This window comes from Stenotrophomonas maltophilia group sp. P373, assembly GCF_053295075.1.
Genome location: NZ_CM129994.1, coordinates 3,652,922 through 3,766,999 on the forward strand (window position 1 = coordinate 3,652,922; position 114,078 = coordinate 3,766,999).

A 114,078-nucleotide genomic window follows, 5' to 3' on the forward strand; every position below is an offset into this window, starting at 1 on the left:
ACGCCGCAGCGCATGGCCTCCAGCGAGATCAGCTGGAACCGCGATGGCTTCTTCGCCAGCCTGCGTGCCAAGTACACCGGCAAGCGCTACTACACCTACACCAACGACCAGTCGGTGCCGGGCGTGACCACCTTCGACGCCGGTGCAGGCTACGACTTCGGCCCGGGCCTGGGCCTGCGCAACGTTCGGGTGTCGTTGAATGCGACCAACCTGACCAACAAGCGCTACGCCGGCCAGCTGAGCTCGTTCGCACCGACCGATCCGAAGGGCACGCGCTATGCGATCCATGCGAGCGCACCGCGGCAGCTGTTCATGACGGTGGCGGCGGAGTTCTAAATCGAAAGCGTTGCCCCGCGGCGTCTTGATTACCGCTGCGGGGCAGGGCCGGATGGGCCGGCGCAGGACACGCCGTAAACCCATCCATGGGGGCTCGATGGCGCCATCCATGGCGCCAACGGTCCTGCGCCGGCCCATCCGACCCTGCTCGACGGTTTCCCGCGCCACGGTGCGGAGGACAAAGAAGAGCAAGAGCAAAGAGCCGGGCATTGCCCGGCTCTTTGCTTTTCCAGATTTTCAAGCGCAATCCCTTCGGCGCGGTGATGTGCTGCCGCCCGCGCGGGAAACTGTCTGGCGGCGGTGGCGCACCCTGGCCAGGACCGTGAGGCGCATGGATGCGCCGATCGAGCCCCCATGGGTGAGGGCGCTTTGCTTGCGAAGCACTGCTTCGCAAGCGCCCGAACGCCCAGCCGCCAGCGGCTGGGCCGGACCGCGAAGCGGGGTTTACGGCGTGTCCTGGCCAGGGTGCGCCACCGCCGCCCAGCGATATCAATCGAGGCGCCAGCGCATCATCCCGCCAACGCATTTCATTCCGGCGCCAGCTGGTCCATCCGTATCCGGTTGGCAAACAGCGAAAACGCCAGCATGCCGGCCAGCCCATTCGCCCGGCTCACCCAATGCGGCAGCCAGCGCGGTGGCTTCAGCACCCCCGCCTCGAACAACGGTGCGAACGCGATCGCATCGGCCAGGCTCATCTTGCCGGCGAACAACCAGCGGCAGACCTGCAGGCGGTCCTCAGCCAGCATGTGGCGGAAGAAGGTATGCACCGACACCAGGCCGCGCAGGTACACCGTGTCCTTGGTGAAGGCCAGGCCGCCACTCGGCGGCACCCCACGGAACACGCGCTGTGCCGACGCAAAGCTCTCTTCGGCGTTCTGCCCGGCATCGCAGAAGTAGCGGAACACCTCGATGAAGTCGGCGCCTTCGCGGGCCATCGCAATCGCTTCAGTGCGCAGACTGATTCGCTTCAGGCGTTCGATGTCGATGCTGCCGGTGATCTGTTCGGCGAAGGTAGCCAGCCCTTCCTGGGTGGCCGTCACCCGCGGCGAGGACAACGCCAGGCTGGGCAGCACCGGTTGTTCGCGGCCATTCAAGGCGGTCAGCGAATGCACCAGCACTTCGTGGTGGAACAGCTGCGCGCGGTCGTAGGCACTGAAGCGCGCACTGGTGCGCAGGCGGATGCGGGTCGGTCCGGCAGCGGCCTTGGACACCAGCTCTGGATCGAGCTGCACCTGGATGATGCGCGATTCGAAGAACGCATCCAGGTCATTCTGCAGCTGCAGCTGCAGGGCAATGGCCGAGACCGGCACCTGCTCTTCCGGCGCCAGCAGTTCGTGATCGAGTTCGGCAGCAATCTGGATGAAGTGACGCGCCGCTTCGCGCGTGCTCGGGCCATTGCCTGGCAACGGCTGCTCGGGCGCGCCGAACAGCTGCACCGAACAGGTATCGACGGCGGCAGTGCCCAGCCCCTCAAGCAGCTGCGCGGCCAGGTCCCAGCTCTGTGCCGACTGCCGCACGTAGTGGCCCAGCGGATGGCTGTCATCGCAGTCAGCGGCGATCACAGCCAGCGCGCGACGTTCTTCGCTGAAGTCCAGCCGTGGGTAATCCACCTTCGGCAGCACCGGCTGGCCACGTGCCACGCTGTCCAGGAACGGTGCCTGCAGCGTGGCCGGCCAGCTGGTCAGCCCCAGCAGGCGGATGCCTCCCACGGCCTCGACCAGGCGCGCATCGAGCGCTGCATGGTGGGCCACCTCACGGTCCAGCGTCGCGGTCGGTTCCATGGTCGGACTATAGCGCCCTGCCCTTGCTTTGGTAGGTGCCAACCTTGGTTGGCATGCGCCGACGGCGGGCTGCGGACAGATTCGTGCCAACCAAGGTTGGCACCCACCCGAAGCAGGCAGACGCGGGTTCAATACAGGGGTCGGAGCCCATTGCGAGGCAATGGGATCCGACCCCAACACCCATCAGCGCCTACGCGGCTTTCCGGCCGGGCGGAACTGCTGGCCCTTGCCCTTCTTGCCGCCACGTTCCTGCGCGGTCTCGGCCTGGCGCACCGCCAGCTTGGCGGCAGCGGCGGCCACTTCTTCCTTCAGCTTGAAATAGTTCAGCAGCCGGCTCTCTTCGATCTCGCCAGCGTCGATCGCTGCGCGGACAGCACAGCCCGGTTCCTGCTGGTGCTTGCAGTCGTTGAAACGGCACTGCGTGGCCAGCGCTTCGATGTCGGCGAAGCCACCTTCGGACAGCGTTTCTTCGCCGGTCGGCTTCAACTCGCGCATGCCGGGGGTGTCGATCAGGCAGGCGCCGGTCGGAAGCGGCATCAACGCGCGATGGGTGGTGGTGTGGCGGCCGCGCGAATCGTTGGCACGCACCGCGTTGGTCTTCATCCGCTGCTCGCCGAGCAGGGTGTTGGTCAGCGTGGATTTGCCGGCACCGGAGGAGCCCACCAGCACCACCGTGCGGCCCGGGCCCAGCCACGGTTGCAGCACCGCCACACTGTCGGCATCCAGGCCGTTGATCGCATGCAACGCGATGCCCTGTATCTCCAGTTCTTCCAGCACCGCCAGCGCATCCTCGCTGTACTCGGTCTGGTCGGCCTTGGTCAGCACCACCACCGGTTCGGCGCCGCCACCGCCGACCAGCAGCAGGTAGCGCTCGATGCGGCGCGGATTGAAGTCGGCATCCAGGCCACAAACGATGAACACCGTATCGATGTTCGCTGCGATCACCTGCTGGTGGTAGTGCTCGCCCGCCGCGCCACGCTTGATCGCGGTGCGACGCGGCAGCAGCGCAACGATGCGGATGCCGTCCAGCAGCACCCAGTCGCCCACTGCAGGCCGCTCGTGGCTGGGGAAGCGCGGGCGCTGCCATTCCGGCAGTGACTCCGCTTTGATCGCCGCATCCGGGCCATCGGCCACCACGTAATGGGTCCGGTGCTGCTCGATCACCCGCGCCGGGCGGGCCTGCGGGTGCGCGGCCATCATGGCCTGCCAGTCGGCCTGCTGCGCCGGGCCCGGCCAGGGCCAGCCGATGGTCTGCAGGGCGATGAAATCGGGGGTCTGGGTCATCGCCGCCATTCTACCTGTGACGGCCCCCGGCCAGCCCAGCAATGGCAGGCGCGGAGCCGTTGCCATGCACTGCAGCAATTCCGGTAGGATGGAATCCCCATGCCTTTTGACGGCCCAGCCCCCATGTCCACCCTTTCGCCCAAGCCCCTGGCCATCCGCGAGCGCCTTTCCGAAGTGCGCTACGAGATCCGCGGAGAACTGGCCCGGCGAGCGCGGGAGCTGGAGGCGCAGGGCCGCAAGCTGATCAAGCTCAACATCGGCAACCCGGGCAACTTCGGTTTCCGCGCACCCGAGCACCTGCAGCGCGCGATCGCCGACGACATGGGCCGCACCGACCCGTACACCCACCAGCAGGGCCTGCCGGTGGCGCGTGAAGCCATCGCCGATTACTACGCCCGCCGCGGCGCACCGGATGCACACCCGGACCGCGTGTTCGTCGGCAACGGTGTCAGCGAGCTGATCGACCTGTCGCTGCGCGCACTGCTCAATCCGGGCGATGAGGTGCTGGTGCCGTCGCCGGACTACCCGCTGTGGTCGGCCTCCACCATCCTCAACGATGGCCGACCGGTGTACTACCGCTGCGCCGCCGAAAACGGCTTCCAGCCGGACCCGAGCGAGATCGAGACACTGGTGTCGTCACGCACCCGCGCCATCGTGCTGATCAACCCGAACAACCCCAGCGGCGCCAGCTACCCGCGTGAACTGCTGGAGCGCGTGGTCGAGATCGCACGACGCCACAACCTGCTGTTGCTGGTCGATGAGATCTACGACCAGATCCTGTACGACGATGCGGTGTTCCAGCCGGTCGCGCCGCTGGCCGGCGACCATCCGTGCCTGACCTTCAGCGGCCTGAGCAAGGTGCACCGTGCCTGCGGCTGGCGCGTGGGCTGGGCCCACCTCAGCGGCGATGACGCGCGCCTGGGCGACTTCCGCGCCGCGCTGGACCTGCTGGGCGCGCTGCGCCTGTGCGCCAATGTACCGGGCCAGTACGCCATCGAGGCCGCAGTGAACGGCCCGGACACCATCTCCGAACTGTGCACCCCGGGTGGCCGCCTGTATGAAACCCGCCGTGCGGTGATCGACGCCTGCGAAGCCAGCGAGCACCTGTCGCTGGTCGCGCCGGCCGGTGCGCTGTATGCGTTCCCGGCCGTGGTCGGTGCCGCTGCCAAGGGCTTTGACGACCACAACTTCGCGCTGGACCTGATGAACAACGAAGGCGTGCTGGTGGTACCGGGTTCCAGCTTCAACGTGCCCTACCGCCATCATTTCCGCGTGACCCTGTTGCCGGAAGCCTCGGTGATGCGCGATGTGTTCGCCCGCATCGACCGCGTGCTGGCCCGGCGTGCCGAGGACGCGACCAAGGTCGTGCCGCTGAAGCCGCGCCGTTCGGTGGCCTGAGCGGTGGCGCTGTCCTACCTGGCGCTGGGCGACTCGTACACCGTCGGAGAAGCCGTTGCCGTCGAAGGCCGCTGGCCGCACCAGCTGGCCGCCGCCCTGCGTGCGCAGGATGTGGCGCTGGCCGACCCTCAGACCATCGCCACCACCGGCTGGACCACCGACGAGCTGGACGCCGGCATCGATGCGGCCGCACCCCAGGGTCCGTTCGATTTCGTCAGCCTGCTGATCGGCGTCAACAACCAGTACCGCGGCCGTCCGCTGGACGAGTACCGCGTACAGTTCCAGGCCCTGCTGCAGCGGGCGATCGGCTTTGCCGGGGGCCGCCCCGGGCGTGTGCTGGTGCTGTCCTTCCCCGACTGGGGCGCGACGCCGTTCGGTGCCGGCAGCGGCCGCGACCTGGCCACCATCGAGATCGAGACCGACGAGTTCAACGCAGCGGCCGAGGTGATCAGCACCCAGCAGGACGTGGCCTTCGTCGACATCACCGACATCAGCCGTGAGCAGAGTGACAACCCGGCAATGATCGCCGAAGACGGCCTGCACCCGTCGGCGCGGATGTACGCACTGTGGAGCGCGCGCGCGCTGCCGGTCGCCGCACACCTGCTCGGTGGCACGGACTGACACGATGGATGGTACGCCACGGAACGGCCCGCCCCTGCCCTGCACACCGCTGACCGCCCCGCAGGCCCGCGCGATCGCCGAAGCGTTCCGCCCGGCACGGGCCTGGGGCAGCCGCCGCGACTACTACTACACCCGCGGCAAGCTCGGCAGCGACCCGCTGTATGACGGCGTGCTGCAGCATCTGCCCGACGACGGGCAACCCCTGCTGGACCTGGGGTGCGGGCTGGGCCTGTTCGCCCACGTGCTGCGCCAGCGCAGCGGCACCCACCCCTACCTCGGCGTGGACGTGGATGCCGGCAAGATCACCCGTGCCCAGCGTGCCGCCGCCGGCCTGCACGCTGTACGCTTCGACTGCCTGGACGTGCAGGCGCCACTGCCGGCGCAGCCTGGACACGTCCTGTTGCTGGATGTGCTGCAGTACCTGGACGCGGGCCCACAACTGGCATTGCTGCGTGCGGCCAGCGCGCGGGTGGCCGCCGGCGGCCGCCTGCTGCTGCGCACGCCGCTGGCCACCGGCGATGGTCGCGACCGCACCACGCGGGTGGCGGACCGGTTGGCCTGGCTGGTCGGCTGGATGGGCACGCGGCCGCGCCACTACCCCGACCCGCACGTGCTGCAAGCGACACTGGCCGAGGCCGGATTGCAGGTGACGGCGCCGCGTCCCCTGCATGGGCGCACGCCATTCAACAGCTGGTTGCTGGTGGCCGAACGCCCCGCGCTGTAGAGCCGCGCTGCGACGTTTTTCCGGTGCTTCACACCGCCGCCCGAGCATCGGCTCGGGCGCTACAGCAGCGCCCCCTTGTAGAGCCGAGCCCATGCCCGGCTGCTCTACATCACCAGGGCCGGCGTTACGGGGCCGGCAGCCGCGCTTTCAGCCCGCGCTCGTCCAGTGCCTGCAGCACGCCCTCGATGATCGCCAGGTTGTGGCCGTGGGCGGCCCCCTCATGCAGCAGCACGATGGCCCCCGGGCGCAGATCCGGCAGCAGGCGGTCGAGCACCCCCTGCGCCGTGCAACCGATGCCGTCGAAGCCGCGCGCGCTCCAGCCGACCCGGACCAGGCCCAGCCGCTGCAGTACCGGCGCCACGAACGGATTGGTCATGCCCACCACCGAGCGGTACCAGCGCACCGGGCGACCGCTTACCGCCTGCAGCGCGTGCTGGCAGCCCTCGATCTCGGCGCGCATCGCCGCCGGGCCCAGCCGCCAGAAGCGCGCCTGCGGGTGGCTGTGGCTGTGGTTGCCCAGGTCGTGGCCGCGGTGCAGGATCTCCTGCACCAGCTCCGGCTGCGCCAGCGCGCGCTCGCCCACCAGGAAAAAGGTGGCATGGGCCTGGTGGCGGTCCAGCAGGTCGAGCACGGCACGGGTTTCCGGGCCAGGACCGTCATCAATGGTCAACCAGACGCTGTTGCCGACATCCGGCAACCGGCTCAGCACCGGCGCATAGAAGCGACTGTTGGGCAGGAACACCGGCACCATGAACAGTGCGTGGCTGGCCACCATCAGCGGCAGCCCCCAGTGCCAGCCCGCCAGGGCCCAGACCAGGATCACCAGCAGCTGCGACGCCACCAGCCAGGGCAGCCAGCGCCAGGGCCGGGTCGGGATGCGATGCAATGTTCCTGCGTTGCTCATCCCCCATGATGCCATGAGGCGTAGAATTGATGGTTCGAATTCCCGGAACCCCGACGTCCATGTCCCTCGATCCTGCCCTGCGTTCGCGCATCGAATCCATCCTCAACGCCAACCGCGTCGTGCTGTTCATGAAGGGCCAGCCGTCGATGCCGCAGTGCGGTTTCTCGGCCAAGGCCGTGGGCGCCCTGCAGGACCTGGGCGTCGAGTTCGCCCACGTCAACGTGCTGGCCGACCAGGAAATCCGTGAAGGCATCAAGGCCTATGGCGACTGGCCGACCATCCCGCAGCTGTACATCGACGGCGAACTGGTCGGCGGCAGCGACATCGTGCTGCAGATGGCCGCCAGCGGCGAGCTGAGCAGCGTGCTGGGGCTGCCGGCACCGGACCGTACCCCGCCGAGCATCACCGTCACCCCGGCCGCCGTGGAAATGCTCAAGGGCGCGCTGGCCGATGCCCCGGGCGCGGCCCTGCAGCTGTCCATCGACGCCGGTTTCCAGCCGAACTTCCAGCTGGCCCCGCACGACGAAGGCGCCATCGCTGCCGAGTCCAATGGCCTGCGCGTGCAGTTCGACCTGGCCAGCGCCCGTCGCGCCAACGGCATCACCATCGACTGGGTGGACGACATCCGCGGCAAGGGCCTGGCCATCGACAATCCGAACGCGCCCAAGCCGGTGCAGGAAATCAGCGTGCGCGATGCCGACGACCTGGTGCGTGCCGGCAACATCACCCTGGTGGACGTGCGCCCGGCCGACGAACGTGAGATCGCCGCCGTGGGCGTGCCGTTCAAGACCTTCGACGGCAACGGCCGCGCCGCGCTGGAAGCCCTGCCGAAGGACACCGCACTGGCCTTCATGTGCCACCACGGTGGCCGCAGCGCGCAGGCCGCCGAGCAGTTCCGCGCCCTGGGCTTCACCAAGGTGTTCAACGTGACCGGCGGCATCAACGCCTGGTCGGAAGACGTCGACAACGGCGTGCCGAAATACTGATTGACGGCGCGGGGTCAGCGCCCTTTCCTGCGGGAAGCGGATCTGGCCCCCGAAAAAAAAGGGGACGGAGGGGATTAAGTCGTTTGTGGCATAAACGACTTAATCCCCTCCGTCCCCTTTTTTCAGCCGGCGAATCCGCCTTCGGCCAGGTAGTCCAGTTCCTCCGGCGAGGGAATGCGCCCCAGCACGGCGTTGCGGTGCGGGAAACGGCCGAAGCGGCGGATGATGTCGCGGTGCAGCTCGGCGTACTGCAGGTATTCCTTGTCGCCCAGCACATCGAACATCGCCACCGAACGGTCCTGGTCCAACGGGTCCTCGGAGTGCTCGAACGGCAGGTAGATGAAGGCGCGCAGCTTCGGCACCAGCTGCAGGTCCAGGCCTTCCTCGATGGCGCGCATGGCGTAGTGCCGGGCCAGGCCATCGGTAGCATAGGAATGGGCAGTACCGCGGAAGCAGTTGCGCGGGAACTGGTCCAGCAGCAGCATCAGCGCCAGTGCGCCCTCGGCACTGCCCAGCCAGTGTTCACGCCCACGCGAAGCGGCGGCGAAATGCTCATCCAGGAACAACTGGCGGAACTGCGCGTCGAACGCATCGTCGCGGGCGAACCACTTCGCAGGGCCCGCTTCTTTCCAGAAATCCACCACTTGCGCGGCAACGTCCATCACCTACTCCCCAGGGCCGGCGCGCCGCGCCAGGCCATCATCATCATTCGTCGAAGCGCAGGTGGCGGACCGACTTGCCGTTGCGCCGGATAAGCTTAAGCGCCTCGATACCGATCTGGATATGGTTTTCCACGAACTGGGAGCTGACCTTGGCATCGGAGGCCTCGGTCTTGACCCCGTCGGGGATCATCGGCTGGTCCGAGACCAGCAGCAGCGCGCCACTGGGAATGTGGTTGGCGAAACCGGCTGCGAACACGGTGGCGGTTTCCATGTCGATGGCCATGCAGCGCATCGCCCGCAGCCGCTCCTTGAAGGCCTCGTCGTGCTCCCAGACCCGGCGGTTGGTGGTGTAGACGGTGCCGGTCCAGTAGTCGTGGCCGAGGTCACGGATCATGGTCGAGACTGCACGCTGCAGCGCAAACGCCGGCAAGGCTGGCACTTCCGGCGGCAGGTAGTCGCCCGACGTACCCTCGCCGCGGATCGCCGCGATCGGCAGCACCAGGTCACCCAGCTGGTTCTTGCGCTTGAGGCCACCGCACTTGCCCAGGAACAGCACCGCCTTGGGCATCACCGCCGACAGCAGGTCCATGATGATCGCGGCATTGGGGCTGCCCATGCCGAAGTTGATCATGGTGATGCCATCGATGGTGGCGCTGGCCATCGGCCGGTCCAGGCCGATGATGGGCGCACCGGTCAGCTCGGAAAAGGTGTGCAGGTAGCCGCCGAAGTTGGTCAGCAGGATGTGCTGGCCGAACTGGTCCAGCGGCACGCCGGTGTAGCGCGGCAGCCAGTTGTCGACGATTTCCTGCTTGCTCTTCATGGGCGGTCCGGTACGGCGTGGGGGCCGCCATTGTAGGCGTGCACGGGCCAACCCACACCTGGGCCGGCAACGAAGAAGGGCGACCCTGCGGCCGCCCTCCTGGTTTCCCTGCGGTAACCGGCGGCTTAGAAGCGCACCGACCAGCGCAGGTTGGCACTGTGGTCACGGCTTTCGTCGCCATACTGGCCGCTATAGCCCAGCTCCAGCTGCTGGCGTGCGGTCAACCATGCCGACAGCCCCAGTTCGGCCACCACCGTCCTGTCAGCCATCGGGGCACCGCTGACCACGAAGCTGTCGCTGCCGGTGGCAAAGGCGAAGCGGGCCGCCGGGTCGCGATCCCCGCTGGCATGGCGGTACCCGACGCCACCGCGCAGGTGCAGCCAGCTGTCCTGCTGGAACGAAGCCTTCAGGCCCTTGTCAAGACGCAGGCCGGCCGTGGCCACGGTGATACGGAGATCGTCCACCTCACCCTGCAGTGCAGCCGCGCCGCCGCGTTCGTTGACGCGCTTCATGTCCACTTCCACACGTGCGAGCTGCAGGTAAGGTTCCAGCCCCGCCTCGGGGCCGCCGAAGCGATAGCTCGCCTCGACGAACGCCTGGCGGGTGCGGCCGTCATAGCGTGCCGCCAGCGTATCGCTGTAACCGGAGAAGGCCAGCTCGCGGGTGCTCTTCACCTCATGCTCGCTCCAGGCCAGGCCACCCCGCAGGCCGAAGGCGCCCCAGTCGTGACTGGCATAGGCCCCCAGGTGCGTATTGTCGACCTTGGCACGCGCACGGCGTCCTTCCTGCTGCTTGGCATCGGTACGGCCGGTACCGGCCAGCATGCCGACCTGCCAGCCGTTGATCTCGCGGTCCACGCCTACCAGCAGGCCGCTGCTGTTGGCTTCGGTGCGTGCGGTGTTGCCATTGCCGTCCAGCGTGGTGCTGCCACCGATGGCCTGTACCCAGACCCCCGTGGCGGCGTCGCCGTCTGCTCCCGGCGCGCGTGCACCGACGCGGCGCGACAGTGCGGCATCACGCACGTAGCGGCTGCCCTCGACCAGGGCCATCGCGGTGGCCGCATGCAGCTCGCCGCTGAGGCCGTCCAGTGCAGCGCCTACCTGTTGAGGGAACAGCAGGGTCAGTGGGCGCGGCAGGCCCTGGTTGACCGCCAGCCGGTCGGCCACAGTGGCCACCGCGCGCTGGTTGTCGGTACTGGCGGCACTGGCGAGCGGATTGCCACGGGTGACTTCAATGCGCGCGCCACCGGTGCCATAGGACAGCCCGAATTTCAGGAACGGCGAGAACGCACTGAAGTCGGTGGTGGCGAACTGGCCACGGATTCCGCCGTCGGCACGGATGAAGTTGAACTGCTCACCCAGGTAATAGGTGCCTGCTTCCGGCAGGGCGATCAGGGTGCCGCCCAGGGTGGCGGTACCGGTGACGCGCAACTGGTCACTGTGCCCGCCCGGGGCCAGCTCGGCCTGGTACACACCGGTGGCGGTCTGCACGTAGTCGCCGTTGATGGTCAGCGTGCCGATCGAGTTGCCCGGTGCAACGATACCGGCCACGGTGGTATCGCCCAGCTGGCCGATGCCCTTCAGCGTGCCGTTCGGGCCAACGAGGGTGTGACCACCGCTCTGCGTGCCGTTGAACGACAGCACGCCACCGTTGACGGTCAGATCGGAGCCTGCGAGTACCCCGCCTGCATTCACACGACTGTTGCCCAGGCTGGTCAACGCGCTGTTTTCCAGCCTTCCGTTCAATTCGAACGTCCCCTGCGCGGCCACCGAGGTGTGGGCGCCGCGCTGCACACCGTCGAAGATGACCACGCCACCGTTGACGTTCAGGTCGGAGCCATCCAGCACACCGCGTGCGTTGATATGGCTGGAGCCCCCCTGACTGTTCAGCGCAGTGTTCTTCAACCTGCCATTGAGCAGGAAGCTACCGCCGGCCACGTCCACCGCTCCGGTGAGCGTATTGACGCCATCCAGTTCCAGCACGCCCTCGCGCACCAGCGCACCGTTGAAGCTGTTGTCGCCGCTCAAGCGCAGCCAGCCGATGCCGCTCTTGGTCAGCTTGCCGGGGCCGCCGATGTCGTTGGTCCAGTTGTCCCAGGCATCGCCCTCCCACACTTTCAGGCCACCGGCACGCTGGTTCATCACCACGTTGGTGTCCACGCGCAGCGAACCGTAACCCTCGATGGCCTTGGCCAGGTTCAACAGGCCCCAACCGTAGATGTCGTCGATGCCGGGCGCGCCCAGATCGGTGGTCGTGGTCAGCAGCACATCGCGCACCTGCGCGCTGTCCAGATAGGGGAAGCGTTCAAACAGCAGGCCCAGCGCGCCGGTGACGTGGGGCGCGGCCATGGAGGTTCCACTCAGCAGCGCATAGCCATAGGTAGGCACGCGCTGCTGGATGTCCAGGCTGACATTGCCGTTGGCGTCGATGCCGACGCTGCCGGCCAGGCTGGAATCATCACCATAGGCGGTCGATACGATGTCCGAACCCGGTGCGGCAAGGCACCAGTTGGCACTCAGGCCGCACTTGTTGGAGCGATTGCTCAGGGTCAGGTTGGTACCGACGTTGACCACGCTCAACCAGTACGGCTCGATGTCGGCGAATGCGCGCGGCAGCGTGGCGTAGAGGCCGGCGATGGGGCTCTGCGCAGGCGTCGGAATGACCGAACTGGTATTGCCGGCCGCCCACACCTGGATCATCCCGCGCGCACGCGATCCGTCGGCAAAGGTGTTCAGGTACTGGCGGTCGTCCGGGTCGTTGTAGATCGCGTCCATGTCCGTCGCTGTCGTCGGTTCCGTGACCAGGCCCCAGCTATGGTTGATGGCACGCACGCCCTGCGCGTTCATCTGGGCATACAGGTCCTGGAAGGCGCTGACTTTCGGGCCGATCGCGCCCAGTGTCACGACCGAGTAGCCAGTCGCCGTGCGCTGCCACTCGCGGATGCTGTCGGAGAACAGCCGGCCAACGGTCAGGTCCGAACCGAAGGACACACCGTGCATGCCGCTTCCGTCCCGGTTCGCCGCGATGGTGCCAGCAACGTGCGTGCCATGGATCTCGAACTGCATCCCCGGCTGCACATAGGGGCCCGACTCGATGATCCTGCGGATGTTGTCGGGCACATTGGCGTTGTACCCGACATAGCTGATCTGGACGTCATCGCCATCACTGGCGAAGCAGGCCGCCGGCCCACGCACTGCGGTGGTGTTGGTGCAGCGCGTGCCGTCAGCCATCAGATCGGCGATGCGGATGCTGCGGTTGTCCTTGCCGGCGAATTCCGGATGGTCCAGACCCGTGCCACTGTCGAATACGCCCAGGCGGATGCCCGCACCGGTCAGCCCGCGCGCATAGGCCACGTCGGCATTGATCGCAGCCAGGCCCCAGTCGAGTTCGAATTCACTGGTACGCCAGCTCGCAGCGTCGCCGGGCCTGCCCATGACCGGCTCCGCGGAAGCACCGACGCTGGGAGCCAGCGCCGCCACCGGAATCGCTACCGAGGGAGCGATCATCGCGGGAGCGGAGGCGCTCACTCCGCCTTGCGCGGCGAACGCCGACTGCAGGCTGCGCTGCAGCTGGTAACGGGCCAGGGCGTCGTCATTGTCCTGGGCCAGGACCGGCAGTGCGGTGGCCACCAGCAAGGAACCGACAATGGCCGACGCCAGCGGCGAGGGCAGGAAGGAACGGCGCGAAACGGTCGAACGGCGGAGCTTTGCAGCAGTCATCGGTTGCGTCCTTGATTCCATGAGAGGTACGGGCCCGGCTCCGTCGTTGGAGCAGGTGCGTAAGCTGGTGATACGGGTCAGCGCAAGACGTAATCAGCCCATCGCTTCATCCAACGTTAATATTTCCTTCACAAATCCTCCATCAGAAAATTCCTACCCCCCCCCCCCCCCACGCCCCTGTCCAAGGTCACTTGGCAAGCCACATCGGCCCCGGCTAGCGTCCGTGGATTCATGTTTCTGGTGAGGGGAACTGCATGGCATCGACGTTGTTGCGCACCGGGGTGGCACTGGCGCTGCTTTCATTGAGCACGGCACCGGCGGTGGGCGCCTCGCGCTTCGTCGCCGATCCCTACCCCAGCACCTACCAGGCACACCCCGATGCACCGGTGCTGATCCAGAACGCGACCGTGCTGACCGGCACCGGCCAGCGCCTGGACAACGCCGACGTGCTGCTGCGCGAGGGCCGCATCGTTGCCGTCGGCCGCCAGTTGCAGGCCGATGCTGGTGTCACCCGCATCGATGCGCAGGGCAAGTGGGTCACACCGGGCCTGATCGACGTGCACTCGCACCTGGGCGTGTACCCCAGCCCGGGCGTCGGCGCGCACAGCGACGGCAACGAGATGACCGCGCCGGTCACCGCCAACGTCTGGGCCGAGCACTCGGTGTGGCCGCAGGACCCGGGTTTCGCCACCGCACTGGCCGGCGGCGTGACCAGCATGCAGGTGCTGCCGGGCTCGGCCAACCTGGTCGGTGGTCGTGGTGTGACCCTGAAGAACGTCCCCGCCATCACCTACCAGGCGATGAAGTTCCCCGGCGCGCCGTGGGGGCTGAAAATGGCCTGCGGCGAGAACCCGAAGCGGGTCTACGGCGGAGGCAAGGGCGTCGCTCCGGCCACGCGGATGGGCAACGTTGCCGGTTACCGCGCCGCCTTCATCGATGCCGCCGACTACATCGCCAAGAACAAACCGAAGCCGGCCAAGCGCAAGGGCTGGTTCGGCAGCGACAAGGGCGACAGCGCCGGTGATGCCGGCGGCAAGCGCGATCTCAAGCTGGAAACGCTGGCCGGTGCGATCGAGGGCGACATCCGCGTGCATATCCACTGCTACCGCGCCGACGAGATGGCCACCATGCTCGACCTGGCCAAGGAATTCGGCTTCAAGGTGGCCGCCTTCCACCACGGCGTGGAGGCCTACAAGCTGGCCGACCGGCTGGCCGCCGACGGCGTCTGCGGCGCGCTGTGGGCCGACTGGTGGGGCTTCAAGATGGAAGCCTTCGACGGCATTCCGGAGAACATCGCACTGGTCGATCGGCCGAAGAACAGCTGCGCCATCGTCCATTCCGACTCCCCCGAAGGCATCCAGCGCCTGAACCAGGAAGCGGCCAAGGTGATCGCCGCCGCGCGCCGCGCACGCATGCCGGAGATCCCCCCCGAACATGCCATCACCTGGATGACGGCCAATGCCGCCAGAGCGCTGGGCATTGAAGGCCAGACCGGCACCCTGGAGGCCGGCAAGATGGCCGACGTGGTGGTGTGGAACGGCAACCCCTTCAGCTCGTACGCGCTGGCCGAGCAGGTCTTCATCGACGGCCGCCGCCTGTACGACCGCAGCGCACCTGCGGCCACGCCACGTTCCGACTTCCAGCTTGGCCAGGAGGTGCACTGATGGGCGCGTTGAACAAGCGTCGCCGGGCATGGCTCGGCGCTACGGTCATGGTGCTGGCCTGCCTCTCCGCATCCGTGCAGGCGCAGGACCTGCTGGTGCGCAACGCGACCGTACACACGGCCAGCGCGCGCGGCAGCCTGCAGCACGCCGATGTGCTGGTGCAGGGCGGGATCATCCGCGCCGTCGGCAGCGGGCTGTCCGCCCCGGCCGGGGCCAGCGTGGTCGAGGCCGATGGCCGTCCGCTGACACCGGCGCTGTTCGGGGGCATCACCGAGATCGGCATCGAAGAGGTCTCCGGTGAAGCGAGCACGGTCGACAGCACGTTGAAGATCGGCGAACAACCGTTGCGCCCCGAGTTCGATGTCACCCTGGCGTACAACCCGGCCTCGGTGCTGATCCCGGTGGCGCGCCTGGACGGCATCGGCTTCACCGCCCTGGGGGCGGCCACCGGTGGCGGCTTCGTTGCAGGCCAGGGTGGCGTGATGCGGCTGGACGGCAGCGCCGATCCCCTCGGGCCGCGCGCGCTGTTCCTGCGCCTGGGATCGGCCGCAGTGGAGCTGACCGGGCATTCGCGTGCGGCGCAATGGATGCTGCTGCAGCAGATGGTGGACGAGGCACGCGGCCAGGTCGCCGCGGACTCGCCGCATGCGCTGCTGACCCCGGCCGGGCGCCGCACGCTGGGCCGCTACCTGGCCGGCCAGGGCCGCATTGTGGTGGAGGTGGACCGCGCGGCGGACATCCGCCAGCTGCTGCGCTGGGCCGCCCGCGAGAAAGTGAAGATCGCCATCGCCGGTGGCAGCGAAGCCTGGCAGCTGGCGCCGGAGCTGGCCGCCGCACAGGTACCGGTGTTCGTCGATGTGCTGTCCAACCTGCCGGCGAGCTTCGACCAGATCGGTGCAACCCTGGAAAATGCGGCACGCCTGCAGCGTTCCGGCGTGGCGGTCTCGTTCGTGCAGCGAGGCGACGCCTCGCACAACGCCCGCAAGATGCGCCAGCTGGCCGGCAATGCCGTGGCCAACGGTTTGCCCTGGGCCGACGGCCTGGCCGGCCTGACCCGGGTGCCGGCGCAGGCGTTCGGCGTGGCCGACCAGATCGGCAGCATCGAGCCGGGCAAGCGTGCCGACCTGGTGCTGTGGGAGGGCGACCCGCTGGACGTGGCGCACTATGCCGAACAGGTCTGGCTGGGCGGCCGGGCGATGCCGATGCGCTCGCGCCAGACCGAACTGCGCGACCGCTACCTGCAGCGCAACGCGCAGCCCTGACCTCCAGTTATCCAAGGAAACCCGCATGGCCACCCTGCGCTGGTACTTCGACTTCGTCTCGCCCTATTCCTACCTGCACTGGCAGAAGCTGAAGCAGCTGCCCCAGTTCGCACGGATCCAGACCGTGCCGATCGCCTTCGGTGCCGTGCTGCATCACCTGGGCAACCTCGGGCCGGCCGAGATTCCGGCCAAGCGCCGCTTCATGTACCGCCAGCTGCTGTGGACTGCGCAGGCCGAAGGAACACCGCTGCGGTTCCCGCCGGGCCACCCGTTCAACCCGTTGTCTGCCCTGCGGCTGTGCCTGGCCGCCGGTGGCAGCGTGCAGGCGGTAGACGTGCTGTTCGACTGGATCTGGCGCGACGGCAATGCCGCCGATAGCGCCGAGGCCCTGCGCGAACCGGCTGCGCGGCTGGGGATCGAGGATGTCGCCAGCGCCACCGCGGCCCCCGCGGTCAAGGAGCAGCTGCGGAGGAACACCGAGGCCGCCATTGCTGCCGGCGTGTTCGGCGTACCGACCCTGGCCATCGATGACGAACTGTTCTGGGGCAACGACGCCCATCCGTTGATGGCCGCCGTGCTGGCCGATCCCGCCCTGCTGCAGCAGCCCGAATGGCAGCGCCTGGCCGAACTTCCGGTGGCCGTGCAGCGCAGTCGCTGAACAGGGCCTGGCGCGCTTCCCTCGCGCGCCACGCCAGAATTTGAGATAGATTTCACGTTTCCGAACCTACAACCGCCCTGGAGGGGGAGCCGCGGATGCGCATCGGAATCGTCGTCGACTCGGCCTGCGACCTGCCGCAGGACTTCATTGCCGAGCACAACATCGTGCTGCTGCCGATCACCGTACGAATCGGTGAAGCGGTTCTGGCCGATCATCGCGATGAGCAGGCCACGCTGAGTTTCCTGCATGCACACGTGGCCGAGCACGGTGCCGAGGCGGAGACCATCCCCTTCAGTGTCAACCAGATCCGCGACCTGTTCCTGCAGCAGCTGGTGATCGATTACGACCACGTGTTCTGCATGACCATCACCAAGACCCGCAGCCCGATCCACGACAATGCGCTGCAGGCCAGCTTCGCCATCCTCAACGATTACAAGCCGGTGCGGCAGGCAGCGGGCTACAACTCGCCGTTCGCCCTGCGCGTGCTCGATACCCAGAACCTGTTCGCTGCGCAGGCCGTGACCGCAGTGGAGGCGGTTCGCCTGCGTGACAGTGGTGCCAGCGTGCAGCAGATCCGCGAACGGCTGGAAGAACTGGCCGGCAATGTGCACGGCTACATGATCACCCGCGACCTGTACTACATGCGCGCGCGTGCACGACACAAGGGTGACCGCAGCGTCGGCCTGCTCAGCGCCGCACTGGGCAGCGCGCTGGACATCAAGCCGGTGCTGCACGGCTACCGTGGCCAGACCGGGCCGGTGGCCAAGATCAAGGGCTTCGACAGTGCCGTGCAGAAGCTGTTCGCGGTGGTCAGCCAGCGCGTGCGTGCCGGGCTGATGACGCCGACGGTATGCGTCAGCTACGGCGGTGAGCTGGATGAGCTGCGCAGCCTGCCCGGCTACGCACAGATGAAGGAGGTCTGCGCCGGCCATGGCGTGACCGTGTACGAATCGGTGATGAGCCTGACCGGCATGGTCAATGTCGGCAAGGGCGCGGTCACGGTGGGTTTCGCCGATGGGCCACATCGGTTCGAGTGATGCCCCGACGCGGCGCGAATCTGCACACCGATTCCACCGTGGTTGTGCCAGCCTTGCCGCACTTCAAGGAGAACTTCATGCCTGCGCAGTACCACATCAGCCTGCCCGATCCGTCCAAGGCCCGCGGCAACGACCCTGACCTGTCCTTCCATTCGCAGGGCGCCGCCGGTTTCGCCGAAGAGCTGCAGGACGCCCTGCGCAGCGGCACGCTGTTCGAGCGCTGGAAAGCCAAGCAACCCGACCCGGATGCGGTGGAACCGCAGTGGGGCGTGACCGATCCGGACGCCACCGTGACCGGCGAGCAGAAGGACCTGCGCATCAACCTGGTCGCCACCACCCGTATCGACAGTGACGTGTTCAAGCAGCGCCTGCGCCTGCTGGCCGGCCACCACTGGGAACTGCGCGACGTGCGTTGAGGCCACGTCGTGGTAGTGCCGGCCGCTGGCCGGCAACCGAGGAGATGCCGGCCACCGGCCGGCACTACCCAGTGTGATGTCCCTGGACGGGCGGCACGCCATGGGCTGGTCCGCTCAACAGTCCATGGTGCCGTGCGCGTTGCCCTCGTCATCCAGCACGCGCGCATGCAGGACCACCCGGTTGCGGCCGGCACGCTTGGCGGCATACAGGCCGGCATCGGCGTCTGCCAGCAACTGATCGGCACTGGCCAGCGCCGGCGGATGCAGGTAACCCACGCCGACGCTGATGCTGACCGGGCCTTCCGGCAATGGCAGCGCTTCGACCGCTTCGCGCAGGCGCTCGGCCAGCGCCAGCACGCCCGACAGTGGGCTTCCAGGCACGATGACAGCGAATTCTTCACCGCCATAACGCGCAACGCTGTCACTGCCGCGACCTGCGACGCCCTTCAGCACCCCGGCCACCGCCTGCAGGCAACGATCACCGGCCGGATGGCCATGCCGGTCGTTGAAGGCCTTGAAGTGGTCGATATCCACCAGCAGCAGGCCCAGCTCGGTGCCGCTGCGCCGCGCGCGATTCCACTCGGAGGTCAGCCGCGCGTCGAACTCGCGGCGATTGGCCACGCCGGTGAGGCCATCCTGCCGCGCCAGTTGATCCAGCGCCGCCTGACGCTCCAGCAGATCGGTCTGCAGCAGGACGCTGCGCAGGCCGAAACCAAGGGTGGCTACGACGAAGCCCGCGACGGCCAACGGCCGCGCATGATCGACCACCAGCGTGCCGACCACCAGCAGCAGCAACGGCAGGATGATCGGACCGGCGGCCTGCACCGTCCTCGCCAGCCGCGGGTGTGCCGTGGTGCCTGTGTCCGGCGCCGTGTCCAGCGCCATGCAGGCGATCAGCAGAAAAGGTACGTCGATCAGCAGGTCGTTGAACGCACCGAATGCATCATCGGAGGTGTAGTGGTTGATGTAGTAGGCCACCAGCAGATAGGCCAGCGCGTACAACGCCAGTGCACGGAAGAACCTGCGCCGTTCGGGCACGTCGCCGGCCAGCCATCGCACCACGGCGAACGCGGCGATACACAGGTTCTGGATGTCGAACATGCGCTGCATGTTGGACATGGCATGGGCGTCGACCTCGACACGGGCGGCGAACGATGCGGTGTGCACGAAAAACAGCACACCCAGCAGCGCCGCCATCGCCGCATCGATCAGGCTGATGCTCGGGCGCTCGCGGCGTGCCCGGGCCAGGATGAACACCAGCGGCACGCCATACAGCACGTACAACAACAGGCTGACGCGTGGGGTGAAGTCAGCCCGGCCGGCGCCCAGCGCATCCACCATGTTGAACGTCATGCCACCGGCCCACAGCAGCAGTGCCATCGCGGTAGAACGCCAGCCCAGAGCGGCGCGGTCACGTTGCGCCCGCACCAGGCACGCGGCGGCGGCCAGCAGCGGTGCGCCGGTCAGGAACAGGAAAGAGCCCACGCCCGCCGGGCTCGGCCAGAACGCCACGGCCAGCCCATGGCAGAGCACGTACAGCAGCGCCAGCACTACCGGCATGCATCCCCCCGATCCGCAAGGCCGTCTGAGCGCACGATAGCGCGCCGGCACGCCACAGCGGCGTGATCCACTGCGGCAAAACGACACTCCGCGTGCATCACCATGGTAGTGCCGGCCGCTGGCCGGCAATCCGCAGCCCTGTGATCCCCTGGGATTGCCGGCCAGCGGCCGGCACTACCGGAAAGCCCTCAGGCGTGCAGGGCGCGAGCGTGGTGGGCGACGTGCTCGCCGATGAAGCTGGCGATGAAATAGTAGCTGTGGTCGTAGCCCGGCTGCAGGCGCAGGGTCAGCGGATGGCCGGCTGCGGCGCAGGCCTCCTGCAGGCGCTGCGGCTGCAGCTGGGTCTGCAGGAACTCGTCCGCCTCGCCCTGGTCGACCAGCAACGGCAGGCGCTCGCTGGCCGTCGCCAGCAACGCACACGCGTCCCACTGCGCCCAGTCGGCTGGGTTGTCGCCCAGATAAGCCGTGAACGCCTTCTGCCCCCACGGTACGTGGCTGGGCGCGACGATCGGCGAGAACGCCGACACACTGCGGTAGCGCCCCGGGTTGCGCAGCGCGATCACCAGCGCACCATGGCCACCCATCGAGTGGCCGCTGATGCCACGCGCCCCGGTGACCGGGAAGTTCGCCTCGATCAGCGCCGGCAGTTCCTGCGCCACATAGTCATGCATGCGGTAGTGCTTCGCCCACGGTGCACGGGTGGCGTTGAGGTAGAACCCCGCCCCCTTGCCCAGGTCATAGCCCTCGGCATCGGCCACGTCATCACCGCGCGGGCTGGTATCCGGCGCGACGATGATTACGCCGTGCTCGGCTGCATAGCGCTGCGCACCGGCCTTGGTGATGAAATTCTGCTCGGTGCAGGTCAGCCCGCTCAGCCAATACAGCACCGGCAGCTTCTGCGTTTCCGCCTGCGGCGGCAGGTACACGGCGAACTGCATGTCGCAGCCCAGCGTGGTCGAACGATGGCGGTAAACATCCTGCCAACCGCCGAAACAGGCGCGGTGTTCAATACGTTCCATGGAACTCTCCTGCGTGCCGGCGTCAGCCGTCACGTGTGTTGATCAACTCATCCAGCTGCGACAGCAGGCGCAGCAGCGGTTCGACACCAGGCTGGCCGTCCAGGTTGCGGTACGCTGCGACCGCCACGTCACTGCGCGGTGGCCATTGGCCATCGGCGCGGGCTTCGTGCAGGCGCGGCAGGAACACCTGCGCCAGCCAGTGCTCGAACGGCATTTCATCAATGCCGAAGGGTGAGTCCACTGCGCGCGGCGGACCCACGACGCCTTCGACCCAACCCAGCACGCGCAACGCCTGCTCGATCGGATCAACCAGGGCCGCGCGCGGATCTTCCGCACGCGGCCTGCGCAAGGCATCGAACCAGCCCACGCTGCGGCTCAGTAATGGACCACCGAACGGATCGACTTGCCTTCATGCATCAGGTCGAAGGCATCGTTGATCTTGTCCAGGCCCATGGTGTGGGTGACGAACGGGGCCAGTTCGATGTCGCCCTTCATCGCATCCTCGACCATGCCCGGCAGCTGGCTGCGGCCCTTCACGCCACCGAAGGCGGTGCCCATCCACTTGCGGCCGGTCACCAGCTGGAACGGACGGGTGGAGATCTCCTGGCCCGAACCGGCCACGCCGATCACCACGCTCTGGCCCCAGCCACGGTGCGCGCATTCCAGCGCCGCGCGCATCACGTTGACGTTGCCGATGCACTCGAAGCTGTGGTCCACGCCCCAGGTGGTCATTTCCACGATGACCTGCTGGATCGGCTTGTCGTAGTCCTTCGGGTTGATGCAGTCGGTGGCACCGAATTCGCGGGCCAGTTCGAACTTGGACGGGTTGGTGTCCACCGCGATGATGCGGCCGGCCTTGGCCTGGCGCGCGCCCTGGATTACGGCCAGGCCGATGCCACCGAGGCCGAACACCGCCACGCTGTCGCCTTCCTGCACCTTGGCGGTGTTGTGCACCGCGCCGATGCCGGTGGTGACACCGCAGCCAAGCAGGCAGACGTGTTCCGGGTTGGCGTCCGGGTTGATCTTGGCCAGCGAGACTTCAGCCACCACGGTGTACTCGCTGAAAGTCGAGCAGCCCATGTAGTGGTACAGCGGCTCGCCGTTGTAGCTGAAGCGGCTGGTGCCGTCGGGCATCACGCCCTTGCCCTGGGTCGCGCGCACGGCCACGCACAGGTTGGTCTTGCCGCTCTTGCAGAACAGGCACTCGCCGCACTCGGCGGTGTACAGCGGAATCACGTGGTCGCCGGGCTTGACGCTGGTCACGCCCTCGCCCACTTCCACCACGATGCCGGCGCCTTCATGGCCCAGCACCACCGGGAACAGGCCTTCCGGATCATCGCCGGACAGGGTGAACGCATCGGTGTGGCAGACACCGGTGTGGGTGATCCTGACCAGCACTTCGCCCTTCTTCGGCGGGGCGACATCGATCTCGACGATCTGCAGCGGCTGGCCGGGACCAAAGGCGACGGCGGCACGGGACTTCATGGTGGATTCTCCAGGAAAACAAGGGAAACAGGATGCGCGGCGCTACGTTGCGCCAACGTTTACTTCAGGTACGAGCGGATCAACGCGCTCATGTCGCGCACGCGCTCGGCGCGTTGTTCATCAGAGGCCGCGGGCTGGCCGAACTCCTCGCGCAGATGGGCCTCCATCACCTCGGACATCAGGCCGTTGACCGCGCCACGGATGGCCGCGATCTGCTGCAGCACCGGCCCACAGTCGGCACCGGCTTCCAGCGCGCGGTCCAGCGCATCGCACTGGCCGCGGATACGGCGCACGCGGGCCAGGACCTTCTTTTTCTCTTCGGGGGAGTGCGGCATGGCGGAGCCACCTCGGAACTATACTGGGGGATAGTATAAACAGAATCTTCAAAGTGACGGGAATGGCCCCTTTTGCTTCCGCAAGCGTTGCACTCAATCTATTGATATCAAACACTTACATTTCTTCAGTGTCAGCCACTGCCATCTCGGCCAAGCTCCAGGGTCGGCAGAATCAGGAACCAGGCAATGGGCATTGGCATCCAGCTCGGGCGCATCACCGATGAGATCGGTACCGGGGCATTTCTCTATGCCTTTTTCTCGACCATCGCCGGAAACCTGGAACCGGATGGCTGGGGAAGTCGCTTCCCAATCCTCATGAAGCAGCTATACGCCGGGGGCTTGCTGCAATCAGATGCTGCCGACGCGCTGGCCGAACTGCATATCGTCCGCCGCGAGCTGGCCGAGATTCCGCCGGCCCGTGTCATCTGGTCGTTCGAGGATCGAACCCAGCACCCACCTTGGGGAGACGATATCGCTCCCGATATCGACAGCCTGGCGACCTACTTCGTCACCGCACATGGGCGCGATCTGATCGTGCTTCTGGCTGAGGTGTTTGAAGCACTGCAGGAAGGCGAAGACACGTCCTTCCGGATCGTCAACTATTGATGCCTCGGCTCAATCAAACAGACCTTCTTCCGCCAACCGGGTCAACTCATCCACCACATAGCGCACCTTCGGCCGCAGGTGGCGGGTCGGTGGCCACAGCGCATGGATGTCGATATGCCGCTGCATGTCTGCGTCCAGCACCGAGTGCAGCGCGCCGGATTCCAGATGTCGGCGCACCAGTGAAATGGGCATCTGGCAGATACCCAGCCCGGCGATGGCCGCGTCGATCACCGCGTCACCGTCGTTGAGCTGGTAGGCCGCATTTGGAATGAAGGTTCCTTCCGCATCATCACTGCCGATCCGCCACGCCACCGGCTGGCCGTGGCGGAAGCCGACGATGCTGCGGTGCTGTGCCAGTTCCTCAACGGTGTGCGGGGTGCCATGTGCCTGCAGGTACGCTGGCGATGCACAGGTGACCAGCCGCTGGCGCCCCAGCCGGCGTGCCACCAGATGCTCGGCCTGGTGCAGCCCACCGAAGCGGATCAGCAGGTCGATGCCTTCCTCGACCGGATCGATGAAGTGATCGGTGAAGGTCATCGTCAACTGCAGGTCCGGGTACTCCCGGCACAGCCGCAGCAGCACCGGCAGCACCACCAGCCGCCCGAACGAGGACGGCATGTCGATGCGCAGCCGCCCGCTGGGCAGCCCGGCCGACCCCAGGCAGGCCTCGGCCGCGGAAATCTCTTCCAGAGCCGCCGCGCAGGAGGCGTAGTACGCCTCGCCATCGCTGGTCAGCGCAATGCGCCGCGTGGTGCGATGGAACAGGCGCACGCCCAGTCGCGCTTCGAGCCGCGCGATGGCCTTGCCCACCGCCGAGCGCGAAATGCCCAGCGCATCGGCGGCTTCGGTGAAGCTGCCCGAGCGTGCCGTGGTGACGAAGGTCACCAGGCCATTCAAGGATTCCAGTGGCAACATCTTTACACGCCCCATTGGGGACAAATAGTCCCGCTCAATGGGAAATCGAAGCGCTTTATGCACCCGCATGTCAACGCCATCCTGTGTCCATCGCGCCGCTGGCGCCTCCCCGCACCGAGATGACCGACATGACCGCCGCCCTCTTCCACCCCTTCGACCTGTCAGGCACCGCCCTGCGCAACCGCATCGCGATGGCCCCGATGACCCGTGCCCGCAACCCCGGTTCGGTCGCCAATGAGCTCACCGCGCAGTACTACCGGCAACGTGCCAGCGCCGGCCTGATCATCAGCGAAGGCACGCCGGTCTCGCCGCAGGGCCAGGGTTACATCGACGTGCCGGGTATCTGGTCGGCCGAACAGGTGGCCGGTTGGACGCTGGTCACCGAGGCGGTGCATGCCGCTCAGGGCACGATCTTTGCCCAGCTCTGGCACGTGGGCCGCATGTCGCATTCCTCGCTGCAGCCCGATGGTGGGCAACCGGTCAGCGCCGGCACGCGCCCGGTGGCCAGCGCACCGAAGAACACCTCGTTCGTCTATCTGGAAGACGGCAGCCGCGGCCACGCAGATCCCACCCCGGCACGTACGCTGGCCACCGACGAAATCCCCGGCATCATTGCTGACTTCGCACGGGGCGCCGACAACGCGATCGCCGCCGGCTTCGACGGCATCGAGCTGCATGCCGCCAATGGCTACCTGTTCGAACAGTTCCTCAACCCGCTCATCAACCAGCGCGACGACCGCTACGGCGGCTCACTGCCCAACCGTGCGCGGCTGATCCTGGAGACGGTCGATGCGATGGCCGAACGCATCGGTGCACACCGCATCGGCGTGCGCCTGGCGCCGAACAACCTCACCTTCGACATGCCGTTCTACCCCGACAACGAGGCCACCTATCTGTACCTGGCTGAAGAACTGGGCAAGCGCGGGCTGGCCTACCTGCACCTCAACGACAACCTGCAGCAGGGTGAATCGGTGCTGGGCAGCGCGTTCCTGAAGCAGTTCAAGCAGGCCTACGGTGGCACCGTGATCCTGGCCGGTGGCATGACCCGCGAACGCGCCCTTGAACTGGTCGAAGCGGGCACCATCGACCTGGCCGCGTTCGGCCAGCCCTTCATCGCCAACCCGGATCTGGTCGAACGCCTTCGGCACGACGTCGCGCTGGCCACGCCTGACCGCAGCACCTATTACGGTGGCGGTGAGGCGGGCTACCTCGATTACCCACGCGCACAGTAGATCCACGCCATGCGTGGATGGGGGCATACACTGCCCACCCGCATCCACCGGATCTGATCATGGACACGCCCACCGCAGCGTTCATCGTCAACCTCGACGTCCCCGACCTCGCCGCTGCCGAAGACTTCTACATGCGAGCCTTCGGCCTGCGCATCGGCCGCCGCCTCGGCCCGGACGCCGTGGAACTGCTCGGTGGACCCACGCCGCTGTATCTGCTGCAGAACGAGGCCGGCAGCGCCGCCACCGAGGACGGTGACGTGCGCGACTACGAGCGCCACTGGACGCCGCTGCACCTGGACTGGGTCGTGGATGACATCCAGGCCGCACTGGCCCGTGCGGTTGCGGCCGGGGCCACGCTCGAACAATCCGTGCGCGAACGTCGCTGGGGCAGCATTGCCGTGCTGGCCGATCCATTCGGCCACGGCTTCTGCCTGATCCAGTTCAGTGCTGAAGGCTACGACGCGCTGGTCGAATGACCGGCGCGTCGTTCACCATGGCAGTGGCACCGCCTCGCCATTGGCGCGTTCGCCGTAGTACAGCGATGGCAGCAGACGCGAAAGGAAGCTGAACTCCGTATAGCAGTGCTTGAGCAGGCCAAGGCCGACCTCATCGCTGGCATCGCGGTGCGGATCGGCGCTGTCCAGGCCGAGCACAAAGCGGCTGCGCAGCACGCAGCCAAACGGCGTATCGCGCGCCACGTGCAGCATCTGCCCATCGCAGGGATCACCGTTTGCATCCAGGCGCACGTGGTCACCGAAGCCGATGCGCGCGGCGATCACCGCCGACAGGTCACCTGCATCCTGCGCCGCCTGCAGGCGCTCGGGCACCAGCAACGTGCGCGGGTCATGGAACTTCAGGCGTGCCGCCACCGGCGGGATGTCAGCCAGCGATTCCACCGCATGGATGCTGGCGCCGTGGTAGCTGCGCCCTCGCTGCCAGGCCGCGTCCCAGCCGCGGTGCTCGACATGATCGACCGGATGCCACCAGCGGATGTGCTGGGTGGTTTCGAAGAAGGTGAACCACCAGTCCAGCATGCGGCCCTTGCAGCCGTGCAGGTCGGTGCGCACCGCCACCAGCAGGGTGCCGTCTTCGCGACGCTGGATACCCGTCTCCAAGTGCATCGGTGCCGGGTCCAGCAGATCGTGGTGGTCCAGCCAGGCACGGGCGTTCACAGCGGTATCCATGGGGGTCTCCTGCGGTTGGGAGACTCGATAATACGGAAACGCTAAACGTTTCGCAATTGATCGGGTGCGGTAAGATGGGTGCAATGAACAGCACCGCCCTGCCCGATCCAGTCGCCCCCGCCCGCCGCCGTGGACGTCCCGCGCGACCGGAAGCCGAAGTCCGCCACGCCGTGCTGCAGGCCACGCTGGAGCTGCTGCTGGCACAGGGTTACGAGGCCACCACCATCGAAGCGGTGGCGGCGCATGCCGGGGTGGCGAAGAAGACCGTGTACCGCCACGCCAGCAACCGCGAGGAACTGGTCGGGTTGGCGGTGCGCGAATGGACCGATGGCTTCGCGCCGCAGCTGCAGCGCGATGCGCACGACACCGACGAGGTGCTGCCGTTGCTGCAGGACATCCTGCAGGCGGTGTGTGCGCAGGCGCTGTCGGCGCAGGCGGTGCAGGTGTTCCGGCTGCTGGCCACGGACTTTCCCGGCAAGCAGGCGCTGCTGCAGGCCTACCTGGACAACGGCATCGAGCGCGGCCGTGCGCTGCTGGCCGACTGGCTGAAACGGCAGCAGCAGCGTGGGCTGCTGCGTGAGGGGGATTCCGCGCGCATGGCGCGACTGATCCTGGCAATGGCCGTGGCCGAACCGCTGCGCGAGCGCGTGATCGGGGTGGTGGCCGAGGATACGCCGGTGGATGTGCACCTGCGTGAGTGCCTGGCGTTGTTGGCGCGGGTATTGCAGGGGCCGTAGCAGAACCCATCCACGCATGCCTGACAGCGGCGCTGCATCATCTACTGCAACTCACTCCCGCAACATGTCCATGAACGCGCGCAGCGCGCCGGCTATCTGACGCTGCTTCGGAGAACGCGACGCGCCCCGCCTCGTCAATCGAAACTGATGTTGACGTCACCAAGATCTCCGCCTTCGGTTGACAACCCTACACTGACCGTCGTTGTAGTCGAATTGGACCTTCCACCTCCAATACATGAAAGCACATTCATATCAATCTCCACGGCCATCTCAAGGCCTAGGGGCTTCAACTTCCTATCTCCGCTAGACATCCTCGTTCTCCCTTCCGTTCTTCATCAATGGATACAGCAGTTACGGAGAGCACCGATGAGATTCAGCAAGCAGATTGATGGACCCGATCAGTCCAGTGCAAATATCGGCCAGTGCCAGCCGTCATCCTGCACCATCTGCGAACTGTTGAATTCCCTGCCTTCAACGGGCGCTTCTGTACAGCTGATCGCTGATACAGCGATAGTCCTCCAGGCTCATCAGACCAAGCGCAGTTCGCTCACGCTCGACCGATGCAGGACTATCCAACTTCAGTGGCTCGCCTGTTTCCAGAGACCGTAACTGGGTTCCGAAACGCTGGGGCTTACCGGAAGCGAGAAGCACTCTGTCTGAGAGGAGAGCAAACTTGCTCGCGTCCAGTTCACCTCGCTTCACCAAAGGCTCGAAATTCGCCAACGCTTTTGCTTGCAACGACGGATCATCATCTGCATGCTGAACAAGCAACCAGAGCGCAGCGAGGCCATCCCTCCCCACTTCCCCCACAGATGGGATTGCCACTGAATCACCAAGTTCCTGACGCAGATAGCTCAGGTGTCGCTCCTTCACCGGCATCAATGCAGTTACATCAATAGATCCGGACGCCAATCTCTCATAGAGTCTTTGGTCCTCATCCTGCAACGCCAGCAGCCGCTCCCGCCTAACGTTGTCCGACACTACAGAAGGCCCCACAGACAATGCGGCCCGCTGCTGAGCAACTTGAGCTTCAATGAAAGCCGCCGCCCCGGGGCACGCATGCATCGCCTGACTTAGGTCAACAGCCCAGACAGGGCTGCTGCTGAGCACAAGTACCCACCCCAACAGACCAAACCGCCTCATGCGGCCTCTGCTGCGCTCGTGTCCACACGAGTAATCATGCGGTCGCTTTGCCCGAAACGGCGCACCGCTGAACAAAGTTCAGCGCAACGATCACTGCTTTCGAAAGCAGCAAGATTCGCCACCGACGATGGTACAGCTTCGTACTCCATGGAACCGGCCAAGAGGAACCCCGCCATCTCTCCTAGTAGATTCATCTCGGGAATGTAGTCATCGATGAACAGGAACTGGCCACCAGTATTGATCTCGAAGAAGAACGTGTCCCCCCGGGAATCAACCGCCAAGTCCACACAACCATAGCGCAAATCCAATTTGTCCATCAGCAAACCGATCGCCGCCTGGGTCCGTTCATCCAGCTCATACCGATCCATGACCAACTCACCCGGCCTCACTGAACCCGGCCTCCAGTCAAGTGGCGAAACACCATCGTGGCGAACAATTCTCGCGGTGAACATGCGCCGTCCAATCACTGTAACCCGCAGATCGAACACTTTGTCGACCACTGCCTGGTAGATCGCCGGGCAGACTCGAACGCCAGCATCATCAAGCGATCGATCTCGAGGAATGATCACGGGTCCGCATTGCCAGCCTTTCCGCTCCCTATCACTGGACCAGAAGTGTGGGGTGAAGTGCTTCACCAGAACCGCAGGCTGCCTTGTACGAAAGTCTGCGACTTCTACCGGATCGTTCGTGATCAAGGTATCTGGAATGCGAAAGCCGCAAGATAAAGCAACTTCAAGCTGGAGCCCTTTGGTTGAGGCGTCGGTAGGATGCCAGTCACCTATCGTGAGCGAAGATCTCAAACGAAGCGCCGCTGCCAATGAGCCGTGTGCGCTTTTCAGTTCATTGTCCACGAATTTTACGGAAGCCGGATCGAGATCAGCCAAGGGCTGGTACGGTACGGGCCTCCTGAACCACAGCGACTTCACATCGCGAACGGTGTCCCCACCTATCCTTAGAATGGATCCTGAGTCGCCGATCGTATGGACCATGACAGCCTCATCATGCATGCCGATCCCATCCCACAACAGAACGCGCGCACCGGCGCGTTCAAGCGCCCATGCCACGGACACGGCATGGATGTCCTCCGAATTTCCAATGATGACGTGAACCGGTTCCATCATTACAGCTCCTCAGTGTCCCCGCCCCCCCCCCACCATCTGGCAGGGGGAGTGCTTTTACCAAGAACTCAGAAAGCGATTACCAGTCGATACCGACGTTGACTTCCCAGTCGCCGCCGCTGGTAACTTTGCCGCCAGCACTGCCAGTCGATGCCGGAGCAGCCTCCAAGGCACCACCGCCGACATTCATCAACTCTTCGGTGCTCAGTTCGCGTGCCATTTCCAGACCCAGCGGCTTAATCGAAACGTTCTTGTCAGACATGGTCAGTTCCTTTTCTGGTTGCGGTGGTATTGAAATCCCCCCATCCGCAAGGGGAGCACGTCTACACAGGCATCATGCCCGCGAAGATCGTCTTGGTCCGCAGCTAACTCCTGCGGGAAACTCAATTACGCGATCAGCACTCCGAATGGTCTCCGGACGATGCGCAACGATAATTCGAGTAATACGCAGACCAGCGATGGCGCGGTTGACCTCCGCCTCACGATCAACATCGAGGTGACTAGTCGCTTCATCCAGGATCAGCACCCTGGGACGTCGGTACAGCGCGCGCGCGAGCAGAATCCGTTGCTTCTGACCACCGGAAAGCGCCGATCCCATATCCCCTACCAGGCTGCCGTATCCCATCGGCATGCGCACTATGTCCTCGTGAACGGCAGCCAAGCGCGCGGCCTGCTCCACTCGCTCGGGATCTGCCGAATGACTGAAGAATCCGATGTTGTCGGCAATTGAGCCAGCAAACAGCTGATCGTCCTGCATGACCGCACCAACGAAGCTTCGATATTTCTGAAGGCCAATATGCCTGATATCGATCCCACCAAGCAGAACCTGACCATCTTCAGGCTGAATCAAACCAAGCATGATGCGCGCCAGCGTCGACTTGCCGCAACCGGAAGGACCCACCAACGCGACCGACTCCCCCTCCTCGACATAGAGATCAAGCCCGTCGAGAACACGTGGCTCAGCGGGCGCGTAACGGAAACCAACTGATCGCAGTTGTAGCGAAAAATCTGGAATGCTACCGGCGTGCTCAGTGACCAGATCTGCCTCAGGCTCAGAGAGCACTACGTCTGCGACCCGCTCTGCATGCAGACCGAGCATGCGCCATTCCATGATCCGATCAATCAGCTGCGACACGCGCGTCGCGAAGATGTCTGCGTAGGCGACAAACGCAACCAGCATGCCTGTACTGAAGCTGCCGTCCAGAACCTGCGTCGCAGCAATCCAGATGATAAAAATTCTTGACGCCATAATCAGCCATTGGCGTACGGAATTGTAGATCACCCCGATCTTCTGAACCTCGACATCACGATTCGTCGTCGCTACAAGAACATTGGCAAATCTGGAACGCCTTTCGGCGTAACTGCCATTCAACTTGATTGATTGAGCTCCACGCACGGCTTCCATCAGCTCGGACTGCAGTCTTGCGGCTTGAACGACCTGCTCCTCCGTCGCCCGCCTCATCCATCCGAAAATTCCATAGCGCAATAGCAAGTAGATCGCAAAGAAGCCCACAACAACGGCGGTCAACTTGATGCTGTACACCATCAGGATTGCCAGGATTGCGAGCGACATCACTCCATCCAGAATGCCCTCGACAAACTGAGTGGATATAGTCCGCTGAATCGACTGCATAGATGCAAATCTTGACATGACGTCACCGACATGGCGCCTGGAAAACCATGACAACGGCAACTCCAGAAGCTTCCCGAAAACGCGGCCACTCCATTGCAGATTCAAATTGGCGCCAAACCAGACTACCGCCCAGCTCCGCGCGGCAAAGAAGACCACCTGGAACAGCGAAAGCAATATGAATGAAACAAACAGGACCGTCAGCAAGTCCCTATCGGCACTCAGAAGCACCTGATCCACAACCCATTGCGCGTAGAATGGCGCCGCGATCACACAAACTTCAAGAACTAATGCAAGCAGCGCGATGAATCCCAGCGCACGCTTGATTCCCGCAACTCTTCCCACCAGAGCAGCGATGGAAATATGTACGCGATCACTGATCGCCTCGAATGACGTGGATGGCTGAACGTCCAGAGCAATCCCAGTAAAGGACCGCGACGCCTCATCCCATGTCAGTGAACGGACTCCGAAACCTGGATCATGGATGACAATCCCGGATCGTGTGGCCTGCTTGAGGACCACAAAATGGTCAAGATCCCAGTGCAGAATACAGGGCCCCTGCACCCGCTTCAGATCGTTGAGCTCGATGCGCAGTGCTCGGGCGGAAAGATCCAGCGCCGCAGCCATCTCCACAAGTCGGGCAAGATCAACCCCCTTGAGCGATCCAGGGAATTTTCGCCGAAGTGCGAGCATGTCAACGTCATGCCCGTGATAGCGCGCGATCATTGCGATGCATGCAAGACCACATTCGGCTAATTCTGATTGCATGATCTGCGGCAGAACACCTCGTGTTCGACTCAGTAGGCGCAGATCGATAGGCGGCATGACCGTCATCGCGCTTCGCTACCATTTGCCATGCGCTTCTGCATCCCTGCCAGGGGATCAAGCAGCCACGACACGATCTTCCGTCGTTCAATCAGCAGATCTGCTTCGACCTGCATACCAGAGCGCAAGGCGAGATGGCCTCCACCTGCTGCGATGCTCTGGTCATCAAGGGCAACAACCACTTGATAGAGCGGAGCCATCTTCTCACGCTGACCGGGATTGTCAGTGAACACTGCTGACTCGGCCGCACGCAACCCTTTGGTCGAGACTGATTTTATTGTCCCCCACTGCTGTCCGAACTTCTGATATGGGAATGCGGGATAGCGCATGACAACGCGCTGCCCTGCCTGCAGAAGACCTACTGCGCGACTTTCAACGAACAGCCGTGCCTCAAGCGGCGAGCCCGGACGCACAATCTGGAACAAAGGTTGCCCCGCAACAACCGATACGCCATCAGCAATCAACAAATTGACGACCATTCCATCCCGGGCAGCACGAATAACAACTTCGCGCTGCGCTTCGTTCTTGGCCAACTCCTGTTCGAGGCCAATCAATGTCCGCTCGACTTCACTACGATCATTACGACTCTGCTGTGGATACTGTCGAATCTGGCTGTTTACCGTGGCCAGATCCTGGCCAGACTGAAGGCGCTCACGCTGCAACGAGGACAAGCTTGTCTTGGCCTGGACGACAGCAGCTTCCTGCTGTTCCATCTGCATTCCGGATACATACCCTTCCTTCACCAACGGCTTGAACCGTTCTAACCGTGCGCTGGCACTGGCTATAAGGCTTTGCTGCAACTCAATTTCTCTGTCGAACGCAGCAATACGTGAAGAGATATTGCGAGCACGCTGCCGCAACGCTTCCTGCTCCCCTTTCTGAAGCTGGACCTTATCGTCGATTTCTGCCCTAAGGCGCTCATGCTGCTGTTGCAGCTTCCGCCGTACCTCAGCATAGGCGCCGATGCCTCCATCACCACCGACGTCTAATGAAATACGCGCTATTTCCTGCCCGCTTTTCACCGCCTGCCCTTCACGGGCAAGAACATGCGTCACAACGCCTGAAACGCGCGACAGCGCGTTCTGCCCTTCATCCGAGGATGCAAGCTCACCGCCAACCCTCTCACGCCTGGTGTAGTCCGCAAAAAAAAGGACGGCGACGATGGCGGCAAGAAAAACCACACCAGCAATGGCGATCCATCGAACTGAAGGTGGCGTCGCGACGAGCAGAGCACCTCTCTGCTGCATTCGCTTTGCTGCAATGACTTCGTCCCTGAAAAGCGCCATTCGTACAGTCCATGCCGAAGGTTCGTATGGAGTAGATCAAGACACTCATGGCAAGTCAATACATCTTTTGATATTTGAAAGTGAACAATTTCCAGCAGCGCCGCTTACACCACGCGAGCTATGACGCGCGATGACGTCCATACATCTTGCCTGCTTCGCCCCACTTTGATCGTATGTGGGCTACGTTGCGAGCGATTCCCAACTCCGACAACGAAGGACTTGTTAGCCACTCTGCTTCAGTTCAAGCGGATATTTTCGAGTGACCTTCCGAGTACACGTCCTGGCCAGTACTGGAACCTAACCCTAACCCTCACTCGCAAACACAAACGCGCAGACAGGTGACCCGACCGGAAACGCGCTCGATAGCCGAGAGCGTGCTTGTGAATGCCAAGGTGAATCTGTCTCGGGATTCGCACATTGCATCCCAGCAAGAATCTCCTCCACGCCTTTCACATCACTCCCGCAGCATATCCACGAACGCACGCAGCGCACCAGGCATCTGCCGCTGCTTCGGGTAATACAGCGCGAAGCCGGCGAACGGTTCGCTCCAGTCTTCCAGCACCGCCACCATCTGCCCCGATTCGATGTAGGGCCGTGCGGTGTCTTCCAGCACATAGGCCAGGCCGATGCCATCGAGCACTGCGCCGACCACGGTGCCCTGCTCGCCCAGTGTCAGCCGCCCCGGCACGTCGATTTCCAGCGCCTGCCCAGCACGCTCGAACTGCCACTTGTACAGATGCCCGCTGGCGAAGCGGAAGCGGATGCACTCGTGTGCCGCCAGATCACGCGGATGCTGCGGTGCCGGCCGGCGCCGCAGGTACTCGGGCGAACCGACGATCAAGCCGCGCAGCGGCGGCCCCATCGGCACCGCCACCATGTCCTCGGGCACGAACTCATGCAGGCGCACGCCGGCGTCGTAACCCTCGGCGACGATGTCGACCAGGCCATCGTTCTCGGTCAGCTCCACCCGCACGTCCGGATGGGCGTGCAGGAAGCGCGCCAGCCGCGGCCCCAGCTGGGTCGCCACCGCCGCCCGCGTCGCATTGATCCGCAGCAACCCCGCCGGCGCAGCGCGGAACTGGTTCATCTCTTCCAGCGCGTCATGCACCTGCCCCAGCGCCGGCTGCAGGCGTTCCAGCAGGCGCTGCCCTGCCTCGGTCAGGGCCACGCTGCGGGTGGTGCGATGGAACAGGCCGACCCCCAGCCGTTCCTCCAGTGCGCGGATCGCATAGCTCACCGCCGAGGTCGACAGGGCCAGCTCAGCACCGGCACGGCGGAAACTGCGATGACGGGCAACCGCGGCGAACGCGGCCAGGTGGGTCAGGTTGTCAGTGGCCATGATTGTGCAGTTCCACTTGATGAATCATGCCGATATCCGCGCTTCTTGCCGCTGGGAACGGGGCGTATTGTAAAACGCCTTTCGACAAACCCTGCCAAGGATTCCCCATGTCCCTCGCCCGTGGTTACGCCGCCCATTCACATACCGACCCGCTGATTCCGTACGAGTTCGAACGCCGCGCGGTCGGCCCTGACGATGTGCGCATCGAGATCCTCTACAGCGGCATCTGCCACTCCGACCTGCACCAGGCCCGCGACGACTGGGGTGGCTCGATCTATCCGATGGTGCCGGGCCACGAGATCATCGGCCGCGTCACCGAAGTCGGCAGCAACGTCACCCGCTTCAAGGTCGGCGACCACGCCGGCGTCGGCTGCATGGTCGATTCCTGCCGCCACTGTGATGCCTGCGAGCACGACCTGGAGCAGTACTGCGCCGAAGGCGCGACCTGGACCTACAACGGCCGTGAACGCGAAAGCGGTGCACCGACCTACGGCGGCTATTCCGACCACGTGGTGGTCGAGCAGCGCTTCGTGGTGAAGGTGTCCGACACCCTCGACCTGAAGGCCGCCGCGCCGCTGCTGTGCGCCGGCATCACCACCTGGTCGCCGCTGCGCCATTGGAAAGTCGGCCCGGGCCAGAAGGTCGGCGTGATCGGCCTGGGTGGCCTCGGCCACATGGGCGTGAAGTTCGCCAAGGCGCTCGGTGCGCACGTGGTGATGATCACCACCACGCCTGAAAAGGGTGCCGACGCCAAGCGCCTGGGCGCCGATGAAGTGCTGGTCTCGCGCGACGCCGCGCAGATGAAGGCGCACGCTGGCAGCTTCGACTTCCTGCTCAACACCATCCCGGTCGGCCATGACACCAACCCCTACATGGGCCTGCTCAAGCGCGAGGCCACCATGTGCCTGGTCGGCGTGCTGACCGAGCTGGACCCGCCGCTGACCGGTGGCAGCGTGATCTTCGGCCGCAAGCACCTGACCGGCTCGGCGATCGGCGGCATGGCCGAAACCCAGGAAATGATGGACTTCTGTGCCGAGCACGGCATCGTCAGCGATGTGGAGATGATCGACATCAAGAACGTCAACGAAGCCTGGGAACGCATGGCGAAGAACGATGTGCGCTACCGCTTCGTGATCGACATGGCGACGTTGAAGAACGCGGCCTGAACCAGGACGGATCTGGAAATGAAAAACCCCGGCAATGCCGGGGTTTTTCTTCTGGTAGTGCCGGCCGCTGGCCGGCGACCCTGCCAGGCTGCCGGCCAGCGGCCGGCACTACCGCAATCCACTCAGTACGCGAACTCGCGGAACACCGGATCGACATCGCCGTGCCAGCGGCCATGGAACAGCGCCAGCTTGCGCTCGGCCGGGGTCAGCCCGGATTCGACGATCTCCTGAAGCACGTCCAGGAACTTGCTCTCGTCCTGGCCATCGGCATTGCGCGCAGCACGGCGCTTGAGGCCTTCCACCGAAATATTCACCGCCTCGCGGGCCAGGTCGCGCACCGTGCCGTTGCGGAACGGCAGATTCATCGCATGCTTCGGTACACCATCGCGCAGCGCATGGCGCTCGGCCAGGGTGAAGTCGCGCACCAGGTCCCAGGCGGCATCCAGTGCGGTGTCGTCGTACAGCAGGCCCACCCAGAACGCCGGCAGCGCACACAGGCGGCTCCACGGGCCACCGTCGGCACCACGCATTTCCAGGTACTTCTTCAGGCGCACTTCCGGGAACGCAGTGGTCATGTGGTCCGACCAGTCGCGCAGCGTCGGCAGCGCGCCCGGCAGCACCGGCAGCCTGGCCTGCATGAAATCACGGAAGCTCTGCCCGCTGGCATCGTGGTAGATGCCATCGCGGTAGGAGAAATACATCGGCACGTCGAGCAGGTAATCGACATAGCGCTCGTAACCGAAGCCGTCCTCGAACACGAAGTCGAGCATGCCGGTGCGATCGACGTCGGTGTCGGTCCAGATGTGCGAGCGATAGCTCAGGTAGCCGTTCGGCTTGCCTTCGGTGAACGGCGAATCGGCAAACAGCGCAGTGGCAATCGGCTGCAGCGCCAGCGACACGCGGAACTTCTTCACCATGTCCGCCTCGGTCGCGTAGTCCAGGTTCACCTGCACCGTGCAGGTGCGGGTCATCATGTCCAGGCCCAGCGAACCGACCTTGGGCATGTACGAACGCATGATCTTGTAGCGGCCCTTGGGCATCCACGGCATCTCGTCGCGCTTCCACTTGGGCTGGAAGCCCATGCCGAGGAAGCCCAACTGCAGTTCGCCAGCCACCTGCGCCACTTCGTTGAGGTGGGTGCCGGTCTCCACGCAGGTCTGGTGGATGGTCTCCAGCGCCGCGCCGGACAGTTCCAGCTGACCGGCCGGCTCCAGCGTCACCGAGGCCCCATCGCGCAGCAGGGCGATGGTGTTGCCGTTCTCCTGCACCGGCTCCCAGCCGAAGCGGACCAGGCCGTTGAGCAGCGCTTCGATGCCACGCTCGCCCTCGAAGGTCGGCGGCCGCAGGTCATCCAGGCGGAATCCGAACTTCTCGTGCTCGGTACCAATGCGCCACTGCGCACGGGGTTTCTCGCCGGAGGCGATCACCTCCACCAGCTGCGAGCGGTCGGTAATGGGGGTATCGGCGACGTGGCTGGGGCTCGACAAGGGGGTGGCTCGCTGGACAGTGGCAGGGGATGTGGGGCCCGGGGCCTTCCATCGCAAGGGCGCACTATAGCGTGGCACCCCGTTGCGTCATGCGACGGTGACGGGTTTCAGCATCCTACCGACGCCCTCTTGACCCTCGTACACTCAACGACATGAGCCGCCATTCACGACATCCCGAACTGCACCGCTCCGAGCGCGTCGGCTGGCTGCGTGCCGCCGTGCTGGGCGCCAATGATGGCATCGTCTCGGTGGCCGGCCTGGTAGTCGGCGTGGCCGCCGGCGGCGCCTCCGCTACCACCATCCTCGCCACCGGCGTGGCCGGCACCGTGGCCGGCGCGATGTCGATGGCCGCCGGCGAGTACGTCTCGGTACAGACCCAGGCCGACACCGAGGACGCAGACCTGGCAATGGAAAAGCGCGAGCTGCGCGAAAATCCGCACAGCGAGCTGGAGGAGCTGGCCGCGATCTACCGCCACCGCGGCCTGGAGCCTGCGCTGGCACGGCAGGTGGCCGAACAGCTCACCGCCCATGATGCGCTGGGTGCCCACGCCCGCGACGAACTGGGCATCACCGATACCCTGCGCGCCCGCCCGCTGCAGGCAGCGCTGGCCTCGGCCGGTGCGTTCACCTGTGGCGCGGCGCTGCCGGTGCTGACCGCCCTGCTCGCGCCGGTCGACAGGGTCGCACTGATGACCACGGCCAGTACCCTGCTCGGCCTGTGCCTGACCGGCGCAGTGGCGGCCAGGGCCGGCGGCGCACCGCCGGTTCGCGGCGCGATCCGGGTGATGTTCTGGGGCGCATTGGCGATGGCCGCGGCGGCCGGCGTCGGTCGCCTGTTCGGTGCCCACGTGTCATGACCGCCATGCTGCCACCGGCCACCGCACTGCTGGCCGAGATGGCCAGCCTGGCCGGCTGCGCACGCGCCGAAGGTTATGCGTGCATCACCGCTCGGCGCGAACATGGCGCCAGCTCGGTGGAGATTCCACAACCACAGTTTGCGATCCTGCTGGAAGGACGCAAGCAGGTGCGTACCGCGCACCAGTCGCTGGAGTTCATGCCCGGCGACATCCTGCTGCTGACCCAGCGCTGCCGCATCGATGTGGTCAACACCCCCGACCCACGCAGTGGCCGCTACCTCAGCGCCATCGTGCCGCTGTGTGCCGAAGTGCTGGCGGCCGCACGCACGCTGTGGAGCGGGGAGCTTCCCGCCGCCGGTCATGCGATGGCGCGGCTGCCGTTGATCGATCATGGCGCGGTGCTGCGCCAGTGGCGGCAATCGCTGCAGGACGGCCGTTACAGCGAAGCGCGGCTGGCCCTGGCCTCGTTGGTACTGACCCTGTGCCGGCAGGGCCACGGCAACCTGCTGCTGCCGCAGGCGCCGAGCCTGGGCGAACAGATCCGCGACCGCATCGCCGCTGAACCCGCTCGCGACTGGCAATCGCGCGATGTGGAAGCGCTGTTCGCGCTGAGCGGCGCGACCTTGCGCCGTCGGCTCGCCGCCGAGGACACCAGCCTGCGCCAGCTGCTCACCGAGGCCCGGCTGGCGCATGGCATGCAGCTGCTCTACACCACCGACCTGCCGCTGAAGACCGTGGCCGCACGCGCGGGCTACCGCTCTGCGGCCAGTTTCAGCAAGCGCTTTGCCGAGCAGTACGGGCTGGCTCCCACAGACATTTGAGGGGGGTCGGCAGGGCTGCGCCCTGCACCCGCTACGAGCCAGAGCAACGGCCGAAGCAACAGCAACAGCGGCTATCCGTGGGACGGCGGAGCGGTGTGGGTGGGCAGGACACGCCGTAAACCCATCCATGGGGGCTCGATGGCGCCATCCATGGCGCCAACGGTCCTGCCCACCCACACCGCCCCACCTCTGACAGATTCCTGCTGCTGTTGGTAGGTGTCGACCTTGGTCGACACGATTTTTCTGTCAGATATCGAAATCGATCTGGGGTCAGATCCGTTTTCCTGCGGAAAACGGATCTGACCCCAAGAGCATCTCCAACAGTTCGCGGAAAACTGTCGAAGGCGGGGTGGGTCCGGTTGCGGGAGTGTCCGCGGCATGGATGCCGCGGCCAAGCCCCCATGGATGGGTTTACGGCGTCTCCCGCAACCGGACCCACCCCGCCATCCCACGGATAGATCGCTGTTGCTGTTGCTGTTGCCTCTGCGGGTGCAGGGCGCAGCCCTGCAGACAACACCCCCTTCCCTGAGCATTCCACGCAGTGGTTTGAGCGCCGTGCGCACGCCAGTCACGGCACGCTAGGCCAACGGAACCGCCCATCATCCACCGAGAACCCTCATGACCCTGCGCCAACTGCCCCTACGCACCGCCCTGCTGCTGGCCCTGTCCGCCCTGCCACTGGCGGCGCTGGCCGAAGCCACCTCGCCCGCGCCCACCCAGCAGGTGCCCGGCGTCTACCACCAGCGCGTCGGTGCGCTGCAGGTCACCGCCCTGTTCGACGGCGTGGTCGCGCTGGGCCGGCAGGAAGTGGTCGACGTGCCGCCGACACTGGTCAGCCGCCTGTTGGAAGGCCGCTACGTACCGGAAGACAAGAAGGGCCTGCAGACCGCAATCAACGCGTTCCTGGTGCGCCAGGGCAACCACCTGACCCTGGTCGATACCGGCACCGCACAGTGCTTCGGCCCCGGCCTGGGCCAGGTGCTGGGCAACCTGCGCGCCTCCGGCGTGGACCCGGCCGAGGTGGACGAGGTGCTGCTGACCCACGCCCATCCGGACCACCTGTGCGGGGTGCTCGATGCGCAGGGCAAGCCGGCCTACCCGAATGCCACGGTGTGGCTGTCCAGGGCCGATGCCGACTACTGGCTCAACCCGGCCAGCGAGGCTTCCGCGCCGAAGGGTGTGCGCTTCGCCTTCCCGCTGGCGCGCAACGCGGTGGCGCCGTACCAGGCCAGTGGCCACCTGCGCACGTTCAACCCCGGCGATGCCCTGCCCGGCGGCGCGGTGGCGATGGACACCCATGGCCATACCCCCGGCCACGTCTCCTACCGGTTCGACAGCCAAGGCCAGTCACTGCTGGTGTGGGGCGACGTGCTGCACTTCCATGCGGTGCAGTTCGCGCACCCGGAGGCCGCGTTCGAGGCCGATTCGGACCGCAAGGCGGCCATCGCCAGCCGTCGCGGGCTGCTGCAGCAGGCCACCGCCAACGGCTGGTGGGTGGCCGGTGCGCACCTGCCGTTCCCGGGCCTGGGCCATGTGCGCAGCGAGAGCCAGGCCTATGCGTGGGTGCCGGCGGAGTATTCGCCGTTGTGAGGGTGTGCCGACCAAGGTCGGCACCCACCCGATCGGGTAGCGCCCGGCTGCCAGCCGGGCGACCGGCAATACCTTATTCCAGCCCCAGCCAGCCGCCGATCACGCCGCGGGCTTCGTCCACGCCGGTGCGGTCCTCGCCGGAGAACACCTGCACGCTGACGCTGTCGCCGTAGGCCGAGTGCAGTTCCTTGCGCACCTTCTGCAGGGTCTGCATCTGCTGGCTGCGGCTGAGCTTGTCGGCCTTGGTCAGCAGGGCGTGCGCCGGCATGCCGCGCTGTACGGCATAGGACAGCATCTGCCGATCGTAGTCCTTCAGCGGGTGGCGGATGTCCATCACCACCACCAGCCCCTTCAGGGCCTCGCGGGTGCGGAAATACCGGTCGATGAAGGCCTGCCAGTGCGCCTGCAGGTCCAGCGGCACCTTGGCGTAGCCGTAACCGGGCAGGTCGACCAGATGGGCTTCCGGGGTGATCTGGAAGAACACCAGCTGCTGGGTACGGCCGGGCGTCTTGGAGACACGGGCCAGCGCGTTCTGGCGGGTCAGCGCGTTGAGCGCACTGGACTTGCCGGCGTTGGAGCGGCCGGCAAAGGCCACTTCGGCCCCTTCATCGGGCGGCAGCTGCCGCACGTTGTGGGCCGAAAGGTGGTAACGGGCGCGTTCGATGAGCAATGACATGTGCCTAGGATCGCATGTTGCGGCGCCGCGCGCCCGTGCCGGCGGCCGTGGCGGGCATTTTGCTGCACTGCTGCGTTGACCGTGCGCGGAAACGCCGTTGATAATCCGGGCGATGCCGGCGGCCACCGCCCGGCCCGGTCCATACGGAGCTTTAGCATGCGCCACGCTCGCGTTCTTGCCGTATCCGCCCTTGCCACTGCCGTAGTCGTTGCCGCTGCTGCGTTCGCGCAGACCACGTTGACCCCGCTGCCCGACAACGGGCCGATCAACACCGCCTCGCTGGAGGTGGACTTCAGCAAGACCCATTGGGGCGATGCCAAGGCTGGCCAGACCAAGGCTTCGGCCTGTGCGGCCTGCCATGGCGCCGACGGCAATTCCACGGTCGAGATGTATCCGTCCATCGCCGGCCAGAGCGAACGCTACGTGGCCCAGCAGATGGCCCTGATCGCCAACGGCCAGCGCAGTTCCGGCGCGGCGGTGGCGATGGTGCCGTTCGTGCAGAACCTCACCCCGCAGGACATGCGTGATATCGGCGCCTACTTCGCCACGCAGAAGGCCAACGCCGGCATCGCCGATGACACGGCGGTCGCCGACGGCCCCTACAAGGGCATGAAGTTCTACGAGATCGGCCAGCAGCTGTACCGCGGCGGCGATGCCAAGCGTGGCCTGCCGGCCTGCATGGCCTGCCATGGCCCCAGCGGTGCCGGCAATCCCGGCCCGGCCTATCCGCATCTCGGTGGCCAGCACGCCAGCTATGTCGCGCGCCGCCTGCAGGAGTACCAGGCCGGCCAGACCAACGAGACCGACAAGGCACACTTCCAGATCATGGCCACGGTCGCGCAGAAGCTCAGCGAGCAGGAGGTGCAGGCGCTGTCGAGCTACCTGCAGGGCCTGCACAACAAGGCCGACGATGTGGCCACCACGGCCACGCCAACACAACCGGCTGCCGCCCCCTGACCACCACTGGTCGGCCCGGGCCGCGACGCCGGCCCACGGCTGCGGTATGTTTCCTTCACGCCGGCGGCTGCGCCGGCGTTGCTTTTTTCAACGGAGATGCGTGTCGATGAGGTTGATTTCCCGCCTGCTGTTGTCCGTGCTGGTGCTGCTGCCGCTGGCAGCCTGCGCCGCCACCCCCGCCAATGCCCCGCTGGTCGAGGGCAAAGACTACGAGCGCATCGCCCAGCCGGGCCCGTTCCAGCCGCTGGCCGGCAAGATCGAGGTGGTCGAAGTCTTCGGCTACACCTGCCCGCACTGCGCCCATTTCGAACCGCAGCTGGAAGCCTGGGCGGCCAAGCTGCCGGCCGACGTGCGCTTCACCCCGGTCCCGGCGGCCTTCGGCGGTGCCTGGGATGCCTGGGCACTGGCCTACTACGCCGCCGACGAAGTCGGCGTGGCCAAGCGCAGCCATGCCGCCGTGTTCAAGGCCCTGCACGAGCAGGGTTCGCTGCCGATGCAGAACGTCTCCGCCGATGAGCTCGCCACCTTCTACAAGGCCTACGGCGTGACCCCGGACCGCTACATCCAGGCCCTGCGCGGCGATGCCGTGCAGAAGAAGGTCGAGGCCGCGCGCGCGTTCGCCCAGCGCACCAAGATTCCGGGCACCCCGGCCATCATCATCAATGGCCAGTACCTGGTGCGCGGCAACAGCTTCGACGACCAGCTGCGCATTGCCTCGGCGCTGATCGCGCAGGCGCGCGCCGCCCGCGGCCGCTGAACCAACACCCACCACCGACACGGCGTTGTCGCCGCCGCGTGTCATCATTTCCCCTTGGCCGGCGCCTGCCGCCGGCCCCACCTTTCCAGATGCTGGAGACGTTTCCATGAAGATCCGTTACGCCCTCGCCCTCGCAGCGCTGCTGCCGATCCTGGCCGCCTGCAAGGCCGACGACGGCAGCACCAACACCACCGCGGCCCCCGCCGAACCGGCAGCAACCCCGGCCACGACCACCGAACCGGCTACCGCACCGGCGGCGGGCAGCGAAGGCGCCGCGCCGGCTGCCGCTGAAGGCGAGAAGACTCCGGCCGAAGCAACTCCGGCCGCCGCGCCGGCCCCGACCACCGCCGCACTGACCGGCCCGGCTCCGGTGGAAGGTGCCGACTACCAGGTGATCCCGAACGGTCAGCCGTTCCAGCCGGCCGCCGGCAAGATCGAAGTGACCGAGATCTTCGGCTACGTCTGCCCGGCCTGCGCCGCGTTCCAGCCGCTGGTCGGCCCGTGGAAGGCCGGCCTGCCCAGCGACGTGAACTTCGTCTACGTGCCGGCCATGTTCGGCGGCACCTGGGATGACTACGCCCGTGCCTTCTACGCCGCGCAGACCCTGGGCGTGCAGGAGAAGACCCACGAAGCGCTGTACGCCGCAATCCACTCGCAGAAGACCCTGAAGGGCGAGCGCGGCCGTGACTCGGTGGAAGACATCGCCAAGTTCTACGCCGCCTACGGCGTCGATCCGAAGCAGTTCGCGGCCACCATGGGCAGCTTCGCGGTGAACGCCAAGACCAACTCGGCCAAGCAGTTCGCCCAGCGCAGCCAGATCAGCGGCACCCCGTCGATCATCGTCAACGGCAAGTACCTGGTTAAGGGCAAGAGCTTCCCGGACATGCTGCGCATCGCCGACCACCTGATCGCCCGCGAACGCGGCGCGGCCCAGGCTCACTGATCCAAGAGAAGCATTTCCCGGCCGTGAATTCCCCCCGTACACGGACCCTGCGCTTGCTGACGGCCAACATCCAGGCCGGCTCAAGTACCCGCCGTTACAGCGACTATGTGACCCGCAGCTGGTCACATGCGCTGCCGGCGGGTCGCAAGCGCAGCAGCCTGGACGCGATCGCCACCCTGGCGCGCGAACATGACATCGTCGGCCTGCAGGAGGCCGACCCGGGCAGCCTGCGCTCGGGCTTCACCAACCAGACCCATTACCTGGCCCAGCGCGCCGGCTTCAACTACTGGAGCCACCAGCCGAACCGGCGCATGGGCGGGGTCGCCTCCAGCGCCAATGGCCTGCTGAGCAAGCTGGAACCGGTGGAAGTGCAGGACCACGCCCTGCCCGGCCGCATCGGCGGGCGCGGCGTGCTGCTGGCCAAGTTCGGCGATGGTGCCGACGGCCTGGCGGTGGCGGTGGCCCATCTGTCATTGGGCGCGGGATCGCGGATGTCGCAGCTGGGCTTCATCGCCGAGCTGCTGTCCGACCACCCCAACGCGGTGCTGATGGGCGACTTCAACTGTCTGGCCGAACGCCCGGAAATGCAGGTGCTGTACCAGAAGACCCGACTGCAACCGCCCGGCTGCATCGTGCCGACCTTCCCCAGCTGGCGCCCCGACCGCGCCATCGACCACATCCTGGTCAGCAGTGGCCTGCAGACCCGCACCGTGGAAGCCGTGCCGGCCGCGTTCTCCGATCACCTCGCCCTGGCGATGCAGATCGACGTCCCGGCCGACGCCCTGCGCTGAACCGCCCCCCTGGTAGGTGCGGACCGCTGGTCCGCACGCCGCTCTGGTGGGTGCGGACCGTTGGTCCGCACGCTCTCTGCCGCTACCCGGCCTGGACCACCGGCACCTTCAATCGCCGCGCGGTCATCGTGCTGCCCACCGAAGCCAGCACCGTGCAGCCGATCGCCAGCCACTGCAGCCCGTGCAGGTGTTCGTGCAGCAGCAGCATCGCCCACAGCGCGGCCACCGCCGGCTCCATGCTGATCAGGATGCCGAAGGTCTCCTTTGGCAGGCGCTTGAGCGCCATCATCTCCAGCGACATCGGGATCGCGCTGGAGACCAGCGCCACCAGCAGGCCGGCGGCCAGGATCTCTGGATCGAGCAGCGCGGTGCCGGCATGCACCACGCCCACCGGCACCACCACCAGCGAAGCCGCCAGCAGCCCCAGCGACACCGAATGCCCGGCGTGCAGGTGTCCGGCACGCTTGCCGAACACGATGTAAAGCCCCCAACACGCCGCTGCGCCCATCGCATACAGCACGCCGGCCGGATCCAGCGCCGGGCCGCCGCCCAGCGGCAGCAGCAGCAACAACCCCACCACTGCGCAGCCCACCCAGACGAAGTCGATCGGTCGCCGTGATGACAGCATCGCCACCGTCAGCGGCCCGGTGAACTCGATGGCCACCGCGATGCCGAAGGGAATCGTGCGCAGGGCCATGTAGAACAGCAGGTTCATCAGGCCCAGGGTGAGCCCGTAGCGCAGGAGGGTGATCGCATCCGCGCGGCCGGTCTTCCAGCGCCACGGCCGCCAGAACAGCAGCAGCAACAGCGCCGAGAAGCCCACGCGCAGCGCGCTGGTGCCCTGGGCGCCGATCAGCGGGAACAGGTGTTTTGCGTAGGAGGTGCCGATGGCCAGCGAGGTGACCGAGCCAAGCACCGCCAGCGCCGGCAACATCGGCGCGAGTCGTGAGGTCTGCATGGGCAAAGTCTATTGCGCCCGCGCCGAGCACTTGGCTCAATTGACAGCCCGTTCGTGCAACTTCTGCTCACCATGGCTACCGCCCCCGTGCTCGACAGCTTCGACCGCGCCATCCTCGGCCTGCTGCAGCGGGACAACACCCTGCCGCAGCGCGAGATCGCCGAGGCCGTGCACCTGTCCACCCCAGCCGTGCAGCGCCGCATCAAACGCCTGCAGGACAGCGGTGTGATCGCGGCCAACGTGGCGGTAGTCGCCGCAGCCAAGGTCGGGCGACCGCTGACCATCATCGTCGAGGTGCGCGTGGTCAGCGAGCAGCGCGAACGCGTGGCGCCGTTCAAGCGCCGCGTGCAGGACGACCCGGCGGTGCAGCAGTGCTACTCGATCACCGGCGACGGCGATTTCCTGCTGCTGGTGTCGGCCGCGTCGATGGAAGAGTACGAGGCGATCACCGAGCGGCTGTTCGGTGGCGATGACAACATCGAGCGCTTCCGCACCTCGGTTGCACTGGGAACGTTGAAGCGCAGTTTCGAAGTGCCACTGGACCCGGTTCTGTAGCGCGGAGCCATGCTCGACTGCGCTTTGACCGCAAAGCAACAGCCGCCGAGCATGGCTCGGCGCTACAGTCGGAGACCATGAACACATCGCCCTCCCCCGCCCGTCGCCTGCGCCGCTGGCTGCTGCGCGGCCTGTGGCTGGTCATCGCGATCGTTGCCGCCATGGCACTGTGGAACAGCCCATGGGCCGCTGCGCCGAAACTGCTGTGGACACTCTCGCGGATGCCTCCGGCCACCGAGCTTCCGGTGCCGGTGGAAGGTGTGCGGCCCCGCCAGATCGCCGATACCTTCGGCGCCCCACGCGGCCGTGACCGCTCCCACGCCGGCATCGACATCTTCGCCAAGCGCGGTACCCCGGTGCGCAGTGCCACCGCCGGCGTCGTCGTGGATGTCAGCGACCGCGGCCTCGGTGGCCGCCAGGTGTGGGTGATCGGGCCCGGGCGCGAACGCTACTACTACGCGCATCTGGAGGGCTGGGCCGAGGGTCTGTCGCGCGGCCAGGTGGTCCAGGCCGGCGACCTGCTTGGCCACGTCGGCGACAGCGGCAACGCCAAGGGTACGCCGCCGCACCTGCACTGGGGCATCTACGGCGCCGACGGCGCCCGCGATCCACTGCCGCTGCTGCGCTGACCCAGCCCACACCCGGATCATCGGGTCGATTCGTTCAATATTTGTAAATAGGAATAGTTCGTATTACGATTTCTTTCGTTTCCGGTGGCGCCAGGACGGCCTGCCCGCCCTCCCCCTACCCGTAGCGCCTCGCCTTCTGGATGCCGGCCGAGCGCGCGTGCTCGTCCAGGACCCCCATGACCCGTTCCGCCTTCCGTACCCCGCAGCCGCAACGGCTGTCCGTTGCCGTGCTCGCCGTTCTCTGCGCCGTGGCCCCGGCCGCCTTCGCCGACACCGCCGCCGATCCGACCACCCTCGACAAGGTGGTGGTCAAGGGCGAACGCGCCGAAGGCTATTCGGTGCGCCGTACCTCGGCCGGCACCCGCTTCGACCTGGCACCGCGCGAGATCCCTCAGTCGATCAGCATCATCAGCCACCAGCGCATCGAAGATCAGAACCTGGACGACATCATCGACGTGCTGGCCAACACCACCGGCGTGACCAGCACCCAGTCCGACAGCGAGCGCACCGAGTTCTACGCGCGCGGGTTCTACATCGATGCCTACCAGTTCGACGGCCTGCCGACGCAGATGGTGCAGAACTGGAGCTACGGTGATTCCGGCCTGGATCTGGCGCTGTACGACCGCGTGGAAGTGGTGCGTGGTGCCACCGGCCTGCTCAGTGGTGCCGGCAATCCGTCCGCCTCGGTGAACCTGATCCGCAAGCACGCCGACAGCGCCGAACTGGCCGGCAGCGTGTCGGTGAACGTGGGCAGCTGGGGCCGCACCCGCACCACCGTGGATGTGGGCAGCGCGCTCAATGCCAGCGGCACCGTGCGCGGGCGCGTGATCGGCAGCTATCTGGATACCGATGGCCAGATGGACCGCTACAACCAGCGCAAGACGCTGGGCTACGCCGTCATCGATGCCGACCTGACCCCGGACACCCAGCTGAGCGTGGGCTACGACTACCAGCAGAAGCGCGCCAATGGTGCGACCTGGGGCGGCTTCCCGATGTGGTACGCCGATGGCAGCCCGACCAACTACCCGACCTCGTTCAATCCGTCGCCGGACTGGACCTACTGGGACACTACCAGCAAGCGTGCGTTCGCCACCCTGCAGCACGCCTTCAGCAACGGCTGGAAGTTCAGGATCGGCGCCACCCACGACCGCACCAACGCCGACGACAAGCTGTTCTATCCGTCCTACACCGCGTTCGACAAGGCCACCGGCACCGGCGTCACGCCGATGGCCGGCTTCTACAACACCGAGCGCAAGGTCGATGGCATCGATGGCTACATCGACGGCCCGTTCCAGCTGTTCGGCCGCGAGCACCAGTTCATGGCCGGCCTGAGCTACAACAAACGCGAATTCGCCAACTACGGTGACTTCCAGATGGGTGGCCCCGGCACCGGCTGGAATCCCTTCAGCTCCTATCTCGACTGGACCGGCAACATCGCCCAGCCGAACTGGAACCCGCTGGCGCTGGCCAGCCAGGGCACCATCACCCAGAAGGCCGGCTATGCCGCCACCCGTCTGTCGCTGGCTGATCCGCTGAAGCTGATCCTCGGTGCGCGCTACACCAACTGGAAGAGCGAAGGCGAGAACGACGACCGCGAACACAAGGTGACCACCCCGTACGCCGGCCTAGTGTATGACATCAACGATACCTACTCCGCGTACGCCAGCTACACCGAGATCTTCCAGCCGCAGACCGCCCGCGACCGCAACGACCGTTATCTCGACCCGGTCGACGGCAAGAGCTACGAGGTGGGCGTCAAGGGTGCCTGGTTCGACAACCGGCTGAACGCCTCGCTGGCGGTGTTCCGCATCGAGCAGGACAACGTCGCCCAGATCACCAGCGAGCCGATCATCGGCCGTCCGGGTGAGTTCGCCTCGATCGCCGCACGCGGCACCGTCAGCCGTGGCTTCGAATTCGAAGTGAACGGCGAACTGGCACCGGGCTGGAACGCGACCTTCGGCGCTTCGCGCTACGTGGCCAAGGACATCAACGGCGCCGACATCAACACCAACCTGCCGCAGACCGCACTGAAGCTGTTCACCAGCTACACCCCGCAGTCGCTGCAGGCGTTGACCGTCGGCGGCGGTGCCAACTGGCAGAACCGCATCTATTACGCCGCGCCGGTCGTCGGCCGCTTCGAGCAGGAAGGTTACGCACTGGTCAGTGCCTTCGTGCGCTACCGCATCTCGCCGGAGTTCAGCGTGCAGGCCAACCTCAACAACCTGCTGGACAAGAAGTACTACTCGCAGATCACCGGTTACGGTGCCTACGGCGATGGCCGCAATGGCTCGCTGACGTTCACCTGGGCATTCTGATCAGACGCGGGGTACGACCACCCCGCACCTGTAGCGCCGATCCCATGCCCGGCTCAGAGAATCAGCCGAGCGCGGGCTCGGCGCTACATCCGCAAGGCAGCGCCGGAACTGACCGGCGCTGCCCCCCTCACATCAGAACCGCAGGTCCGCGCGCAGGTACCAGTAACGGCCACGCGGGATGTCGTAGGTCGAGGCGTCATACCCGTTCAACGAGCACGACAGGCAGATCGGCGGATCCTTGTCGAACACATTGTTCAGGCCCGCGGTCAGCTGCAGCCCCTTCATCCAGTCGATCTTGTAGCCCACCTGCATGTCGTGGAAGGTGGTGGCCGAGAGCGTGTTGGTGCCGTCGGCCTGGTTGCTGCACACCGGGAATGCCACGGCATCGCCGCAGTTCTCGGTCAGCTCGGAGATGTGCCGCACCGTCCAGTTCGCACTCCAGCGGTCCATTGTCCAGGCGATGCTGGCGTTGCTGGTCCACTCCGGAATGGAGCTGTCGGCCACTTCCACGCCCGGCTTCTGCGGCTGCTTCTGCCCGGCCGCGCCGGTGGCTTCGTAACGACCGACGAACGTGTTCTTCCAGGCCAGCTTGAACTGGCCGAAGGAGGTCTGCGGCAACGTCCAGAACAGGTCCACGTCCCAGCCGTCGGTCTTGATCGAGCCCAGATTGGTCAGGCGGTTGTTGAAGCTGCTCACCGCACCCGTGCTGGCGCGGGTGATGCCATCGCAGTACACCGGGTCGAGCGTGTCCACGCACAGGTCCAGCTGGGTCTGCGCGTTGATGGCCTGGATCGCACCATCGATGGCGTGGCGGTAGAAGGTCACCTCCACATCGAAGCGCTCCGACCACGACGCGTTGTTGCCGAACCACGGGCTCCACACGAAGCCAGTGCTGAAGCTGCGCGAACGCTCCGGTTCCAGATCACGATTGCCGCCGGTGGTCACCGAGATCTGCGAGTTGGCCTGCTGGAAGCCGGCCGGCACGCCCAGCGCGGCACAATTGGCGGCACTGCCACGTGGTGGCGTACCGCCCAGGCCCACCGAGCATGGATCGAACAGCTGCAGGTCGGCACGTGCGGCCGAGCCGTACAGTTCGCCGATGGACGGTGCGCGGAAACCCTCGGCGTACGTGGTACGCAGCACGAAGTCATCGGTCACCTGCCAGCGCAGGCCGTACTTGGGCGTGAACTCGCCACCGAAGGTGGAGTAGTCCGAATAGCGGCCGGCCAGGCTCAGGTCCAGCTTCTTGCCCAGCGGCGAGTCGGCGAAGATCGGAACGCTCAGCTCCAGGTAGGCCTCGTTGACGTCGTAGGAACCGGAGGTCGGCTGCGACGGTACGCCGTTGTAGTGGCCGATCACGGTCAGCGGATCCGGCTGGTACCAGCCCTTGTACTTGCGGTACTCGTAACCGCTGGCGAACGATACCGGACCCGCCGGCAGGGTAAACAGGTCGCTGGACAGGTTGGCGGTGAACAGGCTCAGCTCGTTCTGGCTGCGGTCGCGCACCACCGGCTGGATCCACTTCAGCATGTCCGGGGTGATCGAACCGACGCCACCGAAGATGTTCAACGGCACGCAGCCCGGGGTTGCCGCGCACACCGCCGGGTCACCCAGGGCCATGTTGACGTTGTAGATGTTGTAGCTGCCGTAGTTGGTCTGTTCGGCCTTGTTCTTGCTGTACATGCCGTTGACGTCCCAGTACCAGCTGCGGTCGGCGGCCTGGAAGTTGCCGACCAGGCCGGTGGCCACGTAGGTGGTGTTGACCTCCTGCTTGAACACGCGCGCACCGCCTTCCACCGGGCGGCGGCCGATCAGGCTCATGTTGTCGCCGGAGACGAGATCGAAGCCGAACGGGTTGTACGGATTCAGGCGCGAGACCACGATGTTGTCGGCCAACGGATTGCCGGTGGCGCCATCGGGGCCGAAGAACAGCGGCTCGGGGCCGGCCTGGTTGGTCGACTCGCGGCGGTTGCCCAGTGCCTTGATGTACCACTGCACGTTGTCGGTAATGTCAAAGCGGAACTGGCCGAACAGGCCCTTGCGCTCGGACGGCGTGAGGACCATGTTGTACTCGGCGAAGTTGAAGCGGTCGGCGCTGGTGAAGCAGTGGTAGTCATCGCTGCGGTTGCAGCCGGCGCTGCCGTCATAGCGCGGGTTGGGCACGCCGCTGTTGGGCACGATGTCCTGCTCTGCACCGGTGTTGGGGTCGACGAAGGCGAAGCGGCCCTGTGGAATGCCGCCGCTGCCGAAGGCCAGGCCGGTGCCCGGAATCGGGAAGCGCGACTGCTCGCGATCCTTGGCGAATACCGGGTCCTGCTTGGTCCAGCTGGCGCCCAGGAACAGGCTGAAGCGATCACCGCTCTTGCCCCACGCCAGGTCCACGCCCTTCTGGGTGCCGTCGCCCTTGCTGTACTCACCATAGTTCAGGGTCACCTGCCCGCCATCGAAGTCGCGGCGGGTGATGATGTTGACCACGCCGGCGATGGCATCGGAGCCGTACAGCGACGACGCGCCGTCTTCCAGCACCTCGATGCGTTCGACGATGGCCAGCGGAATGGTGTTGAGGTCGGTGGCCGCACCGACGCCCGATGCGGACGACTCGTTGACCCAGCGGATGCCGTCAACCAGCACCAGCACGCGCTTGGCACCGAGGTGGCGCAGATCGACCTGCGCCGAGCCGGCACCCACGCCACTGCCATCGGGCGGGAAACCGAAGTTGCCGGACGAGTTGAACTTGGCGTTGAGCGCAGAGCCGGAACCGGTGAGCTGCTGCAGCACTTCGCCGATCGAGGTCAGGCCGGTGCGTTCGATGTCGCCACGGGTCAGGGTCTGGATCGGGACCTGGCCCTCGACTTCAGCGCGCTTGATGCGGGTACCGGTCACTTCCACCGCGTCCAGGTTGGTGGTGGATTGTGCAGCGGCACCCAACGGGGCCAGGGCCATCACGCACAGCGCGACGGCAACCGCCAACGGGCGGTGGTGCAGGTGATTCATTCGCTCTCTCTCCAAAGGAATGTCGGGACATGGACTGCCGCGCTCCCCCCTGCATGGCGGCAGCGTCTCCTTTGTAAACAAGCGGTAAAAATCACGGCGTGACGATCGACACCCTTTCACGCGGAATTGACGCAATTGACGGCCATTTGCGTCAAATGGGGGCCGTTTAGAACCGGACGGTACTGTTCAACGCCCTTCGCTATGGTGCCGGTGGCGACAGCGCGCGCCGAGATCCGCCACAGCTCATCAAGGGGCCTTGTCGATGCCGGCGCTAGTGACCGGGCGCGTCGACGCGCAGCCCATGCTGGCTGACAGCCAGCAGCACGCGCGCCATATCTTCATAGTCGGTGTCGTCGGCGGTCGCCAGATGCACCGGGGAGCGATGCTGCTGCGGCATCTGCTGCGCCTGCACCAGCGGTGCCAGATTGGGAGTGGCCATCAAGGAAGTGGCGCGCTGTGTCCCGTATCGCATGCCACGTTCCCCGGCAGGAAGCGCGGCCCGCCGATGGCAGACCGTCCGTTGCCGGACTCAACGCACGAAGGCGATGCGCTCCATGCCGGTGGCCTCGGCGGCGGCCAGGATCCGCGCCATGCCTTCGTACTCGGCCGACGGATCGGTGGCGATGCGCAGCTCCGGCAGGCTGCCAGCATGTTCACCGGCCTGTGCCTGCAGGCGCGCCTGCAGATCGTCGATGGCCATCGGCTGGCCATCCCAGCTCAGCTGGTTCGAGGCATCCAGGCGCAGCTCGATCGGCGGGGGCGGTTCGGGGCGATCGACCACGCGATCAGTGGCCTGTGGCAACTGAATGGCAATCGGCCGGGCCACGATCGGCGCGGTCACGATGAAGATGATCAAGAGCACCAGCATCACATCCACCAGTGGCGTGACGTTGATGTCCGCCAGCGGGCCGCTTCTTCCTGCGCTACTGAACGCCATGTGCCGCTCCCTGCAGCCGGGCCGTTCGCCCAAGGCCGACGTTACGACGCCTGCAACGCCGTGCGGCAGGGCCTGCGCGGATTCATTCAGCTGTCGTTGCCGACGCCGGGCGTGCACGCAATGCGAAACTGAATTCAGCCATTGCCCGCTATGCTGCCCGCTATGACCCGACGCACTTCGACCGCCCTGTCCCTGCTGCCCTTGGCCACCACGCTGCTGATCGGCTGCGCCAATGCCCAGTCCCTCGATGCCCAGAACGCGCAGCTGAAAGCCGCGATCGCAGCCGCCGAACGCGGCCAGTTCGATCCTGGCCAGGCCGCTGCGCTCAGCCGTCACCCGGCCTATGGCTGGCTGGAGTACGCCAACCTGCGCCGCAACATCGATACCGTCGATACCGCGCAGGCCCAGGCCTTCCTCAAGCGCTACGACGGCCAGGCCGTGGCCACCACCTTCCGCAGCGTGTGGCTGCCCTCGCTCGCACGCCGCCAGGACTGGCCGACCCTGCTGGCCAACTGGGCGCCCACCGAAAACACCGGCCTGCGCTGTGCGCAGCTGACCGCGCGCCAGGTGACGGGCAAGGTCGATCCGCAGTGGATCAGTGAAGCGCAGGATCTGTGGCGCAAGAACGGCAAGTCGCTGCCGGACGGCTGTGATGCCGTTTTTGCCGTGCTGCAGGCACAGAGTGGCCTGAGCGACGCCCTGCGCTGGGAACGCATCGATGCCGCCGCCGATGCCCAGCAACCGGCGGTGATGCGCAGCGCCGCACGCGGCCTGCCTGCCGCCGACCTGGCGCTGGCGAACAATTACGCCGCCTTTGTCGACAAGCCCAATGCCAGCGCCCTGAACTGGCCACGCAACGAGCGCAGCCGGCGCATCGCCACCGATGGCCTGGCCAAGCTGGCCAAGGCCGACCCCGGCGCCACCGAGCAGCAGCTGCCGCAGTACGCCCAGACGCTCGGCCTGAGTGCCGACCAGCAGGGCCAGGTGCTGTACCAGATCGCGCTGTGGACAGTGGCCTCCTATCTGCCCGATTCGGCACGCCGCCTCAACGCGGTGCCGGAGTCGGCCTATGACGAACGCCTGCACGAGTGGCGCGTGCGCGAAGCGATGTCGCGCGGCGACTGGCCGGCGGCGCTGACCGCCATTCGCAAGATGGGCAGCAAGCAGCGCAGCGACCCGCGCTGGCGCTACTTCGAAGGCCGCATGCTGGAGAAGACCGGCCAGGCCCAGCAGGCGCAGCCGCTGTTCCGCGAGGCCGCGCGCGCGCCGACCTTCCACGGCTTCCTCGCCGCCGACAAGCTGCAGCAGGGCTACACCCTGTGCCCGTGGAAGCCGAACGACAGCGCACAGGCACAGGCGGTGATCGCGCGCGACCCGGCCATCCAGCGCGCGATGGCGCTGCACCAGATCGACCGCGCCGGCTGGGCCGTGGCCGAATGGAACAGCGCGCTGTCGCGCTTCGATGACACCCAGCGCCGCCTCGCCGTGCGCGTGGCGCAGGACAATGGCTGGTTCGACCGCGCCGTGTTCGCGCTCGGCAAGCAGCCGCAGGAACAGCGCCTGTACGACCTGCGCTTCCCGCTGCATCACGACGCCACCATCCGCCGCGAATCGGCACGCAACGCGATCGACCCGGCCTGGGTGGCCGCGGAGATCCGCGCCGAGAGTACCTTCACTCCGCGTGCGCGCTCGCCTGCCAATGCCATGGGCCTGATGCAGGTGCTGCCGGCCACCGGTGCCAGCGTGGCCAAGTCGATCGGCCTGACCGGCTACGGCGGCGCCGACAGCCTGTACGACCCGGACACCAACATTGCCATCGGCACCGCCTACCTGCGCCAGCTGATGAACAAGTACGACGGTCTGCCGTACGTGACCATCGCCGCCTACAACGCCGGCCCGACCCCGACCGCACGCTGGCAGGGCCAGCGCCCGGGCTTCGATCCGGACCTGTGGATCGAGACCATCAGCTACAAGGAAACCCGCGAGTACGTTGCCCGCGTTCTGGCCTTCAGCGTGATCTACGACTGGCGCCTCAATGGTGATGCCCTGCCACTGAGCGACCGCCTGATGGGCCGCCTGGTGGACAAGCGCAAGAACTTCAGCTGCGCCGCCAACGCCGAGCAGGGCGGCGATTGATCGCACAGCGGTCGTGCCGGCGGCTGGCCTCGATCGGAATATGCACCGCCTGGGTGCTGCTTCGGGGTGGCGCGGCCTGCCGTGATGCCTCTGTATTGGTAGTGCCGGCCGCTGGCCGGCAACCGCAGCCATTCCGAAGCTGCCGGCCAGCGGCCGGCACTACCGGAACATCTGCGCCGGCCGTGCGATCATTCCCCCATGAAGATCTATCTTGTCGGCGGCGCCGTGCGCGACCGCCTGCTGCAGCGCCCTGCCGGCGACCATGACTGGGTGGTGGTTGGCGCCACGCCTGCGCAGATGGAAGCGCAGGGCTACACAGCGGTTGGCCGCGATTTCCCGGTGTTCCTGCACCCGAAGACCGGCGAGGAATACGCACTGGCGCGCACCGAGCGCAAATCCGGCCGCGGCTATCGCGGCTTCGTGGTCGATGCTGATCCGGCGGTGACGCTGGACGAAGACCTGCAGCGCCGCGACTTCACCATCAACGCGATTGCCTGTGACGAAGACACCGGCACGCTGGTGGATCCCTATGGCGGTGTGCGCGATATCGAGCAACGCGTGCTGCGCCACGTTGGCCCGGCCTTCGTTGAGGATCCGCTACGCGTGCTGCGCGCGGCCCGATTCATGGCGCGCTTTGCGCCGCTGGGCTTTACCGTCGCCGAAGAGACCATGGCGCTGATGCGCGAGGTCGCCGCCAGTGGCGAGCTGGACGCGCTGGTGCCCGAGCGCGTCTGGCAGGAACTGCGCAAGGCGCTGGTCAGTGAGCGGCCCTCCGCCTTCCTGCGCACACTGCACGATGCGCATGCCCTGGGCCCGATCCTGCCCGAACTGGAAGCGCTGTACGGCGTGCCGCAGCGTGCTGAATTCCACCCGGAAGTCGATACCGGCATCCACCAGGAAATGGTCAGCGACATGGCCGCGAAGCTGGCCCCCGGCGATGACCTGGTCGGCTTCGCCGCGCTCACCCACGATCTCGGCAAGGGCCTGACCCCGCCGGAGGAATGGCCGCGCCACATCATGCACGAGCAGCGCGGCATCAAGCCGCTGAAGGCACTGTGTGCGCGGTTGAAGATTCCCGCCGAGCACCAGCAGCTGGCCGAAGCGGTCTGCCGCGAGCACTTGAACGTGCACCGCATCGACGAACTACGCGATGCCACCGTGCTGGAACTGCTGGGCCGCTGTGATGCGCTGCGCCGGCCGGAACGCGTGGCCCGCATCGCGTTGTGCTGCGAGGCCGACAAGCGCGGCCGGCTCGGTTTCGAGGATGCCGACTACCCGCAGGGCGAAACGCTCAAGCGCCTGCACCGGGCAGCGCTGTCGGTGCAGGCCAGGGATCTGGATACCACCCATCTGAAGGGCCCGGCCATCGGCGAAGCGCTGGCCAAGGCGCGGGTGAAAGCCATCGCCGCCGCCCGCTGAAGCACCTGGTAGTGCCGGCCGCTCCGCTGGCCGGCACCCCTAAATCGCTGGCTTCAATGCGCCATGCCGCGGGTGATCGCCGCCGCCCGCTGCTTCAGCTGGGCCACGGCATCGGGAATCATCTCCATGCCCACGTCCAGGCCCGGGTTCAGGACCAGGCCGACGCCGTCGCCGATACCGGCCAGCAGCGCGTGCACCGCGATCGGCATGGCATGCGCGAACTGCGGCAGCTGCTCGTGCCACAGGCCGGCGCGCTCGGGGGCAGTGAACACCGCGAACATCGGCTCGTCGCTCTCGCTGGTCAGCACCAACGGCGAGATGCTCTCGTCCCAGGCGCCATCTTCGCCGATGGCCTTGTCCAGCAGCACGAACGCCGTCGAAGTCAGCAGGCCGTCGAGGAACTGCGCTGCGGTCAGCGTGCCGTCCTGGGCCTGCAGCAGGCGCACCTCGAGGTCGTTGAGGGGTTCGAACGGGGTGTCGTGGTCCATGGTCGGTTCCGGTACGTGGTTGCAGGGCAGACTTTAACAGGCCCGGTCCTCAACCGAGGAATCCATGCCGCCACAGCCAGCCCAGCGCGGCCAACCCGGCCACCCCCACCAGCATCAGCGGCAGGCCGAAGCGGTGCCACCACGGGATCGGTACCCCGCCCAGCTGCTGGTCCATGGTCTCGGTATCGAGCACCCAGCCGTGCTCGCACCGGGTGCAAGCCAGTTCGTAGCGGCGCTGGTAGGTGAACCCGAACAGCAGGTCGATGCGCGCCATCTTGTAGCGCAGTTGCGGAGCGAACTCGGTTTCCGTCTGGCAGCGCAGGCAGTGGTGCGCTTCGGTGGGGCCGACGATCAGCACCCGTTCCTGTTGGCCGATCAGGATCATGACCGGGTGCCCTGGCAGGCGGGCTGCGCCAGCAGCCAGGCCTGGGCGGCGGCGACGGTGGCCGCGTCACCCTCCACGCGCTGGTCGGGCTCGATCTTCAAGCCATCACCACGATCATTGCGGTCCCGCATCACGCTGGTGGTCAGCAGCAGGCGACTGCCATCGGCAAGCGTGTGCACGACATTGCCAGTGGAGACACCCGCAGTAGGCTGACCGAAACTCCGCGTCTGCAGACGACCACGCCACGCCAGCACCGAGGCCTCGCCCGAACTGCCGGTGCGCGGCCCGAACAGCACCGCCACCGGCGCGCCGGGCTGCCGCAGCACATAGCCGGACTGGCCGAAGTCCAGCACCGACTTGCCTGCACGCTGTACAGCGGTCGCGGTCAACGTCCAGCGCTCCGGCCCCTGTGCGGCTTCGAACGCTCCCACATCTTCGTTGTTCACCACCGAGGTGCGCAGCAACGGTGCCATGCCCAGCAGCATCGGCCACATGTTGCCACCGCTGTTGTCACGCAGGTCGACGATCCAGCCACAGCGCATGCCGTCGTCCTTGCTACGGATGACCTGCTGCCACCGCGCGGCACGCTGGATGTCCTGGCGGAATTTCTCCTGCGGCGTCGCGCCGGGCATAGGGGCATAGCCCTCGATGACCACCCAGCCGATGCGCGCATCCACCGCATCGACGGCCTTGGCCCGGTCCACGGCGGCGGCACCTGCCTGCTGCGCGCGCGCAAGGGATTCACGCTGGCGCTGGGTCGTGGTCCATGCACCATGGTGGCCGGTGCTGAGCGCAATGGCTTCGCGCAGAACGGCCAGCCGTTGCGCGGGGTCGCCCTGCGCCGATTGCAGACGGATGCGGATGGCGGGCCAGTCCACCCGATCGCGATACAGCGCCTGGCGTTCAAGCAGGCTGAGGATCTCGGCCAAGGCCTCCGGCGAGGGCACCTCGACCGTGCTTGGTGTATCGGCCATGGCGCCGGTCGCCAGCAACACGAACATCAGCGCGCCGATGCGACGCACTCCCTTGCGAACCTGCATGCGACGCTTCCTTGTCGTTGAGTCAGGACCGCAGCATAACCGGGGCATGATCGCTTGCGCCACGCGCGAACTGTCGTATCCGGCCCGGTCGCTGGTTGCAGCAAGGCGGCTTGCGTGCAGTCACCACATTGCAACTTTGCCCATGTCATCGCGGCGCACAACGCGCCAAGGTGGCCCGCGTCGGCGCTTCCTGCGCTGACCGGGATTGGCGTCCTGAATGAAGCTTTTCACGAGCGGGCTTGCAACGTCGTTGCCGGCCCGAACAATGCACCGTCCGTCGTTCTGCGGCGGGCGGTGCGTGGGGATCCCCGGATCCGCCGGCGTCATTCCTCGTGAAGAGCTTCACCGGCACGCCAACCCGCACCGCCCGCCACCTTGCATCCCGCAGGTGGCCTTGCCTTGTGAGGTTGCTGCCATGAACACGCCCTACCCCACCTATCCACGCCTGCAGGCACTGCTCGGTGCTGCATTGCCCGACCTGCAGCTGTCCACTACGGCAGCCGAAGCGTTGGAAGATGCACTCGCCGAAGCCAACGAACAGGCGCCGCCGTCGGCGTTCTTCGCCCGGTTGCGCGGCATCGCAAACAGCCACGGGGCCGACGGCCAGGCGTGGCGCGAGCGGCAACTCAGCGAGGCGCGCAGCCGGGACCTGGCCGAGGCAAGCGGCAACTCAGCGAGGCGCGCAGCCGGGACCTGGCCGAGGCAACGCGCTGCCTGGCGGCAGTGTCTGCGTGTGGGGGCGTGTTGCTGGCGGCGCAGTCGGCGCGCGAGATGGATGGTGCGCAGGCGCAGTGTCCACCGCAGGTGGAGGAAGGGCTGCTGCATGCGGTGGTGGTGCTGGCCGATCATGCCGGAGCGTTGGTGGAGCCGGATGCGTGCGCGCCGTTGTCGTAGAGCCGAGCCTACGCTCGGCTGCGCTGTGCTCATGGCGTCGGTGGGATTCGTGCCGACCAAGGTCGGCACCTACCAGAGCAGGTCATGGCGGCGGAAAGCACCGTGCCGACCAAGGTCGACACCCACCAGGGCGGGCCATGACATCTACACCGCGCGCTACCAGTCCGCACGCAGACCGATGTTGCCTTCGATCACGCGGCGCTTACCATTGTCGCTACCACCGATTTCGCGCGTGTAGTCGGCCACGGCATAGGCGCTGATCGTACGGTTGAAGCGGCCGGCGATGCCTACGCCAGCCTCCAACGCACGGTAGCGCTGCGAGTTCTCGATCACGTCGTTGCCAAAACGGATGCGGTCCTCGCCAGAACGGCCGTGCCAGTAGTTCAGCTTGAAGTACGGCTGCCAGCCGTTGTCGGCCAGCTGATAGTCTGCCGCCAGACGCAGTCCCACACGGCCGGTCCAGGCGTTGTCGTTGTCGAAGGACACCACAGATACCGCATCTCGCTGGTCATCCAGCGATGTACGTTGCCAGATCACTTGCACCTGCGGTTCCAGCCACCATGCGGACTGACCGAACTGGAGCAGCGGTTTGCCCGCCTCCAACGAGACACTGGTGCCACTGCCATCCAGCTCGATGCCCAGCCCTCGCATCGAGCGGGCGTGGCCGTCATAGTGGCTCTGCATCGCTACCACGTCCACGTACCCGCCGGCCGATCCTGTCAGGGTCCAGTACAGCCCCACATGCTTGTCATCCAGTCTGGTCTGGCCAACCTGCACATTGTCCCAGCCACCCGCCGTGCCGATCGCCTTGCCCTGTGCGCGTGTGCGCCCGACGAACACACCCACCTGGTTGCGATGGTCATCGCGGTTGCCTGCCCATAGATCGAGACCAGCCTGCAGGCCTTGTACGTCACCATCGAAGCCCGGGCGAGCATCACCCTTCCAGTGCAGCTCACTGCTCTGGCCAACCAGGCGGCCCCAGGCAGTGCGTGCGGGCCCTTGGTTGTACAGCAGCCGCTGTTCACCCTGGCGTTCGTGGAAGGTGCCCAGGCTGGCCAGCGATGTGTCACGCAGACTCGGCGGCAGCACGGCATACGTCGGCGTTTCCGGACGATACAGCGGTACCACGCCTTCATCATTCGGCTCGGCCGGGGTTGCACCCGGCGTGGGCGGTGACACGCCCTCCCCCGGCGGAACGATCGGCGGCGGCATCGGGATCGACCCGCCACCCTGGGGTGACGGGCCCGGGGCGGGAATCGGTTCCGGTTCAGGGCCAGGTGCCGGGTCCGGCAATGTCGACCGCAGATACCAGTTCTCGCGGGTACCTGCCGACTGCCCCCCTTTGTACAGGTAGTAGTCGTACGCCCCGGCAGAAACCGCCGAGAGCAGGGAGAAGGCATCGTTGCGGGTACTGCCGCCGTTCTGCGCCTGCACCACCAGGATGCCGTCAACCAGGGTTTCGGCACCCCCGCCCCCGACGTTGGTGATGCCCAGGCCAGTGCGGCCGCTGGCGACACCGCCCTCGATCACCAACCGGTCGCTGGCGGAGTTGTCGGCGCCGAGCACGGTCTTCAACAGCACGCTGCCACCCTCACCGCGATAGTTGCCAGCAACCGTAAAGGCATCGCCGGGGCTGCCGGCATTGGTCAGTTCGATACGGCCGGCGTTGATCACACTGGCCAATGTTCCCGCGTTGAATGCGTTCACTGCATGGCTGCCGCCGCCCGCAAGCACTGCGCTGCTGCCATCTATCGTGAACGTTCCCGTCGCCGTCGCGCTGTCACCCAGTACCAGGTCGCCATCAAAGGTGAGCTCGCTTCCATTCACGGCTGCCACGGTTTCCCAGTTCTGGAAGCGGGCAATGCCGGCCGTTTTCGTATTGTCGAACGTAAGGCTGTCGTTGCCGGTGCCGCCATTGAACAGTGGCACGGCCCCCATGTTGGCCACAGTGAGATTGGCCAGCACGGCGACATCGTCATCCGGACCCATGTCGATGGCCCCCTTGACCCCCCCCCCTCCGTTCCAGGTCAACGTGTCGTTGCCGGTGCTCAGCAGCAACTGCCCGGCCACGGTGCCACCCGTGATGGTTACATTGTCGCGGCCACCACTGACGCTCACGTTCCCACCGATGAAGGCCGTGCCGGAAATGATGATGGTGTCATCATCGAAGCCGGTGACCACATTGCCATCGACAACGCCGCCGGACTGGTCCCACAGGTTCTTTTCAAGCTTCATGTTGACGCGGCCAATGCGACCGTCGCTCATCCATGCACGGTCGCCATCCTCGAACGCGCCGATGATGCGGCCGCCGCTCATGCGGAAGGTATCGGTGCCATCGCCCTGGAACAGCGAATCGATCGTGCCGCCGGTCATCAAGAGGTCATCGCGGCCATTGCCCTGTTGGACTTGGCCGACGATGGTCCCGCCATTGACGGTCAGCTGGTCGTCACCGTCGCCCTGCGAAACGGAGCCAGTGACGCGGCCGTTGGCACCCACCACGATCTGCTGCGCACCTGAGTCGCCGGTAACGTTGGCCGCGCCCCCGCCCTGTGCTTGCACAGTGTTGTCCAGGCGCAGCACCGTATCGCCAACCATGTTGATGCCCGATGTTTCCAGCAGGCTGTTCACTTGCAGCGTGCCTTCGCGGAGCGTGGTGGCACCGGCCACGCTGGTGATGCCGGCGAGCGTCAGCATCCCCGCACCGGTCTTTTCAAGCGCGCCACTGCCAGTCACCGCGCCACCATAGGTGCCATCGTCGGTCTGTGCGAAGCGCACCAGGCCGTTGTTGGTCACCGTCGGCGGCAGGCTCTGCGCCCGCGCTTCCAGCGTGCCACCCGGATCCACGATCACCTGACCGGTGTACTGCGCGTTGTTGCCGGTCAAAGCCAGCACGCCCTGTTGTACCGTGGCCACGGTCACCCCAGTGATCGAACCGGACAGGGTCCAGCGGCCACTGTCGTTCTTGGTCAGCGACTCGAAGCCGACGAAATTGCCTGGCAGGGTGGAATCACCGGTGCCGCTGAGGAAAATCGCGTCATTTCCAGCACCACCGCTGAAGTTGCCGGTGATGGTCGAGCCGGTATAGATGCGCAGGATGTCGTTGCCACCGGCCAGATTGATGTTGCCGATCACCTGGCCGCGATTGGTGAAGTCAAGCGCACCATTTCCAGAGCCACCGATGACGGTGCCCGGTGCCTGGATGACGCCGGTTTCGGTATTGATGATGGTGTTCAGGCCCGAAGTATTCTGCGACCAGATTGCCACGGAGTTGGTTGCGCGGATGATGCCGCTGTTGGTGACGGTATTTCCCGCGCCCTGGAAGTTGATTGCTTCGGCACTGCCTTGCGTTCCCTGTGCAAGGATCTGGCCCCCTTGGGCTACGGTGATCTGGCCATTGGTGCGGGTTTCGACCGTATTGCCGCCGGTACCGAACAGGCCGCCGGTGCTGGTGGCGGTTGCGCTGACTGTACTGCCACTGCCAACGCTGATCACCGCATTGTCACGCAGGGAGATCGCATTGGCATTGCCGACCACGATACTGGCGCCGGCCTGTATGTCCACGCTGCGATTGTCTTCAGCGGCATTGTTGCCGGTGCCGACCGTGGATGCCCAGGGATCCGGCGCCGTTGGCGAGCAGACCGTTGATGACGCCGTGGTGACACAGTTTGCCAAAGCCACCGGCGTTTCAAGCACAAGCAGGGCAGGCAGGGTCAGTGCCTGAAGAATGGCCAAGGTCAGAGAGTGACGGCACAGCGAGTGTGAAACGCAACGGCTCATATAGCACTCCTTGGCGAATGGCTGGGACTGCAGACAAAGTCACTTCGTCGGAAGTCTGCCGCACCCTGAATTGTTCCGATAGGTGAACTTGCGTGGCGACAATCACATTTCAGGTGTGAAGTCCGGCCGTCGTCACACCACGGGGACGTGACTGAAACCGTTCATTCTTCCGGCGTTTGGGTCGGCCCCTTTTCCTGCGGAAAGGGGTCCGACCCCGGGGCTGCTCAGATCTTCAGGTAGATTTTCCGCCGGTCCAGCCACCATGCCACGCCCCACCAGAGTGCGACGAACGCCAGCGCCTGCAGCATCGATGCCAGCTCGAGCGCCTGCGGCATCGCGGTGGCCAGCTGCTGCCAGATCCAGCCCCAGGCGCCGGTCGCCATCAGCACCACCGACATCACCGATGCCCCCAGGTACGCAGTGATCGCGTTGACCCCGAAGCGCCGGCCCAGCGCCGGCCATCCCTTCAGGTCTATCAGCACGTGGCCCAGCCACAGCGCCAGCGCGGCCAGGCCACCGGTCCACAGCACGTAACTGGGCGTCCACAGCTGCTTGTTCAACGGCAGCACCCCGGCCAGCAACAGGCCCAGCACGGCGGTCGCCACGCCCAGCCCGGCCAGTGCCGTCGGACGCCCGCTGCGCAGCAGGCCACCGGCCAACAGGCCGAGCACGGTACTGCCCAGTGCACCCAGCGTGCTCAGCAATCCTTCCGGGTCATGGCCGAGGCGGGTATCGGCACGCCATTGATAGATCCACGGTGCGAACAGCGTGGTGTCCAGGCGGCTGGCCGGGTTGGTCCACGGCGCCAGGTCACCGACGCCCAGCAGCAGCACCGTGTACCCCACCAGCAGTCCAACAAGCATGCCGGCCTGCATGCGCGGCCGTGCATACACCGCCAGCACACCCACCAGCGCCGCGCACACGGCGATCCGTTGCAGCACCCCCCAGATGCGGAAGTGGTGTGTATCCAGCGCCCACCAGATCAGCAGATGCAGCAGCGCACCGGCCACCAGGATGCGCAGCGCGCGCTCCAGCACACCGCGCGCCAGTGCAGGACGCGCAGCGGCATCCAGCGCGCGCGGTGCCACGCTGAAGGCCATCGACACGCCCACCAGGAACAGGAAGAACGGGAACACCAGATCGGTAGGCGTGCAGCCATGCCATTCCGAATGGCGCAGCGGCGCGAACACTGCACTCCAGTCGCCTGGATTGTTGACCAGCAGCATCGCCGCCACGGTGATGCCGCGCAGGGCATCGATCGAGCCCAGACGGCGTGGCGGCGTACTGTTCATCAGGCGGCCTCGTACTGTCCGGCAATCCAGGTGCCACGTACCTGCAGGGCGTCATCCAGCAGCACCAGGTCGGCCTGGTAGCCCTCGGCGATGTGGCCCAGGCGGTCGTCGACATTGAGGAACTGCGCCGGGTAGGTCGAAGCCATGCGCGCGGCTTCGGCCAGCGGCTGGCCGAGCAGCTGCACGGTGTTGCGCACCGCCGTGGCCATGTCCAGCGCCGAGCCCGCCAGCGAACCGGCGGCATTGCGCACCACGCCGTCGATGGCGGTGATGGTTTCGCCGTACAGCACGTAGCTGGGATCATCCGCACCGACCGGCGGCATCGCATCGGTCACCAGCAGCAGGCGGCCGCGCGGCTTGGCCGCCAGCGCCACCCGCAGGCTGGCCGGATGCACGTGCACGCCATCGACGATGATGCCGATCCAGCTGTCGCGGTCTTCCAGCGCAGCGCCCACCGCGCCGGGCTCACGGCCCTGCAGCGGCGACATCGCGTTGTACAGATGGGTGAAGCCACGCACACCGGCATCCAGGCCGGCGCGGATCTCTTCGTAGGTGCCTGCGGTGTGGCCGGCGGCCACGATCACGCCACGTTCGACCAGCGCGCGGATGGTCTCCAGCGGCACGCGCTCCGGCGCCAGGGTCAGCAGGGTCACCCCGTTGTCCAGCGACGCGGCCAGCGCGATCTCTTCTTCGTCCGGCACGCGGAACTTGCTGGCATCGTGCGTGCCCTTGCGCGTCGGCGCGATGTAGGGCCCTTCGAGATGGATGCCGATCACGCCCGGCACGCCCTGCGCGATCGCCTCGCGCATCGCACCGATGGCTTCGCGCATCACCGCCACGTCATCGCTGATCAGCGTGGGCAGCATCGCGGTGGTACCGAAGCGGCGGTGAGCCTGCGCGATGGTACGCAGCGAGGCAACATCGGGCGTGTTGTTGAACAACGCGCCGCCACCGCCATTGACCTGCACGTCGATGAAGCCGGGCAGCAGCCAGCCGCCGCCCAGGTCCACCTGCTCGGCAGCATGGCCAAGCTGTGGTGCGGCGTCGGGCAACAGAGCGGTGATCTGCCCGTTTTCGATCACCACCGCCAGGTCATCGCGGAAATCATCGCCGGCGAGAATGCGGGCGTTGCGCAGCACCGTTGCCATCACACCGTCTCCGTAACCTTGTTCAGATGCGGCGGCAGATCCGGGTTGAAGCCACGACGCAGCGCCAGCGCATTGATCGCGCGATAGAAGCTCTGCACGGTCAGCAGCGGTGCGCACAGCGGGTGCGGTGCGGCCGCCACCGGCAGGTTGCCGCCGGCCCCGGCCAGCCACACCTGCGCGCCCCGTGCAGAAAATTCCTCGACCACCGCGCGGGTGCCGGCGCCGGTTTCGTCGGGCTGGGCGAAGGCCAGCACCGGGAAGCCGCGGTCGACCAGCGCCATCGGGCCATGCTTCACTTCGGCCGAGCTGTAGGCTTCGGCGTGCAGGCTGCAGGTTTCCTTGAACTTCAGCGCCGCTTCCTGCGCCGCGCCCAAGCCCAGGCCACGGCCGAGCACGAACAGGTTGGTGGCCTCGACCAGGCCTTCGGTCACCGCACTCCAGTCGCACTGCCAGGCTTCACGCATCGCGTCCGGCAGCAGGTCCAGCGCGTTGCGCAGGCTGCTGTCCTGCTTCCAGTAGGCGGCCAGCTGCAGCAGTGCAGCCAGCGAGGCCAGGTAGCTCTTGGTCGCCGCCACGCTCTTTTCGGCACCGGCATGCAGCGGAATGACCGTGTCGGCCAGCTGCGCCAGCGGCGAATCCTCGACGTTGACCAGCGCGATCACGCGTGCGCCAGCGGCCTTGGCCGCCTCGGCGTTGCGCAGCAGGTCCGGGCTCTTGCCCGACTGCGAAATGACGATGAACAGCGCACCGCGCAGCTGCAGCGGTGCGGCATAGACCGACCCCACCGACGGCGAGGCCGACGCAACCACCAGGCCCAGCTGGGTTTCCAGCAGGTACTTGCCGTAGGTGGCGGCATGGTCGGAGCTGCCGCGTGCACAGGTGACCACGAACGGCGGCGGCGCCGCGCGCAGGCTGGCGGCCAGGGTTTCCAGGGTGGCGTGGTTGCGCGAGAACTGGCGGGCAACCACGTCGGCCGCTTCGGCGGCCTCGGCGAACATCAGGGTGGACGTGGGGTCTGACAGCGACATGGCGGGCTCAGGCAGGATCGGAAGGAAGGGGGCGTGCGCCGGCCGGGCGCATCGGCGCGGTCGAGCCGCGCACCACCAGCTGCGGCACGAAGCCCTGGTTGTGCAGCGGTGCCGGCGCATCGTCGTAGGCGTCGCTGCGCAGTTGTGCGATCAGCAGGCGCGCGGCGTGGCGGGCGATGTCCTCGGTGGCCTGCTTGGCGGTGGTCAGCGGTGGCCACGACTGGCGCGAGAACGGGCTGTCCTCGAAACCGGCGATGGACAGGTCGTAGGGCACGTTCATGCCGGCCGACTTGGCGGCGGCCAGCACGCCGGCAGCGATTTCGTCGTTGGAACCGAAGATGGCGGTGGGCGGTTCGCGCAGCGCCAGCAGGCGGCGCGCCCCACGGAAACCATCGTCGAAGGTGTAATCGCCCTGCACCACCAGGTGCTTGTCCACGGTCATGCCGTAGTCCTTCAGCGCCGCTTCGTAGCCGGCATAGCGTTCGCCCGAGGAGCGGTGCGAGCTGCCGCCCCAGAGGAAACCGATGCGCTGGTGACCGAGCTGGATCAGGTGCTCGGTGATCTCGTAGGCCGCCTCGCGGTCGTCGACGAACACGCAGGCGCCGTCGGCCGGGTCTTCGGTGGCGGCGATGATGCGCACCAGCTTGATGCCACGCGCGGTCAGCGCCTGGATCAGGTCTCGGCGCTCGGACATCGGTGCGGTCAACACCAGCCCGGCCAGCCGCGAGCGCTGCACCCAGTCGGCCAGTTCATCGGCCAGCAACGGCGAGCTCGAATCACAGGGATGGATCTGCAGGCCGAAACCGGTCTCGCGGCACGCGGCCAGCACGCCGTTCTGCACGCCGATGATGTGGTACGGGTTCGGGTTGTCGTAGACCAGCCCGATCACGAAGGTAGTGCCGCTGCGCAGGTTGCGCGCGGACGGATCGGGCTCGTAGTCGAGCTCGGCGATGGCACGCAGCACCCGCGCACGGGTGGCCTGCATCACCGAGGGCTCATTGTTGATCACCCGCGAGACCGTCTTCAGCGAGACCTTGGCCTTCTCCGCAACGTCCTTGATGGTCGCTCTGCGCATGGGTTTTCCCTGGGGTTGGCTGCAGTCCATCATCGCCGATCAGGCCTTGTCCTGCGGCAGGCCGGCACGATGGCCGATCACCGAGTAGAACAGGATGTACAGGTAGCACGGCACCATCAGCAGCACGAACACCAGCTGGAAGTCGATGTGCTGCTTGAGCACGGCGAACAGCTGCGGAATGATCGCGCCGCCGGCGATGCCCATCACCAGCAGGGCCGAGCCGGTCTCGGTGAAGCGGCCCAGGCCGCGGATCGCCAGCGGGAAGATGGCCGGCCACATCATGGCGTTGGCGAAGCCCAGCAGGGCCACGAAGGCCACCGAGACGTAGCCGTGGGTGGCCCAGGCGCCCAGGCAGAACACCACGCCCATCACTGCCGAAATGGTCAGGTAGCGCGACTGCGAGACCAGGCCGGGGATCGCCAGCAGGCCGACCACGTAGCCGGCCAACATCGCACCCAGCGTCAGCGAGGTGAACATCTTGGTCTGGTCCAGCGGCAAGCCGAAACCGTGACCGTAGGTTCCGATCGCATCACCGGCCATGACTTCCACGCCTACGTACACGAACAGGCACAGCACGCCCAGCCACAGATGCGGGAACTGGAAGATGCTGCGGCGCTCGGCCGTTCCCGGTGCACCTGACGGCGTTGCATTGGCTTCGGAGGACTTGATCTCCGGCAGAGGCGAGAACAGCACGGCCACCGCCAGCACCACCAGCAGCGCGGCCATCGCCAGGTACGGCGCATGGATCTTGGCGGCGAATTCGTTGAGCAGCGCGACCTTGGTGACCGCGTCGGCGGCCTGCACCTGCTTGTCCAGATCGCCGATGCCGTGCAGCACCAGGGTGCCGATCAGCACCGGCGCCAGCATGCCGGCGATCTTGTTGCAGATGCCCATCAGCGCGATGCGGCGTGCCGCCGTTTCAATCGGGCCGAGGATCGAGATGTAGGGGTTGATCGCGGTCTGCAGCAGGGCGAGGCCGCTGCCGATCACGAACAGACCGCCGAGCGCGCCCGGGTACCAGCGCTGGGTGGCGAATTCACCGAACAGCGCGGCCCCCCCGGCCATCACCAGCAGGCTCAGGCTCAGGCCCTTCTTCATGCCGGTGCGGCGAAGGATCCAGGACGCCGGCAGGGCCAGGAAGAAATAGGACAGGTAGAACACCATCAGCACCAGGAAGGCACCGACCTCGCTGAGTTCGAAGGCCAACTTGACGAAGGTGATCAGCGGGCCGTTGAGCCAGGTGAAGAAGCCGATCAGGAAGAACAACACGCCAACGATGGCGATGGAGGTGGCCACGTTCGGGCGCGCGCTTGCAGCGGGGACGGCGGACATCAGGAGGGCTCCTGCGGCGACGGCCGCAGAACGCGGCGTCGGAGAGTGGCTGGGAACAACGTTGTCACATTCTTTCGATGGACAACGGCGGTTTGTCAACTTCCATGCACGCCTGGGTAAACCTCGTGCTGCACTGCGCAAGCCCACCGCGGTACGCCCCGCTGAATGCGCGGCAGGCCTAGAGCCCCGTGCAGCAATGGTTCCCACGTGAAACCCGTACTCACACCATGTAAACGTTTACTGCATACCGCATTCGTTGCGACGCAGCAACGAAAGTGTCACGAACTCGTTGACATCGTTGTCAGCGCGGTTACAGACTCCGCCCCAATGCCGCCCCCGATCCCCGGGCCGGCCCTACCTGCAGCAGGAGCCCGCGTGACCGCCAGCCACCCCGCCCCGTCGCATGTCCTGTCCCGCGTCGCGCCCTCGTTCCTGGCCGCCGACGTCGGTGGCACCCATGTGCGCGTGGCCCGGGTCCAGGCCAGCGGTGACGCCACCCATCCGGTGCAGGTGCTGGAGTACCGCAAGTACCGCAATGCCGACCATGCCGGCCTCAGCGCGATCCTGTCCGACTTCCTGGGCGAAGGCCCGCGGCCCACGCATTGCGTGGTCGCCAGCGCCGGCTATGCCCGCGAAGACGGCACGGTGATCACCGCCAACCTGCCGTGGCCGCTGTCGGCGCGCCAGGTGGAAGCCGAGGTCGGCCTGCAGCGGGTCTACATCGTCAACGATTTCGAAGCGGTGGCCTACGCCGCCGCGCAGGTGGACGCCAGTGGCGTGCTGCACCTGTGCGGGCCGGAGACCGCCGCGCGTGGCCCGACCCTGGTGGTCGGCCCCGGCACCGGCCTCGGTGCAGCGCTGTGGATCCCCACCGCGCACGGCCCGGTGGTCCTGCCCACCGAAGCCGGCCAGCCGACCCTGGCGGCCAGCACCGAACTGGAAATGGCCATCGTCCGCCACATGCAGCGCGACCGCGCGCACGTGTCGATCGAGCATGCGATCTCCGGCCCCGGCCTGATGAACCTGTACCGTGCGGTGTGCGTGCTGCAGGGGCAGGCGCCGACCCTGGCAAGCCCCGACGCAGTCACCGCTGCGGCCATGGCCGATACCGATGCGCATGCGCGCCAGGCGCTGGATGTGTTCTGTGGCCTGCTCGGCAGCACCATCGGCGACATGGCGCTGTTCTACGGCGCCCACGGTGGTGTCTACCTGGCCGGCGGCATCCTGCCGCAGATCCGCGAATACCTGCACGCCAGCACCTTCGTCGAACGCTACCTGCAGAAGGGGCCGATGGGCGAAGCGCTGGCACGCATCCCGGTAAAGGTCGTCGAGCACGGCCAGCTGGGCGTGGTTGGCGCTGCCAGCTGGTACCTGCAGCAGTCGGCCGCCTGACACCGCAACAGGCTTCAACGCAATCGCAGCACGCAGTACGTGGCACGCCAACGCACGGGACTTCGCCGCCGCCCCGCGCATGTCATCGCAACCGTAACCGAACACCGCCGCCGGCACCCAATCGAGTGATGAGGAGAGACATCATGAACACCCGCAAGACCCTGCTTTCGGCCGCCATCGTCAGCTGCATCGCCTTCAGTGCGCACGCGCAGCAGGCGGCCCCGACCGCCACCGATCTGGACACCGTGACCGTTACCGGCATCCGTGGCTCGATGGAGAAGTCGCTGGACACCAAGCGCGAAGCCAATGCGCGCGTGGAAGTGGTCACCGCCGAAGACGTGGGCAAGCTGCCCGCGCACAACGTTGCCGATACCCTGCAGCGCCTGCCCGGCGTGAACATCAGCTCGTCCAGCGCCGACGAAGGTGGCTTCGATGAAGCCGACCGTGTCAGCCTGCGCGGCACCAGCCCGAGCCTGACCCAGACCCTGATCAACGGCCACACCGTCGGCTCGGCCGACTGGTTCGTGCTCAGCCAGGGCAACAACGTCGGCCGCAGCGTCAGCTACTCGCTGCTGCCGTCGGAACTGGTCAGCTCGGTGGAAGTGAACAAGTCCTCGCAGGCCAAGCTGCAGGACGGCGGTACCACCGGTACCGTCAACATCATCACCCGCAAGCCGCTGGAGTTCTCCAAGCCGTTCACCGCGGAAGGCTCGATCGGCATGGTGCGCTCGGACCAGGCCAAGTCGAACGACCCGCAGTACTCGGCACTGTTCAACTACAAGAACGAGGAAGGCACCTTCGGCGTGATGGTGCAGGGCTTCAGCCAGAAGCGCGAGCTGCGCCGTGAAGCACAGGAAATCCCGGGCGGCTTCTTCAAGATCGGCGCCGGCGATCCGGTCGCCAAGACCAATCCGGACCTGATCGGCGTCAATGTGCCGGGCCTGCTGGGTTCGACCCTGTTTGAGCAGACCCGCGAGCGCAAGGGCGGCCTGGTCTCGTTGCAGTTCAAGCCGAGCGACAGCCTCACCCTGGGCCTGAATGGTTTCAGCTCCGAGCTGAAGGCCAACAACTACAACCGCAACTTCATGATGTTCGGCAACAGCTTCGCCAAGTCGCAGGCGCCGGATCCGGGCTATGTGGTCAAGGACGGCGTGCTGACCAACGCCAGCTACAGGGGCGTGCCGGGCACCGACTATGCGGTGTACGACATGATCTACCGCGAGTCGAAGGCCAAGTCGAGCTATGTCACCTTCGATGCCGACTGGCAGATCAGCGACAGCCTGACCGCCACGTTCCAGGCCGGCAGCACCAAGGGCACCGGTGAGACGCCGCGCCAGTACATCGCCGAGGTCACCCTTGCCAACGGCGGCGGCGCCAGCTGGGCCACCCACGGCAATGGCTCGCCGATCGACTGGAACGTCGGCGGCGACCTCTCGCCCAACGGCGTGACCAGCTTCGGCACCTGGGGCAACCAGCAGGTCACCGCCGAAGACAAGGAGAAGTGGGCAACGCTCGACTTCAACCAGTACTTCAACGATGGCGGCGTACTGAGCTCGATCGACTTCGGCCTGCGTTTCGCCGACCACAAGCGCGAAGCGCTGTCGCCGGAAGGTGCAACCCCGGGTGACATCTGGAGCGCGCTGAAGAACGGTGCCACGGCCAACTATCCCAGCGGCTTTGCCGGCGACATCGGCGGCACCTTCCCGCGCAACCTCTGGTACTTCACCCCGGGCGCGCTGAAGGACGCGGTGACCAACAATTCCACCTGGCTGGCCGGCAATGATGGCCCGACCGGTCGCCACAACTATGGCGCCGAGTGGAAGGTGAAGGAAAAGAACTTCGCCGGCTACGTGCAGGCCAATTTCCGCGGCGACTGGTGGAGCGGCAACGTCGGCCTGCGCTACGTCAACATCAAGCAGGACATCGACACCTACAACGCCGTCAGCAAGGCCGCCGATGCCGATGTCAGCAGCCTGTTCGGCATGTGGGAGCGCCTGGCCTTCCAGAACAAGCGCAACCGTGTCCTGCCCAGCGCCAACATCAAGTTCGACCTGGACGACTCGATGGTGCTGCGTGTCGCCGCCTCGCAGACCCAGACCCTGCCAGACTACTCGGCGCTGGGTGCCTCCTCGTACGGCTCGGACCTGAACCGCACCGGCGGTGGCGGCAATCCAAACCTCAAGCCGACCCTGTCGACCAACCTGGATGCCAACCTGGAGTGGTACTTCATGCCGCGTGGCCTGCTGTCGGTGGGCGCGTACCACATGAAGCTGAAGGACTACATCGCCTTCGACGTGGTCTCGCGCCAGCTGTACAGCGAACTGACCAACCAGCTTGAGACCTACCAGATCTCCACTCCGATCAATGCCGACGGCAAGGTCACCGGCGTGGAAGTGGCCTACGAGCAGCCGATCGGCGAGTACTTCGGCATCAATGCCAACTACACCTACGCCAACGGCACCACTTCGCACACCTGGTCGGATGGTTCGCACAACCTGCTGGGTACTTCGAAGAACACCTACAACGTGGGTGCCTACTTCGAGAACGAGCGCTTTGGCGCCCGGGTCAGCTACACCCGCCGTTCCTCGTTCCTGATCAGCCTGTCGGGCACCAACCCGTACTACCAGGATGACTTCGGCACGCTGTCGGCATCGCTGAGCTACAAGGCCACCGATTGGCTGAGCATCAGCCTGGATGGCCTGAACCTCAACAACCCGACCTACAAGTACTACCAGACCGCGGCCATCCCGACCTCGTTCTACAGCAACGGTCGCCAGTACTACCTCAACTTCCGCTTCAAGTACTGATCCAGCGGCGGCAACATCGCCGAGTCGTGCACGCACGCCGGGCCTGGGTCATTCCGGGCCCGGCGTTTTTCATGTATAGCGTTCATCGCACCGTTCCAAGGAGTCGTTCCGATGGTCAAGCCTTCCCGCGCCCGGATGCGCAGCGCAGTGCTGCTGGGCAGCCTGCTCGCCCTGTTGCCGGCACTGCCCGCACTCGCCGCTGATCCCACGCCGGCCGCTGAAGCACCGGGTCCGCAGCTGCGTGCCGGCAGCCTGATGCTGATTCCCGCCCCGGCCACGGTGCAGCACGGCCAGGGTAGCGGCATCACCGTACGCGCCGATACCGCGCTGCAGGCCGAAGGCGAGGCCGCACAGCGGGTCGCCACCCAGTTCGCCGATCTGCTGGCGCGCAGTGGTGGCCCGCGCCTGGCGCTGGCCAAGGGCAAGACGGCGGCCAGGACCGGTGGCATCCGCTTCCAGATCGTGCCCACCTTCCGCGACAGCGGTGAGAGCTACACGCTGGAAAGCACCGCACAGGGCGTGCTGGTGCAGGCCGGCAACGAAACCGGCCTGTTCTATGGCGCGACCACGCTCGCCCAGCTCGCCACCGGCGGCAGCAACGGCGTGCTGCCAGCGGTGCAGATCCAGGACGCGCCACGCTTCAGCTGGCGCGGTTTCATGCTCGACTCGGCACGGCATTTCCAGAGCCTGGACGAGATCAAGCGCGTGCTCGATGCCATGGCCGCGCACAAACTCAATACCTTCCATTGGCACCTGACCGATGACCAAGGCTGGCGTATGGAGATCAAGCGCTATCCGAAGCTGACCGAAGTGGGCAGCTGCCGCCTGCCGGCCGGCGACGGTGGCATCGATCCGGTCACTGGCAAGGAGCATCCGTATTGCGGCTTCTACACGCAGGAGCAGATCCGCGAAGTGATTGCCTATGCTGCAAAGCTGCATATCCAGGTGATTCCGGAAATCGATGTGCCGGGGCACGCGACCGCAGCGATTGCCGCGTACCCGGAACTGGGTTCGATCAATACCCCGCTGAAGCCGATCAGCGAATGGGGCGTATTCCCGAACCTGTTCAACGTCGAAGACAGCACTGTCACCTTCCTCGAAAACGTGCTGGAAGAGGTGATTGCGCTGTTCCCGGCCAAGTACGTGCACGTCGGTGGCGACGAGGCGGTCAAGGACCAGTGGGAAGCCTCCAGGCAGGTCCAGCAGCGCATGCGTGCGCTGGGCATCAAGGATGAAATGGCCATGCAGAGCCACATCATCAAGCGCCTGGAGACGTTCCTGGAGGAACACGACCGGCGCCTGATCGGCTGGGATGAGATCCTCGAAGGTGGGTTGCCGCCACAGGCCACGGTGATGTCGTGGCAGGGCACCGAAGGTGGCCTGGCCGCTGCCAGTGCCGGCCATGACGTGGTCATGTCGCCGGTGGGATACCTGTACCTGGATTACCTGCAGACGGCCTCGCCGAATGAACCGCCGGGTCGCCCGGCCCAGGTCAACCTCGGCAAGTTGTACAACTTCGAGCCGGTGCCGGCCGAGCTGCCGGCCGACAAGCGCCAGCACATTCTCGGCCTGCAGGCCAACATGTTTACCGAGCACACGCGCACCTACGCGCGCCTGCAGCACAACCTGTTCCCGCGCCTGGCCGCCGTGGCCGAGACCGGCTGGAGTACGCCGGAACATCGCGACTTCCGCGATTTCCTCGCGCGCCTGCCCGCGCAGCTGCAGCGCTACCGTGCCTGGGGCCTGGCCTACGCGCAGACCCCGTTCGAAGTGGGCGTGGACTACACCGATGATCGCGCGAAAAACTCCGTGACCCTATCGCTGGCCAACCCGCTGGGTTATGAAGTGCGCTACAGCACCGATGGCCAGCCGGTGACCGCGCAGTCGCCGTTGTACCAGCAGCCGCTGACCGCGACGCTGCCGACCACCGTGCAGGCCGCTGCGTTCTACCAGGGCCAGATGCTGGCCGCGAAGCCGACCATCGCCACGTTCACCGCGCAGTCGCTGCTCAGCCGCCGCAGCGATGCGCTGCTCAGCTGCGTGGGCAAGAAGGGGCTGGTGCTGCGCCTGGAAGACGACGGCCCGCGCGAGGGAACGCGTGCGGTGTTCAACGTCGACATCTTCCAGCCATGCTGGCGCTGGCCGCAGGCGCAGCTGGACGGCATCGGCAGCGTGGAGGTCCGCGCGGGCCGCATTCCGTACTACTTCCAGCTGGCCCACGATGAACCCAAGCGTCGCTTCGAAAAGGCCCGGAGCGCACATGGCGAAATGCTGATCCGCCGCGGTGATTGCACAGGCAAGGTGCTGGCTCAGGTACCGCTGCCGGCCACGCCCGATGACGATGGCTTCGTGACCCTGCGTGCGGCGCTGCCGAAGGGCACGCAGGGCACGGGTGACCTGTGCATCAACTTCACCGGCGATACGCGCCCGGCGATGTGGGTGCTGGATGAGGTCACGCTGAAGAAGTAACCGCAAGCCTGTCCTGGCGCAATCCATCCACGCATGGCGTGGATCTACTGTAGAGCCGAGCCCATGCTCGGCTGCCTTTCGGGAGGGAGCCGAGCACGGGCTCGGCTCTACAGGAACCTCAGCCCCGCCAGCGCATCAGCAGATCGCGCAACGGGGTCAGTGCCGTGGCCATGCCCGCCAGCACGCCGATCGTGTTGGCAATGGCATCCATCGGATCGGCAGTGCGGTTGCTGGTCAGCGCACCCTGCGCGAACTCGATGCCGACGCCCATCAGCACCAGCCCCACGCCCACCCATAGCAGCGGGCGCCCCGGCCGGAACAGCTGCACTGCGCTGCCGGCCAGGATGAAGTAGGCGAGGAAGTGCTCGCCCTTGTCGCTGTTTTCCGGCAGCGGAATCGGCGGTGGTGGGATCAGGCAGACCACGACCACCAGCAGTACCGCCAGCACCCACAGCACAGTCCACAGCCGCGGCCGCCGCAGCGGCTTGATCAGCGGCAACGCACTGCTCACAAGCGCCAGCTCAGGTCGCCCAGTTCGAACGCCGGCTCGAAATCGACACCACGCTGCAGGCCGATGGCCTGGAAGCGCTCGCCCATCTCGGTCGGCAGGGTCAGCTTCTTCACCTGGTCACGCAGCTGGATGCGGCCGACCTCATCCGTGCGCTCTTCGGCCAGCAGCAGCACCTGGTCCAGGCCGTTGCCGAGCAGGAAACTGGCCTGGCTGCAGTACCCCGCCAGTTCGAAACCACCGTGCATGCCCGCCTCGGCCATCGCAGTGAAATCCACCGACGCGGTGATGTCCTGCAGGCCCGGCCAGCGATGCACGTCGTTGTGCACGTGGTGGCGGTAGAACGCGCGGACCGTACCATCGTCGCGGTCGTGCTGGTAGAACTCGCTGCGGCTGTAACCGTAATCGACGAACAGCATCGCACCACGCTGCAGGCCGCCAGCCACTGCCTGCAGCCAGTACGGCAGCTGCGGCAGCACCTCGGAGCGGTAACCGTCGGCAAAGGGCTTTTCCAGGTAACGCTCGATGTGGCGCACCGCACCGTTGAGCAGGATGTCAGCGGGCTGCGCGCCACGGATGAAGTTGCCTTCGCCATCAAGCTCGACGGTTTCCTCGTAGACCTCGCCGTCCCGGATCAGGAAGCGCGGGGTCGGCAGCGCGTCGATCACCTCGTTGGCGAACACCACGCCCTCCCAGTCCTCCTCGAACGGGCGGTCGATCCAGTCCACGCGCGCGGCCAACTCGGCCGGCAGGTTCTGCTGCAGGCGCTGCTGCTGGCGCTCGCGCAGGTCGGCGCTGGGTTCGAGGATGGCGTAGCGCGACGGCAGCGCGTCCAGTTCGGCCAGGCGCAGCAGCACGGCCTCGGCGAAGGCGCCGGTACCGCCGCCCAGTTCCAGCATGCGGGCCTGCGCGCCCAGCTGGGCGAACACTGGCGCCAGCGCATTGGCCACGCTGCCGGCGAACAGGCTGCCGAGCTCGGGTGCGGTGGTGAAGTCGCCGCTGCCACCGAACTTGCTGGCGCCGGCGCTGTAGTAGCCCCAGCCGGGGGTGTACAGGCACAGCTCCATGAAGCGCGAGAACGGCATCGCCCCGCCCTGCGCAAGGATTTCGGCACGCAGGGCGGCCGCCAGCTGGTCGCTGTGGGCCAGGGCATCGGCTTCGGGCAGGGGGAAGGTGGGCTGCATGGCGTCTTCGAATGCGGTGACAATGGTGCACAGGATAGCCGAGCCTTGGAGGACCCTCGATGAGCGATACCCACCCCGTGGTCCTGATCACCGGCAGCGCGCGCCGGATCGGTGCGGCCATCGCCCGCCAGTTCCACGCCTGTGGCTGGTCGGTGGTACTGCATGCCAACACCTCCAGCGCCGAACTGCAGCAGGCCGCGTTCGATTTCGACAATGTGCGGCCGGGCAGCGTGCTTGCGCTGCAGGCCGACCTGCGTGACGCCGACGCCCTGCCCGACCTGGTGGAACAGGCCGTTACCCACTTCGGCCGCCTGGACGCGCTGGTCAACAACGCCTCCAACTTCTATGCCACCCCGCTCGGCCAGGTCACGGCCGAGGCGATGGACGAGCTGTATGCGGTCAATGCGCGCGCGCCACTGCTGCTGTCACAGGCCGCCGCGCCCTACCTGCGCCGCCAGCAGGGCTGCATCGTCAACCTGACCGACCTGCACGGCACCGATCCGATGCGCGACCACATCGCCTACACGATGGCCAAGGCCGCGCTGGAGATGGCCACCCGTTCGTTGGCGCTGGAGCTGGCGCCGAAAGTGCGGGTCAATGCGGTGGCGCCCGGCGCGATCCTGTGGCCCGAACAGGGCAAGGACGATTTCGCCCGCGAGGCGCTGCTGGCGCGCACGCCTTTGGCGCGGATCGGTACGGTCGAGGAGATTGCCGAAGCGGTGTACTGGCTGGTGGCCGAAGCCAGCTTCGTCACCGGCCACACATTGCGCGTGGATGGCGGGCGCACGGTAAGTTGAGGCGCTGCCGGGATCCACAACAGGGTCAGATCCCTTTTCCCGCCGGGAAAAGGGATCTGACCCCATCACTCAAGGTCAACCACCTCGAACGCCTCGCCAAACTGCGCGTGCGCGCGCCACAGCGTGGCCAGGTCCAGCCCGCTGACCGGATCGATGAAGTCGGGCGCGATATCGGCCAGCGGCTTCAGCACGAAGGCATGCTTCAGTTCGGGACGGGGAATGCGCAGGTGGCCGGGACCTTCCACCACCAGGTCGCCGTAGAACACCACGTCGATATCCAGGGTCCGGTCGGAGAAGCGCGGCCCGCTGCGGTCGCGGCCGTGCGCGTCTTCCAGCGCATGCAGCCAGTCGTCCAGTTCCTGCAGCGGCAAGTCCGTCTCGATCGCCACCGCGTTGTTGAGGAAGGCCGGGCCGTCGAAGCCGACCGCGGCGGTACGGTAGGCCTGCGAGACCTGCAGCGCGCCGAAGCGCTCGCGCAGGGCCGCCACCGCGGCGTGGAGGTAGCGGCGGGGCTGGACATTGCTGCCCAGGCTCAGGAGCACGGTCGTCATGCGGTTCAGGTGGCAGCGATGGGGGGCGTGGACATGCCGTCGTCACGGCGGCCTGCCTACAATCCGGGACGCACATGATAGGGCACCGACATGACCTATTGCGTTGGAATCGAGGTGGACGAGGGCCTGGTCTTCGCTGCCGACACCCGGACCAATGCCTCGCTGGACGATGTACGCGTGCATCGCAAGCTGCACGTGTTCGAATATCCCGGCCAGGCAGCCTACGTGCTGATGGCGGCTGGCAACCTGGCCACCACCCAGTTGCTGGTGTCGCGCCTGGGGCGCGATGCCGACGAACGGCGCTCACCCAACCTGCGCGACATGACTCACCTTTTCGAGGCCGCCGCGTACGTTGGCCAGTTGCTGGTGGACAGCCAGGTGCACAGCAGCCACAGTGAACATGGCCACGATGGGGTCAATACCCAGGCCACGCTGATCTTCGGCGGCCAGATTGCCGGTGAGCGGCCTGGGCTGTACATGATCTACCCGCTCGGCAACGCCATCGCCGCCTCACCGGAGACGCCCTACCTGCAGATCGGTGAATCCAAGTACGGCAAGCCGATCCTCGACCGCATCCTCAGCCCCGCCACGCGCCTGGAGGATGCCGCCCGCACGGCGATCGTCTCGTTGGACTCCACCATCCGTTCCAATCTGTCGGTAGGCCTGCCGATCGACCTGGCGCTGCTGCGCGACGGTGAACTGCGCATCGGCCAGCAACTGCGGCTGGGCGCGGATTCAGCGCTGTACGCCGATATCCACCAGAACTGGTCACGGCGCCTGGAACAGGCGGTGGACGCCCTGCCGCGGTTCCCCTGGGAAACGCTGGACCGGTAGTGCCGGCCGCTGGCCGGCAACCGCAATGATCCCACCGCACGGGGATGCCGGCCAGCGGCCGGCACTACCCTTTGTCAGCCCAGCGCCTCGGCCACTGCGCGGAACACCTGTTGCATCTGCAGCGGCTTGCGCAGTACATGGACGTCCACGCCGGCCGGGAAGGCATCGGCGGGCACCGCCACCGCCGCGTCCTCCAGCACCAGCGCCGGGCCGCGATAGCCCAGCGCAGCCATCTCGCCCAGCAGCTGGCTGGCCGGCAGCAGCTTTGAGCCGGCGTCTGCAATCACCAGCGCCGGCATCGCCTCCTGCTGCATCCAGCGCAGCGCCGCCGGGCCATCGGAGGCCAGCTGCAGCTGATACCCCTGGCTGGACAGCGCGTTGCCGAGCAGCGACAGGCGCGTGGCTTCGCCGTCGACCACCAGGATCGACTGGCCACTGCCCAGGGCCACCAGCTGCTCGATCGGCTCGCTGCCGTCGCTGGCTTCGTGCATCGGCAAGCGCAGCTCGAAGCAGGTGCCCTGCCCCGGCTGGCTGCTGACATGGATGCTGCCGCCGGCGCCTTCGACGATGCGCTTGCAGGAAATCAGACCCAGGCCGGTGCCATCGGCCTTGGTGGTGAAGAAGGGATTGAACAGGTGCGACAGCGTGTCCGCATCCATGCCGATGCCTTCGTCGGACACGCAGATCTGCATCCAGTCCACGCCATCGCGCTGCCCGGCATGGCTGGCGGTCAGGCTCAGGCGGCCACCGTTGGGCATCGCCTGGATCGCGTTGAGCGCCAGGTTCAGCATTACCTGCTGCAGTTCGGTGTAGTTGGCGTCGACCACCAGGCCTTCGTCCAGCACCTGCAGTTCCAGGCGCACGGCATCGGGCACGTTGCTGCGCAACAGCAGCGCCACCGCGTCGAACAGGCCGTCGATCTCGATGCGCTCGCTCGGCTTGCGCGAACCACGCACGAACGACAGCATCGACTCGGCCATCTCATGGCCGCGGCGGCCACACTCGGCGATGACGTCGGCCAGGTGGTGCAGCTGCGGATCCTCGGTGCGGGCCTTCAGCAGGTCCGGCATGATCAGCAACGGCTGCAGGATGTTGCGCAGGTCGTGGCTGAGCCCGGCGGCAAGCAGGGACAGGCTTTCCAGGCGCTGCGCACGCATCAGTTCGGTTTCCACGCGTGCGCGCTCGACCGCACTGCGTGCATCGCGGATCGCACGCGCGACCGCCGAAGGCAGGCGCGCAGGCTGGTGCTTGATGATGTAGTCGTTGGCGCCCTTCTGCAGCGCCGCTACCGCATTCTCCTCACCCATCGTGCCGGAGACGAAGATGAAGGGCACCTCCGGTGAGGTCTCGCGCACGATGCGCAGCGCGTCGTCACCGGAGAACCCCGGCATGCTCAGGTCGGACAGCACGATGTCCGGCTGGAACACAGCCAGTGCCTGGCGCAGTTCCGCCTCGCTCTCCACACGCTCGAAGCGGGCCTCCAGGCCCGCGTCGAGCATCTGTTCGGACATCAGCTCGGCATCTTCCGGTGAGTCTTCCACCAGCAGGATGCGCAGCGCCCCCAGGGCGGGACCGGTCAGGGGCATGGGCTCACTCGAGTTCCGGTGCCTGGTTGATCAATGCCCAGAACTTGCCCAGGGTCTGCACCGCGCCGAAGAACTGGTCCACGTCCACCGGCTTGACCACGTAGGCGTTCACGCCCATGTCCCAGCTGCGGGCCAGGTCACTTTCCTCGCGCGAAGACGACAGGATCACCACCGGCAGGCGCTTGAGTTCTTCGTGCTCGCGGATCTGCCGCAGCACTTCCAGGCCATCCATGCGCGGCATCTTGATGTCCAGCAGCAGCACCGCCGGCAAGCCTTCCTCGCGGTTGGCGAAGGCGCCGCGGCGCAGCAGGTAGTCCATCACTTCCACGCCGTCCTCGACGTGCACGATGGGATTGGCCAGACGCGCTTCTTCCAGGGCGTCGATCGCCATTTCGGCATCCGCCGGGCTGTCTTCGGCGAGAAGAATGGTGCGCAGAGTCGTCATGCAGAGGGACCTTGTTTGTCCGCGTCGGTCGCGGGGGGCAGGTAGAAGTGGAAAGCAGCGCCGACGTCCGGTTCGGCCTCGGCCCAGATACGGCCACCATGGCGGGTCAGAACGCGGCGCACGCTGGCCAGGCCGATGCCGGTCCCCGGGTAGTCACTGGCCTTGTGCAGGCGCTGGAACACACCGAACAGCTTGCCGGCGTAGGCCATGTCAAAGCCTGCACCATTGTCGCTGACCGTGAACTGATGGCCGCCGTCGGGCTGCTGCTGGTAGTCAACGCGGATCTTCGCCGGTTCGCGGTTGCCCGAGTACTTCACTGCGTTGCCGAGCAGGTTGAGCCAGACCTGGCGGATCATGTTTTCGTCGCCCACCACGATCGGCAGCGGCGCGATGCTCCACTCCACCTGGTGCGCATGGCCGCTGTTCTCGGCCTCGGCCTGCAGGTTGGAATCGAGCATGGCGCGGGTGTCGGCCACCAGCGACTGCATGTCCACCGCCTGCTGCCGCATCGCCGCGCGGCCAAGTCGCGAGTAGACCAGCAGGTCGTCGATCAACGCTGCCATGCGCCGGGCCGAACTGGAAATCACGTCCAGATAGTGGCGGCTCTTGTCATCAGCCTGGTCGCCGAGGTGGCGCGACAGCTTGTCGGAGAATCCTGCCACGTGGCGCAGCGGTGCACGCAGGTCATGCGAGACCGAATAGCTGAAGGCCTCCAGCTCGCGGTTGACCTCGGACACCTGCGCAACCTTGCCTTCCAGCTGGCGGTTCAGCTCTTCCACGCGCAGCTGCACTGCGCGCTGCATGGTGACGTCGCTGATGGTCAGCAGCACCACCTCGTCATCGCTGTCGGGCAGCGGCATGCGCCGCGCGTTGAGCAGCATGTAGCGCACCATGCCGTCGGCGGTGCGCTGCTCGTGCTCGAAGTCCCACAGTTCGCGACCGCGCGACAGTACGTCGGCCAGGCGCTGCCGGACCACCGGGTCCTGCCATGCGTTGTCGCCAACGTTTTCCAGCAGCAGGCCGTCGGCGCGCTCGTCCTGCAGGCCGTACAGCTCAGCGAATGCTGGATTGTGCAGCTGCACGCGCAGGTCGCGGTCGAGCAGCACGATCGGTTCGCGCACGGTCTGCAGCACCGACGCCGCACGTGCAGCCGAGCGCAGCGATTGCCGCTCCGCATGCAGGCGACGGCCGATCTGCCGCTGCAGCAGCCACAGCACCAGGCCGAGCAGCGCCAGCTGGATCACCAGCGAACTCCACGACACCAGTTCGGTCTGCTTGCGTTGGCGCGCCGCCTGCTCGGCGCGCAGCGCCAGCAGCTTCTGCTCGCTGGCCTGCAGCTCTTCCACCAGCCCGCGGATGGGATAGCGCGTACTCAGGTCCTGCACCAGCTCGCGCTGGTCGCTGTTCGGTTCGGACCTGGCCAACTCGCGGGCAAGTGCCATGCGGCCTTCCAGCATCGATTCGATCCGACCGATGCGGATCAGCTGGTCGGGATTGTCGCGGGTCATCCGGCCCAGTTCGGCCAGGCGCCCGGGAATTTCATCGGCCCGGGCCATGCGTTCGCGCAGGCCGGGGGCATCCACGCCCTTGGACAGGGTCAACGCGGCCGATTCGACATCGCGCACATCGGCCTGCAGTTGCTGCAGTGCCACGCCCACGGCCTGGGTGTGGTTGACCCAGGCCATCGCTTGTTCGCTGTCCTGCTGCAGTTTACGCAGGGTCAACCACGGCACGACGATGATCGCGGCGGCGGCCAGCGCCAAGGCCGGCAACCGCCAGCGGTCCCAGATGTCGTCACTGAAAACCAGCGCCATAGTTCCTCGTCAGCTCTGCCGCGACGCGTTGGCCGGGTCGAGCCCGGTTGCGGCGGAACCGGCAATATAGCGCAGGCGGTCACAACTCTGGAATTTCCAGCGCGGTCGGCTGAACGGGTTGGCAATCAGACCTGTAGGGCCAAGCCCATGCTCGGCTGCCTTGGAGTGCCAGCCGAGCATGGCTCGGGTCTACAGGTCAGCGGGCGCCCCACGCGGGGCGCCCAACCGGTTCAGCGCTTGGCGGCAGCGCTGACCTTCAATGCGGCGGCATCGACGCGGGTCACGCCCTTGATGCCCTTGGCGGTGGTGACCGCCTTGTCCTTCTCGGCCTGGGTGGCCACGGTGCCGCTCAGGCTGACCACGCCGTTCACCGTTTCCACCTTGATCTCGGTGCCCGGGACGTTGCTGCTGGTCAGCAGGTCCGCCTTCACCTTGGTGGTGATCCAGCTGTCGGTCACCGGTTCGTTGGAATCATGGCGATCCGCGTGGGTAGCCGGATGTGCGCTGGTGGTCGGCGGGCTCTTCGCGGCCGGGTCCTTGGCGAATGCGGCCGAGGAGGACAGTGCCAGGCCCAGCGTCAGGGCAGAAGCAATCAGCGTGCGAGTGGTATTGCTCATCGTGTCGTTCTCCTTCGGGATGTGCTGCCAGTCTGGACAAGCGCACGTGGAGCAGGCGTGGCGTCGCGGTCATGCCGCCGTGAATCGAAGCGTTTCCAACGGCAACGGTTCAGTTTTGGGCTGTCCGCATCTGTCGTTTACCCTGCCCTTCCCCCCTGCCGGAGCTCTGCCATGCGCCCCGACCTGCACCTGGCCCTGATCGGCTACGGCCTCGCCGGCCGCGTCTTCCATGCGCCGCTGATCCAGCACACGCCCGGCCTGGCCCTGCACAGCATCGTCAGCTCGCAGCGCGACACGTTGCTGCGCACGTTCAGCAACGTACACGTGCGTGCAACGCCACAGGACGTGTTCGACGATCCAGCGGTGGATGCGGTAGTGATCGCCACGCCGAACGAACAGCACGCGCCGCTGGCGATGGCCGCGCTGGCCGCCGGCAAGCACGTGCTGGTCGACAAACCCTTTGCGCTGGATGTGGCCGAAGCGGAAACGGTACTGGCCACGGCACGCGACGCCGGCCGCATCGCCACCGTGTTCCAGAACCGGCGCTTCGATGCCGACTTCCTCACGCTGCAGGCGCTGCTGTCCGAAGGCACGCTGGGCGAGGTGGCCGAATGCCATGCGCATTTCGACCGCTACCGGCCGCAGGTGCGCGACCGTTGGCGCGAACAGGACGGGCCAGGCAGTGGCCTGTGGTACGACCTCGGCCCGCACCTGCTGGACCAGATGCTGGTGCTGTTCGGCTGGCCCGACGCCATCGATGCGGATCTGGCCGTGCAGCGCCAAGGTGGCGCCGGCATCGATTACTTCCACGCCGTACTGCACTACCCCCAGCATCGCGCCATCGTGCATGCCGGTTCGCTGGTGGCTGCCCCTGCCCCGCACTTCAGCGTGCATGGCAGCAAGGCCAGCTGGATCAAGTACGGCCTGGATGTGCAGGAGGCCCAGCTGCGCTGCGGCGTAGCGCCGGGTGCGCCCGGATGGGGCATCGATCCCCGGCATGGCGAACTGGTGCACTGTGATGCAGAAGACAATGTTCTGCGCAGCACCGTCGACAACCTGCCCGGCGACTATCGTCGGTTGTATGCGCAGTTCGCCGCGGCGATGCACGGCGACGGCGAAGCGACGGTCAGCCCGATGCAGGCATTGCAGTTGATGCGGCTGCTGCAGGCGGGCATGGACAGCGCGCGCGAAGGCCGGCAGATCGCGTTGCACTGACCAGTAGATCCACGCCATGCGTGGATGACGTGGCAACGATCGGAGACGGCTTTTGTAGAGTCGAGCCATGCTCGACTGGCTGCATGGGGTCAGAACCCTTTCCTGCGGAAAGGGATCCGACCCTGATCTGCCCGGGGTCGGATCCCTTCGGCAACGCCGAAGGGCTCTGACCCCACCGCAGTGCTTACGACTTCTTGATGGCGTGGCCGCCGAATTCATTGCGCATCGCCGACAGCAGGCGGTCGGTGAACGAATTCGATTCCCGCGAACGCAGGCGTTCCAGCAGCGACAACGTGATCACCGGTGCCGGCACGTCCAGCGCGATGGCTTCGGCCACGGTCCAGCGGCCTTCGCCGGAATCCTCCACGTATGGCGCGATGCCATCCAGCGACGGATTGCGCTTGAGTGCTTCGGTGCTCAGGTCCAGCAGCCACGAGCGCACCACGCTGCCGTGACGCCACACCTCGGCTACCTGGGCCAGGTCCAGCGCCATCTCCTGCTTGCGCTCCATCAGCGCGAAGCCTTCGGCATAGGCCTGCATCATTCCGTATTCGATGCCGTTGTGGACCATCTTGGTGAAATGGCCGGCGCCGGATGGACCAACACGCGCCCAGCCACGATCTTCAGCCGGTGCCAGCGTGCGCAGCAGCGGTGCGATCTGCTCCACCACCGATGCTTCGCCACCGACCATCAGGCTGTAGCCTTCCTGCAGGCCCCACACGCCGCCGCTGGTGCCACAGTCGACGTAGCCCAGATCGTCCTCCGCCAGCGCCTTGGCGCGACGGATCGAGTCCTGGTAGTTGGAGTTGCCGCCGTCGATGACGATGTCACCCTCAGCCAGGTGCGGGGTCAGCTGTCCCAGCGTCTGGTCGACGGTTTCACCCGCCGGCACCATCAGCCACACCACGCGCGGCACCGGCAGCGCGGCCACGGCGGCGGCCAGCGAATCAACCACCTCCAGGCCGGCCTCTGCAGCACGCTGGCGCGCACTTTCGCCCGGGTCGTAGCCGACCACGCGGTGGCCACCGCGATGCAGGCGCTGGGCCATGTTGGCGCCCATGCGGCCGAGGCCGATCATTGCAATATCCATTGTTTCACCTTCAGTTGGGGTCTAGGGTCAGGCTGCCTGGCCTGCCGGTAGCCGCGCAGTGGCGCAGCTGCGCCTCGCGCCAACGCCGGTAGAGCGTGGTATGCAGATTGTGCACCGCCAGGTCGATCGAAAACGGCGTTCTCGGGTTGCGATCGAGCAGGCGGACGATGTGGTAGCCGATAGGACGTATACCGCGCGGATGCACGTAGATCACGAACTGCTGGTAGAACGGATCGTCCAGCAGCTGATCCATGCGCACCAGAGCCGCGTGGTAGCGCGGTGCCAGGCGCGCGCGCAGCTGTGGATCGCGCTCGAACAGCAGGCGCTCGAAATAGCGCTGGCCGATGCGCGGGATGTCCTGCGCCAGTTTCAAGAGCTCGGCATTGCGCTGGTCGTACCAGGCCAGGCCAGCGTGCAGTGCCAGCGCCTGCGCAGCGCCCTCGCCCACCTCGACCACCACGAAGTTCTCGGCCTGGTTACTCAGGTCGTCCAGCGTGCCTTTGTCGTACACATGTTCGATGAAACCGGGCACGCCCACGAACGCCTGCCGCCCCATCGCCGAGGTGCGCACCGCCTTGCCATCGGCGAAGAAGTCACCCGCATGCGCGCCGAGCAGGATGCTGTCGGTGTCGTGCAGCGCGAGGAAGGTGCCGATCGACAGCTCCTCCGCTGCGAACCCAGTGTCGAACGCAGCATCGCCATACAGCTCGCGCTGGGTGGCCAGCTGTGCGACCTGGCGGCCGACACCGCATTCGGCACGCACGGCACCGCTGTAGAACGCCTGCAGCGCATGGCTGTTGCCCGCGCGGGGCACGAAGCCACGACCGAAACTGCGTGTACGCTGCCAACCCTGTGCCGGTGCGCCCTGCAATCCGAAGCCGATCCATCCCAGCTGCGGGCCGGAGAAGCGGAACGTGGGATTGCCCTGCAATGCCGAAGTCGCGCGCCGCGTGGCCGCCCCCAGCTGGAAGGCATAGGCGCAGACGGTGGCGGGGTCATCCAGCAGCTGCTGCAGCAGTGCCTGCCGAGCGGCAGCGGGCAGCGCCGCCGGCCACCGCACCTGCAGGTCGCCGGCCGCTTGTGAATCAGCCAGCGAGGCACGCGTACATACGGGACCACCGCGCACCTGCGGCGCGGTGAGGGACGCTTCTTCGAAGCGCCACCCCAACCGCTGCAGCAGGCCCTGCGTACAGTCCGGGGATGGCGCTGCCACGACCCACGCGGGCGCCAGCAGCAGGGCTGCAATCAGCCACCTGCCGCGCACTCTCAGCCCTGGTCCGTAACCGCCGGTGCGGGTTCCGGCGCCGCGGCCGGCGATGGCGATGGCGTGCCCGCCGCGGCCGGCAAATACTGCTGCAGGCGCTGGAAGAAGCGACGATAGAACTCGGCATCCGTGACCGTGCTGCTGGCCACCTTCACCAGCGAGTCGTCGTTGCTGCCGAACGGCAGCGACACCGAGCCCAGCGCACCCACACCGACACTGGCCGAGGTCGGACTCTTCTTCAGCGCGTAGCGGTCCTGCACGGCACTGACGAACACCAGCGTCTGGCTGCCGCGCGGGGCGCAGGAGATGCGCAGCACCAGCTGCTCATGGTCATCCTCGCGCGGCTGGAAGTTCTTGTTGCCCTCCACCTGCGCATCATCGGAACGGGCGATGGCATAGCCTTGGCTGAGCAGCGTGCGGCGCGCGGCCTCGCAGGCTTCGCCGGGGCGTCCCTCAACGGTGCGCGAGAAGGTATCGCCGGAATCGAAAGACTCGCGCAGCACGGTGCTGTCGGCGGCGCGGCCACCACAGGCCGAAAGGATCAAGGCGCTGGCGCACGCCACGGCAGCGCTGGAAAGACGGGAGGCCCGCATGGGTACTCCTGCGAGAACGGAAGCACCAAGGGTAGTCCCGCCCCCGTGTGCGGCAGGTCGATATGCCCCCCCACGTTGCTCCCGGTTCATGCACGTAAAAGGGGACGGAGGGGATCAAGTCGTTTGCGGCACTTCACTGGCCCGGGCATGGCCCGGCGCGACCGGGAATGGGCTTCCCAAACAAGAAGGGGCCGGCAATGCCGGCCCCTGCGAATGTCGCGCGCCGTCTCCGGCTCAGTCCGCCCAACGCCCCGCGCCGGTGGACTGCGGCAGCACCTGGGCCGACAGCGGACGGTCATTGGCCAGCAGGTTCACCGCGTCGGCCAGGATCGAGGCCGACTCGCGCAGCAGCGGGTCCGGACGCTTTTCGGCGGCCTTTTCGCGGGCGGCATCCTTCACGATGTCGCGCTCGTTGCCGGTCAGGCCATCATCACTGCTGTCATCGGCCAGCGGGTCCAGGGCCAGGCCCAGCTCCTTGCGCTGCAGCTGGCGTTCCTTGCGCTGGGCGTCCTGGCGCTCGCGTTCGGCGCGACGGGTGGCCTCGTTGAGCGAGATGTACTTCTTCGCCGCCTCGGTTCGGAACTGCTGCACGTCCTCGTTCCACCACTGGAATTCCTTGTCGGTAGCGATTCGCGCGTCGTGGCGGGCCTCCAGCTTCGGCAGCAGCGGCGCGAAGTTGCCGTACTGGGTGTGCGGCACGGCGGCGATGCGGGTCCACGGCAGGGCGTTATCGTAGGTGCTCTCGCCGAACTCGGTGGCATCGACGCTGGCCGGGAAGGCCAGGTCCGGCACCACGCCCTTGTGCTGGGTGCTGCTGCCGCTGATGCGGAAGAACTGGGCGATGGTCAGCTTGACCTGGCCGAAGCGCTGGGTCTCGCCACTCGGCCAACGGTCGAGGTCGACGATGTTCTGCACGGTGCCCTTGCCGAAGCTGGTTTCACCGATCACCAGGCCACGACCATAATCCTGGATCGCACCGGCGAAGATCTCCGAGGCCGAGGCCGAACCGCGGTTGATCAGCACCGCCAGCGGGCCATCCCACGCCACACCCTGGTTGCGGTCGCTGTTGACGGTGACGCGGCCACCGGACTCACGTACCTGCACCACCGGGCCCTGCTCGATGAACAGGCCGGTCAGTTCGATGGCTTCATCCAGCGAACCGCCGCCGTTGTTGCGCAGGTCCAGCACCACGCCGTCCAGCTTGTCGTTCTTGAAACCAGCCAGCAGCTTGGCCACGTCGCGGGTGGCCGAGGCATAGTCGGCGGCGTTGCGGCGGCGGCCTTCGAAATCCTGGTAGAAGGTCGGCAGCTTGATCACACCAATCTTCCGTGCCGGCTCGCCGTTGGCGGCCGGAATGGTCATGGTCTCGCCCTTGGCGGCCTGTTCGGCCAGGCGCACCTTCTGCCGGGTCAGCACCAGGGTGTGGTGCTTGCCATCGGCACCTTCGGCAGCCGGAATGAACTCCAGCTTGACCTGGGTGTCCTTGGCGCCGCGGATCTTGGCCACCACATCGTCGATGCGCCAGCCGATCACGTCCTCGACCTGGCCAGACTTGCCCTGGCCAACGCCGACGATGCGGTCACCCGGCTTCAGCGTGCCGTCCACCGCAGCCGGGCCACCGGCGATGATCTCGCGGATCACCACCACGTCGTCCTGGCGCTGCAGCTGCGCACCGATGCCTTCCAGCGACAGCGACATCGCCTGGTTGAAGTTCTCGGCCGTGCGCGGGGTGAAGTAATCGGTGTGCGGATCAACCGCGCTGGTGTACGAATTCATGAAGAACTGGAAGACGTCTTCGCCCTTCAGCTCATTGACCGACTTCTCCAGCGTCGCGTAGCGCTTGTCCAGCGTCTTGCGGATATCGTCCGGCTTCTTGCCCGCCAGCTTCAGGCGCAGCCAGTCGTTCTTCACCGACTTGCGCCACAGCTCATCCAGCTCGGCGCTGCTGGCCGCCCACGGCACCTTCTTGCGGTCGTATTCGAAGCGCTCGTCGGTGGTGAAGTCCGGCTCCTGCTTGAGCAGCTTGCGCGCAAAGGCCACACGTTCGCCGACACGCTGCTTGTAGACCGCGAACACCTGGAACGCCGGCTCCAGTTCGCCGCCACGGATGGCCGAGGAGATGTTGGCTTCGAAGGGCGCGAAGCGCGCCACGTCGGCCTGGGTGAAGTACTGCTTGGCGCCGTCCAGCGTCTCCAGATAGCGCTTGAACACGTCCTTGGAGGTGGCCTCGTCCAGCGCACGCGGGCGGTAGGCGTAACGACTGTCGGACAACAGGCCATACACCAGCTTGGAGGTGGTCACCTGATCGGCGGTTGCCGCAGCGGGCAATGCAGGCGAGTCGGCCTTGGCCGCCAGCGCCAGCGGCGCGACCAGCGCCAGGGCCATCAGGAATGCGGGGGCTTTGAATTTCATTGACGTGCTCGAAGGCGCCTTGCCAAGGGGGAGACTGCAGGGTGTTCAGACACCCCGACAGTGCCGAAAGTTGCCGGGTTTGTCACCCGGCCGCGCTCGGTGGAAAACCAGCCTAGCGGGGCCGGTGTAGCAAATTGTGAATGCATGTAGAGCCGAGCCCATGCTCGGCTGGCCGGCAGCAAGCAGCCGAGCATGGGCTCGGCTCTACCGCAGGCAGAGGTGTGCGGACCAACGGTCCGCACCCACGGGAGAAGCAACTCCCACCCACCGGGAGGGTGTCAGGAAACCCCTGCGCCCTTGGCCTGAACGTCGGCGTGGTACGACGAGCGCACCATCGGGCCGGACGCCACGTGGCTGAAGCCCAGCTCGTAACCGTAGTCTTCCAGTGCCTTGTAGTCGTCGGGGGTCCAGTACTTCAGCACCGGGTGATGGTGCGCGGTCGGCTGCAGGTACTGTCCGATGGTGATCATGTCCACATCGTGCGCGCGCAGGTCACGCATCGTGGCCTTGATCTGTTCGAAGTCTTCGCCCAGGCCCAGCATGATGCCGCTCTTGGTCGGCACGTCCGGGTGCTGCGCCTTGAAGTTCTTCAGCAGGTTCAGCGACCACTGGTAGTCCGCACCCGGGCGCACGTTGCGGTACAGGTCCGGCACGGTCTCGATGTTGTGGTTGAACACATCCGGCGGGTTCTGCGCCAGGATCTCCAGCGCACGTTCCATGCGGCCCTTGCCGCGGAAGTCCGGGGTCAGCACTTCGATGCGGGTACCCGGCGACTTTTCGCGGATGGCGGTGATGCAGTCGACGAAGTGCTGGGCACCGCCGTCGCGCAGGTCATCGCGGTCGACGCTGGTCACCACCACGTACTTCAGGCCCATGTCGGCCACGGTCTGGCCGAGGCTGGCCGGCTCGTTGGCATCCGGCGGCTTCGGGCGGCCATGGGCCACGTCGCAGAACGAGCAGCGCCGGGTGCAGACCTCACCGAGGATCATGAAGGTGGCGGTGCCATGACCGAAGCACTCGTGGATGTTCGGGCAGCTGGCTTCCTCGCATACCGTCACCAGGCGGTTCTCGCGCAGCTTGGCCTTCAGGTTCTGCACGGCATTGCCCGAAGGAATGCGCACGCGGATCCAGGACGGCTTGCGCAGTACCGGCGCGTCGGCGAACTGCACCGGCGAACGGTTGATCTTGTCACCGCCCAGCTGCTTGACCCCGGCCTGCAACGGCGCGGTGGACGGAGAATCGCCCTGCACGATCTGCAGGGGAATGGAACGGGCGGTGGTTTCAGTCATGGCAGTTCCGGGGAGCGGTCAGGCGGCCGCAGAAAGATCGGGCAGTTCGGGCGTGTGCTGCAGCAGCAGGCCAAACTGGCGGGCCAGGTGGTCCAGCAGCACCGGCTTGACGGCGTCCATCCCGGAGGGGCCGCCCAAATCCAGCACCGAGGTCACCTGCAACCCCTGATAGCCACAGGGATTGATGCGGTGGAAGGGTTCCAGGTCCATGGCCACGTTGAAGGCCAGCCCATGGAAGGTGCAGCCGCGGCGCACGCGGATGCCGAGTGCGGCAATCTTGGCACCACCGACGTAGACGCCCGGGGCGCCCTCGCGGCGTTCGGCGCCGATGTTCCACTCGGCCAGGGTATCGATGAGCGCCTGCTCGATGCGGCACACGTAGTCGCGCACACCGATACCCAGCCGTGGCAGACGCAGCAACGGATAGATCACGATCTGGCCGGGACCGTGATAGGTCACCTGGCCGCCGCGGTCCACGTGCAGCACGGGGATGTCGCCCGGCGCCAGCACATGCTCGTCCTTGCCGGCCTGGCCCAGGGTGAACACCGGATCGTGCTCGACCACCCACAGCTCGTCGGCATCGGCGTCGCTGCGCTGGTCGGTGAAGCGCTGCATGGCGCGCCACACCGGTTCATACGGCTGGCGGCCGAGGTCACGGACCAGCGCCGGACGCGGCGCACGGTCCTCCGGGGCGGCTTCGGCCGGGCAGGAGTCGGCTACAGCGTCCACTTCACTTCCGGGTGGTCACGCAGCGCCTGGTGCGCCAGGTCGTACTGTTCGCGGCTCTCGGCCTTGAACACGATGCGGACGGACACGTACTTGCCGTTGGAGGAGTGCTTCCAGCTGATGCGTTCGTTCACCACATCGATGCCGGCGGCCAGCAACAGGCGGGGAAGCTCATGCTCCAGGCCGCGGTTGGCCGGGCCCATGGCGCTGAGCTCGAACTGGCCGGGGAACTGGAAGCCGTGGTCGGGGTTGTCGGACTTGATTTCCATGGCCCCATTATCGGGCCGCAGGGCAACAAACCCAAGAGTATTCATCAACGCCAGGACCGCACCGGCGGTCTGCTGCGTTGCAGGCGGCCCAAAGGGACGGGCCTGAGGCCCAACGGCAGCTGACTGCAATCTCCTGACCGTCACCCACGCGAACATCGTACGGGCGGCCCGCGAACGCCTTCACGCCAGGCCCGCGGCGCGTGCGCGGGTAACAAATTGTGCCCGCCGGACAATGTTGTTTTCGGAACAGACAAGTGATCCGGACGTGCTCGTTCCGACGCGCGGGCACGAGTACCGTAGCGTTGCAGAAAACGACTGAAAACCGCCCCCTTCCCCATGAGCATTCCATCCATGCGTAGTGTCGCAGCTCTCGGGCTCGCCGGCCTGCTGGCCTCTGCCCTCCCCCTTGCCGCCCAGGCGGCCGAACAATGTGGCCCGGACGCCATGCGTGACCACCCGCCGCAGGTCAATTTCCGCGTCGACAACGACCTGTTCGGCGGCCGCCACCAGGATCAGGGCTATACCAACGGTGCGCTGTTGACCCTGGTCTCCCCCAATCTGGTCGATTACACCGACGACCCCTGCCTGCCGCGCATGGCGCGCTGGGTGAACCGGTACCTGGAAGGGCTGCATCCGGGCAAGTTCGAACAGCAGAACATGATCTTCAGCATCGGCCAGGGGATCTTCACCCCGACCGATTTCACTCGCAGGGACCTGATCGAGGACGACCGCCCTTACGCCGGCGTGCTGATCGCGAACTTCGGTTTCAATGCGCGCAGCGGCGACCGCCTGCAGACCACCCAGCTGACACTGGGCGTGGTCGGCCCTTGGGCACAGGGCAAGCAGGTGCAGAATGCCGTGCACGACGTGCTGGGCGACGAAAAATTCAAGGGTTGGGACAACCAGCTGCACAACGAACCACTGTTCATGCTGACCCATGAGCGCATGCGCCGGTGGCCGGGCGATGCCAGCGTCAATGCCGACGGTTGGGGCTGGGACGCGATCAGCCACTACGGCGGGTCGATCGGCAACCTGGAAACCAAGGCCAATTTCGGCGGTGAAGTGCGCTTTGGCTGGAAGCTGCCGGACGACTTCGGCAGCACGCCGTTGCGCCCGGCCGGTGAGAACACGGCGCCGACCCGCAGCGGCCGCCCCGGTGGGTGGTCCTGGCACCTATTCGCGACCTCGGACGCTGCCTGGGTGATCCGCGATATCACCCTGGATGGCAACACCTTCCGCAACAGTCACAGCGTGGACAAGCGCCATGTGGTGGCCTACGGCGGGTACGGCGTGGCGGTGATGTACGGCCGCTGGAAGTTCGCTGCCGCGCGCTACCACAGCACGCGCGAATTCAACGGCCAGCGCGAGGCGCCGGTGTTCGGCAGCTTCACCATCAGTCGTGCGCTGTAGGCCCAGCCTCGGTTCCGCCGGGTGTTGCCCGGCGGACACCTCGCGTGCCTACCAGCTGAAACCCGCGCCGGCAGAAACGCTCTGGTCACTACCACTGAAGGCGCCACCCAAGGACACCGAGACGTTCTTCTTCTCGCCCAGTATCCGCTGGTAACCCACGGCCAACGCCGAACGCCCGTTCTGCGAACCGACACCCGCACCCACGCGGTTGTCGCCGCTCAAACCGGCGGTGTTGATTGCCATGCCCGCATAGGCCGCGCTGATCGCCCCCATGCGGTCAAGCCGCGTGTCCATCGCGTTGAAGCGGCCATCGGTGTACTCACGCTCGGCCTTGAAACGATCATCCATCTGCTGCACGTTCACCGCATCGGTCGGGCGTACGCCGGCCGCGACATTGCTGACGACGCGCTCATTGCCCTGGGAGCCCACCGAGAACTCACTGTCGCGGTCAGCCGTAGATCCGGCACCGACAGCAACCGAATTGTTGCCCGTCGCACTGGCGCCTTCGCCCATGGCAACCGAGCCCGTACCCGAGGCCACACTACCCTCGCCCACGGCCACTGCACCAACGCCGGACGCCGCGCTTCCATTGCCAAGGCCGATCGCGCCCTTGCCGGAAGCATCGCTCCCTTCGCCAATGGCCACCGATCCCTCACCGGTACCGGGGGAGACACCCGGATTGCCCGTGCCGGGATTTCCGGTCCCCGGGCCACCAATGGAACCATCCTCGATCCCACGCTCGATCGAACCCAGCCGGTCGTCCATCTGTCGCCATTGGGCTTCCCAGTTGGCATTCATCTGCCACAGCTGGCTGCCATTGACGGCTTCCATGCTGAACTGGCCAATCTGGCCGGCGGCGACCTTGTCCAGCACCGTGCCACCCGTTCCGCCGAGCGAGGCCCGGGACAGACTTGCATCGTCGTAAGTGAGCACGCTCAGCGTCTCGCCACTGACGGGATCAATCGCGCCAGCCGCCCGCAGCTGCGCGATGGTCACCACGTCATCTTCGTTGACGCCGTTGGCCACGCCGCTCAGGCGCCGGTAGCCATCCCCGCCTGCGAAATCCACCACAGTACCGCCCTTGCCGGCAGCCACGCTCACCACGCCCGTACCGGAATCATGGGTGACGATGCCGGAGGAGCCGTCAGCAAGGCCCGCGACGTCATCACTCAGCGTCTTCAGCGAGCCTTCTGCGCCGGACATGCGCGTCTGCAATCCGCCAACGCCGCTCTCCAGCGAGCCCACCTGGGCACCCAGCTTCGAGGCATCGTCCTTGATCGTGTCGATGTCACTCTCCACCCGCCCAACGCGCTCATTGGTCGAGAACAGCTGCGCACCGGTGATGGCATCGGCACTGCCTGCAGCGATCACACCGTCAGCCATGTTGGTGATGCGGCGGTTGTCAACGCCATTGCCCACCGATACCGTGTTGGCCGCATTGGTGGTCGCCCCGGCTCCCAAGGCGACGCTGTTACTGTGGCTGGCGGTCGCATCGTAGCCCACCGCTACGCCACCTTCGGCCGAAACAGTACTGGCATTGCCCAGGGCTACTGCCTTCATCTTGGTGGTTGGGGCCCCGAGCACGCTCGCGCCCCCGCCCATAGCCAGCGATCCTCCACCCACGACCTGCGCACCGGGTCCGATCGCAATCGCGTAGTCCGGCGAATCAGTGCCCGGCGAAAGTGAGCTGTCCGTCCTTGCTGAATTGCCGATGGCAATGTCGCGCGCGCCCCCCGCTACGGCGTCATCGCCCAGTTCAACCTTGGTGGCAAGCACACTCGACCACGTCGCCCCCTGGTCACTGGTGCAGCGCTCGCGCTCCGCATCGGTTGCTTCATTGGCGCAGTCCCCCCTGTCCGCTGCTGCAGCCAGAGCTGCTGGCAGCATCAAGGCACCTGCCAACGCCAATGCCAGCGGGGTGCGGCGCGCAGTGCAACGCGTCGTTGGAGAAATCACGGACATCAGCGTGCGAATGGTCATTGGCATGTACTCCTATGGAATGGGACGGAAAGCCGCAGTGCCCGGCAGTCCTGTTGCTTACATGCTCGACCTGACACGCCGGCAAACCCATCGGACGTGTACCAATTCCACGCGCCGGACCCGGCCCGACAGCGTCGATACAGGCAAAGAAAAAGGCCGGCATTCGCCGGCCTTTTCGTTCACCACGCCGGGGCGTGGATCATTCCGATTCCCACCACATCCAGAAGCTGTCCCACAGGCGCTTGAAGAAGCCGGCCTGCTCAACGGCGGCCACGGCCACCAGCGGCGCTTCGGCGACGACCTTGCCATCCAGGGTGACCTTCACGGTGCCGATCTGCTGGCCGGCGGTGAACGGTGCTTCCAGGGTCTTGGGCACATCGATGCTCGGCTTCAGGTCGTTGTAGCGGCCGCGCGGCACGCTCACCAGCATCGGCTGGGCCACCCCCAGCTGCACCTTGTCGGTGGTGCCCTTCCAGACCTTGTGCTCGGCCACGGCCTTGCCCGGTTCATACAGACGGTGGGTCTCGAAGAAGCGGAAGCCCCAGTTCAGCAGCGCCAGGCTGTCATCGGCACGCTGCTTTTCCGACGCACCGCCCAATACCACGGCGATCAGGCGCTGGTCGCCACGTTGCGCCGAACTCATCAGGCAGTAACCGGCTTCGGAGGTGTGGCCGGTCTTGATGCCGTCCACGCTGCCGTCGCGCCACAACAGCAGGTTGCGGTTCGGCTGCTTGATGTTGCCGACCTGGAATTCCTTGATCTTGTTGTACGCGTAGGTTTCCGGGTAATCACGCACCATCGCGCGGCCCAGCAGCGCCAGGTCGTAGGCGGTGCTGTGGTGGCCTTCGGCGGTCAGGCCGTGGGCGTTGACGAAGTGCGAGTTCTTCATGCCGATCTTGGCGGCGTAGCTGTTCATCAGCGACGCAAAGGCTTCTTCGCTGCCGGCCACGTGCTCGGCCAGGGCGATCGCGGCATCATTGCCGGACTGGATCGCCATGCCCTTTTCCATGTCTTCCAGGCGTGCGGTCTGGTTGACCGGGAAGCCGCTGTAGCTGCCGTCGGTACCCGCGCCGCCTTCGCGCCAGGCGCGTTCGCTCATCATCACCTGGTCATCCGCACGGACCTTGCCGTTCTTGACCTCGGCGGCGATCACGTAGGACGTCATCACCTTGGTGATGCTGGCCGGGGCCAGCTGCTCGTGGATGTTCTCGCCGGCCAGCACCTGGCCGGTGGCGTAGTCCATCAGCACCCAGGCCTTGGATACGCTCGGCACCGGCGCCGGCGGGGTGGCAACGGTGACCGGGGCGGCAGCGGCGGCGGGCGCCGGCGTGGCCGGGGTCGGCAGCGGGGTCTGGGCGGAAGCCAGGCCCACCATCAGGGTGGCGGCCAGGGCGGTGGCGGCGGAACGGAAATTCATTGGACAGCAGGCTCCAGGGGACGGCCAGGAATGGAGGGTGGAACGTAGTGGCCATTGTAAGGCCGGGGCAGCATGGGCCGGCAGCACCGGCCCGGGTGGGTCAATCCTTGACGATCTGAGGCGACCCCAGGCCCAGACCGGCAATGCGGCCGACAAGTTCCGCGGCACTGGCATGGTCGCTGGCGGGAACGCGCAGGCGGAACAGGGTGCGGCCACCGGCGGCGATGTCGCTGATGGTCGCGCCGACGATGCCGGCGGCGTTGAGCTGGCCCATTGCGCGGTTGGCATTGTCGCGGCTGGAGAAGCTGGCGACCTGCACCATCACCGCGCCCACCACCTGCTGCGACAGGCTGGGGGCGGTCGGTGTGGCCGGCGTCGTACGCGCCGGCGCCGGCGTGACCGCGCGCGGCGCGGCGCTGGCGACGGCAACCGGTGCCACAGGGGCGCTGCGCGCCGGCGGTGCGCTCGGCGGCAGGCTGCTGACCGCCACGTCCGGCACGGCGCTGGCCACGCCCTGGGTGGTGGCCGGCTGGCCACGCGCAGGCATGGCGTCGGCCGGCAGGCGCTTGACCAGGCGATCAATGTCGCTGTCGGCGGTGGCACGCGCAGCCGTTACCGGGCGCGTACTGGCCGCCGCGACAGCCGTTTCGGCGGCACGGCGCTCGCGGCGCGACGGCTTTTGGGCCAGCAGGTTGCTCTCGCCCGGTTGCAGCGCACGCACTTCCACGTTGCCGGTACCGCGCTGGGTGATGCCCAGCCGCACCGCGGCGGCATAACTGAGGTCGACCACGCGGCCATCATGGAACGGGCCACGGTCGTTGACGCGCACGATCACCGACTCGCCGTTGTCCAGGTTGGTGACGCGGGCGAAGCTGGGCAGCGGCAGCGTCTTGTGCGCGGCGGTGAACTGGTACATGTCGTAGACCTCGCGGTTGGAGGTCAGGCGGCCGTGGAACTTGGCGCCGTAGTACGAGGCCGTACCGCGCTCGACATAGTTGCGGGTGTCGTCGAGCACCTTGTACGACTTGCCCAGCACCACGTACGGCGACTTGTTGCCGATGGCCGAACGCTCTTCGGCGGTCACTTCCGGCTCGGGAATGCAGGCGACGTTGGGAATGTAGTCCGGGGTGCTGTCACGCACGCCTGGCTTGTACAGCCCCCCGGCGGTGTAGTTGCCGCGCGTGTTCGGGTCTTCCTTGGCCGCAGCATAGGGCGAGCCCTCCGGGCAATGCGCCGGGCGCGAGCCGCGACCCTGCACCACCGTGCCGCTGGGCTTGCCACCGTGGCCGGTCGTGGCCGGCTTCTTCGGCGCACTGCTGCAGGCAGCCAGCGCGAGGACGATCAAGCTCGGGACCAGCCATCTGATGTTCATGCCGGGGGCAGCTCCTGTCCGGCGATGGCCTGCGACAACTGGAACACGGCCATCGCGTACATCTTCGAGAGGTTGTAGCGGGTGATCGCGTAGTAATTCTGGAAGCCCAGCCAGTACTGCTTGCCGGTGCTGCCCTCAAGCGTGATCGGCGTTGCGGTGGCGCCCGGCTGCACCGCAGCGCTGGGCTGGTAGCCGCGCTGCGCCAGGTCGGCCAGCGACCAGGTCGGCATCCATTCGGTCGGGTTGAACTCCTCGCGACCCGGCGCCAGCGTGGCCGGTACGGCCACCTGGCCACCACGGACCCAACCGCCCTTCTTCACGAAATAATTGGCGATGGACGAGAACACATCGTCGTAGCTGGTGAACAGGTCGCGACGGCCATCGCCATTACCGTCCACGGCGTAATCGAGATAGCTGGACGGCATGAACTGGCCCATGCCCATCGCACCGGCATAGCTGCCCTTGAGCGTGGTGATGTCCAGCTTTTCCTCACGGCCCAGCTCGAACAGCTTGGCCAGCTCATCGCGGAAGAACAGCTCGCGGCGCACTTCGCGTTCCAGCTTGGCCGGGTCGCCACTGCGCGGGTAGTAGAACGCCAGCGTGTACAGCGCATCGAGCACGCGGTGGTTGCCGGCATTTTTCCCGTAACTGGTCTCCACGCCGATGATCGCCACGATCACTTCGGCCGGCACGCCGGTGCGCTGCTGCACGCGATCCAGTTCGGCACGATGCTGGGCCAGGAACGCGCGGCCGCCATCGATGCGTGCCTTGCTGATGAACATCGGCCGGTATTCGTTCCACGGTTTGACCCGTTCGGCCGGGCGCGACATGGCGGCGATGATCGGCTGGCGCACCTGCGCCTGATCGAGCACGCTGCTGATCTGCTCCGGCTTCAGCCCATAGCGCTTGGCCGTATCGGCAACAAAGCGGGCCCGTGCGACCTCGAACGGCACCGGAGTGAGATCGACCGGCGGCGCTGTAGCAGCGGCCGCTTCGGGCGCGGCTTCGGCCGGGCCGTGGGCCTTGGTGGCGGGCTGGCGCGGCGTACTGCTGGCCTGGGGCGAAGACGGTGGGGACTTCGGCTGGGTCGCGCAGGCGACCAGGCCGAGGGTGAGCATGCAGGCCAGAGTGCGTCGAATCATCGTCGCAGGTTAGCAGGTCATGGATGAATTAAAACCCCTAACACCATGAATCACAACGATTTGCCCGCGTTCAGCGGGAAATGTGAAGACGTCGTGATCGAGCTTCCCCATTCAGATAGAGGTGGCCGGTTGCGTCCCCATCCCCGCAGACGCAACCGGCGACCGGATCCGGTCGGTACCTGCGCGGCTGCCGCTCCCCAGTGGCAGTTCCCCGCGCTCCCTGTACCCGTTGGATCAGTACTGCTCCCGCCCGACGCCCCCTCGCGCTGCATCGATTGACGGCGCGCCGTGCCGAACGGGCCGCCATTGTGCAGGCCGATTACGACAAGTCCATTGATCAAGATCAACGCGGTGTAAAAATGTGAACCAGATAACGTTTTTCGCGGACTTTGGTCGGAGAGCGTGTTGCGTCGCATTGTTGTGAGAACGCTTCCACAACGGGCATTGCGCAGCGCCAGGTAGTCTCCGGCCAACGGCGCAGCCCCTCGTGGGTCGCCGCGAAAAGCAGTTCACGGGTGAGGCCAGGTAGATGGGCTGCGCAGGGGCCGCTGCAAGTACGTCCATGTAAGCTCGGTCGCCGCATCCATGCGGCTCACGCCCCTGCGCAGCCCATCTACCCGGCCACGGACAGGTTCCGTGCGCGTCTACCCACGGAGAAGAAAGAGAAGATCAAAAGCGGGTCGCGGCGCTGCGCTTGCTCATAAGCCGAGCACGGCTCGGCTCTACACAAGGCAATGAAGCGACCCGCCAGGCTGCATTTGCTTTTGCTCTTCTCTTTCTTCTCTGTGGGTAGACGCGCCCAAAAATTATCAGGGGGCGGGCGCGGTGGGTTCGCGGGACCGTTGGCGCCATGGATGGCGCCATCGAGCCCCCAGGGACGGGTTTACGGCGTGTCCCGCGAACCCACCGCACCCGCCCCACACATGAGCCGCGTTACGCGACCACCCACGAGGGGCTGCGCCGTTGGCTGGAAACGCTATCCCCCGTGCACGGGCCGATGCCCGCGTACCGCCATCACCAGCCCGATGCCGGCCAACAGCGAAACCGCCGAGGTCCCGCCATAACTGATCAGCGGCATCGGAATGCCCACCACCGGCAGCAGGCCGGAAATCATTCCGCCGTTCACCAGCACGTAGACGAAGAACGCCAGCCCCAGGCTACCGGCCAGCAATCGCGCGTGCGTGTCGCGCGCGTGCACCGCAATCCACAGGCAACGCCCCACCACGAACAGGTACAGCGCGAACAGCGTCGCCACGCCGATCCAGCCAAACTCTTCGGCCAGCACCGAGAACGCAAAGTCGGTGGTGTACTCGGGCAGGAAATCGAGCGTGGCCTGTGTGCCCTGCCCCCAGCCACGTCCTTGCCAGCCCCCGGAACCGATCGCGATGCGCGATTGCAGGATGTTCCAGCCGGTACCAAGCGGGTCGGCCGCCGGGTCGAGGAAGGTCAGCACACGATCCTTCTGGTATTGCCGCAGCAAGCCGAACCACGCCAGGGGTGCAGCCACTGCCAGCCCTGCCGCCCCGGTCGCCAACCAGCCCCAGTGCAAGCCAGCCAGCAACAACGCGAACACGCCACTGGCAGTGACCAACGTGGCGGTGCCGAGGTTGGGCTGCATGAGGATCAACACCGCCGGCACGCCGATCAGCAGCGCGGCGGTCAATACCGTGCGCGGCGAGGGCGGCAGTGGTTGCCGATGCAGGTACCACGCCATCATCAGCGGCAGGCTGAGCTTGAGCAGCTCGGACGGCTGCAGGTAGAACACGCCGAGGTTCAGCCAGCGCTGCCCGTACTTGCCGGTGCCGATGACGTACACCGCCATCAGCGGCAGCATCGACAGCGCGTAGATCGCAGGGGTCCACGCACGCAATCGCAGCAGCGAAACACGCGACAGCAGCCACATCGCCAACAGCCCACCGGCAAAGCGTGCCGCCTGCCCGGCCACCGGGCCGGACACGCTGTGCAGCACCGCCAGGCCGGCGCCCATCAGGATCAACAACGCGCCCAGCAACGGCAGATCGATCGTGCGCAGCGCCTCACGGCAGCCGCCAGGCAGTCGTTTCCATTTCACGCGGGCACGGTAGCAACGGGGGCTTGCGTGAAGCTGTCAGGGTGCTCCTGCTCTCCGTAGCCGAGCTGCGGGGTCAGATCCCTTTTTCCTGTGGAAAAAGGGATCTGACCCCGACGCCGGACTCAACCGTAGCCGCCGTGCACTGGATTGTGGCTGCGCACCGCCATCACCAGCCCGAAGCCGGCCAGTAGCGACACCGCCGAAGTACCACCGTAGCTGATCAGCGGCATCGGCACGCCTACCACCGGCAGCAGGCCGGAAATCATCCCGCCATTCACCAGCACGTAGACGAAGAACGCCAGGCCGGTGGCACCCGCCAGCAGGCGCGAATAGGAATCGCGTGACTGGCTGGCGATCCACAGGCAACGCCCGATCACCACCAGGTACAGCGCCAGCACGGTGGCCACGCCGATCCAGCCGAATTCCTCGCTCAGCACCGAGAACGCGAAGTCGGTGGTCTGCTCGGGAATGAAGTTCAGGTGCGACTGCGAGCCTTCGCCCCAGCCCTTGCCATCGAAGCCACCGGAACCGATGGCGATCTTCGACTGGATGATGTTCCAGCCGGCGCCAAGCGCGTCCATCTCCGGGTCCAGGAACATCATGATGCGGTCCTTCTGGTACGGCCGCAGCAACCAGAACCAGGCCACCGGCGCGACCGCAGCCACGCCGCCCACGCCCAGCCCAACCCACCACCACGGCAGGCCCGCCAGCAGCAGCACGAACACGCCGCTGGCGGCGATCAGCACGCCAGTACCGAAGTCCGGCTGCAGCATCACCAGGCCGGTGGGTACGCCGATGATGATCAAGGCCACGAGCACGGTATTGAAGCGCGGCGGCAGCGGCATCTTGTGCAGGTACCACGCCACCATCATCGGCAGGCTCACCTTCAGCAGCTCGGCCGGCTGCAGGTAGAAGAATTTCAGGTCCAGCCACTGCCGGCCATATTTACCGGTGCCCAGCACGAACACCGCCAGCAGCGGGATCATCGAGATCGCGTAGATCATCGGCGTGGCCGAGCGGATGCGCAGGATCGGCACCCGCGAGATGCCCCACAGTGCGGCCATGCCCACCGCGAAACGCGCGCCCTGCGCCATCACCAGGCTGTCGCCACCAGCGCTCTTCAGGGTCGCCAGGCCAATCACCATCAGCGCGCCCAGGGCCAGGCACAGCACCCAGTCCAGCGTGCTGAAAAAGCGGCGCAGCATGTCGCCGGCCCAGCGCAGGAATACTCTCATCGTGCGGGCTCCGCAGGGGCCGGGCGCGGCGTGGCTGGCAGCGTGGCGGCCGGCGCACCCGGCTGCGGCGCAGGCGCAGGCGCGGGCTCCGGCGTGGGTGCACCAATCAGCACCGGATGCTCTCCCACCTGTGCAGCGGCGAGGTCACCGGCCTGGCGCGCGCCCGCGTCTTCGTTGTCGAACGCGGTGGCGCCGATGGCGGTGGTGCCGCGCTCGCTGTCCAGCGGCTGCATGCCTTCGGGCATCTTGCCCAACAGGTAAGCGTCGAACACCTTGCGTGCGATCGGCGCCGCGGCCGAACCACCATAGCCACCACCTTCCACTGCCACCGCAATTGCGATGACCGGGCTGTCCGCCGGCGCAAAGCCGACGAACAGTGCGCGGTGACGCAGATGCATCGGCAGGCTCTTCGGATTCACGGCGGCGGTGCCCTTGCGGCTGATGACCTGTGCGGTACCGGTCTTGCCGGCCATCACGTACGGCGCACCGACGGCCACGCGCCAGCCGCTGCCGCCGGGCCGCATGGTTGCCATCATGCCCTCGCGCACGGCCTGCACGTTGTTGGGATTGGGGCTGACCGGCTTGCTCTCGCCGGGCGGCATCGCCGTCCAGTCGCTGTCGAAGCCTTCGCGCTGCTGGATCACCAGGTGCGGGGTGCGCAGCTGGCCGTCGGCCAGGCCGCTGACGCCGCGCGCCAGCTGCAGCGGGGTGACCTTCCAGTCACCCTGGCCGATGCTGATGTTGACCGTATCGCCGGGATACCAGGCTTCCTTGCGGCTCTTCCGCTTGTAGGCGGGCGACGGCAGGATGCCGCCGATCTCGCCGGTGAGGTCGATGCCGGTCGGCTGGCCGAAGCCGTAGTACTCCATGTAATGGTCGAAGCGCTCGATGCCCAGGTCCAGCGCCAGCTTGTAGTAATAGGTGTTGACCGACTCGGCGATGGACTTGCGCAGATCAGTCCAGCCGTGGCCGCCACGGTGGGCGTCACCCCAGCCGCGCGAGGTGCCCGGCAGGTAGAACATGCCGGTGGAGAGCACCTTGTCTTCCGGGCGGCGCACGCCGGAGTCCAGTCCCGCCAGGCCGATCAGCGGCTTCAGCGTGGAACCGGGAGCGACGCCACCGAGCACCAGGCGGTTGAACTGTGGCCGCGACGGGTTTTCGTTCAAGGCCTTGAAGTCGGCATGGGAAATGCCGTTGACGAACAGGTTGGGGTCGTAGGACGGCAGGCTGACCATCGCCAGCACTTCGCCAGTGCGCGGATCCATCGCCACCGCCGAACCCTCCTGGTCGCCGAACGCGGCCACCATCGCGCGCTGCAGGTCGGCGTCGATCGACAGCCGCAGGTCGGCACCGGACTGTGCGGCGACGCGGCCGATGGTGCGGATCGCGCGACCCTGCACGTTGGTCTCGACCTGCTCGTAGCCGACCTTGCCGCGCAGCTGCTGCTCGTAATAGCGTTCCAGGCCGGACTTGCCGATGTGGGTCAGCGCGGCATTGCCTTCGCCGAGGATCTCCAGATCCTTGTCATCAACGCGGCCGACGTAGCCGATGATGTGCGCGAACAGATCGCCATAGGGATAGCGCCGGGTCAGGTAGGGTTCCAGCTCGACCCCCGGGAAACGCCAGCGGTCGACGGCAAAGCGCGCCATCTCCTCGTCGCTCATGCGCAGCTTCAGCGTGACCGGCAGGAACTTGCGGCGCGCCTTGCGCGACCTGTTGAATGCTTCCAGCTCTTCCGGGCTGATGCTGATGATCTTCGCCAGCCCTTCCAGGGTGGCATCCATGTCCTCGACCTTGTCCGGAGTGACGTCCAGGCGGAAGGCCGGCACGTTTTCGGCCAGCAGGCGACCGTTGCGGTCGTAGATCATGCCGCGCCCTGGCACCACCGGCCGCGGCTTGATGCGGTTGGCTTCCGAGCGCGTGGCGTACACGTCGTGGTCCAGCACCTGCAGCTTGAAGTACCAGCCGCCCAGGCCCAGCAGGCAGACCAGCACGCCCAGGAAACCCAGCGCCGCACGGCGGCGGAACTGTTCGGCTTCGGCGTGCGGGTTCTTGACCTGGCGGCGCGGGATCATGGCTCAGCGCCCGCGCTTGCCGAAGCGCACCGCGTCCAGCAGCACGAACACCAGCGGCCACAGGCCCATGCCCAGCAGAGGCGCCCACCAGTACGACCAGGGCAGGGTCGGCTCATCCACCACGATGTGGACCAGCGCGCTGACGATGCGATCGTTGAACAGCAGGCCGCCGATGGCCAGCATCTGCTGGGACATCGGGAAGAAGCGGATGCGGGCACGGAAGCGCTGCAGGATGAAGGCCAGCATTACCAGCCGCAGTGCCTGTTCGCCCAGCACGCCGCCGTACAGCAGGTCGGCCACCACGCCGCTGGCAAAGGCGATGCCCAGGCCGACGCGCTCAGGAGCTTCGATCACCCAGTACGCCAGCACCAGCGCCAGCCAGTACGGGCGCAGCGGCTGCAGCAGCGCCGGCAGCGGCAGCAGGCCCAGCAGCAGCGCCACCACCAGGCTGGCCGGCAGCACCCACGGGTTGTCGCGCAGGCGGCTCATCGCTGAGCCTCCGGCGTGGTCGGTTGCCGACCAGCGGCCGGCACTACCGTGGATCCAGCTGGGGGAGAGCCCCCCTCTTGTTGAGGCGCGGGGTTAAGGGAGGATGCGGGGGCAACAGTCCTCGTCTGCGACGAGGGCTGTTGCCGGCCAGCGACCGGCGCTACCGGGGAGCTGACCGGAGCTGGCGTCGTTGCCGCTGGCGCGGCTCCCGCAGACACGCTGGCGCCGGTGGCCGGGCCCCCCGGGGCGGTTTCTTCCAGCTGCAGGCGCAGCTCCGGCGGAATGCGGATCGCCGCGCCCGGGCGCAGCAGCAGCACGTCGCGGCCGCGGTCGAGCTGGGCCGCCGGCTTCAGTTCACCGACCAGGAAGGCGTGGGTGTCGTCCGGGCGCAGGCCGGTGATGGTGCCGACCGGGAAGCCGGCCGGGAAGCGCCCGCCGAGGCCGGAGGTGACGATCTCATCGCCCACTTCCACGCCGGCGCTGAGCGGGATGTCGCGCAGTTCCAGCGTGTCGCCGCGGCCATAGACGATCAGGCGCACGCCGTTGCGGGCCACGGTGACCGGCACCGCGTGGTCGGGATCGGTCAGCAGCAGCACGGTGGAGGTGCCACCGGTGACGCTGATCACCTGCCCCATCAAGCCGCCGGCGTCGATCACCGCCTGGCCGACGTGCACGCCCTCGCGGCTGCCTGCGTCGAGCACCAGGCGCTGCTTCACCGGGTCCAGGTCGATGTCCAGGATCGGCGCCAGCTGCACGTCCAGGCCACTGCGCTCGGCCACGTTCAGCAGTTCGCGCAGCTGGGCGTTGTCCAGCGCGGCGGTCTGCAGGCGAGTCAGGCGCGCGTTGGCCAGCAGCAGCTGGTTGCGCAGTTCACGGTTTTCGGTGACCAGCTGGGTATGGCTGGCGGCGGAATCCTTGACCTGGTTGCCGAGCTTGCCGGGCAGGCCAGCCAGTGCCCGTACCGGCTGTACCAGGCTGTTGGCCTGCTCGCGCAGGCGTGCCAGCCAGCCAGCCTGGTCATCGAGCACGATCAGGGTGATGGCCAACGCGAGATAGGCCAGCAACCGCAGGGGGCTGGCGGCATCACCGGATCGGGAGGCGACGGGAGGACCGGCGTAGGGCGGCACGGCAACGATTCAACTGGCAGAAGGCGGAAGGGAAACACGCGGGCGCCCCGCCGGTGCCGGCCCGCCATCACGGCGGGCCGCACCCCGGAAGGGCGCGGCGGGCAGGAACGGCCGGGACGGCTTATTCCGGCGCAAAGAACTCGTTGCCGTGCATGTCCACCAGCTCCAGCGCACGACCGCCACCGCGCGCCACGCAGGTCAGCGGGTCGTCGGCCACCTGCACGTGCAGGCCGGTCTCCTCGGAGATCAGGCGGTCCAGGTCGCGCAGCAGGGCGCCACCACCGGTCAGCACGATGCCGCGCTCGGCGACGTCGGCGCACAGTTCCGGCGGGGTCTGCTCCAGCGCCAGCTTGACCGCGCTGACGATGCCCGACAGCGGTTCGTGCAGGGCCTCGAGCACTTCGTTGGAGCTGATCTTGATCATCTTCGGCACGCCCTCGGCGAGGTTGCGGCCGGAGATTTCCATCTCGATCACTTCCGCCTGCGGGTAGGCGCAGCCCAGCTCGACCTTGATGCGCTCGGCGGTGGCTTCACCGATCAGCATGCCGTGGTTGCGGCGCACGTAGTTGGTGATGGATTCGTCGAAGCGGTCGCCGCCGATGCGGACCGAGGCCGAATAGACGATGCCGTTGAGCGAGATGACCGCCACTTCGGTGGTGCCGCCGCCGATGTCGATGACCATCGAGCCACGGGCTTCGGTGACCGGCATGCCGGCGCCGATCGCGGCGGCCATCGGTTCTTCGATCAGGAACACGTCACGGGCACCGGCTTCCTCGGCCGATTCCTTGATCGCGCGGCGCTCGACCTGGGTCGAGCCGGCCGGCACGCAGACCAGGACGCGCGGGCTCGGGCGCAGCACGCGCGACTTGTGCACCTTCTTGATGAAGTGCTTGAGCATCGCCTCGGTATAGGTGAAGTCGGCGATGACGCCGTCCTTCATCGGGCGGATGGTGGTGATGTGGCCCGGGGTACGGCCCAGCATCTGCTTGGCTTCGGCACCGACGGCTGCCACCGAACGGGTGCCACCGATGGCACGGTCCTGGCGCACGGCCACGACCGACGGCTCGTTCAGCACGATCCCCTGCCCGCGCACGTAGATGAGGGTGTTGGCCGTGCCCAGGTCGATGGACAGGTCGTTGGAGAACATGCCACGGAGTTTCTTGAACATCTGAGGAAGGAGTCCTGAGGGGTGTCGTGCCCGCCGCGGGATGGCGAAAAAATGGGCAGAAATCGAGGCCGACAAGCCTAGCAACCCGCCTGCCGCCGAGCAAGGAAAAAACTAGCTGAACCCGCGTCTTCACAGGCTTTCGGCCTGATCGGGTCTCACCCGGTTCTGGCCCTGAGCGGCACCAGCGGGTAACCTTTGCGCCGTCGGGCGCCCAAGGGCGCCGTTTGCTTGCCCGATGAACCGGGCCGGCCCACCCCAAAATTCACCGCATAGGCTTACATCGATGTCCGCTCTGATCTGTGGTTCTCTTGCCTTCGACACCATCATGGTGTTTCCGGACCAGTTCAAGAATCACATCCTGCCGGACAAGGTGCACATCCTGAACGTGTCCTTCCTGGTGCCGCGCATGCGCCGCGAGTTCGGCGGCTGCGCAGGCAACATCGCCTACAACCTGCACCTGCTGGGCGGCCAGCCGATCCCGATGGGCACCGTGGGTTCGGACTTCGGCCCGTACCGCGAATACTTCGAAGGCCTGGGCATCGACCTGTCGCGCGTGCGCGTGATCGATGAGCTGTTCACCCCGCAGGCATTCATCACCACCGACCACGACAACAACCAGATCACCGCCTTCCACCCGGGCGCGATGATGCGTTCCTACGAGAACCACGTGCGTGGGGTGCCGGGCGTCACCCTGGGCCTGGTCGGCCCGGACGGCCGCGAAGGCATGATCCAGAACGCGCAGGAATTCCACGAAGACGGCATCCCGTTCATCTTCGACCCGGGCCAGGCCATGCCGCTGTTCAACGGCCCGGAACTGCGCGCCTTCATCGAGCAGGCCGACTACGTGGTGGTGAACGACTACGAGTCGAACCTGCTGCAGGAGCGCACCGGCTGGGACGAGAAGGAGATCGTCAGCCGGGTCAAGGCCTACATCACCACCCGTGGCCCGAAGGGCGCGGTCATCCACACTCCGGAAAAGAGCTACGACATCCCGCCGGCGCACGAGCGCCGCGTGGTCGACCCGACCGGCTGTGGCGACGCCTTCCGCGCAGGCCTGATCTACGGCATCCAGAAGGGCTACGACTGGCTGACCATCGGCCGCATGGGCAACCTGATGGGCGCACTGAAGGTCGAGCATCCGGGCACGCAGAACCAGCGTTTCACCTTCGATGAGTTCAACGAGCAGTTCAAGCAGCAGTTCGGTTACGCGCTGGGCGCGTAAACCGAACTGCCCGCGCATCTGATCGGTGGGTGTCGACCTTGGTCGACACTGCCGGCCAGCGGCCGGCACTACCGGAACTTCCGACCGACACGTTGCCTGCTCTCTGTAGAGCCGAGCCCATGCTCGGCTTGCGCGCGCCGGTCATGCGGCCTGCCAGGCGGCCAGCAGCGCGCGGCAATCGGCGAAATGCCAGTCGGCGCGGCCCGGCCAAGGGTTCTCTGGCAGGTTGACCAGCACGGTATGCGTGCCGGCCGCACGGCCGCACTCCAGGTCGTAGGCGTGGTCACCCACCATCACCGCCTGCGCAGGCCCGATGCCCCATCGCCGCAGATGCTGCTGCAGGCCCTCCGGCGAGGGCTTGGGCACCGCTTCATCGCGACCAATGATGTCGGCATCGTCGAACAACGCCCCGACCCCGATCGCCTCCAGCGTCAGCTTCGCCAGCGCATGATCATTGCGGGTCAGGATGCCCAGCCGGCAGCCAGCCGCCGCCAGCGCGCGCAGCAGCTTCACCGCACCCGGCGCCGGCAGCGCGTCCTCGGCCAGCGCGCGCTCGTGATCCAGCAACCACTCACGCTTGGCCTGCGCCGGTGCATCCGGCAACGCCGCGATATGGTCGAGGATGTCTTCCTCGGCGGCGATCTCCAGTGCGCGGCGGATCGCGGCGAAATCATGCACGGCCACAGTCAGCGTGCCGTCCATGTCGAACACCCAGTGCCGGATCGCGGACAACGCGTGCACCGCGCTGCCCGTCGCGACCATCACTGCCACCACTGCGGCATGCGGCTGGCGTCGACGCCGCCGGTCTCGAACACCGCCGTACGGGTGCCGCCGGCCTTGACCGGGAACTCGATGCTGATCGACTTGCCCTTGCGCGCCAGTTTCCACAGCGCTTTCTGATCGGTGATGAACAGGGCGATGGCTTCATCGGTCTTCGGACGCCACGCCGCCATGGAAATCGGCTTGCCGTCGTCCACGGTTACTTTCACCGTGCACTGCGGGCAACGGAAATCGCCGGCCTGCAGCACCAGGTAGGCATGCCGCTTCCACTCCGGATGATCGCGGAACACCAGCTGCACCGGCTTGGCGCCGCTGCCATCCACGTCCACCCGTTCCTTGCTGTAGATCTGCGCCGAAACCTGGTTGCCCTTGCTGCCCACCGGGATCTGGTTGTACTGCCACAGCGCCTGCATGCGCCGCAGGTCGCGCGCGGCGTCACCCTTGGCCTTGACCTCGTCGAAGCCCGCGGCGATGCGCTCGGCGGCGGCGGTGTCCTTGTACTGGTCCAGCAGCGAGGCACCATGCAGGCGCGCGCGTTCCCAGTCCTGCGCGGCCACGGCCATGTCGTACTGCTTGGCGACGTCTTCGGCCTTGGCCTCCTTCTGCGCCTGCACGGCAGCCGCAGCGGCTTCCTGCGCCTTGCGCTCTTCCTCGGGATTGCTGCAGGCGGCCAGCGCCAGGGTGCAGGCGGTGAGCAGGATCAGTCGTTTCATGGCGGAGGTCCTTGGTGTTTTCGCTTTTCTGTAGAGTCGAGCCATGCTCGACTGCTGTTGAAAAGCCAGTCGAGCATGGCTCGACTCTACAAAAAAAAGCGCCGGGGGATGCCCGGCGCTTCTGCTTACTTGGCTTCAGCCTTGGCCAGCATGTCCTGCACCGAGGCAGTGGTGATCGGGTGGTAGCCCGGCTTGGCCTTTTCGAAGGCCTGCTTGGCCAGCTCCAGCCCCTTCGGGGTCTTCACCAGTTCGGCGTAGATCGGCAGGATCAGCTTGCGACGGCCGACGCGCTCGATGAATGCCGCCGCGCCTTCATTGGCCTGCTCGTAGCCGCTGCGGATCGCCAGCGGGTACCAGCGCATGGCGATCTCGCCATTCGGGGTGCCGGTGAAGTGGAAGGCCTTGTCCAGCGTGGCCAGCTTGTCCAGCGGCTGGGTCGCGCCCAGGCCATCGATGAAGCGCACCCATTCCTGCGTGCTCCAGTCGGCGATGACCTGGCTGCTCGGCACGGTGCCGGCGCTGGCGAAGGCGATGCGCGCGGTATCGACGCTGCTGAAGTTGCGCGACTGCGCCTTGGCCGCGAACGCCGGGATACCCGGCTCGTCCAGCCATGCCTTCAGTTCGGCCTCGGTCACGGCCGACGGATTCTTCGGCAGCAGGTTCTTCTTCATGTAATCGACGAACTGGTCGGTGTTCGCGCTCTGGAAGGCATGGTCATCGAACCAGCCACGCAGGAACGGATCGAAGGTCTCGCGGCCGAAGCGCTGTTCCAGGAACTCCAGGAACCACGAACCCTTGACGTAGGCCACCTGGCTGAGGGCTTCGTCGGGATCACGCTCGTTCAGCGGCGGCAGCGCCAGCGCCTGGTCGGCCGGGCTCATGTCCTTCACTTCGGCCAGCAGGTCGGTCTGGTCGATCTGCTTCTCCATCTCGGCCATTTCCTTGCCGTACAGAGCTTCGGTGATGCGGCCCTGGACGTAGGTGGTGAAGCCTTCATTGAGCCAGATGTCCTTCCAGCTGGCGTTGGTCACCAGGTTGCCCGACCAGCTGTGCGCCAGTTCGTGGGCGACCAGCGAGACCAGCGACTTGTCGCCGACGATCACGGTCGGGGTGGCGAAGGTCAGGCGCGGGTTCTCCATTCCACCGAACGGGAACGACGGCGGCAGCACCAGCATGTCGTAGCGGCCCCAGCGGTATTCGCCGTACAGCTTCTCGGCGGCACCGATCATCTTCTCGGTGTCTTCGAATTCCTTGGCGGCCTTGTTGACCATGGTCGGCTCGGCCCAGACGCCGGAGCGGCCGGAGATCGGCTCGAACACCAGGTCGCCGGCGGCGATGGCCAGCAGATAGGACGGAATCGGCTGCGGCATCTTGAAGGTGTAGTCACCATCACGCGCGGCCTTCGGATCGTTGTCGGCGCTCATCAGCACCATCACGTCCGGGCGCGAGACCACGTGCGCGCTGTAGGTGAAGCGCACGCTCGGGGTGTCCTGGAGCGGCACCCAGGACCGGGCATGGATGGCCTGCGACTGGCTGAACATGAAGGGCAGCTTCTTGCCCTCGGTCATCGACGGCGCCAGCCACTGCAGGCCCGAGGCGGTCGGTGCGGTGTGGTAGGTCACTTCCACCTTGGCCGGCTGCTCCGCAGCCTCGATGGTCAGCTTGCTGCCGAACACCTTGTCGGCCGGGGCCAGTTCGAACTTCAGCGGGCTGCGCGCGCCGTCGGCGGCAACGGCCTCGACCTTGGACACGGTCAGCTCGCGGGTGTCGAGCACCAGCTGCTTGGCGTCCTTCTGTTTCCATTCCAGGGTGTAGGTGGCGGTACCGCCGATCTGCTTCTGGTCGAAGTCCAGCTTCAGATCCAGCGCGATGTCCTTGATGACGACCTTGTCCGGCTCGGCGTACGAGCTCTCGTCGTGGCTGCGGTTCTCGGCGTTCACGGGGGCGGCAGGGGCCTTTGCGGCAGTCGGGGCGGCGGCGGGTGCGGCCGCCTCCTGGGAGCAGCCGGCGGCCAGGGCCACGGCCAGCGGAAGGAGCATCAGCGGATTACGCATGAATCGGGACCGTTACGGGGATCAAACCCCAATGGTACCTCCCTCGGGCCCGGCAGGCGTTGCGCGGTGCGGGGTAATGGCGGGCACAGCGCCGGTAGTGCCGGCCGCTGGCCGGCAACCCCGTCGCCCGGTGGTTGCCCGCGCAGGTGCCGGCCAGCGGCCGGCACTACCGGAACACCGGGCCTACAGCTTGTAGCCGGAGTGGATCGAGACGATGCCGCCGGTCAGGTTCTTGTAGTGGCAGCGCTCGAAGCCGGCCTGCCCCATCATCGCCTTCAGTTCGTCCTGCGGCGGATGCTTGCGGATGCTCTCGGCCAGGTACTGGTAGCTGTCCGAATCGTTGGCGAACAACTTGCCCAGCCTGGGCAGGATCTTGAACGAGTGGAAGTCGTAGATCGGCTTGAACCAGTCGGCAGTGACTTCGGAGAACTCCAGCACGCGGGCCTGGCCGCCCACCTTCAGCACGCGGTACATCTCGCGCAGGCCGGCGTCCTTGTCGGTCACGTTGCGCAGGCCGAAGGCAATGGTGACCAGGTCGAAGCTGTTGTCCGGGAACGGCAGGGCTTCGGCGTTGCACTGCACGTAGTCCAGGCCAAGCACCAGGCCGCGGTTGGTCAGGCGGTCGCGGCCGACCGACAGCATGCCGGCGTTGATGTCGCCCAGCACCACCGAGCCCTCGGCGCCGACGCGTTCCTTCAGCAGGGCGGCGATGTCGCCGGTGCCGCCGGCCAGATCGAGCACGCGGTCGCCCGGCTTCACCTGCGCGGTCGCCACGTAGTAGCGCTTCCACGCCCGGTGCACGCCCAGGCTCATCAGGTCGTTCATCAG

Annotated in this window: 98 protein-coding genes (2 of these 98 only partly in view); 36 read left to right on the top strand and 62 right to left on the bottom strand. The window is 66.4% G+C overall.

Annotated features, from left to right (window positions below; genetic code table 11):
- On the top strand, positions 1–336 hold the 3' end of the coding sequence (locus ACSYHF_RS16855; protein WP_262090946.1) for a TonB-dependent receptor. 1,962 nt of this gene lie to the left of the window's left edge; 336 of the gene's 2,298 nt are visible here — the last part of the coding sequence; its start codon lies beyond the left edge, outside the window; it ends in the stop codon at positions 334–336.
- Between the two features lie 527 nt (positions 337–863).
- Here the strand turns inward: ACSYHF_RS16855 and ACSYHF_RS16860 are convergent.
- Together ACSYHF_RS16860 and rsgA are read right to left on the bottom strand one after the other, a co-directional pair.
- Positions 864–2,117 carry a flavohemoglobin expression-modulating QEGLA motif protein gene (locus tag ACSYHF_RS16860; protein ID WP_447575831.1) on the bottom strand — a complete coding sequence of 418 codons (1,254 nt, stop codon included), beginning with the start codon at positions 2,115–2,117 and terminating at the stop codon, positions 864–866.
- A gap of 183 nt (positions 2,118–2,300) precedes the next feature.
- Positions 2,301–3,410, bottom strand: coding sequence for a ribosome small subunit-dependent GTPase A (rsgA, locus tag ACSYHF_RS16865; RefSeq protein ID WP_188247867.1), 1,110 nt, complete (start codon positions 3,408–3,410; stop codon positions 2,301–2,303).
- 114 nt (positions 3,411–3,524) lie between these two features.
- On the opposite strand from rsgA, the gene ACSYHF_RS16870 reads away from it, so the two are divergent.
- From ACSYHF_RS16870 to ACSYHF_RS16880, 3 genes are read left to right on the top strand one after another with little or no spacing between them, the layout of a single operon-like run.
- On the top strand, positions 3,525–4,799 hold the full coding sequence (locus ACSYHF_RS16870; protein WP_005419200.1) for a pyridoxal phosphate-dependent aminotransferase: 1,275 nt from the start codon (positions 3,525–3,527) through the stop codon (positions 4,797–4,799).
- Positions 4,800–4,802: 3 nt separating this feature from the next.
- Positions 4,803–5,420 carry an SGNH/GDSL hydrolase family protein gene (locus ACSYHF_RS16875; protein WP_447575832.1) on the top strand — a complete coding sequence of 206 codons (618 nt, stop codon included), beginning with the start codon at positions 4,803–4,805 and terminating at the stop codon, positions 5,418–5,420.
- A 4-nt stretch (positions 5,421–5,424) separates the two neighbouring features.
- Positions 5,425–6,144 carry a methyltransferase domain-containing protein gene (locus tag ACSYHF_RS16880; RefSeq protein WP_005419203.1) on the top strand — a complete coding sequence of 240 codons (720 nt, stop codon included), beginning with the start codon at positions 5,425–5,427 and terminating at the stop codon, positions 6,142–6,144.
- A 124-nt stretch (positions 6,145–6,268) separates the two neighbouring features.
- On the opposite strand, the gene ACSYHF_RS16885 is transcribed toward ACSYHF_RS16880, so the two are convergent.
- Complete coding sequence (locus ACSYHF_RS16885; protein WP_447575833.1) at positions 6,269–7,048, bottom strand: polysaccharide deacetylase family protein; 780 nt, start codon at positions 7,046–7,048, stop codon at positions 6,269–6,271.
- Positions 7,049–7,107: 59 nt separating this feature from the next.
- Between ACSYHF_RS16885 and grxD the strand changes: the two genes are divergently transcribed.
- Positions 7,108–8,034: a Grx4 family monothiol glutaredoxin gene (gene grxD / locus ACSYHF_RS16890; RefSeq protein WP_005419209.1), complete on the top strand. Its 927-nt coding sequence runs from the start codon at positions 7,108–7,110 to the stop codon at positions 8,032–8,034.
- Between the two features lie 122 nt (positions 8,035–8,156).
- On the opposite strand, the gene ACSYHF_RS16895 is transcribed toward grxD, so the two are convergent.
- The 3 genes from ACSYHF_RS16895 to ACSYHF_RS16905 all read right to left on the bottom strand — a co-directional run bounded on the left by ACSYHF_RS16895 (position 8,157) and on the right by ACSYHF_RS16905 (position 13,235).
- The gene (locus ACSYHF_RS16895; protein WP_005419210.1) at positions 8,157–8,696 is read right to left on the bottom strand and encodes a DUF924 family protein; all 540 of its coding nucleotides are present in this window, start codon (positions 8,694–8,696) and stop codon (positions 8,157–8,159) included.
- 43 nt (positions 8,697–8,739) lie between these two features.
- Positions 8,740–9,516: an AMP nucleosidase gene (locus ACSYHF_RS16900; RefSeq protein ID WP_049415280.1), complete on the bottom strand. Its 777-nt coding sequence runs from the start codon at positions 9,514–9,516 to the stop codon at positions 8,740–8,742.
- Positions 9,517–9,641: 125 nt separating this feature from the next.
- On the bottom strand, positions 9,642–13,235 hold the full coding sequence (locus ACSYHF_RS16905) for an autotransporter domain-containing protein (RefSeq protein WP_447575834.1): 3,594 nt from the start codon (positions 13,233–13,235) through the stop codon (positions 9,642–9,644).
- Between the two features lie 254 nt (positions 13,236–13,489).
- Between ACSYHF_RS16905 and ACSYHF_RS16910 the strand changes: the two genes are divergently transcribed.
- The 5 genes from ACSYHF_RS16910 (at position 13,490) to ACSYHF_RS16930 (ending at position 18,272) form a co-directional block, all read left to right on the top strand.
- Positions 13,490–14,899, top strand: a complete 1,410-nt coding sequence (locus tag ACSYHF_RS16910) for an amidohydrolase (protein WP_262222023.1) — start codon at positions 13,490–13,492, stop codon at positions 14,897–14,899.
- Complete coding sequence (locus ACSYHF_RS16915) at positions 14,899–16,161, top strand: amidohydrolase family protein (protein WP_069139211.1); 1,263 nt, start codon at positions 14,899–14,901, stop codon at positions 16,159–16,161. The genes ACSYHF_RS16910 and ACSYHF_RS16915 overlap by 1 nt, the downstream gene beginning before the upstream one ends.
- 25 nt (positions 16,162–16,186) lie before the next feature.
- On the top strand, positions 16,187–16,819 hold the full coding sequence (locus ACSYHF_RS16920; RefSeq protein ID WP_065185376.1) for a 2-hydroxychromene-2-carboxylate isomerase: 633 nt from the start codon (positions 16,187–16,189) through the stop codon (positions 16,817–16,819).
- A gap of 95 nt (positions 16,820–16,914) precedes the next feature.
- Positions 16,915–17,856 (top strand): DegV family protein, encoded by a 942-nt coding sequence (locus tag ACSYHF_RS16925; RefSeq protein WP_053501128.1) that lies wholly within the window; start codon positions 16,915–16,917, stop codon positions 17,854–17,856.
- Positions 17,857–17,933: 77 nt separating this feature from the next.
- Positions 17,934–18,272, top strand: coding sequence for a hypothetical protein (locus ACSYHF_RS16930; RefSeq protein WP_006469105.1), 339 nt, complete (start codon positions 17,934–17,936; stop codon positions 18,270–18,272).
- 114 nt (positions 18,273–18,386) lie between these two features.
- Here ACSYHF_RS16930 and ACSYHF_RS16935 read toward each other — a convergent pair whose 3' ends face one another.
- The 5 genes from ACSYHF_RS16935 to frmR all read right to left on the bottom strand — a co-directional run bounded on the left by ACSYHF_RS16935 (position 18,387) and on the right by frmR (position 22,671).
- Positions 18,387–19,832, bottom strand: a complete 1,446-nt coding sequence (locus tag ACSYHF_RS16935; protein WP_065196463.1) for a GGDEF domain-containing protein — start codon at positions 19,830–19,832, stop codon at positions 18,387–18,389.
- Positions 19,833–20,020: 188 nt separating this feature from the next.
- Positions 20,021–20,851 carry an S-formylglutathione hydrolase gene (gene fghA, locus ACSYHF_RS16940; protein WP_005419242.1) on the bottom strand — a complete coding sequence of 277 codons (831 nt, stop codon included), beginning with the start codon at positions 20,849–20,851 and terminating at the stop codon, positions 20,021–20,023.
- Between the two features lie 22 nt (positions 20,852–20,873).
- On the bottom strand, positions 20,874–21,218 hold the full coding sequence (locus ACSYHF_RS16945) for a YqcC family protein (RefSeq protein ID WP_005419244.1): 345 nt from the start codon (positions 21,216–21,218) through the stop codon (positions 20,874–20,876).
- Positions 21,219–21,226: 8 nt separating this feature from the next.
- A complete protein-coding gene (locus ACSYHF_RS16950) occupies positions 21,227–22,336 on the bottom strand; it encodes an S-(hydroxymethyl)glutathione dehydrogenase/class III alcohol dehydrogenase (protein WP_188239467.1) in 1,110 nt (369 codons plus the stop codon).
- Positions 22,337–22,395: 59 nt separating this feature from the next.
- The gene (gene frmR, locus ACSYHF_RS16955; protein ID WP_005411009.1) at positions 22,396–22,671 is read right to left on the bottom strand and encodes a formaldehyde-responsive transcriptional repressor FrmR; all 276 of its coding nucleotides are present in this window, start codon (positions 22,669–22,671) and stop codon (positions 22,396–22,398) included.
- 186 nt (positions 22,672–22,857) lie between these two features.
- Between frmR and ACSYHF_RS16960 the strand changes: the two genes are divergently transcribed.
- A complete protein-coding gene (locus tag ACSYHF_RS16960; RefSeq protein WP_005419247.1) occupies positions 22,858–23,277 on the top strand; it encodes an Imm70 family immunity protein in 420 nt (139 codons plus the stop codon).
- Between the two features lie 9 nt (positions 23,278–23,286).
- Here the strand turns inward: ACSYHF_RS16960 and ACSYHF_RS16965 are convergent, their stop codons facing one another.
- Complete coding sequence (locus ACSYHF_RS16965; protein WP_005419250.1) at positions 23,287–24,192, bottom strand: LysR family transcriptional regulator; 906 nt, start codon at positions 24,190–24,192, stop codon at positions 23,287–23,289.
- Positions 24,193–24,320: 128 nt separating this feature from the next.
- Between ACSYHF_RS16965 and ACSYHF_RS16970 the strand changes: the two genes are divergently transcribed.
- Positions 24,321–25,424, top strand: a complete 1,104-nt coding sequence (locus ACSYHF_RS16970) for an alkene reductase (protein ID WP_032954523.1) — start codon at positions 24,321–24,323, stop codon at positions 25,422–25,424.
- A gap of 59 nt (positions 25,425–25,483) precedes the next feature.
- On the top strand, positions 25,484–25,900 hold the full coding sequence (locus ACSYHF_RS16975; RefSeq protein ID WP_005419256.1) for a VOC family protein: 417 nt from the start codon (positions 25,484–25,486) through the stop codon (positions 25,898–25,900).
- A gap of 12 nt (positions 25,901–25,912) precedes the next feature.
- On the opposite strand, the gene ACSYHF_RS16980 is transcribed toward ACSYHF_RS16975, so the two are convergent.
- Entirely contained in the window at positions 25,913–26,608 is a 696-nt protein-coding gene (locus ACSYHF_RS16980; RefSeq protein WP_005419258.1) for a DAPG hydrolase family protein, read from the bottom strand.
- Between the two features lie 74 nt (positions 26,609–26,682).
- Between ACSYHF_RS16980 and ACSYHF_RS16985 the strand changes: the two genes are divergently transcribed.
- The gene (locus ACSYHF_RS16985) at positions 26,683–27,345 is read left to right on the top strand and encodes a TetR/AcrR family transcriptional regulator (protein ID WP_032954519.1); all 663 of its coding nucleotides are present in this window, start codon (positions 26,683–26,685) and stop codon (positions 27,343–27,345) included.
- Positions 27,346–27,816: 471 nt separating this feature from the next.
- Here ACSYHF_RS16985 and ACSYHF_RS16990 read toward each other — a convergent pair whose 3' ends face one another.
- The 6 genes from ACSYHF_RS16990 to ACSYHF_RS17015 form a co-directional block, all read right to left on the bottom strand.
- On the bottom strand, positions 27,817–28,488 hold the full coding sequence (locus tag ACSYHF_RS16990; protein WP_005419262.1) for a DUF6624 domain-containing protein: 672 nt from the start codon (positions 28,486–28,488) through the stop codon (positions 27,817–27,819).
- Entirely contained in the window at positions 28,485–29,606 is a 1,122-nt protein-coding gene (locus ACSYHF_RS16995) for a hypothetical protein (RefSeq protein ID WP_032954524.1), read from the bottom strand. The genes ACSYHF_RS16990 and ACSYHF_RS16995 overlap by 4 nt, the downstream gene beginning before the upstream one ends.
- A gap of 79 nt (positions 29,607–29,685) precedes the next feature.
- On the bottom strand, positions 29,686–29,868 hold the full coding sequence (locus ACSYHF_RS17000; RefSeq protein ID WP_005419266.1) for a hypothetical protein: 183 nt from the start codon (positions 29,866–29,868) through the stop codon (positions 29,686–29,688).
- 72 nt (positions 29,869–29,940) lie between these two features.
- A complete protein-coding gene (locus ACSYHF_RS17005; protein ID WP_111127561.1) occupies positions 29,941–32,061 on the bottom strand; it encodes a peptidase domain-containing ABC transporter in 2,121 nt (706 codons plus the stop codon).
- 5 nt (positions 32,062–32,066) lie between these two features.
- Positions 32,067–33,347 carry an HlyD family secretion protein gene (locus ACSYHF_RS17010; RefSeq protein WP_005419270.1) on the bottom strand — a complete coding sequence of 427 codons (1,281 nt, stop codon included), beginning with the start codon at positions 33,345–33,347 and terminating at the stop codon, positions 32,067–32,069.
- A gap of 454 nt (positions 33,348–33,801) precedes the next feature.
- On the bottom strand, positions 33,802–34,686 hold the full coding sequence (locus ACSYHF_RS17015; protein WP_005419273.1) for a LysR family transcriptional regulator: 885 nt from the start codon (positions 34,684–34,686) through the stop codon (positions 33,802–33,804).
- A gap of 107 nt (positions 34,687–34,793) precedes the next feature.
- Here ACSYHF_RS17015 and ACSYHF_RS17020 point away from each other — a divergent pair, with 107 nt between their 5' ends.
- Positions 34,794–35,852, top strand: a complete 1,059-nt coding sequence (locus tag ACSYHF_RS17020) for an NAD(P)-dependent alcohol dehydrogenase (protein ID WP_206620398.1) — start codon at positions 34,794–34,796, stop codon at positions 35,850–35,852.
- Positions 35,853–35,974: 122 nt separating this feature from the next.
- Here the strand turns inward: ACSYHF_RS17020 and ACSYHF_RS17025 are convergent, their stop codons facing one another.
- Entirely contained in the window at positions 35,975–37,339 is a 1,365-nt protein-coding gene (locus ACSYHF_RS17025; RefSeq protein ID WP_005419277.1) for a glutamate--cysteine ligase, read from the bottom strand.
- Positions 37,340–37,491: 152 nt separating this feature from the next.
- Between ACSYHF_RS17025 and ACSYHF_RS17030 the strand changes: the two genes are divergently transcribed.
- The 3 genes from ACSYHF_RS17030 to ACSYHF_RS17040 all read left to right on the top strand — a co-directional run bounded on the left by ACSYHF_RS17030 (position 37,492) and on the right by ACSYHF_RS17040 (position 40,607).
- Entirely contained in the window at positions 37,492–38,196 is a 705-nt protein-coding gene (locus ACSYHF_RS17030; RefSeq protein ID WP_005419279.1) for a VIT1/CCC1 transporter family protein, read from the top strand.
- Positions 38,193–39,017 (top strand): helix-turn-helix transcriptional regulator, encoded by an 825-nt coding sequence (locus ACSYHF_RS17035; RefSeq protein ID WP_065185384.1) that lies wholly within the window; start codon positions 38,193–38,195, stop codon positions 39,015–39,017. Before ACSYHF_RS17030 ends, ACSYHF_RS17035 begins: the two co-directional genes overlap by 4 nt.
- 618 nt (positions 39,018–39,635) lie before the next feature.
- Positions 39,636–40,607, top strand: a complete 972-nt coding sequence (locus ACSYHF_RS17040; RefSeq protein ID WP_095377932.1) for an MBL fold metallo-hydrolase — start codon at positions 39,636–39,638, stop codon at positions 40,605–40,607.
- 73 nt (positions 40,608–40,680) lie between these two features.
- On the opposite strand, the gene yihA is transcribed toward ACSYHF_RS17040, so the two are convergent.
- Positions 40,681–41,283, bottom strand: coding sequence for a ribosome biogenesis GTP-binding protein YihA/YsxC (gene yihA, locus ACSYHF_RS17045; RefSeq protein WP_111128274.1), 603 nt, complete (start codon positions 41,281–41,283; stop codon positions 40,681–40,683).
- A gap of 156 nt (positions 41,284–41,439) precedes the next feature.
- Here yihA and ACSYHF_RS17050 point away from each other — a divergent pair, with 156 nt between their 5' ends.
- The 4 genes from ACSYHF_RS17050 (at position 41,440) to ACSYHF_RS17065 (ending at position 44,731) form a co-directional block, all read left to right on the top strand.
- The gene (locus ACSYHF_RS17050; protein ID WP_005419283.1) at positions 41,440–42,240 is read left to right on the top strand and encodes a c-type cytochrome; all 801 of its coding nucleotides are present in this window, start codon (positions 41,440–41,442) and stop codon (positions 42,238–42,240) included.
- A gap of 106 nt (positions 42,241–42,346) precedes the next feature.
- Positions 42,347–42,997: a thiol:disulfide interchange protein DsbA/DsbL gene (locus ACSYHF_RS17055; RefSeq protein WP_005419285.1), complete on the top strand. Its 651-nt coding sequence runs from the start codon at positions 42,347–42,349 to the stop codon at positions 42,995–42,997.
- Between the two features lie 106 nt (positions 42,998–43,103).
- Complete coding sequence (locus ACSYHF_RS17060) at positions 43,104–43,940, top strand: thiol:disulfide interchange protein DsbA/DsbL (protein WP_005419290.1); 837 nt, start codon at positions 43,104–43,106, stop codon at positions 43,938–43,940.
- Between the two features lie 53 nt (positions 43,941–43,993).
- Positions 43,994–44,731: an endonuclease/exonuclease/phosphatase family protein gene (locus ACSYHF_RS17065; RefSeq protein WP_005419292.1), complete on the top strand. Its 738-nt coding sequence runs from the start codon at positions 43,994–43,996 to the stop codon at positions 44,729–44,731.
- A gap of 82 nt (positions 44,732–44,813) precedes the next feature.
- Here ACSYHF_RS17065 and ACSYHF_RS17070 read toward each other — a convergent pair whose 3' ends face one another.
- A complete protein-coding gene (locus ACSYHF_RS17070; protein ID WP_080375111.1) occupies positions 44,814–45,689 on the bottom strand; it encodes an EamA family transporter in 876 nt (291 codons plus the stop codon).
- A 72-nt stretch (positions 45,690–45,761) separates the two neighbouring features.
- Between ACSYHF_RS17070 and ACSYHF_RS17075 the strand changes: the two genes are divergently transcribed.
- The 3 genes from ACSYHF_RS17075 to fhuE all read left to right on the top strand — a co-directional run bounded on the left by ACSYHF_RS17075 (position 45,762) and on the right by fhuE (position 49,188).
- A complete protein-coding gene (locus ACSYHF_RS17075; protein WP_032954522.1) occupies positions 45,762–46,244 on the top strand; it encodes an Lrp/AsnC family transcriptional regulator in 483 nt (160 codons plus the stop codon).
- A 77-nt stretch (positions 46,245–46,321) separates the two neighbouring features.
- On the top strand, positions 46,322–46,873 hold the full coding sequence (locus ACSYHF_RS17080) for a M23 family metallopeptidase (protein WP_005419296.1): 552 nt from the start codon (positions 46,322–46,324) through the stop codon (positions 46,871–46,873).
- 176 nt (positions 46,874–47,049) lie between these two features.
- On the top strand, positions 47,050–49,188 hold the full coding sequence (gene fhuE / locus ACSYHF_RS17085) for a ferric-rhodotorulic acid/ferric-coprogen receptor FhuE (RefSeq protein WP_447575835.1): 2,139 nt from the start codon (positions 47,050–47,052) through the stop codon (positions 49,186–49,188).
- A gap of 132 nt (positions 49,189–49,320) precedes the next feature.
- On the opposite strand, the gene ACSYHF_RS17090 is transcribed toward fhuE, so the two are convergent.
- The 3 genes from ACSYHF_RS17090 to ACSYHF_RS17100 form a co-directional block, all read right to left on the bottom strand.
- Positions 49,321–52,131, bottom strand: a complete 2,811-nt coding sequence (locus ACSYHF_RS17090) for a TonB-dependent receptor (RefSeq protein WP_425520252.1) — start codon at positions 52,129–52,131, stop codon at positions 49,321–49,323.
- A 322-nt stretch (positions 52,132–52,453) separates the two neighbouring features.
- Positions 52,454–52,621, bottom strand: a complete 168-nt coding sequence (locus ACSYHF_RS17095; protein WP_005419301.1) for a hypothetical protein — start codon at positions 52,619–52,621, stop codon at positions 52,454–52,456.
- A gap of 90 nt (positions 52,622–52,711) precedes the next feature.
- Entirely contained in the window at positions 52,712–53,119 is a 408-nt protein-coding gene (locus ACSYHF_RS17100; protein ID WP_005419303.1) for an ExbD/TolR family protein, read from the bottom strand.
- A gap of 150 nt (positions 53,120–53,269) precedes the next feature.
- Between ACSYHF_RS17100 and ACSYHF_RS17105 the strand changes: the two genes are divergently transcribed.
- Positions 53,270–55,255 carry a transglycosylase SLT domain-containing protein gene (locus tag ACSYHF_RS17105; protein ID WP_447575836.1) on the top strand — a complete coding sequence of 662 codons (1,986 nt, stop codon included), beginning with the start codon at positions 53,270–53,272 and terminating at the stop codon, positions 55,253–55,255.
- Positions 55,256–55,453: 198 nt separating this feature from the next.
- Positions 55,454–56,674, top strand: a complete 1,221-nt coding sequence (locus ACSYHF_RS17110; RefSeq protein WP_447575837.1) for a multifunctional CCA addition/repair protein — start codon at positions 55,454–55,456, stop codon at positions 56,672–56,674.
- Between the two features lie 53 nt (positions 56,675–56,727).
- Here ACSYHF_RS17110 and ACSYHF_RS17115 read toward each other — a convergent pair whose 3' ends face one another.
- Genes ACSYHF_RS17115 through ACSYHF_RS17125 form a run of 3 tightly spaced genes read right to left on the bottom strand, consistent with a single transcriptional unit; the run spans position 56,728 to position 58,587 of the window.
- Positions 56,728–57,162 carry an SseB family protein gene (locus tag ACSYHF_RS17115; RefSeq protein ID WP_197599275.1) on the bottom strand — a complete coding sequence of 145 codons (435 nt, stop codon included), beginning with the start codon at positions 57,160–57,162 and terminating at the stop codon, positions 56,728–56,730.
- Between the two features lie 49 nt (positions 57,163–57,211).
- Complete coding sequence (locus tag ACSYHF_RS17120) at positions 57,212–57,547, bottom strand: hypothetical protein (protein WP_005419311.1); 336 nt, start codon at positions 57,545–57,547, stop codon at positions 57,212–57,214.
- Positions 57,544–58,587 carry a S41 family peptidase gene (locus ACSYHF_RS17125; RefSeq protein WP_447575838.1) on the bottom strand — a complete coding sequence of 348 codons (1,044 nt, stop codon included), beginning with the start codon at positions 58,585–58,587 and terminating at the stop codon, positions 57,544–57,546. The genes ACSYHF_RS17120 and ACSYHF_RS17125 overlap by 4 nt, the downstream gene beginning before the upstream one ends.
- A 723-nt stretch (positions 58,588–59,310) precedes the next feature.
- Between ACSYHF_RS17125 and ACSYHF_RS17130 the strand changes: the two genes are divergently transcribed.
- Positions 59,311–59,481: a hypothetical protein gene (locus ACSYHF_RS17130; protein ID WP_447575839.1), complete on the top strand. Its 171-nt coding sequence runs from the start codon at positions 59,311–59,313 to the stop codon at positions 59,479–59,481.
- A gap of 156 nt (positions 59,482–59,637) precedes the next feature.
- Here the strand turns inward: ACSYHF_RS17130 and ACSYHF_RS17135 are convergent, their stop codons facing one another.
- The 6 genes from ACSYHF_RS17135 to ACSYHF_RS17160 form a co-directional block, all read right to left on the bottom strand.
- Positions 59,638–63,159 carry an autotransporter outer membrane beta-barrel domain-containing protein gene (locus ACSYHF_RS17135; RefSeq protein ID WP_447575840.1) on the bottom strand — a complete coding sequence of 1,174 codons (3,522 nt, stop codon included), beginning with the start codon at positions 63,157–63,159 and terminating at the stop codon, positions 59,638–59,640.
- A gap of 323 nt (positions 63,160–63,482) precedes the next feature.
- Positions 63,483–64,550, bottom strand: a complete 1,068-nt coding sequence (locus tag ACSYHF_RS17140) for an acyltransferase family protein (RefSeq protein WP_447575841.1) — start codon at positions 64,548–64,550, stop codon at positions 63,483–63,485.
- Positions 64,550–65,698 (bottom strand): N-acetylglucosamine-6-phosphate deacetylase, encoded by a 1,149-nt coding sequence (gene nagA, locus ACSYHF_RS17145; protein ID WP_134956164.1) that lies wholly within the window; start codon positions 65,696–65,698, stop codon positions 64,550–64,552. The genes ACSYHF_RS17140 and nagA overlap by 1 nt, the downstream gene beginning before the upstream one ends.
- On the bottom strand, positions 65,698–66,726 hold the full coding sequence (locus tag ACSYHF_RS17150) for an SIS domain-containing protein (RefSeq protein ID WP_005419331.1): 1,029 nt from the start codon (positions 66,724–66,726) through the stop codon (positions 65,698–65,700). The genes nagA and ACSYHF_RS17150 overlap by 1 nt, the downstream gene beginning before the upstream one ends.
- A gap of 7 nt (positions 66,727–66,733) precedes the next feature.
- Positions 66,734–67,801, bottom strand: a complete 1,068-nt coding sequence (locus ACSYHF_RS17155) for a LacI family DNA-binding transcriptional regulator (protein ID WP_005411045.1) — start codon at positions 67,799–67,801, stop codon at positions 66,734–66,736.
- A gap of 39 nt (positions 67,802–67,840) precedes the next feature.
- The gene (locus tag ACSYHF_RS17160) at positions 67,841–69,133 is read right to left on the bottom strand and encodes a sugar MFS transporter (RefSeq protein ID WP_005419333.1); all 1,293 of its coding nucleotides are present in this window, start codon (positions 69,131–69,133) and stop codon (positions 67,841–67,843) included.
- A 375-nt stretch (positions 69,134–69,508) separates the two neighbouring features.
- Between ACSYHF_RS17160 and ACSYHF_RS17165 the strand changes: the two genes are divergently transcribed.
- The 3 genes from ACSYHF_RS17165 (at position 69,509) to ACSYHF_RS17175 (ending at position 75,801) form a co-directional block, all read left to right on the top strand.
- Complete coding sequence (locus ACSYHF_RS17165) at positions 69,509–70,525, top strand: glucokinase family protein (protein WP_447575842.1); 1,017 nt, start codon at positions 69,509–69,511, stop codon at positions 70,523–70,525.
- Between the two features lie 143 nt (positions 70,526–70,668).
- Positions 70,669–73,332, top strand: a complete 2,664-nt coding sequence (locus ACSYHF_RS17170; protein ID WP_447575843.1) for a TonB-dependent receptor — start codon at positions 70,669–70,671, stop codon at positions 73,330–73,332.
- A 111-nt stretch (positions 73,333–73,443) separates the two neighbouring features.
- Positions 73,444–75,801: a family 20 glycosylhydrolase gene (locus tag ACSYHF_RS17175; RefSeq protein WP_447575844.1), complete on the top strand. Its 2,358-nt coding sequence runs from the start codon at positions 73,444–73,446 to the stop codon at positions 75,799–75,801.
- Positions 75,802–75,919: 118 nt separating this feature from the next.
- On the opposite strand, the gene ACSYHF_RS17180 is transcribed toward ACSYHF_RS17175, so the two are convergent.
- The gene (locus tag ACSYHF_RS17180) at positions 75,920–76,312 is read right to left on the bottom strand and encodes a VanZ family protein (RefSeq protein ID WP_069139177.1); all 393 of its coding nucleotides are present in this window, start codon (positions 76,310–76,312) and stop codon (positions 75,920–75,922) included.
- The gene (locus ACSYHF_RS17185) at positions 76,309–77,493 is read right to left on the bottom strand and encodes a class I SAM-dependent methyltransferase (RefSeq protein ID WP_061479676.1); all 1,185 of its coding nucleotides are present in this window, start codon (positions 77,491–77,493) and stop codon (positions 76,309–76,311) included. The genes ACSYHF_RS17180 and ACSYHF_RS17185 overlap by 4 nt, the downstream gene beginning before the upstream one ends.
- 59 nt (positions 77,494–77,552) lie before the next feature.
- Here ACSYHF_RS17185 and ACSYHF_RS17190 point away from each other — a divergent pair, with 59 nt between their 5' ends.
- On the top strand, positions 77,553–78,290 hold the full coding sequence (locus ACSYHF_RS17190; RefSeq protein WP_005419347.1) for a pteridine reductase: 738 nt from the start codon (positions 77,553–77,555) through the stop codon (positions 78,288–78,290).
- A gap of 65 nt (positions 78,291–78,355) precedes the next feature.
- On the opposite strand, the gene folK is transcribed toward ACSYHF_RS17190, so the two are convergent.
- Positions 78,356–78,841 (bottom strand): 2-amino-4-hydroxy-6-hydroxymethyldihydropteridine diphosphokinase, encoded by a 486-nt coding sequence (gene folK / locus ACSYHF_RS17195; protein WP_447575845.1) that lies wholly within the window; start codon positions 78,839–78,841, stop codon positions 78,356–78,358.
- A gap of 90 nt (positions 78,842–78,931) precedes the next feature.
- Here folK and ACSYHF_RS17200 point away from each other — a divergent pair, with 90 nt between their 5' ends.
- Complete coding sequence (locus tag ACSYHF_RS17200) at positions 78,932–79,675, top strand: 20S proteasome subunit A/B (protein WP_065178043.1); 744 nt, start codon at positions 78,932–78,934, stop codon at positions 79,673–79,675.
- A gap of 74 nt (positions 79,676–79,749) precedes the next feature.
- Here the strand turns inward: ACSYHF_RS17200 and ACSYHF_RS17205 are convergent, their stop codons facing one another.
- The 4 genes from ACSYHF_RS17205 to ACSYHF_RS17220 form a co-directional block, all read right to left on the bottom strand.
- Positions 79,750–81,261: an ATP-binding response regulator gene (locus tag ACSYHF_RS17205; RefSeq protein WP_005419354.1), complete on the bottom strand. Its 1,512-nt coding sequence runs from the start codon at positions 81,259–81,261 to the stop codon at positions 79,750–79,752.
- A 4-nt stretch (positions 81,262–81,265) separates the two neighbouring features.
- Entirely contained in the window at positions 81,266–81,706 is a 441-nt protein-coding gene (locus ACSYHF_RS17210; RefSeq protein ID WP_005411057.1) for a response regulator, read from the bottom strand.
- A complete protein-coding gene (locus tag ACSYHF_RS17215; protein WP_005419357.1) occupies positions 81,703–83,520 on the bottom strand; it encodes a sensor histidine kinase in 1,818 nt (605 codons plus the stop codon). Before ACSYHF_RS17215 ends, ACSYHF_RS17210 begins: the two co-directional genes overlap by 4 nt.
- A 230-nt stretch (positions 83,521–83,750) precedes the next feature.
- Positions 83,751–84,137 (bottom strand): BON domain-containing protein, encoded by a 387-nt coding sequence (locus tag ACSYHF_RS17220; protein ID WP_053498227.1) that lies wholly within the window; start codon positions 84,135–84,137, stop codon positions 83,751–83,753.
- Positions 84,138–84,308: 171 nt separating this feature from the next.
- Between ACSYHF_RS17220 and ACSYHF_RS17225 the strand changes: the two genes are divergently transcribed.
- A complete protein-coding gene (locus ACSYHF_RS17225) occupies positions 84,309–85,352 on the top strand; it encodes an oxidoreductase (RefSeq protein ID WP_447575846.1) in 1,044 nt (347 codons plus the stop codon).
- Between the two features lie 184 nt (positions 85,353–85,536).
- On the opposite strand, the gene gnd is transcribed toward ACSYHF_RS17225, so the two are convergent.
- From gnd to ACSYHF_RS17260, 7 genes are all read right to left on the bottom strand, one after another.
- Positions 85,537–86,442 carry a phosphogluconate dehydrogenase (NAD(+)-dependent, decarboxylating) gene (gene gnd, locus ACSYHF_RS17230; protein WP_111128252.1) on the bottom strand — a complete coding sequence of 302 codons (906 nt, stop codon included), beginning with the start codon at positions 86,440–86,442 and terminating at the stop codon, positions 85,537–85,539.
- Between the two features lie 10 nt (positions 86,443–86,452).
- Positions 86,453–87,691 carry a hypothetical protein gene (locus ACSYHF_RS17235; RefSeq protein WP_447576445.1) on the bottom strand — a complete coding sequence of 413 codons (1,239 nt, stop codon included), beginning with the start codon at positions 87,689–87,691 and terminating at the stop codon, positions 86,453–86,455.
- A gap of 17 nt (positions 87,692–87,708) precedes the next feature.
- A complete protein-coding gene (locus tag ACSYHF_RS17240; RefSeq protein WP_005419366.1) occupies positions 87,709–88,299 on the bottom strand; it encodes a DUF2242 domain-containing protein in 591 nt (196 codons plus the stop codon).
- Between the two features lie 234 nt (positions 88,300–88,533).
- Complete coding sequence (locus ACSYHF_RS17245; protein ID WP_005419368.1) at positions 88,534–90,711, bottom strand: carboxy terminal-processing peptidase; 2,178 nt, start codon at positions 90,709–90,711, stop codon at positions 88,534–88,536.
- Between the two features lie 278 nt (positions 90,712–90,989).
- On the bottom strand, positions 90,990–92,000 hold the full coding sequence (gene lipA / locus ACSYHF_RS17250; RefSeq protein ID WP_005419370.1) for a lipoyl synthase: 1,011 nt from the start codon (positions 91,998–92,000) through the stop codon (positions 90,990–90,992).
- Between the two features lie 18 nt (positions 92,001–92,018).
- Positions 92,019–92,729: a lipoyl(octanoyl) transferase LipB gene (gene lipB / locus ACSYHF_RS17255; RefSeq protein ID WP_005419373.1), complete on the bottom strand. Its 711-nt coding sequence runs from the start codon at positions 92,727–92,729 to the stop codon at positions 92,019–92,021.
- On the bottom strand, positions 92,717–92,995 hold the full coding sequence (locus ACSYHF_RS17260; RefSeq protein WP_005411067.1) for a YbeD family protein: 279 nt from the start codon (positions 92,993–92,995) through the stop codon (positions 92,717–92,719). Before ACSYHF_RS17260 ends, lipB begins: the two co-directional genes overlap by 13 nt.
- A gap of 351 nt (positions 92,996–93,346) precedes the next feature.
- Between ACSYHF_RS17260 and ACSYHF_RS17265 the strand changes: the two genes are divergently transcribed.
- Positions 93,347–94,405 (top strand): lipid A deacylase LpxR family protein, encoded by a 1,059-nt coding sequence (locus ACSYHF_RS17265; RefSeq protein WP_080375075.1) that lies wholly within the window; start codon positions 93,347–93,349, stop codon positions 94,403–94,405.
- 48 nt (positions 94,406–94,453) lie between these two features.
- Here ACSYHF_RS17265 and ACSYHF_RS17270 read toward each other — a convergent pair whose 3' ends face one another.
- The 10 genes from ACSYHF_RS17270 to ACSYHF_RS17315 form a co-directional block, all read right to left on the bottom strand.
- On the bottom strand, positions 94,454–96,385 hold the full coding sequence (locus tag ACSYHF_RS17270; RefSeq protein ID WP_447575847.1) for a YadA family autotransporter adhesin: 1,932 nt from the start codon (positions 96,383–96,385) through the stop codon (positions 94,454–94,456).
- Positions 96,386–96,584: 199 nt separating this feature from the next.
- On the bottom strand, positions 96,585–97,802 hold the full coding sequence (locus ACSYHF_RS17275; protein ID WP_447575848.1) for a D-alanyl-D-alanine carboxypeptidase family protein: 1,218 nt from the start codon (positions 97,800–97,802) through the stop codon (positions 96,585–96,587).
- Positions 97,803–97,902: 100 nt separating this feature from the next.
- Positions 97,903–99,174, bottom strand: a complete 1,272-nt coding sequence (locus ACSYHF_RS17280) for a septal ring lytic transglycosylase RlpA family protein (RefSeq protein WP_065196486.1) — start codon at positions 99,172–99,174, stop codon at positions 97,903–97,905.
- Entirely contained in the window at positions 99,171–100,316 is a 1,146-nt protein-coding gene (mltB, locus tag ACSYHF_RS17285; RefSeq protein ID WP_005419390.1) for a lytic murein transglycosylase B, read from the bottom strand. Before mltB ends, ACSYHF_RS17280 begins: the two co-directional genes overlap by 4 nt.
- A gap of 976 nt (positions 100,317–101,292) precedes the next feature.
- Complete coding sequence (gene rodA / locus ACSYHF_RS17290; protein ID WP_065178035.1) at positions 101,293–102,387, bottom strand: rod shape-determining protein RodA; 1,095 nt, start codon at positions 102,385–102,387, stop codon at positions 101,293–101,295.
- 122 nt (positions 102,388–102,509) lie between these two features.
- Positions 102,510–103,622, bottom strand: coding sequence for a rod shape-determining protein RodA (rodA, locus tag ACSYHF_RS17295; protein WP_005419392.1), 1,113 nt, complete (start codon positions 103,620–103,622; stop codon positions 102,510–102,512).
- Positions 103,619–105,697, bottom strand: coding sequence for a penicillin-binding protein 2 (gene mrdA, locus ACSYHF_RS17300; RefSeq protein WP_447575849.1), 2,079 nt, complete (start codon positions 105,695–105,697; stop codon positions 103,619–103,621). The genes rodA (ACSYHF_RS17295) and mrdA overlap by 4 nt, the downstream gene beginning before the upstream one ends.
- A gap of 3 nt (positions 105,698–105,700) precedes the next feature.
- Positions 105,701–106,186, bottom strand: a complete 486-nt coding sequence (mreD, locus tag ACSYHF_RS17305) for a rod shape-determining protein MreD (RefSeq protein ID WP_005419400.1) — start codon at positions 106,184–106,186, stop codon at positions 105,701–105,703.
- Positions 106,183–107,313, bottom strand: coding sequence for a rod shape-determining protein MreC (gene mreC / locus ACSYHF_RS17310; RefSeq protein WP_447575850.1), 1,131 nt, complete (start codon positions 107,311–107,313; stop codon positions 106,183–106,185). The genes mreD and mreC overlap by 4 nt, the downstream gene beginning before the upstream one ends.
- A 121-nt stretch (positions 107,314–107,434) precedes the next feature.
- A complete protein-coding gene (locus ACSYHF_RS17315; RefSeq protein ID WP_005419402.1) occupies positions 107,435–108,481 on the bottom strand; it encodes a rod shape-determining protein in 1,047 nt (348 codons plus the stop codon).
- Between the two features lie 283 nt (positions 108,482–108,764).
- Here ACSYHF_RS17315 and ACSYHF_RS17320 point away from each other — a divergent pair, with 283 nt between their 5' ends.
- Entirely contained in the window at positions 108,765–109,703 is a 939-nt protein-coding gene (locus tag ACSYHF_RS17320; RefSeq protein WP_005419403.1) for a carbohydrate kinase family protein, read from the top strand.
- A 141-nt stretch (positions 109,704–109,844) separates the two neighbouring features.
- On the opposite strand, the gene ACSYHF_RS17325 is transcribed toward ACSYHF_RS17320, so the two are convergent.
- The 4 genes from ACSYHF_RS17325 to ubiE form a co-directional block, all read right to left on the bottom strand.
- Complete coding sequence (locus tag ACSYHF_RS17325) at positions 109,845–110,465, bottom strand: HAD family hydrolase (protein ID WP_005419404.1); 621 nt, start codon at positions 110,463–110,465, stop codon at positions 109,845–109,847.
- Positions 110,465–111,196: a hypothetical protein gene (locus tag ACSYHF_RS17330; protein WP_164119388.1), complete on the bottom strand. Its 732-nt coding sequence runs from the start codon at positions 111,194–111,196 to the stop codon at positions 110,465–110,467. The genes ACSYHF_RS17325 and ACSYHF_RS17330 overlap by 1 nt, the downstream gene beginning before the upstream one ends.
- Before the next feature lie 125 nt (positions 111,197–111,321).
- Positions 111,322–113,250 carry a M1 family metallopeptidase gene (locus ACSYHF_RS17335; RefSeq protein WP_005419406.1) on the bottom strand — a complete coding sequence of 643 codons (1,929 nt, stop codon included), beginning with the start codon at positions 113,248–113,250 and terminating at the stop codon, positions 111,322–111,324.
- Positions 113,251–113,433: 183 nt separating this feature from the next.
- Positions 113,434–114,078 carry the 3' portion of a bifunctional demethylmenaquinone methyltransferase/2-methoxy-6-polyprenyl-1,4-benzoquinol methylase UbiE gene (ubiE, locus tag ACSYHF_RS17340; RefSeq protein ID WP_005419407.1) on the bottom strand. 117 nt of this gene lie beyond the right edge of the window, so only the last 645 of its 762 coding nucleotides appear in the window; the start codon falls outside the window, past its right edge; its stop codon occupies positions 113,434–113,436.

What these genes read in the sequence shown, in the direction of transcription:
- ACSYHF_RS17185 (WP_061479676.1), bottom strand. Translation starts at nt 77,493, where the DNA reads ATGCAGCCCACCTTCCCCCTGCCCGAAGCCGATGCCCTGGCCCACAGC.
- ACSYHF_RS16915 (WP_069139211.1), top strand. Translation starts at nt 14,899, where the DNA reads ATGGGCGCGTTGAACAAGCGTCGCCGGGCATGGCTCGGCGCTACGGTC.
- ACSYHF_RS16880 (WP_005419203.1), top strand. Translation starts at nt 5,425, where the DNA reads ATGGATGGTACGCCACGGAACGGCCCGCCCCTGCCCTGCACACCGCTG.
- yihA (WP_111128274.1), bottom strand. Translation starts at nt 41,283, where the DNA reads ATGTCATTGCTCATCGAACGCGCCCGTTACCACCTTTCGGCCCACAAC.
- ACSYHF_RS16870 (WP_005419200.1), top strand. Translation starts at nt 3,525, where the DNA reads ATGTCCACCCTTTCGCCCAAGCCCCTGGCCATCCGCGAGCGCCTTTCC.
- ACSYHF_RS16990 (WP_005419262.1), bottom strand. Translation starts at nt 28,488, where the DNA reads ATGAGGCGGTTTGGTCTGTTGGGGTGGGTACTTGTGCTCAGCAGCAGC.
- ACSYHF_RS16895 (WP_005419210.1), bottom strand. Translation starts at nt 8,696, where the DNA reads ATGGACGTTGCCGCGCAAGTGGTGGATTTCTGGAAAGAAGCGGGCCCT.
- nagA (WP_134956164.1), bottom strand. Translation starts at nt 65,698, where the DNA reads ATGGCAACGGTGCTGCGCAACGCCCGCATTCTCGCCGGCGATGATTTC.
- ACSYHF_RS17110 (WP_447575837.1), top strand. Translation starts at nt 55,454, where the DNA reads ATGAAGATCTATCTTGTCGGCGGCGCCGTGCGCGACCGCCTGCTGCAG.
- ACSYHF_RS17005 (WP_111127561.1), bottom strand. Translation starts at nt 32,061, where the DNA reads ATGCCGCCTATCGATCTGCGCCTACTGAGTCGAACACGAGGTGTTCTG.
- rodA (WP_005419392.1), bottom strand. Translation starts at nt 103,622, where the DNA reads ATGAGAGTATTCCTGCGCTGGGCCGGCGACATGCTGCGCCGCTTTTTC.
- ACSYHF_RS16965 (WP_005419250.1), bottom strand. Translation starts at nt 24,192, where the DNA reads ATGTTGCCACTGGAATCCTTGAATGGCCTGGTGACCTTCGTCACCACG.
- ACSYHF_RS17150 (WP_005419331.1), bottom strand. Translation starts at nt 66,726, where the DNA reads ATGTCGCTGTCAGACCCCACGTCCACCCTGATGTTCGCCGAGGCCGCC.
- ACSYHF_RS17100 (WP_005419303.1), bottom strand. Translation starts at nt 53,119, where the DNA reads ATGGCGTTCAGTAGCGCAGGAAGAAGCGGCCCGCTGGCGGACATCAAC.
- ACSYHF_RS17095 (WP_005419301.1), bottom strand. Translation starts at nt 52,621, where the DNA reads ATGGCCACTCCCAATCTGGCACCGCTGGTGCAGGCGCAGCAGATGCCG.
- ACSYHF_RS17080 (WP_005419296.1), top strand. Translation starts at nt 46,322, where the DNA reads ATGAACACATCGCCCTCCCCCGCCCGTCGCCTGCGCCGCTGGCTGCTG.
- ACSYHF_RS16925 (WP_053501128.1), top strand. Translation starts at nt 16,915, where the DNA reads ATGCGCATCGGAATCGTCGTCGACTCGGCCTGCGACCTGCCGCAGGAC.
- ACSYHF_RS17220 (WP_053498227.1), bottom strand. Translation starts at nt 84,137, where the DNA reads ATGAGCAATACCACTCGCACGCTGATTGCTTCTGCCCTGACGCTGGGC.
- ACSYHF_RS16920 (WP_065185376.1), top strand. Translation starts at nt 16,187, where the DNA reads ATGGCCACCCTGCGCTGGTACTTCGACTTCGTCTCGCCCTATTCCTAC.
- ACSYHF_RS17210 (WP_005411057.1), bottom strand. Translation starts at nt 81,706, where the DNA reads ATGACGACTCTGCGCACCATTCTTCTCGCCGAAGACAGCCCGGCGGAT.
- ACSYHF_RS17105 (WP_447575836.1), top strand. Translation starts at nt 53,270, where the DNA reads ATGCTGCCCGCTATGACCCGACGCACTTCGACCGCCCTGTCCCTGCTG.
- ACSYHF_RS16860 (WP_447575831.1), bottom strand. Translation starts at nt 2,117, where the DNA reads ATGGAACCGACCGCGACGCTGGACCGTGAGGTGGCCCACCATGCAGCG.
- ACSYHF_RS17120 (WP_005419311.1), bottom strand. Translation starts at nt 57,547, where the DNA reads ATGATCCTGATCGGCCAACAGGAACGGGTGCTGATCGTCGGCCCCACC.
- ACSYHF_RS16910 (WP_262222023.1), top strand. Translation starts at nt 13,490, where the DNA reads ATGGCATCGACGTTGTTGCGCACCGGGGTGGCACTGGCGCTGCTTTCA.
- ACSYHF_RS16960 (WP_005419247.1), top strand. Translation starts at nt 22,858, where the DNA reads ATGGGCATTGGCATCCAGCTCGGGCGCATCACCGATGAGATCGGTACC.
- gnd (WP_111128252.1), bottom strand. Translation starts at nt 86,442, where the DNA reads ATGGATATTGCAATGATCGGCCTCGGCCGCATGGGCGCCAACATGGCC.
- ACSYHF_RS17060 (WP_005419290.1), top strand. Translation starts at nt 43,104, where the DNA reads ATGAAGATCCGTTACGCCCTCGCCCTCGCAGCGCTGCTGCCGATCCTG.
- mreD (WP_005419400.1), bottom strand. Translation starts at nt 106,186, where the DNA reads ATGAGCCGCCTGCGCGACAACCCGTGGGTGCTGCCGGCCAGCCTGGTG.
- ACSYHF_RS17190 (WP_005419347.1), top strand. Translation starts at nt 77,553, where the DNA reads ATGAGCGATACCCACCCCGTGGTCCTGATCACCGGCAGCGCGCGCCGG.
- ACSYHF_RS16900 (WP_049415280.1), bottom strand. Translation starts at nt 9,516, where the DNA reads ATGAAGAGCAAGCAGGAAATCGTCGACAACTGGCTGCCGCGCTACACC.
- mltB (WP_005419390.1), bottom strand. Translation starts at nt 100,316, where the DNA reads ATGATTCGACGCACTCTGGCCTGCATGCTCACCCTCGGCCTGGTCGCC.
- ACSYHF_RS17090 (WP_425520252.1), bottom strand. Translation starts at nt 52,131, where the DNA reads ATGGCCCTGGCCCCGTTGGGTGCCGCTGCACAATCCACCACCAACCTG.
- ACSYHF_RS17035 (WP_065185384.1), top strand. Translation starts at nt 38,193, where the DNA reads ATGACCGCCATGCTGCCACCGGCCACCGCACTGCTGGCCGAGATGGCC.
- ACSYHF_RS16935 (WP_065196463.1), bottom strand. Translation starts at nt 19,832, where the DNA reads ATGCCGGTAGTGCTGGCGCTGCTGTACGTGCTCTGCCATGGGCTGGCC.
- ACSYHF_RS17125 (WP_447575838.1), bottom strand. Translation starts at nt 58,587, where the DNA reads ATGCAGGTTCGCAAGGGAGTGCGTCGCATCGGCGCGCTGATGTTCGTG.
- ACSYHF_RS17170 (WP_447575843.1), top strand. Translation starts at nt 70,669, where the DNA reads ATGAACACCCGCAAGACCCTGCTTTCGGCCGCCATCGTCAGCTGCATC.
- ACSYHF_RS17000 (WP_005419266.1), bottom strand. Translation starts at nt 29,868, where the DNA reads ATGTCTGACAAGAACGTTTCGATTAAGCCGCTGGGTCTGGAAATGGCA.
- folK (WP_447575845.1), bottom strand. Translation starts at nt 78,841, where the DNA reads ATGACGACCGTGCTCCTGAGCCTGGGCAGCAATGTCCAGCCCCGCCGC.
- ACSYHF_RS16980 (WP_005419258.1), bottom strand. Translation starts at nt 26,608, where the DNA reads ATGGATACCGCTGTGAACGCCCGTGCCTGGCTGGACCACCACGATCTG.
- ACSYHF_RS17270 (WP_447575847.1), bottom strand. Translation starts at nt 96,385, where the DNA reads ATGACCATTCGCACGCTGATGTCCGTGATTTCTCCAACGACGCGTTGC.
- ACSYHF_RS17115 (WP_197599275.1), bottom strand. Translation starts at nt 57,162, where the DNA reads ATGGACCACGACACCCCGTTCGAACCCCTCAACGACCTCGAGGTGCGC.
- mrdA (WP_447575849.1), bottom strand. Translation starts at nt 105,697, where the DNA reads ATGATCCCGCGCCGCCAGGTCAAGAACCCGCACGCCGAAGCCGAACAG.
- grxD (WP_005419209.1), top strand. Translation starts at nt 7,108, where the DNA reads ATGTCCCTCGATCCTGCCCTGCGTTCGCGCATCGAATCCATCCTCAAC.
- ACSYHF_RS17055 (WP_005419285.1), top strand. Translation starts at nt 42,347, where the DNA reads ATGAGGTTGATTTCCCGCCTGCTGTTGTCCGTGCTGGTGCTGCTGCCG.
- rsgA (WP_188247867.1), bottom strand. Translation starts at nt 3,410, where the DNA reads ATGGCGGCGATGACCCAGACCCCCGATTTCATCGCCCTGCAGACCATC.
- ACSYHF_RS16950 (WP_188239467.1), bottom strand. Translation starts at nt 22,336, where the DNA reads ATGAAGTCCCGTGCCGCCGTCGCCTTTGGTCCCGGCCAGCCGCTGCAG.
- fhuE (WP_447575835.1), top strand. Translation starts at nt 47,050, where the DNA reads ATGACCCGTTCCGCCTTCCGTACCCCGCAGCCGCAACGGCTGTCCGTT.
- ACSYHF_RS17315 (WP_005419402.1), bottom strand. Translation starts at nt 108,481, where the DNA reads ATGTTCAAGAAACTCCGTGGCATGTTCTCCAACGACCTGTCCATCGAC.
- ACSYHF_RS17205 (WP_005419354.1), bottom strand. Translation starts at nt 81,261, where the DNA reads ATGCCCCTGACCGGTCCCGCCCTGGGGGCGCTGCGCATCCTGCTGGTG.
- ACSYHF_RS17240 (WP_005419366.1), bottom strand. Translation starts at nt 88,299, where the DNA reads ATGCGGGCCTCCCGTCTTTCCAGCGCTGCCGTGGCGTGCGCCAGCGCC.
- ACSYHF_RS16995 (WP_032954524.1), bottom strand. Translation starts at nt 29,606, where the DNA reads ATGGAACCGGTTCACGTCATCATTGGAAATTCGGAGGACATCCATGCC.
- ACSYHF_RS16930 (WP_006469105.1), top strand. Translation starts at nt 17,934, where the DNA reads ATGCCTGCGCAGTACCACATCAGCCTGCCCGATCCGTCCAAGGCCCGC.
- ACSYHF_RS17015 (WP_005419273.1), bottom strand. Translation starts at nt 34,686, where the DNA reads ATGGCCACTGACAACCTGACCCACCTGGCCGCGTTCGCCGCGGTTGCC.
- ACSYHF_RS17330 (WP_164119388.1), bottom strand. Translation starts at nt 111,196, where the DNA reads ATGAAACGACTGATCCTGCTCACCGCCTGCACCCTGGCGCTGGCCGCC.
- ACSYHF_RS17245 (WP_005419368.1), bottom strand. Translation starts at nt 90,711, where the DNA reads ATGAAATTCAAAGCCCCCGCATTCCTGATGGCCCTGGCGCTGGTCGCG.
- ACSYHF_RS16970 (WP_032954523.1), top strand. Translation starts at nt 24,321, where the DNA reads ATGACCGCCGCCCTCTTCCACCCCTTCGACCTGTCAGGCACCGCCCTG.
- ACSYHF_RS17320 (WP_005419403.1), top strand. Translation starts at nt 108,765, where the DNA reads ATGTCCGCTCTGATCTGTGGTTCTCTTGCCTTCGACACCATCATGGTG.
- ACSYHF_RS17335 (WP_005419406.1), bottom strand. Translation starts at nt 113,250, where the DNA reads ATGCGTAATCCGCTGATGCTCCTTCCGCTGGCCGTGGCCCTGGCCGCC.
- ACSYHF_RS17140 (WP_447575841.1), bottom strand. Translation starts at nt 64,550, where the DNA reads ATGAACAGTACGCCGCCACGCCGTCTGGGCTCGATCGATGCCCTGCGC.
- ACSYHF_RS17155 (WP_005411045.1), bottom strand. Translation starts at nt 67,801, where the DNA reads ATGCGCAGAGCGACCATCAAGGACGTTGCGGAGAAGGCCAAGGTCTCG.
- ACSYHF_RS17325 (WP_005419404.1), bottom strand. Translation starts at nt 110,465, where the DNA reads ATGGTCGCGACGGGCAGCGCGGTGCACGCGTTGTCCGCGATCCGGCAC.
- ACSYHF_RS17020 (WP_206620398.1), top strand. Translation starts at nt 34,794, where the DNA reads ATGTCCCTCGCCCGTGGTTACGCCGCCCATTCACATACCGACCCGCTG.
- ACSYHF_RS17040 (WP_095377932.1), top strand. Translation starts at nt 39,636, where the DNA reads ATGACCCTGCGCCAACTGCCCCTACGCACCGCCCTGCTGCTGGCCCTG.
- fghA (WP_005419242.1), bottom strand. Translation starts at nt 20,851, where the DNA reads ATGGAACGTATTGAACACCGCGCCTGTTTCGGCGGTTGGCAGGATGTT.
- ACSYHF_RS17010 (WP_005419270.1), bottom strand. Translation starts at nt 33,347, where the DNA reads ATGGCGCTTTTCAGGGACGAAGTCATTGCAGCAAAGCGAATGCAGCAG.
- ACSYHF_RS16905 (WP_447575834.1), bottom strand. Translation starts at nt 13,235, where the DNA reads ATGACTGCTGCAAAGCTCCGCCGTTCGACCGTTTCGCGCCGTTCCTTC.
- ACSYHF_RS17225 (WP_447575846.1), top strand. Translation starts at nt 84,309, where the DNA reads ATGCGCCCCGACCTGCACCTGGCCCTGATCGGCTACGGCCTCGCCGGC.
- ACSYHF_RS16975 (WP_005419256.1), top strand. Translation starts at nt 25,484, where the DNA reads ATGGACACGCCCACCGCAGCGTTCATCGTCAACCTCGACGTCCCCGAC.
- ACSYHF_RS17030 (WP_005419279.1), top strand. Translation starts at nt 37,492, where the DNA reads ATGAGCCGCCATTCACGACATCCCGAACTGCACCGCTCCGAGCGCGTC.
- ACSYHF_RS17200 (WP_065178043.1), top strand. Translation starts at nt 78,932, where the DNA reads ATGACCTATTGCGTTGGAATCGAGGTGGACGAGGGCCTGGTCTTCGCT.
- ACSYHF_RS17070 (WP_080375111.1), bottom strand. Translation starts at nt 45,689, where the DNA reads ATGCAGACCTCACGACTCGCGCCGATGTTGCCGGCGCTGGCGGTGCTT.
- ACSYHF_RS17175 (WP_447575844.1), top strand. Translation starts at nt 73,444, where the DNA reads ATGGTCAAGCCTTCCCGCGCCCGGATGCGCAGCGCAGTGCTGCTGGGC.
- ACSYHF_RS17215 (WP_005419357.1), bottom strand. Translation starts at nt 83,520, where the DNA reads ATGGCGCTGGTTTTCAGTGACGACATCTGGGACCGCTGGCGGTTGCCG.
- ACSYHF_RS17160 (WP_005419333.1), bottom strand. Translation starts at nt 69,133, where the DNA reads ATGTCCGCCGTCCCCGCTGCAAGCGCGCGCCCGAACGTGGCCACCTCC.
- ACSYHF_RS17260 (WP_005411067.1), bottom strand. Translation starts at nt 92,995, where the DNA reads ATGGAAATCAAGTCCGACAACCCCGACCACGGCTTCCAGTTCCCCGGC.
- lipA (WP_005419370.1), bottom strand. Translation starts at nt 92,000, where the DNA reads ATGACTGAAACCACCGCCCGTTCCATTCCCCTGCAGATCGTGCAGGGC.
- ACSYHF_RS17280 (WP_065196486.1), bottom strand. Translation starts at nt 99,174, where the DNA reads ATGAACATCAGATGGCTGGTCCCGAGCTTGATCGTCCTCGCGCTGGCT.
- frmR (WP_005411009.1), bottom strand. Translation starts at nt 22,671, where the DNA reads ATGCCGCACTCCCCCGAAGAGAAAAAGAAGGTCCTGGCCCGCGTGCGC.
- ACSYHF_RS16985 (WP_032954519.1), top strand. Translation starts at nt 26,683, where the DNA reads ATGGGTGCAATGAACAGCACCGCCCTGCCCGATCCAGTCGCCCCCGCC.
- ACSYHF_RS17050 (WP_005419283.1), top strand. Translation starts at nt 41,440, where the DNA reads ATGCGCCACGCTCGCGTTCTTGCCGTATCCGCCCTTGCCACTGCCGTA.
- ACSYHF_RS16885 (WP_447575833.1), bottom strand. Translation starts at nt 7,048, where the DNA reads ATGAGCAACGCAGGAACATTGCATCGCATCCCGACCCGGCCCTGGCGC.
- ACSYHF_RS17265 (WP_080375075.1), top strand. Translation starts at nt 93,347, where the DNA reads ATGCGTAGTGTCGCAGCTCTCGGGCTCGCCGGCCTGCTGGCCTCTGCC.
- ACSYHF_RS17075 (WP_032954522.1), top strand. Translation starts at nt 45,762, where the DNA reads ATGGCTACCGCCCCCGTGCTCGACAGCTTCGACCGCGCCATCCTCGGC.
- ACSYHF_RS17275 (WP_447575848.1), bottom strand. Translation starts at nt 97,802, where the DNA reads ATGAATTTCCGTTCCGCCGCCACCGCCCTGGCCGCCACCCTGATGGTG.